Origin of the sequence: Fulvimarina thalattae, assembly GCF_040239565.1 — a bacterium.
Lineage (GTDB): Bacteria > Pseudomonadota > Alphaproteobacteria > Rhizobiales > Rhizobiaceae > Fulvimarina.
The window spans coordinates 1-112,687 of the sequence record NZ_JBEHWS010000001.1; the positions used below are offsets into that span (position 1 = coordinate 1).

The following is a 112,687-nucleotide window of genomic DNA, read 5'->3' on the forward strand; positions in this document are numbered from 1 at the left end:
CTCTTTTGCGGCAGCAGCGGCGCGATAATCTTCCATTCGGCATCGGTCAGTTCGTGACGGCGCATATTCAGTCTCCTTTCCAGGAGAGTGAATCAAATCAGGCGACCGGCGTGAACCCGCTTATGAGAATACGGCCTAGCGGCATTGAAAGCCATTCGTTAAGCTGCCGGGCAGCGGATCGAGAGGCGTGTTTATAACAGCGAGGTGCTCGACGGCTCGTGGATACCCGCCGTTCTTGGGCGAAAGCGAACCGGGTCTGCTGACCCTCCACCTATGATCGGTAAGATCCCCGGAATACCGAGCATATCCGCGACGGGCGATTTCACGCCAAAGCACTCGCGGCTTCATCAGGAGTGGAGAGCAAGAGGGGATCAACACCTACTGAAATCGGTTGATTCTTCAAGGCCTGATTCTCAGAAGGCGCAGCTTCCGGTCACGGCTGATCATGTTGCAAAATTGCGCCACTTCGGTCTCTAGAAAAGGGAAATCGATTGCTATTAGAGATAAAAAAGAATTATCCTTTAATAGCATTTTGCCACTATATAGCGCTGGTGCGCTTCAAGGAGACCATACATGCCACAGTCCCCGGACTTTACCCCCTCGATACCCTCCGGAAATTCCTATTTCCAGCAGACAAGCAGTTTTTCCAGCCTCTGATAACTCAAACTACTACTTAGCCGGATCGACCTCGACCGCTGCAAACAACAGTTTCTTCACCCGCAACGGCTCCGATATTTTGAAGGGTTTCGATGGAAACGATACGCTCTTTTCCGGAGGAGGAAGAGACATCGTCGAGGGTGGCGGTGATAACGATTTCATCTCCGGTGAGGGAGGAGATGATTTTCTTTATGGAGACTATAGAACAGAAAGCCCGTTTGCATCTGGTGACGATAGCATCCACGGCGGAGCCGGTAACGATTACCTCTTCGGTGCCGGAGGCGACGATCAACTATATGGCGGCACCGGCAATGATACTCTAGAAGGCGGAACTGGCTCCGATTTGCTCCGTGGCGATAGTGGATCGGATACTTTCGTATTTGATTTTTCAACCGAATCTCTGAACAGCGATGATATAGATACTATAATTGATTTTTCTTCTACTTTTGATACAATAATTTTTACCAATACACCGGCGGACATCGAATATATCCCAATTGATGCTTCGGTTTACGGTGGCGAAGGAACGATAGTGGTCGCATATAGTAGCAGCGAAGACTTATCTACTTTGGTATATTTACAAAATTTTTATGGCTAGATCGCGATGGATGCCGGTATTTATCGGCACTGGCAGCTAATCTAAAACCTATCAGATCTATCGCAGGAGGAAATAACTCGGCTCCTCCTGTGATAGCTGATCCTCCGGCGTTAGAAGCGCTTCCTAATATTGACTTCAGAAGTTTTACGACTCAAAAAGAGATAAAATTGCCACTTTAGATATAAAATTACCTGTTTATAAAGCTTGGCTCCCCAACATATTCTGAGTAGCAACGGAGCCCGCAATGTACATCAACATTATTAGCAATGGTTACGCGTTCAAGCTGTACGGTCCAAACGCGAGTCAACGGGCCCTTACCAGCGCATCCGGTCTCGATGGCGCAAACTCGGTTTCCTCCACAGACCAATCCGCCTATGATCCCGTCGGTCCGGTAGCGAGTTCGAAGACCGCCCAGCTCACGGCAAGTGAGCGAGCGGAAATGGTCGAATGGGCAGGCACAGTCATCGATGCGATTTCTGAAGTTCGGGACACGAAGATCGCGCCGAAAATTGCCGAAGCAAGAGCTGCGCTTGAGCGTGAATTGAAACGTCCGCTCGGTGAAAATGAGAGATACACGACGCTGAACGACTCGGAATTGATGAGCCTTAGCCCTGAGACCTCGGAGGCTGCGCTCGACTCGTTTTACGCCAAATTCCTGTTTGGAATGGCGACATCGAAGCCCTCGGTTGTTCAGACCGGTACCGTCGTCTCATTCGAGGACGGGAAACCGGTAACACGTAACGGCTTTGAGTCCCTTGAAGAAGGCATAGAGTTCCTCACGAGAATGCAGATGAGTGGCATCAGGGGAAGTATGACGACTGGTGGCTATGTCAGCCAGTACATGAATGAAGCGCTCTCATCCTCTAGCGCTACAGACCTAAATGCTCTGCAAGACGCGCTGTATCAATACAATATGGAGCGCTTTATCAGCGGCGAAATGACAGTCTTCGTGGATGCTCAGAGAGCTGCCACGTCATTCTGAGGACCCAGCCGGAAGATAAATCACGCTGGGCTTGTTTAGAACCTCAGCCCGGCATCGTGCTACCGATCGAACGGCGGTTGCCGACGCTTGCAATGAACGCGTCGATGTTCGGCGTCTCCGGCAACCAATTCGCGTCGGGAAAACGCAGCGCCAGATAGTCGTGGGCGGTCACCACGCTGATTTCGGCAAGGCCTATCGCGCTCGTCGAAAGATCCTCGGTCATGCCTTCCAAACGCTTGAGCCCGTTCGACATCGAACGCCTGCGGCGCAGGCCCATTTCGGAACCGTCGAAGGCCGGATCGCCGAATTCCCCGGACACGATCTTGCGCCCGTTCAACATATAGACGGCTGCATCGAATACGCCGAAGGCAAGTCCGGTGATCTCGTAATCCGTCGTCGTCATCGTCTTGAGGTGCGAGCCCTCCGGTGCGATGTCGGCGGCATGGGTCGCGATGATCAGCGCTTCGGTGAGGATCGTGCCGTCGTCGAGTTCGAGTGTCGGAATCCGCTGGGCCGGATTGCGATCGACGAGCCGATCCGGGCTTTCCCACTGGTTGACCATGTCGATCTCGACAGAGGCCCCGGCCTCGATAAGCATCGCATGAGCGACGCGCGCGAAGGGTGACGTGTTGTTCTTGAAGAGCTTCATAACATCCCGTCCCAGCTAGACTTGCGGCAGGGGCAGATAGCGCGAAGCCTGTGAAAGCAACCTTTCACGGTCTCAGAGTGGCTCTTGTAGACTTCTGACATCAAGATGCATGAGACATCCGCTCAGCATTTTACTGATATCTCGCAAGTGGTTGAGAGACGAGAGAAACCGCCGGGGGTCGAGCCAGACATCTCGAACGATGGCTGTCACGAGTGGATCGGCTCGGCCGTGAACTTGCCGCCCTGATAGACCGCATCTGGCGCGTCGGGGGACGGTCGCTCCATCGCGGCGTCGATCTTCTTGCGATAGACTTCCGAATTGTCCTTCGGTCGCCAGCCGAGATAGGCGATGGCGGAATTGTCCCACCAGCGGGCGTCGTTATCTGAGACGCCCCAGATCACCGGGCAGCCGAGGCGGGGAACGCGGAAGACGCATTCGATGAGCGAGACGAAGTCGTTCGGGCTCATCCATGTCGAGAGCATACGGTGATCGCGCGGCTCCGGGAAACAGGAGCCGATGCGCACCAGCGCCGTCTCCTGGCCGAACTTGTCGTGGTAGAGGTTCGCCACCGCTTCGCCGAAGCATTTCGAGACGCCGTAGAGCCCGTCCGGCCGCATCGGCACGTCGTTGGTGAGCGGCGTATCCTGGGTATAGTAGCCGATCGTGTGGTTGGAGCTGGCAAAGACGATGCGCGGCATGCCGGCGACGCGGGCGGCTTCGTAGAGATTGTAGACGCCGGTTATATTAGCCGGGAGGATCGTGTCGAAACTCTTCTCGACCGAAACGCCGCCAAGATGGAGAATGCCGTCACAGCCCTCGACCAACGCCTGAACGGCGTCACGGTCGGCGAGATCGCAAGGCACGATCTCCTCGTTTTCAGCGGCCGCACCGAGATCGACGACATCGGAGAGCCGGACCGTCTGTGCCACATGAAAGAGGCGGTTACGGAGGAGCGTGCCGAGCCCGCCGCCCGCACCGGTGATGAGAAGTCTTTCAAGCATGCCTTGCCTATTGGAAGAGATTTGGAAGCGCCAGCGAGATGGCGGGGACGTAGGTGGTGAGCATCAGGGCGACGAGGATCGCGAGGTAGAACGGCCAGATCGTCTTCACGGCCTGTTCGATCTTCACCCCGCCGATGACGCAGCCGACGAAGAGGCAGGCCCCCACCGGCGGCGTGCAGAGGCCAAGGCCGAGATTCATCATCATCACGATGCCGAACTGGATCGGGTCCATGCCAAGATCGCGCACGACGGGCAGGAAGATCGGCGTGCAGATGAGAATGAGGGCCGCCATGTCCATGATCATGCCGAGGGCGAGCAGAATCACGTTGAGCATGAGGAGGATGACGATCGGATTGTCCGAGATCGCCGTCAGCGATCCGGCGAGCGTCTCCGGCACGCGGTAGAGCGCGAGAAGATAGGCGAAGGCGGAAGCCGTCGCGACGAGGATCATGACGAGGCTCGTCGTCTTCACCGAGTTGAGGACGGCCGCCTTGAACCCCTCCCATGAGAGTTCGCGGTAGACGAGCACTGTGACGAGAAGCGCGTAAATCGCCCCGAAGGCACCGGATTCGGTGACGGTCATGATGCCGGAGAGGACGCCGCCGACGATGATGACGGCGGTGAAGAGCCCCGGAATGGCGACCACGAAGCTTGTCGCGAGAGCCGCAAAGCCGGGAAACTTCTCGCCACCATAGCCGCGCTTCACCGCGACGATATAGGCCGCGATCGCGAGACAGACGCACATCAGGACACCGGGAACGACGCCCGCTATGAAGAGCTGCGAGACCGAGACACCGCCGGCGGCCACGGAAAACAGGATCATGTTGTGGGACGGCGGAATGACGACGCCGGCGACCGAGGAGGTGACGGTGACGTTCACCGCATAGTCCGCGTCGTAACCCTTCTCCTTCATCACCGGCATCAGGATCGAGCCGAGCGCGGAGGTATCGGCGACGGCCGATCCGGAAATTCCGCCGAAGAGCATGGATGCCGAGACGTTAACGAGGCCGAGACCGCCCCTCAGCGCCCCGACGGCGGCCGCCGCGAGACGCACGAGTCGGGCCGCGATGCCGCCCTGCATCATCAGATCGCCGGCAAAGATGAAGAACGGGATCGCGAGCAGCGAGAAGACCGAGATCCCCGACATGATCCGCTGGAAGGCGACGAAGAGCGGGATGCCCTCGTAGATGAAGCCCGCAATGGTCGCGAGGCCCAGGGCGAAGGCGACCGGCACGCCAGCGATCATCGCGGCGAAGAAGGTGCCGAAGAGAAGAATGAGGCCCATTCAGCCGGACTTTCGGGTGAGGTTGAAAACGTGGATCGCGAGCTTTGCGAGGGCGAAGACCACCACCAGCGCTCCGCAGAGGCTGAGCGGCATGCCGCGCCAGCCTTCCGAAACGCCCAGCATGGGAACGGTGCGGCGGACATTGTTGAGGGCCAGCGTCGCGCCGTACCACGCCATGTAGCCGCCGAAGATCAGGAGACCGACATCGGTGAGGACGCGAAGCACATCGCGCAGCAGGCTTGGCATCGCCTCGCGAACGAAGTCGATCGACAGATGGGTGGAGCGCCAGACACCCGCCGCCGCACCCAGAAAGGTGATCCAGACGATGAGGAGGAGAGCGGCCTGCTCGACCCAGGTGGGCGTGTTGTTGAGGACGTAGCGCCCAAAGACCAGCCAGCCGAAGATCGCGATCAGGATCACCATCATCACGCCGGCGATCGCCATACAGGCTGACGCGATCCAGTCGAGGCCGTGCTTCACACGCGCGAGCGGGGTCGGCAGGCGCATCTCCGCCTCAGGTTCTGCGGAAGACAGCGGGGCGTGGCTCATGGTCGGCTGCCGAATGGTGAAAGACAAAGGGCCGTTGCGACGGTTAGCACGCCGCAACGGGGCACAGAGGATGACCTGCGGAATGAAGTGCGACCGCCCGCCTCGTTTCGGGCAGCCGCAAGCCGTGGAGAAAGGCTCAGCCTTCCGCCGGCGTCGACTGGATATCGTCGACGAGCGACTTCAGATCCGGATTGCTTTCAAGGAAGCCGTCATAAACGGGCTTCATCATGTCCTGGAAGGCGGCCTTGTCGGCAATCTCGTTGATCTCGACGCCAGCTTCCTCGACCTTCGCCCGGCTTTCCTTCTCGCGCTCGGCCCAGAGACGGCGCTGCTCCTCGGCGGCCTCGATCGCAGCCGTTCGGACGATTTCCTGATCTTCTTCCGAAAGCGAATCCCAGCTCGCTTTCGAGATGCAGACGCATTCCGGCAGGATCAGATGTTCGGTCAGGGAATAATACTTCGCGACCTCGTAGTGATTGGAGCTTTCGAAGGACGGAAAATTGTTCTCCGCTCCGTCGAGCACGCCAGTCTTGATCGACTGGTAGACCTCGCCATAGGCCATGGGCGTCGCATTGCCACCGAGCTCGTCGACCATGTCGACATAGAGCTGGTTGTTCATGACGCGTATCTTCAGCCCGTCGAGGTCGGCGGGCTGCTGGATCGGGCGCTGGGTGTCGTAGAAGGAGCGCGCGCCGGAATCGAACCAGGAGAGCGCGATGATGCCTTCCTCGGACATGTTGTCAGAGAAACGCTTGCCGATCTCGCCGTCCATCACCGCATGCATCTGGTCGACGCCGGTGAAGAGGAAGGGCAGCGAGAGGACGTTGATCGAGGGCACGAACTCGCCCATCGGGCCGAGATTGAAGTTCGCGAAATCGAGCGCGCCGTTGCGCACCTGATCGATCGCGTCCGGCTGATCGCCAAGAACGGCGTTGGAGAAGACTTCGGCCGTCACGCGGCCTTCGGTCCGGTCGGTGACGTCTTTTGCGAATTTTTCCAGCGCGACGGTATTCGGATAGCCTTCCGGATGGATGTTCCAGCCGCGCCAGTCGGCGGCGTTCGCGGCAGAGGCGAAGGTCAGTGCCGCGGCGCCAGCGAGCATCGTCGTGCGCATGAGGGCGTGTAGGGTCATGTCGATGTTCCTCCCGATGAAAAAGTCCGACTATTGTCAGATGGCTTTCGAAGCGACATGATGCATTCATCATACAAGTTGTCAAGCGGATGGCGGGTACCGTTCCTGCCGGGAGTAGGATAAGCCGGGGACGCGGGACGGGTGCCGGAAGGAGGCGGGCGGTGAGCGTAATTCAGACGAGAGAAAACGGCGCCAGAACGGAGCGGCGAACCGGCACGCGCCGGGGCAATCTCGTGACGAAGGTCAGCGACGACCTGCGCCAGATCATCCTCTCGGGCCGCTTTCCCATCGGCCAGAAACTGCCGAGCGAGGCGGCACTCACCGCGCAATACGACGTCAGCCGCACGGTGATCCGCGAGGCGATCGCGTTCCTGCGCTCCGACGGTCTGGTGGAGTCGCGACAGGGCGCGGGCGTCTTCGTCATCGCGACGAACGCCCCGAACTCGCCAGGCTTCAACGGCGTGGACCCATCGCGCATCAGCTCCGTCATCGAGATCCTCGAGCTTCGCGCAGCCCTTGAGATCGAGGCGGCCGGGCTTGCCAGCCAGCGCCGTTCGCCCGCCCAGGATGAGGCGATCCACGAGGGCTGCGAGGCGATCGAGACGCTAATCACTGCCGGCGAGGCGACGACGGATGCCGATTTCGAGCTCCATCTTGCCATCGCAGATGCGACGAACAACGGCCGCTTCCGCGAATTTCTCGAAATGCTGGGGCACGGGGTCATCCCGCGCCGTGCCCTCCAGGACGATCGTCATGAGCGAACGCCGGCGGACTATCTTCACCAGATCCAGGCCGAGCACCGGCTGATCGCCAACGCGATCTCCGCGCAGGACGAGACGGCGGCACGGGAGGCCATGCGCCAACACCTGAAGGGCAGTCAGTCGCGCTACCGCCGCCTTCTTCGCCGCGTATGAGCCTCCGGACCAGCGCCGGTTCGCACCAACTTATCATACAGGTTGTTGACAGAGGCATGCGACGATTTATGATCGCCGCTGACCCGATTCTCCGACTTGGACCGCTCTTCCATGGACCCGCAAGCTCTCAAAGCCGCCCTCGGTGCCGGCCTCCTCTCCTTCCCGGTCACCGCTTTCGATGGAGAGGGCCGCTTCACGGAAGGGCCCTACCGCAAGCACATCGAATGGCTTTCGGGATTTCCGGCCGCCGCGCTCTTCGCCGCCGGCGGGACGGGCGAATTCTTCTCGCTCTCTCCAGAGGAAGTCCCTGCCATCGTGAGGGCCGCCAAATCGGCATCCGGGGATACCCCGATCATATCCGGCTGCGGCTACGGGACGACGATCGCCGTCGATCTCGCCAAGGCTGCCGAGGAGGCGGGAGCCGACGGCATCCTGCTCCTGCCCCATTATCTCATCGATGCGCCACAGGAAGGCCTTTACGCCCATGTGAAGGCGGTCTGCGATGCCGTCTCCATCGGCGTCATGGTCTATAATCGCGACAATGCGATCCTTCAGGCGGACACCCTGATGCGGCTTTGCGAAGCCTGCCCCAATCTCGTGGGCTTCAAGGACGGTTCGGGCGATATCGGCCTCGTGCGCCAGATCACCGCAACAGCGGGCGACCGGCTCACCTATCTCGGCGGCATGCCGACCGCCGAACTCTTCGCCGACGCCTATCTCGGCGCGGGTTTCACCACTTATTCCTCGGCCGTCTTCAACTTCGTGCCGGCGCTCGCGATCGACTTCTACGACAATCTGCGCGCCGGAAACCGCGCCCGCACCGAGACGATCCTGAAGGAGTTCTTCTATCCCTTCATGGCGATCCGCAACCGGCAGAAGGGCTATGCGGTTTCGGCCATCAAGGCCGGCGTCCGGCTCGCCGGCTTCGAGGCCGGCGGGGTGCGCCCGCCCCTCACCGATCTCACCGGCGAGGAAGAAGCCATGCTGAAAGACCTGATCGAGCGCGCCAAGACCCTATGAAGATCACCTCCGTCGCAACGCATATCCTCGACCACAAGCTCGACACGCCCTTCGAAAGCGCCTCCATGCGCTTCGACCGGCGGCAGCACTGCCTCGTCGAGATCACTTGCGACGACGGCACCACCGGCTGGGGTGAATGCCTCGGACCGGCGCTCCCCAATGCGGCAATCGTGAAAGCCTACAGCGCGCGCCTGATCGGCCGCGATCCGCTGGAGACCGAAAAGCTCTGGCAGGAACTCTACAACCTCTTCCGAGACCAGGGCCAGCGAGGCCTCGCGGTGACGGCGCTCTCCGGCATCGACGTCGCGCTCTGGGATATCAAGGGCAAGCGCTTCGGCGTTTCCGTCGCGACGCTGCTCGGCGGGCGGATACGCGAGAGCGTGAAGGCCTATGCCACCGGCTCCTTCCGCCGCGACGGCGTCGACCGGGTGAGTGACAATGCGGAGGAATGCGCCGCCCATATCGCGGCGGGCTTCCACGCCGTGAAGATCAAGATCGGCTTCGGCGTCCCGCAGGATCTCGAAGTCATCAAGGCCGTGCGCGAATCGATCGGACCGGACGCGCGGCTGATGGTCGATGCCAATCACGGCTATGACGTGATGGAGGCGATCCGCCTCGGCAAGGCGGCGGCGGACTACGACATCGACTGGCTGGAAGAGCCGGTGATCCCTGAACAGCTCGGAGCCTATCGCGCGGTCCGCGCCGGCCAGCCGATCCCGGTCGCCGGCGGCGAGACATGGCACGGCCGCTTCGGCTTCAAAGAGCCTTTCGAGACGCGGGCGATCGACATCGCCCAGCCCGATCTCTGCGGCGTCGGCGGCTTCACCGAAATGCGCCGGGTCGCCGATATGGCCGCGCTCCACGGCGTGCGGCTGGTCCCCCATGTCTGGGGGACGGCCGTCCAGATCGCGGCGTCCCTGCAATTCTGCGCGTCGCTCCTGCCCGATCCGCCGCGCCGTGACGCAATCGCGCCGATCTTCGAATTCGACCGCACGCCGAACCCGTTCCGTCAGGCGATCGCGGCAACGCCCTTCGAGCATGAGAACGGCATGCTCTCGATCCCCGACCGTCCCGGCATCGGCTTCGAGCCGAACCGCGACGCGATCGAGGAGTTCCGCATGAAGGACGCGACATGACGATCGAGCGGATCTATACCGGCAAAAAGCCCGCAATACGCCTGCCCAAGGGCACCGTGGACACCCAGACCCACATGTTCCTGCCCGGCTTTCCGGCGATCGATCCCGGCCCGCCTTTGCCAGAAGGTCTGCCGAGCCCGGACGATTATCGGAGAGTGATGGACTGGCTCGGCATCGACCGTGTCGTCGTCACCCAAGGCAACGCCCATCAGGGCGACAACGAGAACCTCCTCGCCTGCCTCGCCGACATGGGCGATGTGGCGCGCGGCGTCGCGGTTATCGACGGCACGACCTCGGACATGGAGCTTCAACGGCTGCATGATGGCGGGGTGCGCGGGGCGCGGATCATGGACCTGCCCGGCGGCGCGGTCGGTCTCGAAGGTCTCGAAGCGGTAGACGCGAAAGCCAAAGCGATGGACTGGGTCGTCGCGGTTCAGTTCGACGGCAGCCACATCCTCGATCACATGCCGCGTCTCATCGCCATTGAAAGCCGCTTCATCATCGACCATCACGGCAAGTTCTTCTCCGGCACCACGCCGGATTCGGCGGAAATCGCCGCCGTCAAAAGCCTGATCGACCGCGGCAATTGCTGGTTCAAATTCGCTGGCTGCTATGAATCCTCGAAAACCGGCGGCCCCGACTATCCCGACATCGCCGCCATCTCCCGCGATCTCGCTGCCCACGCCCCGGAACGCATCCTCTGGGGCACGAATTGGCCCCACAATCTCGCCAAGACCACCGCCGAATACCCAAACGACGCAGCCCTTCTCGATACCGTTCTCGGCTGGATTGAGAGCGAAGCGGACCGCAAGACGATTCTGGTTGATAATCCGGAGAGCCTGTTCGGTTTCTCTTAAGTCCCGTGTTTTCGAGCTCGTGTGACCGAAGCGTCTGCCAATAGACGCGACCAACACATTCCCGCTTGCACAGAAGCGTCAGCGCTTGCCGGCAATCGCCGCGATGTCGGCCGTCGGATAAACGTCGTCTCATCTGAGGCACGTATTGGACTTTTGCCGATCGACCCGTTCCCATCCGATTGCACCAATCACCAAGCATTCGACGCTCGAGGCTACGGAAACCGCGGTCGAAGACGGTCCGGGATGATGGGGTCTGAAGTGGCGAGCGAGCGGTTCTTACCAGAGGTTTAGCGCCTCTCGCCGCTCACACGCGGGTTTCGTCTCTATGCACAGACACATGCTCAATGGCTTTGCAGGCCATAGTATCGGAGGGTGTCGCGGTCTTCTGGCAGAGGACCGAATTCCGGGTCGGCCGTTTTTTCCACCTCCAGGCGAGTCTGCAAGGCAGCGTAATCAGTGTCGATCCCGTGCTCGGCAAGAATGCGGTTGTGAGCAGCTCAATAATAGGGTTCTTGGCGCTCAATGATAACATGAGATACAATGTAATGACTTGAGATAGCAAAGGTTTCCATCAACCGAATATTAGTTCCTGAACAGCAAACATGGCGTCTGCTTGGGGTATTTTGCGTTTTGGAGGTTGCGCAATGAGCGAGAGACGGCAGGAGCCGCGCCATCGGGTCAGATTTCGGCAAGCGATAGTCGCGAACACGAACCGGCGTTATATCGAAGGCGCGTCGTTCAAGGATCTTTCCAAGTCGGGCGCGCGGCTGCGCCGGCTTGTGAATACCGATCGTCTTCCACAAGAGATAACGTTGTTCGACGTTTCGGAGCGGACCTGTTGCTTCGCAAAGGTCGCATGGATTACGGCGGTCGAAATGGGCCTGCGCTTCAAGGGAAAGCTCTGCAGCGTGGGGGAGCCTGAAATGGCTGCGCTCATCGCAGCGGATATGGCACCCAAAGAAGATCGCGCGCCACTCGCGAACCCCGCCGAGAAACGACGTTCGACGCGACGCAAGACGAGGCTCAGACCCGTGGTGCTTTCGACATTCGATACCCAAAACGTCGAAGACGGGATGATGCTTGATGTTTCGGATGGCGGCGCGCGCTTGAAGCTCTTCCGGGAGCGCGATTTGCCCACCTTTCTCGTCCTGTTCGACGAGATCGAAAAGCAGACCCGCCGCGTCAAAGTGGTCTGGAAAAACAAGACCGAATTGGGCGTCAGCTACATCCAGGCCCAATAAGATTCCGAAAACCGCCAAGGCGACAGTATTTGAAGGTCAGAAGCCTCCGGCACTGATTACAGCCGTTCCGGCAAGGCCGAATGCGAGCGTGCGAAACCGTCTCACGGAGAAATGCACTTCTAGACCCATTCGGAGGGTCTGCAGAGCGTTTCACGTTTTAGATCATGAGGTTGAAGCTCTGAGGGAACAGGCTCGCTCAAGCTGATATCGCAAGCATTTCCATGCTTTCTCGCAGGGCATCGGGAAAACGAAGAGGACCCGTCGGCTTCTTGGGAAACGACGGGTCTTTTGCGTTCCTGAGATTCTGCGAAGTCGCCATAGTTCGCCCCCAGAGGGTTATGAGGGCGGATTCTTTCACGGAACCTTCCGGGGCTCCGTCTTCTCGCCCATCCTTTACGAACTGCCGCGTGATCGCCGCCCCAGCCTTACGCCGCCGTTGGCAGCTTGTCCGCAATCGCGGCAATGGCATCGATGATCGCCCTGTCGGTGGAGCGAGACTTGACGATCTCGAAGTCGGCACGAGCCTCGCGCAGCAGGATATCCTCGGAGGATAGCAGCAAGGTGGGAAGCGACTGCCCGGTACCGCTGAGATCGGACAGGAAATCATCCGCGGTCCCATCGGGGAAGTGGCCATCCAGGATCAGGAAGTCGAAGTCGCCAAGCTGAATTTTCTCTCGCGCCTCGTTCAAGCATGTCACGCGCGTCAGTTCGGCTTTGCCGCGGACCATGGCACGCAGGATCTCGGCAAAATCGTCATCCGCTTCCACATGCAGGCCATGGGCCAGCCGTGGGGCATGCGCGTGAACCGCGTCAGCGTTCTCCGTTTGCACTGAAAGCGGTTCGAGCGAAGAGACGGCGAGCGGCAGTTCAAACCAGAAGACGGCGCCGGCGTCCTCAGTGTTATAATAGCCAATCTCGCCGTCCATACGGTCGATGATCGCCTTGCAGATGCTGAGACCGAGCCCGGTCCCACCTTTCGCCCGTGTCGACGATGAGTCCGCTTGGCTGAAGCGCTCGAAGATCTTCGTCCTGAACTCCGGCGGCACACCTGACCCTTCGTCGGTCACCGTAAAGCGTGCCATTCCGTGTCTGCGTTCGAGCCCCAGATGGATCGTGCCGCCGGCGGGAGAGAACTTCGCGGCGTTGGATAACAGATTGACGAGAACCTGCTGGACCCTGTGTGCGTCGACATCGACCAGAAGCTCGTCTTCACGCGCCGCGAGAATGACGCTGGCTTCGGCCTTTTCGAAGATCGGTTGAAGCGTATCGATTGCTTCGCGAACAAGCGCGTTGAGGCTGTGCGTCTCCCTTTCAAGGGGAATGGCCCCCGACGTGATCTTCTCGATATCGAGAATGTCGTTGATGAGGTTGACCAGACGCTCGCAGTTGTTGTGAGCGATGCGAAGAAGCTTCTCGGTATTGGGCGCCAGAGTGGCGGCTTGTGCGCCGAGAACGAGACCGAGCGAACCGCGGATCGATGTCAGCGGCGTTCGAAGCTCGTGGCTGACGGTGGCGACGAACTCGCTCTTCAGCCGCTCGACCTCCTTGCGGTCGTTGATGTCCTGGAACTGCAGAATGGCATAGCCGAGATCCGAACAGTCCGGGCTCGGAGCGACGAAGGACAGGCTCAAAAGGCACCAGATCAAACGGCCGTCGCGATGCTTGACGCGGATTTCGGTCAGATGACGGCTGCTTTCGCCGGAAAAGAGACTGCCGAGGAGAGTTCGGATCTGCTCGCAATCGTCGGGATGGACGATTGAGCAGATCCGCTGACCGTTGAGATCGTCGATTTCGTAGCCGGTGAGATCTCGGAACGAGGCATTGATTTGCAGCCAGTCGGCCGTTGTGTCCATCAGCGCCATACCCACAGGCGCATTCTCGATCGTCGTTCTCAAACGTTCCCTGGTCGAGCGCAACCCGGCTTCGGCTTCCTTGAGCTCTGATACATCCATCTGGATGCCGACCATCCGCAGGGCTTTCCCATCGGCAGATCGCTCGTTGATCGTCGCGTCCGAGCGCAGCCATATCCAATGTCCATCGGCATGCCGGAATCGATATTCGCATTCCGATCGAGCTGTCAGCCCATCCATGCAAGCCTTGTCGGCCGCCATCAGGCTGGGCTTGTCCTCGGGATGGATGCGCGACAGCCATTCCGCCTGCGCATCGATCTCGGCGTCGACATCAAAGCCGAGCATCGTCTTCCAGGTGTGCGATACAAAGGATCGTCCGGTTGTGAGATCGATATCGAAGACACCGAGTTCGGCGCCCTCCATCGCATGGCTGAGGCGCTCTTCACTGAGCTCCAGAGCTGCGGCGACACGGCTCGCCACCGTGATGTCGCGGATAATCAGCGTCGTGCGGAGCTGGCCCTGTTCCGTCTTCCACGCGTTCTGTTGCAGGTCCAAAACGATTTCTGCACCCGATCTCGTCCTGGCCCGTAGCGCCGGAGTGATCCCGAAGAGGAGATGAGTGGGCGAGGTCGTACAGCTTTTTCCCTGCTTCGGCTGCCGCTCTTTGGAGGCTTCGAGATCGACCAGATCGCCGATCTCCCGCCCGAGAAGTTCACCGGCGGAATATTCGAACATGGATTGCGCGGTATCGTTGGCCGACAGAATGCGCTGGTCTTCGTCGAGAACCAGAACACCGACGACCGCGGTATCGATGACGGCGCGGTTTTCTCGCTCGCGGGCCGCGATCTCCTCGGTCTGCTGTTCCACCTGCTGGCGAATTTCCTCGCTGCGCCGCTCATTCGTGTAGAGCAGCCGCCCGAGAAGGAGGGTGATCAAGAGACCACCGATGAGAATGAACAACGGCGCGTAGGTACGCGCGGAGGCTTCGAAGATCGGCGTACTCTGCCAGACGATCGTCCAGTCGCGCTCCATGATGTTGAGCGTCTTCTTCTGGATGAATTGCGCCTCGCCCGAGAGATCCCCAACGGAGGCGGTGCTGCTGTAGATAAGCTGTTCGGCATCCGCCGTGGGACCGTCGTAGACCGAAATGTCGAGGGTGCGCCCCTGGCTCGATGTCAGGCCGGCCAGGAATTTCTTGCCGATGAACGGCGCGTAGACCCAGCCTTGAAACGCCTTACGCCGGTCTTCCACCGTGTCGAGTTTCGCGCCATCGGCATACCAGGGCCTGAGCAGGAGAAAGCCGGGGCTCTTGCTTTCGTCCTGGACCAGAAGAATGCGGCCGGTGATCGTCGGCCGACCTGTGTCACGGGCGTTCGTCGCAGCACGATACCGCTCTTTCTCGAAGGCGATGTCGAGTCCCACAGCCTGCAGGTTCGGCCCAACCGGCTCGATATACTTGATGATGAAAAGATCATCGTTCTGTGTCTGCGGACGAATATTCAGGTCCGGAACGCCATCGGCCTCGACGCGGTTCAGGAATTCCTCGATCCCGTCTCGCTTGATCGGATCGATAATTCCGATCCCGTTGATGCCTTTGAGATTGTCCTCGATCGCCAGCGTTTCGACGAAGCGCGCCCAGTCGGGCAGTGATACATGGTCGGACGCGTGAAGAAGCGCAGCACCGGCGTCCAGGCTGTTTACGTAAGTATCGATCCGGTGATTCAACGCATGCGCGCTGTCATCGACCAGCCGTGCAAAGGCCGTCACCTCGTTCTTATAGGCAATTTCGCTGGTCAGCTTCCACGCGAAGAACGTGGCCAGCAGCGGAAGCAGAAGAACGATCAGGGCGACCGTCTGAAGCCTCGCGATCGGCCTGCCCTTCCATTGCAGGTTCAGCGATCCCTTCGGAGCCAGCATCGCGATCGGCAGAACGGTCAGCACGCCAGCGACGTCGCCACACCACCATGTGAACCAGTTGGATGCCATCTGGTCGGAAGCCATGATCCCCGCGCCTATCAGGACTCCGACGCCGACAGTGGCGCTGATCAGACAGGATACCGGCCCGGCCAATCCGCCCAGCAGGACAGCGTCGGTCAGTTTGTTCAGGCGAAGGGGAATTCCGAAGCGACGCGTGACGAGAGCATAGGCCACCACTGCCTGAAGGCACGATCCCGCAGCAATGCCGCCTGCAATGACAAGGCCAGGACCCACGATCCCATCCGGGGCGAGCGCTCCGCTGTTGATGGCATTGACGAAAAACGAACCCAGAAAAACGCCCGGCCAGAGCTTCGGTCCGGCATATAAAAGGCCAGCGAGCGCAATACCCGATGCCGGCCAGATGAGCGTCGCGTAGCCGGGCGGCACGGCCAGCTGCAACCCGACATATCCGAATATGCCGTACAGAAGGGCGAGAACAGCAATCCCGATGAATCGAGCCGACAAGGTCTTTGAATACGGATGAAAGGGACGCATGCTGAACTCTGACGCTGGCAAGACGTATTTCCGCGAGCGTTACCGACCAGGTCCAATCGAACAGTAAACGCCCGCACAAAACTGCATGCCAATTCGGATTTTTAGTTAACATCAGTTTTCCAAAACAGTGATTAAATCCTTAATATTCAATGTAGAAAATTGTTCTCTTATCTGCTAACCTTTTCTTCTGACTTATCATCCTTAAATTGCATTACGACAATCATTGTATGGCTTAGAGCAATGTCGATCTGGCACTTACTGCTGACAAATCTTGCCCTTGCAGCGCTCGTCGTCATTATTATCGATCATGGCGTCGTTGTGCTGGCGAGGCTGCCATTGCGCCTCCAGTCGTGTTTGAAGGGCGTGCTCATGGGATGCGCGGCCGTCGCAGCCATGGTGATGGTCCCTGCCGTAACAGGCGGCGCAATGGTCGATCTTCGCACGGTCTTTGTCGCGGCCGCGGGCTTTTTCTGCGGGCCGCTGGCAGGAGCGATCAGCACCGTGATCGCCGTCGCATTTCGTTTCAGTGTCGGTGGTGAAACGGCCTATGTCGGCGCGATCAACATCGTGCTGGCGTTCGGGGCCGGCATTTCGGCGCGTTACCTCCTCGCGAGCCAGAAGCGACCGCGCTGGGAGCTTCTTGCTTTCGCGCTACCCGTCACGGTCACGAATCTGCTGACCTATTTCGTTCTTCCGTTTTCCGTTGCGCTCGATCTCCTCGCCAGGACGGGCTTGCCTTACCTCTCCCTGAGCTTCGTCGGCGCCCTGTTCATCGGCTATTCCATTCGGTCGATCGAGCGTCGGCACGCACTCGAAAAATCCAACGTGATCTATCGGACAATGGTCGAGCAGTTGCCCGATGCTCTGAATTTCAAGGACACCGACGGACGGTTCATCGTCGCAAACCCGGCAACGGCCCGAAATGTCGGAGCTGAAGATGCGGAAAGCCTGATCGGCAAGACAGATTTCGATCTGCATCCGCGCGAGATCGCGGAACGTTATCACGCGGACGAGATGCGCCTCCTGCAAAACCGGGATATCACCCGGCTGGAACAGCCCTCAGTCTTCGCGAATGGAAGGTCGGGCTGGGTCTCGACGTTGAAGGCACCACTGTTCGACGAGAGAGGAAAAGTCCTCGGGCTGATCACGCATAATCGCGACATCACGCAGGAACGTGCGAACGCCGAGGCGAAGAACGAGTTTATCTCGGTCGTCAGCCACGAACTGCGGACCCCTCTGACTTCGATCCGGGGCGCGCTCGGCCTCCTGCGCTCGGGCAAGCTCGGCTCGTTCGATGCGAAGGCTTCGAGCCTTCTCAAGATTGCGCACACGAATACCGACCGCCTGCTTCTGCTCGTGAACGATATCCTCGATATGGAGAAGATTCAGTCCGGAAAGCTGGAATTCTTGATCCGGCCCGAGTCTTTGGAGCCGCTGGTCGAGCAGGCGATCGCCGCCAGCAACGAATATTGCCCGGACAAGAAGATCGCGATCGAATTCGTCAACGACTTCGAGCAAGCCGTCGCGGACGTGGACCCGGATCGCCTGCATCAGGTGCTGGGAAATCTGCTCTCCAATGCGCTGAAGTTCTCGCCTCAGGCATCGACGGTTACGGTCCGACTCGCCGAGTACGATGGTGTGGCGCGGATTTCCGTTCAGGATCGTGGTCCTGGAATTCCGAAGGACTTCCAGCCCCGGCTCTTCAACAAGTTCGAACAGGCCACATCCGGAGCGACCCGCAATCCGGGCGGAACGGGTCTCGGTCTCTGCATCGCCAAGTCGATCGTGGAAACCATGGGCGGGCGTATCGACTTCGAGACCGCCGACAATATCGGCACCACCTTCCATGTGGAATTGCCACTGAGCAATGCCTCGGTCGGGGCGACCAGCGCTGAGGAGACTTCTGCTTCGGTCGCCGCCTGACCGTCTGCCAAGGCCCGCGGTGCTCGAATGGGCCCAGGATGGCGCAATAAATTGCTTACCATAGGCCGATTTTCCGATCGCCAGAGACGAGATCGTTTACCTGCTGCCAAGGCTTCCATCGATAAGCTTCCATGACGACCGGCGCCGACCCGGTCATAGACGCCATCCGTGAACTGATCCGAAGACGTCACGACCGCACCGCGAACCTTCCTGAGCGGTGATGTCCCAGCTCTTTGTGTGCCAAGAGAATACGCCATGAAGATTTTGTGCATCGACGATGAAGACGACATCCGGGAAATCGCCAAGATGTCCCTTGAGCTTGATCCCGATCTGGAGGTTGCCACCGCATCCTCCGGCGCCATGGCGCTCGAGAAAACCGCCGAGTGGCAGCCCGATCTCATCGTGCTCGACTACATGATGCCCGATATGGATGGCCCTGCGACCTTCGCGCAGCTTCGCTCCCGCCCGAAAACGGCGACAACGCCGATCATCTTCATGACGGCGCGCGCCCAGGCATCGGAGATTGCGACGCTCATGGAACTCGGTGCGGCGGCGGTCATCCCAAAGCCATTCGATCCCCTGACCCTCGCCTCCAGCATCCGCGAGCATCTCTAGACCCGATTTCGGGTCATACTTCCCCGCATTGGCCGATCATCGGCTTTTTCCAAAGCCGTCCGAGCAAACGCGACTGACAGCCCGATCGTGTTTCCAGCATCGGGTGCCGTCATGCCTTGCTGCGACATGGTTGTCAGAGCTTATGCAGCCGAAGCCAGGACGACGCGGTCCCGGCCGTTTCTCTTCGCTTCGTAGAGCGCGTTGTCGGCAATCCGGAAGAGCGTCGCCGCATCGCGATCCTTCGTCCAACGCGCGACCCCAGCGCTGAAACTGACACTCAGCTCGCCCGCTTCATGCTTGATGTGGTTTGCGGAAAACCCTTCGCGGATCCGCTCGATCACGATATGCGCGTATTCCACTTCCGTATCGAGCAGAAGGACGGCGAACTCCTCACCGCCATAGCGCGCGATCACATCCGTCCGCCGGAGGCTGTTGCGCAGCGTGCTGGCGAGAACCTGGATGACGTGGTCGCCAAGCTGGTGGCCGTAGGTGTCGTTCACGGACTTGAAGTGATCGATATCGATCAGGCAGAGCGCGAGCGGCGCGGTCGTGCGGCGCGACCGCTCGATTTCCTTCTCCACCCGGTCCTTGAAACGGGCATGGTTGAGGAGGCCGGTGAGGCCGTCCGATTCCATGAGCTGCCGCAAGGCGAGCGCCCGCATCGCCCGCATCCTGATACGCTCGGCCAGAAGGGCCGGCTGGATCGGCTTGGAGATGAAGTCGTCGCCGCCGATCGAACGGGCGTTCAATTGAACGTCCATATCGCGCTCGCCCGAAAGGAAAACGATCGGTGTCGCCAGCATCGAGCGCGACTGGCGGATCATCGAGGAAACCTCGATACCGTTCGCGGTCGGCATCTGCATGTCCATGACGATGATATCGGGTGGCGCGCTGTCGATCGCCTCGATCACGGTCTCGACTTCGGAGACGATCCGGCAGACCATGCCGCGATCGCGGATCGCCTGGGCATAGACCTCCGAGGCAATCTCGTCGTCATCGACGATCATTACCGAGAAATGCGCGTCCGTGCTGGTCTTGCGCTCGCAGTCGACGAGCCAGGCGCTGAGCTCGACCGGGTTGATTGCCGAGGCCACAGCCATCTGAACCCCGGCCCGTGCCGCAGCAAGACGCGGCTCGAAGTGATGGGGCAGATTGTACATCATCACGTTCGACGTCGCGGATTGCTCGCGGGCCCGGACCAAATCCCGATCATGCTCCGCGTTGATCAGAGTCGCGAGAACCGGATCGCTTGCTGCCGCGAGCTTTCCGTCCTGGGCGGCATAGCCGACCGCCTCGACCAGGCCCGCAGTGCGCTTGAAATCGACCGGATCGTCGGTCACCACGCGCACGATCGGGCGGGACGCGGCGATCGCCTCGTCCGCCGAGGACTTGGAGACGGCATCGCTCCGATCGTTTTCTGGCTGCGTGATCTGGTTCGACATGGCCTATCCGAAGCGTGAACAGGAGACGGTCAAGGAGCTATAACGACATCCGACTGGATAAGCGAACACAGGGCGCAGACCTGCTGAACGACGGTGTTCGAATCCGCCTTCGCCAGAATCTCGTCCTCGACGGTCGCAGCCTGCCGGGCCACCTTGTCATATCCGAAGAGACCTGCCGATCCTGCGAGCGAATGAGCGATCTTGCGGATGGCTTCGAGTTCGTCGACGGCTGGGCTCTTCGTCTCTGTCAGGCTGACCAGGTGGTGATACTGTTCCATCGAACGCTCGCGAAATTTGTCGTTGAGCGCGGCCATCCGCGTCTGAAACTGTTCGGTCGGCTGAGAAGTCGTCATTCCTGCGTCCCCTTGAATTCGATGCCGATGTCCAATCCCTTTTGCCACCGCAACTCTGCAGGCTTCTGGAAATCCGAACCGATGATCCGCAATTCGAGGGTTTTCGGAGCCGCCACCCAGCTGTCGAGACGCAATCTCGCACCACCCTCCGACTGATCGCGGACCTTGCACATGATCGTCAGCCCATGGCTGCCATAGACGATCTGACCGCGCTTCATGACGCGCCTGCGGCGTTCCTTGCGGCGTTCCTTGAAACTCGTGACGAGGGATGATTGCAAGCCCTCTGCGTCGGTCTCGAGCCAGGAAGTGTCGTCTTCGGCTGCCTTCCCAGCCTCGCCACCGGCTTCGTTGCGATCGAGACCGTCGCGCCCTCTCTCCGGAAACGCCTTTTCGAGCAGCGCCTGCCGGGTTTCGGCCTGAGAAGGATATGACACCACGTTGATTTCGGGATGAGCGTCGACATGAAGGCCGTCGAACTCAGAACGCAGGCGCAAGGCGCTTTCCAGCCGTTGAACGGCACTGGCGATACTGTCGGTTGTGGGCATCGCGTCGAGCAGAACCATCCACTCCTGATCTTTCCAATGACCGGCGATATCCGTCGACCGACAAACCCGCTTGAGTGCACAGGCAAATTGATGCGCGACCCGTTCGGCGCGCATGTGGCCGATCTCAGCCCTGATCTCATCCAACTGAGAGATGCGGATACCCATCACGGCAAAGTGGCGACGCCGCCGATCGGCAAGAAGTTCGGTCAGCCGTTTGTCCATGAAGGCGGGAAGGAAGAGACCGGTCAGATCGTCATTGTTCTGGCTAACGGTCGTAGACGAGCTTTGGCTGATCGCACTTTCGCTCGCGCGGGCCTTACCGACCACGCGGCGGATACTGCCGCAAAGTTCATCGATACTGAATTGTCTCTTGGAGACGTAGTCCGCGAACCCGCTGCGAAACGCGCGAACCACCGTCTTCTCGCATCCAGCTCCCGAAATCAGGATGACCGGAGGCATGTTCTCATGTCGGTTCGCGAGGGAAAGATGCAGGTTGAGCCCGTTGTCGCCACCTAGGTTGTAGTCGATCACGACACAGTCCAGAGACCCTGCCTTGATGGCGCGCTCGAGCTCTGCCGAGCTTGCAAGACGCGTTCCCACCATATCAGGACGCAGGTCGAGCAGGTTACTGGCCTGTTCCAGAAAGAGAGGATCGTCATCGACGATACCGACACGGATCGGTTGTTCTGATAACGCATCCATCTGTCGCCACCTCCCCATCAACTTTGCGTGACACTAGACAAGAGAGAAGTAAAACCGCAGTTAAAAAGTCGAAAAATCAAAGTGATATTGCGCGACCACGCGCTTCGATGAGCGACGAAAAAAGCTTAACTTCGAGCCCGTCATGCTTGGGAAGAGACGTTTGCGGCGTTTCGCCGCGCGTGGACCGTTTTTCCTGTATCTCGCTATCTGTTCTTACTCGCCAGAACAGCGCCGCAGGCTGAAACTTCGGTGAACGCAGATTCCTTTGATTACAACTAACCCGAAAAGTCTGACACAGGCCAATCTCACCGCGGGAAAGACCGACATTCGGTTGAGTCTACGATCGCCCGAAGAGCATTCGCCGCCCGATCCGACAGGTGCCCTTCCAGGACAGGAAACGCGAAGCCTCCGAAGCGGAGACGCAGTGGGGTACCAGTATCCTGCCAACGAGGGCCGGCCGGATAGGCTTCGGAACGCCCGATGCGGATGGATCAAGCCGTCGTCTTGAGCTCGGAGACGGGCGAAGGTTCAACGCTTGTCGGATCAGAGGTCTGCGCCGCCTGTTCTCGTTTATGCTCGGAAAAAGAGCGAAGCATGTAGGCCGGGATTTCGTCGACCGGAATCGGCCGACTGAAGAAGAAGCCCTGCACTTCATGAAAACCGGAGCGGTGGGCGTAGGACATCTGATCGGCCGTCTCGATTCCTTCAGCCGTCACCCGCAGCTTCATGGCTCTGCCCATCGACCCTATCGTTTCGACGACCGCCGCAATCCGGTTGCGCTCGCTTTCGTCGGTGGAGCGATCGAGACGCTGGAAGCAGGAGCGGTCGACCTTGAGTTTGTCGAACGGAAATTGCCAGAGATAGCTCAGCGAGGAATAACCCGTTCCGAAATCGTCCATGGCGATACGCACACCCTGCGCTTTCAGCTGTGAGAGCTGAGCTTCGACCCGCTCCGTATCGCCGATGAACATGCTTTCGGTGATTTCGAGTTCGAGGCGTTGGGCCGGCAGATGCGTCCGTTCCAGGATCGTTTTGACGGTTTGAACGAGATCCGTTTCGAATTGCTGCGCTGACAGGTTGACCGCCACATGCAGATGGGCCGGCCAGCGTGCCGCTTCCTCTGCCGCAAGTTCCAGGACGCGGGCGCCAAGCTTATCCATCAAGTGGAGTTCCTCGGCGATCGGTATGAAATCAGCCGGCGAGAGGAACCCGCTCTGCTGGTCCGGAATACGAACCAGGGCTTCGAAACCGGTGAGCGCGCCCGATGCTGCATCGTGTTGCGGCTGGTAATGCACGACAAGATCACCGGCTTCCACCGCTTGCTTGACGCGGCTGCGCAACAGATTCCGTTTTCTGAGGAGTGTCTCCATGCCGGGCTCGAAAGCCATGATGCGATCGCGCCCGGATTCCTTGGCCTTATAGAGGGCAATATCCGCTCGCTTGAGAAGCTCATCGGGTTCGCTATGCCCTTCGGGCAAGTCGGACGCGAAGGATAAACCGATGCTTGCGCTGATACGAACAGGATGAGCCCCGGCGCTTGTTATGGCACGGATGCAGTCGATCGCCTCGCTGGCGAGCTGCCGCGTTTTGGTTTTGCTGTCAGCTCTTTCGACGATCACCGCGAACTCGTCGCCGCCGAAACGGGCGAGCAGCGCCTTGCCGCGAAAATGGTCATCAAGACATCTGGCCACCTGCTTGAGCAGGGAGTCACCCGTCTGATGGCCGAGGCTGTCATTCACCGCTTTGAAGCCGTCGAGGTCGATGACCATCACGGCGACATCCTCTTTATCCCGTTCCCAGATCGCGTGTTCGAGCCGGGTATTGAAGACATGCCGGTTTGCAACGCCGGTCAATGCATCGAACCGGGAAAGATGGCGCGCCTTGGCATCGAGCCGCCGTTCGCGCAACAGCAGCCGGGATGTATAGAACGTGTAGCCGAAGGCGAGGACGGTGAGACCGAGCGTCGCCCATATGGTCCGCCATAAGACGGCGCCATAATGTCCCCTGCGTTCCGTCTGATCGACATAAACCTCGATCACGCCTTTTGTGACACCGCCGACGACAAGTGGAACATAAGCTTCGGCATATGCATCGGGCCGATTGGCTTTGTCTGTTCCGTCATGGACTTCCGTAAAGCGCTCACCGGCAAGGATCGCTTTCGCGATTTGCGGTCGATGACCAGACAAGCTCTGCGCCTTCCCGGTCTTGTCCAGCTCATCCGAGACCAGACGCAGCGTGCCATCCGGACCAAAGAGCTTGAACCGGAAGACATCGCCGACCGATGCGAGATCTTGAAACAGCTGTCTTTCTTCTGCGTTGATTGGCTGTCCGGCGAGAATGTCGTCGATCCGTCCCGTGCGCAGAGCGAAGATCTCGGCCCATGCCTCCGCGACAGCTTCCGAATCCTGATTGAGCAGACGATCGATACTCCAGATCGAATGAATCGAACTGACGGCGAACACCGACGCGATCAGCACCAGCAGAACGGTCCGCAGGCGTGTCGAGCGGTTACGAAAAATCGCTCTGAATATTCTGAATTTGTTCATCGGGTCGGCTCGAAAATCGTCGGTGTCTGTTGAACGACGTCAGCCTATCCGATTTGTACTAACTACGAACTAATAAAAACTTCAGGAAAACCCGCTTTGAGACCGACTCTGAGTTCCAAGGTGAAGTGCCACACCCCAGAGCCGACATGGTATTGGCTCGGTCGTCCAGACCAAATGAGTGTTACGATGCTATCCTACGTCCATCTGTCCTCTCTCGAAAGAGAACGGATCGCCGGCCGGCTGAGGGGCGGTGTCGAGAACGACAACGGCCGATTGCGAGGATGGCTGCCGCGATCGCTCGATCTCGACACCATCTCCGAGACCGACCTGCAGGACATGATCGTCAGCTTCAGCAACGAAACCGCGACCATGCGTCGGCTTCATCACGCCTCTCCGGCCCCTCCTCAAAGAGCGTGGCAAGTACGTCCAAATCCGCTTCTCACGACCGCGTTGCCGTTCGCGATGGAATTCGCCCATTGAGCCTGGCGTGCCGCCCACTACCCGACGAGCTCAGGAACGGATTTGGTTTCGCTTCCAAGATTGCTCTTCGCGTGCCAGTTCCAGGCGTTGTCGACGATCGTCCGCAGATCACGGGTCGGCGTCCAGCCCAGCACTTCGCGTGCCTTGGCATTGTCCGCGACAAGCGAAGGCGAGTCACCTTCGCGGCGTGGACCGAACGACACGGGAAAGGGGCGCCCAGAAGCGTTCTCGACGGCATTCAGGAGTTCACGCACGGTCGTCCCTGTGCCGGTTCCAAGATTGAGCTGCGTGCTCTCCCCGCCTTCGAGCAGGTAGCGCACCGCTCGGCTGTGGGCGTCCGCAAGGTCTAGGACGTGGATGTAGTCGCGCACGCAGGTGCCATCGCGCGTATCGTAATCGGTGCCGTTGACCGTGAAGCCGCCTCGACGGCCCAGCGCGACGTCGATGGCGATCGGAATCGCGTGCGTTTCGGGATCGTGCCATTCCCCGATCCGGCCCTCCGGATCGGCACCGGCCGCATTGAAATAACGAAGAACGACCGAATTCAGCCCCCTGTAGGTGCCGCAGTCGGCAAGGATCTGTTCGACCAGGAGCTTCGAACGCCCGTAAGGATTGATCGGCGCCTGCGCATGGGTTTCGGCGAGCGGCAGAGTGTTCGGTAGGCCATAGGTCGCGCAAGTCGAAGAAAAGACGATCTTGTCGACACCGCCGCGCTCGGCAGCGGCCAGCAGCGACAGGGTGCCAGCGACATTGTTGTCATAGAAGGAGATCGGATCCTTGACCGACTCACCCACTTCGATCAGCGCAGCGAAATGGATGATCGCGGCCGGTTCGTAGGCGGCGATCACGGCATCGAGGCGCCCGGCATCGCGGATATCGCCGACTTCCAGCGGGCCCCACTTGACGAATTCCGAGTGTCCGTTCGTCAGATTGTCGTAGGTGACCGGCGTATAGCCTTTTTCGGCCAGGTCTAGGCAGGTGTGCGAGCCGATATAGCCGGCGCCGCCGACGACGAGAATGTTCGTCATGCATTCATCTCCAGGTCTGCGGCGCAGCGAACAGTGAGCCCATGGCCGCGACGAGCAGCATAGCATGCCGTTCCACCGCGCGGATCTCGAGATCATGCTGTGCTGAAGAACAGCTTTCGGCGATGCGCTGGATCGGTCGACGGTGAACCCGATGGGGCTCAGCTCGTGAAGACGACACCCTTGCGGAGTATGAAGTTGCCGTAGGAGCGGCCTTCCAGGGTGTGGACCACCGCGAAGGCTCTGGCGGCGCGCTCGTAAAAGGCGAAACGTTCGAGGGGCTTTGGTTGGTGGCCGGCCGCGTCGAGGATCGGGGCGGCCTCGGCGACGACGGGTGGTACGGCCTCAGGGTCGTTGACCACCTGCATCGTCATCACGGCATCCGGTTCGAACTCGTCGAGGGGGAACAGCGACAGGATAGCCCGAAGCGCCGTCACCGCATCGCAGCCGATCGTCAGGGCGCTGCCGTAGACGGTCTTTCGCGCGAGAGCGTAGGACGGGAAATTGGCGTCGGCGATGACGATCTCGTCGCCATGGCCCATCTGCGCGAGCGCGTGGATGAGGTCCGGGCCGATGAGCGGATCAATTCCTTTGAGCACGGGAAACCCTCCTTTTCCTAAAGACTAGTCGTCGAGACCGATCGCGCGGTCGAGATGGGTATATCCGCCATCGGGAAACAGCCACTGCCCCGTCATATGGCTTGCCCGCGCCGACAGGAGGAAGGCGCAGCAATCGGCGATTTCGCGGGTCGTCGTCATGCGCCGTCCGAGCGGAATCCGTGACGCTATCTTCTCGATCGTCGCATCAGGATCCTCCGTCGTCTCCACCCATCGGCGATAGAGCGGGGTCATCACCTCCGCCACCACGATCGCATTGACGCGGACGCCGTCCTTAAGGAAGGCGACGGCCCATTCCCGCGTCAGCCCCAGCTGTGCGGCCTTCGCAGCGATATAGGCCGACGTGTTCCCCTGCCCCGTCAGGGCGGTCTTGGAGCTGATATTGACGATCGCGCCGCCGCTTGTCCTCAGATCGTCGGCCAGGAGATGGACGAGAGTGAAATAGTGGACCAGATTCTGGTCAAGGCTCTTGCGGAAGTCGTCCGGGCTCCTGTCGATCCCGACGCTGTCATTGGCCCCGGCATTGTTGACGAGACCGTCCACCCGGCCGAACCGCTCGCGCACGGCCTCGACCGCCGCACGGCAACCGGCGTCGTCGGAGAGCTCAACCTGGAAGAACGACGCATCGTGGCGGCGAAGCCAGTCAGGGTCGGGCTCGCTGCGCGCGAGGATGACGGGGATCGCGCCTTCTGCAGCGAGGCATTCCGTGATGCCAGCTCCGATGCCGGACGCACCGCCGGTGACGACGACGACCTTGTCCTTCAGTTCAAGATCCATCAGCGCGCTCCGAAGCGGTAGCGCTCAAGGCTCTCCGCTTTCATTTCAATCGAGAACCCGGGGCGCTCGGGCGGCATGTAGGCGGCGTTCCGGATGGTGCACGGATCGACGAAATGTTCGTGCAGGTGGTCGACGAACTCGATGACCCGGCCCTCGCGCGTTCCGGCAATGCACAGATAGTCGATCATCGACATGTGCTGGACGTATTCGCAAAGGCCGACGCCGCCCGCATGGGGGCAGACCTTCAGGTCGTATTTCGCCGCCATCAGCATCACGGCGAGCACTTCGTTGAGGCCGCCGAGACGGCAGGCATCGATCTGGACGACGTCGATCGCGCCTTCCTGGATGAACTGCTTGAAGAGGATGCGGTTCTGGCACATCTCGCCGGTCGCGACCTGAACAGGCGCGACGCCCTCTCGGATCTTGCGGTGGCCGACCACATCGTCCGGGCTCGTCGGTTCCTCGATGAACCAGGGATCGACGAAGGCGAGCTTCTTTACCCAGTCGATCGCCTGATCGACCTCCCAGACCTGATTGGCGTCGATCATCAACCGGACATCCGGCCCCACGGTCTCGCGGGCGATGGTAAGGCGGCGGATATCGTCCTGAAGATCGCGGCCGACCTTCATCTTGATGTGTTTGAAGCCCGCGTCGACAGCACCACGGCAAAGCGTTCGCAGCTTTTCATCACCATAGCCGAGCCACCCGGCGGAGGTGGTGTAGCAGGGATAGCCTTCCGATTTGAGCGTCTCGATCCGCCCGGCCTTGCCTTCGGCTTGGGTGGTCAGGAAGTCGAGCGCCCATTCCGGCGTGATGCAATCGGTGAGATAACGAAAATCGATGCAGCGGACGAGTTCGGCCGGGCTCATCTCGGCGACGAGCTGCCAGACCGGCTTTCCTTCCGCTTTCGCCCAGAGGTCCCAGGCGGCATTGACCACCGCGCCGGTCGCCAGATGGATCGCGCCCTTGTCCGGACCGATCCAGCGAAGCTGGCTGTCGCCGGTCACATGGCGCCAGAAACGGCCCATATCGGCGGCGATCCAGTCGAGCTCCAGGCCGACGAGGAGCGGGCGAAGCGCCTCGATGGCGGTGATGCAGATCTCGTTGCCGCGACCGATCGTGAAGGTGAGGCCGTGGCCCTCGTGGTCGCCGTCGGTTTCGAGAACCACATAGGCGGCCGAATAATCCGGATCGGGGTTCATCGCGTCCGAGCCGTCGAGGGCATCGGAGGTCGGAAATCTTACATCGATCGTGCGCAGGCCGGTGATCTTCATGGGCGAGCGATTTTCCATATCTGTTGGCCGAGGCCCGGCTTCTCCCGGCCCATGGAGCCGAAGCGAAGCAACTCATTTCATGTCTCGTTCGGCTTTGGACGGAGGCCGCCGTACGGCGACCTCCGTCTCATTGTTCGCGGCGCAGCGCCTCAGTCGTAGAGAACGGCGGCGATCTTCGGATCGTCGATGTTCGACTGATCGTACCAGTAGAAGCCGGTATCGATGTTCGCCGGCACATCTTCGCCGTTTGCCGCAGCGACCGCCGCCTTCACGGTCTCGTAGCCGATGCCGACCGGGTTCTGGGTGATCGCGCCGGCCATCGTTCCGTCGCGGATCGCATCCGTCTGGGCCTTGCCGGAGTCGTAGCCGACAATCGTGATGTTCTCGGCACCGCTTTCCCGGACACCGTTGACGACGCCGATTGCCGAACCTTCGTTCGTGCCGAAGATACCGTTGAGGTCCGGATTGGCCGTCAGCAGCGACTTGGTGATCTCGGTGGATTGGAGATGGTCGCCCCCACCATATTCGATCGCGACGATCTCGATGTCAGGGTGGGCTTCTTCCATACGATTGACGAAACCGTCGCGGCGATCGATGCCGGTCCGCGAGGTCTGATCGTGCGCGACGACCGCGACCTTGCCGGAATCGCCGATCAGCTCGGCCATCTTGTCGGCCGCAAGCGCCGCAGCCGCCACATTGTCGGTGGCGGCCGTCGTGACCGGAATGTCGCTCTCGACGCCGGAGTCGAAGGCGACGATCGGGATGCCGGCCTCCTGCGCACGCCGCAGCAGCGGAATCGCGGCCTGACTGTCCAGCGCAGCGAAACCGATCGCGCTCGGGTTCGTCGCGAGCGCTGCGGAGAGCATATCGAGCTGCTTGTCCACCTGGCTCTCGTTGTCCGGGCCCTCGAAGTTGACGGTAACGCCGAATTCTTCGCCCGCCTGCTTTGCGCCCTTATTCACCGCCTGCCAGAACTGGTGCTGATAGCCTTTCGAGATCACAGGAATGGACATCGCGTCCTGCGCCAGGGCGTTTCCGCCCAGCATTGCGAGCGCGGCTGTCGCGCAGATGAGGGTTCTTCTCGTGAACATCGTGGTTTCCTCCCTTGGGTTCACTCTTGTTCGGTGAGCCGGCACCCGGCTCAGCCGATCTTTCCCCGCCGCAGCTGGTCGGCGTAGACGGCGAAAATGATGATGGCACCCGTTGCGACCGTCTGCCATTCCGGCGCGACCGACATGACACGCAGGCCGTTCGTCAGGACGGACATGATGAGCGCGCCGATCAGGGTGCCGAGGATCGTGCCGCGTCCGCCGGCAAGGCTGGTGCCGCCGATGACGACAGCGGCGATTGCCTCCAGTTCGTAGCCGAGGCCGAGAGCGGGCTGTGCGGAGTTGAGGCGCGATGCGATGAGAAGGCCGGCAATGCCGACGATCGCTCCGGAAAGGGCATAGATGCCGATCTTCCAGGCGTCCGTGTTGACGCCCGACAGCCTCACCGCCTCCTCGTTCGATCCGAGGGCGAAGCAATAACGGCCGAGCACGGTTCGGCTCAGGATGTAGGCGGTCGCCCCGGCAACGAGGAAGAGGATGAGGACGCCGTTCGGCACCGGAAAGCTTGGAATGAAGCGGCCGATGACAGAGCCCAGCGAAATCACGTCGAAGCCGGGCGTGTCGTTGAAATAGATGGGGCGCGCGCCGGTGACGATCAGCGACAGGCCCTTGGCGACCAGCATCAGCCCGAGCGTCGCGATGAAGGGCGGGATCTTCGCCTTCGCCACCAAAGTGCCCGAGAGGACGCCCGAAAGCGCGCCGACGCCGATGCCGGTGGCGACGCCGAGAAGGAGGGGCGCGCCGAGCCAGGTCAGCACGACGCCGGTCATGACGGAACAGAAGGTCATCACCGTGCCGATCGAAAGATCGATGCCGCCAGTGATGATGATCAGCGTCACCGCGACGGCGAGGACGCCGTTGACTGAGGTCGCCTGCAGGATCGCCATGATGTTGGAGACCTGGAAGAAGTTCGGGCTCGCGAGCGAAAAGCCGACGAAGAGAATGATGAGGCTCGCAAACGCCAACAACTTCTGCGGTGCGATCAGGGTGGAGCGCTTCTTCGGCTCGTCGGCCGCGACTGTCTGGGTGCTCGTCATGCTGCAACGACCTCTTCACGTCTGGTGGCGAGCGCCATGATGTCTTCCTGTGTGGAATCGCCGGGCAGGATGCCGGTCAGCCGCCCCTCGCACATCACCGCGATGCGATGGCTGAGCCTCAGGACTTCGGGGAGTTCGCTGGAGATCACGATGATCGCCTTGCCCTCTGCGGCGAGCGCATTCATCAGCCGATAGATCTCCGCCTTCGCGCCGACATCGATACCGCGTGTCGGCTCGTCGAAAATCAAGATATCACAGTCACGCAGAAGCCATTTGGCGATGACGACCTTCTGCTGGTTGCCGCCGGAGAGGAGCCTGGTCTCCTGCCGATCGTGCGGCGTGCGGATGGTGAGGGTCTCGATGTATCGCTTCGCGGTCTCGGCGAGACTGGCCTCGTCGATGCGGCCAAACCGGTCTGAATGCCGTTCCATGCTCGCCAGGCCGATATTTGCGCGCACATCGAGGCCAAGCGCCAGACCATAGTGCTTTCGATCTTCCGACAGATAGCCGATCCCGGCCCGCACCGCGTCCGACGGGCTTGTAATCCTCACCGTCTTGCCGTGAACGCGGATTTCGCCCGCATCCGGCGGCTCGGCCCCGAAGATGGCGCGCGCGAGCTCCGTGCGGCCAGCACCCATCAGCCCGGCGAAGCCGAGAATCTCGCCCTGTTTGAGCGTGAAACCGATATCGTGAAGGTCGCGGCCGCGCGACAGGCCGCGGACTTCGAGGGCCGTCGGCGCTTCGCCGAGATCGGGGCGTTCCATCGCCTCGCTCTGGAGCTCGCGGCCCACCATCATCGAGATGATATCCGAGATCGGTGTCTCGGCCGCCTCGACGGTGCCGACACCTTCGCCGTCCCGCATGACGGTCACGCGGTCCGAGATGCGTTTGATCTCGTCCATCTTGTGGCTGATGTAGATGATGCCGACACCGTCCGCCTTGAGCTGCCGGATGATCCGGAAGAGTTCTGCAATTTCGCTGTCGTTCAGCGCCGCTGTCGGTTCGTCCATGATGAGGATACGCGATCGGAACGAGAGCGCCTTGGCGATCTCGACCATCTGCTGGCGCGCAATCGTCAGCCGGTCGACGGAGGTTCGCGGGTCCATGCGGATGTTCAGCGTGTCGAACAGCGCCGCAGCCTCGGCATTGAGTTTGGCTTCGTCGATCCGGCCGAAGGAGAGGCGTGGCTCGCGCCCGATCCATATATTCTGCGCGACATTGAGATCGCGCATCAGGGCCAGTTCCTGATGGATGATGCCGATGCCCCGATCCTGCGCCGCCTTCGGATTGGGTAAGGTCACCTCTTTGCCGTCGATCAGGATTCGCCCGCCATCCGGCTGGTAGATGCCGGAAAGGCATTTCATCAGCGTCGACTTGCCGGCTCCGTTTTCGCCCATCAGGGCATGGACCTCGCCGGCGCGAAGGTCGAAATCCACCGATTTCAGGGCGTGAACGCCGGGAAAGCGCTTGTCGATCGCCTCCAGCCTGATGAGCGCGCTCATGATGTCAGACCATAGAAACGGCGGGCATTGCCGCTCAGAATGGCCCCGCGCTCGTCAGAGCTGAGATCGGACAGGAGTTCCTCCGTAAGATCGCGCCAGCGCTGCCAGGGTGCCGCCATCGTCAGGACCGGCCAATCGCTTCCCCAGATGAGGCGCTCCGGTCCGAACCAGTCGAGGAGCGGATGGAAGATGGCCTGGAGGGCGGCAAGCGGGTTTTCGCGCTCGCCCGGATCGAGTTCGGTGAGAAGGCCCGACAGCTTGCAATGGATGTGTTCGTGCCCTGCGAGCGCCTTCATGCCGGACGCCCAGCCTTCGCCCCATCCCGGCTGCGGCTTGGCGGCGTGATCGATGACGACTTTGAGATCGGGATGGCGATCAACGAAGGTCTCGAACATCGGAAGATGGCGCTCGGTCACGAGCGCATCGAAGCGGAGGCCCTGTGCGATGAGGCGGTCAACCAGGGCGGGACGGGCCTGTTGGAGAAGCCAGTCGGTGTCCTCGATGTCCTGAAGCATCGGACGCAGACCGAGGAGATGCTTGTCTCCAGACCATCGATCGAGGGTCTGTTCAGCTTCGGGATCGGTGAGATCGACCCAGCCTACAACGCCACGAATCTGCGGCGTCTCCTTCGCAAGCGTCAGCAGAAAGTCGGTTTCCGCTTCGCTCGGCGCCGCCTGAACGACGATGCGATCCATGTCCGAGGGATACTGGGCGGGCAGGAAATCCCGGCGGATCGCATCGAGCGGCCCACCCTCGCCATCGAGCCAGCCGTAGTCGCCCCGATCGAGTTTCCAGAAATGACAATGGGCATCGATGTGTTGCAACTCGCCTCCTCCCTTAGGCTCCCTGCGGTCAAGCTCCGATCAGATGGTCACACCGCCGTCCACCAGCATGGCCTGTCCCGTCACGAACCTGCTCTCGTCCGACAGCAGATAGACGATCATCGGCGTCATATCGTCGACCGATGCGAGCCGGCCCATGGGCTGGCGGGCGACGAAATCCTTTTCCGCCTGAACCGGGTCCGCCGCGCTGGCGATACGGCCACGCAGCGAAGGCGTATCGACCGTGCCGGGGCAGAGCGCGTTGCAACGCAGGCCCTTCGCCACGAAATCCGCCGCCACCGCCTTAGTCAGGCCGATCACCGCCGCCTTGGTCGCGCCATAGGCAGTGCGGTTCGGGAAGCCTTTGATGGACGACGCCATCGAGGCCATGTTGAGGATCGACGCCGTTCCGGTTTCCTCGGCGCGCTCCAGCATTTTCGGCAGGAAGGCCCTGATGAGCCGGACCATGCTCGTCACGTTGACGTCGAGGCTGAGCGCCCAGTCGTCGTCGGACACGTCGAGGATCGTTCCGTTATGGACGATGCCGGCGCAGTTGAAGAGCCCGTCCAGCGCGCCAAGCTCCTGCGCGATCGCCTGGATCGCCGAAGGGTCCGTGACGTCGAGCGGGCGCGTTTCGATCCCGCTCTGCGTGAAGCTTTCAAGAAGTTTCGGATCGCGATCCGTGGCGATGACTCGCGCGCCCTCTTCGGCGCATTTCACGGCAGCCGCATGGCCCATGCCCTGACCGGCAGCCGTGATCAGGATCGTCTTGTTCGAGAGCCGCATCAGACCTCCCCGTCCTGCATGCTTTGTTCTTATATGAATGTTGTATCCGTATATGAATAGATTTACAAGCTTACAGGGCTCGATTACAGCCCGGATTGGCGCCACCTGCCTGTTTGATGGTGAGGACGATGCCTCGAAACAAACTGTCGGATCCCGAGAACCCCGAGGAACGCTATCGCGCACCTGCGCTCGATCGCGGGTTGGATATTCTGGAAGTTCTCGCGCGTCAGGCCCATGGACTGACGCGAAGTGAGATCGTCTCGGAGCTCGGCGTCAGCGCGTCGCACATCTATCGGATGCTCGAACGTCTCGTAGCTCGCGGTTACGTCACGCGGCTCGCCGGCGGCGACCGCTATATGCTGACAATGAAGCTCTACCTGCTCGGCTCGGACCATCCGCCGGTCCGGCGCCTCGTCGCCGCGGCCCAACCGCTGATGGACGCGTTCGCGCAGGACCATGGCCAGTCGCTGCATCTGGTCGTGCCGGAACGCGGCACGGGCATCATCGTCGCCCAGGCAAGCCCGGTCGCTCACTGGGAATTTCGGGCGCGTATCGGAGCCCAGCTTGATCTCTTCACCACCGGCTCCGGCCTCACCCTACTCGCGATGCAGGCCCCGAACCGGCGCGCCGAGACCCTTGGAAAATGGGGACTGGCCGATGGCGAGGCGAGATTGTCCGCCATCGCGGCGGAACTTCGCGACGTTCGTGAAAAGGGCTACCGCGTCGCGCCCTCGGCGCAGGTGGTCGGGATCACCGATCTCTCCGTTCCGCTGAGCGGCCCCCACGGCGATGCCGCCGCGGTCATCACCTGCGCCTTCATCGAAAAGCCGGGCTCGGGTCATGCCGAACACTGGGAACCAGCCCTTGCAGCGCTGCAGGATCTGGCCGGCACCTTATCCTACCGGACAATCGAGAGCTCCGTCCCCTTCGCAGCGGAGTAGTCGGCGACGCCGGGAGTTTCCTTTCGCGCGATGCAGCACTCGATCGGAAGACCGGTTGCTGACGCCCGATCCAATGCGTCATGTCACGAAATCCGCAGCAGAGCGTCCAGACGATGCTATCGTCGAAGGAAGACTTCGGCTTCACCACCGACTGGACCAGCCACCGGAGGAATGGTCCACGTGCCAGCTCTTCAAAGTCTAGAAGTCAACAGGGTCGGCGTATCGCGGTTCGAGATGGGTCACCGCTATCAGAGCTGCAAGTTTGCAGCACGCTTCGCAGTGAGAGCGAAACTCTCGCGCGCCCCTTCTGATCCGGCGCGTCGGAAAACGGGCCGTGAAACCGGGTGGAGGCATCGGCGAAACTGGGCTTTCCTCGGTCCATGGCCGATTTCATCATTCCGCTTCTGATCTTCCTCCTGCCCCTTGCCTATAGTCCGGGGCCGGGCAATCTGTTCTTCGCCGCCAACGGGGCACGGTTCGGCTTCATGGCCACCCTCCCCGCCAATCTCGGCTATCATGGCGCGACCTTCGCCGTAACGCTCGCCATCGGTCTCGGCTTTGGGCAACTATCGTCGGAAGCACCAAATGTCTTCATCGCAATCCGCTACGCAGGCACGGTTTACGTACTCTGGCTCGCCTTCCGTCTATGGCGGCCGGTTGGAGCCTCCCATGAGCGCGAGGCGAGACCTGCGAGTGCGATCGACGGTGCCATGCTGCTGATCCTCAATCCGAAGGCCTATGTCATCATCGGCCTGATGTTCTCTCAGTTCCTCGCATCGGGATCGGATGCTACCGGCCGGCTCTTCGCCATCAGCACCATCTTCACACTCAACAATGCCGTGGCTTTCTCGCTTTACGCAATCCTCGCCGATCGTCTGGCCGCGCAATGGCGCGATCCCGGGGACGTCCGTCACATCAACCGGTTCTTCGCGGCTCTGCTTACCGGCGTCGCTGTCTGGATGCTCTCCAGTTGAAGCGGTCTTCGACCGTGGATCATCCATCGAGGGTCGGCAAGCGTACACCCTTAGCGATTGCTTTGTGCTCAATTCGCTTTTAGGTTGAGCTCACGACATCATGTTCCACGAGAGACCGTCAGCTTGCGAAACCCCAGCTCTTCGATGACCGCGCGCCTTCTCCAGCTTGGCCTTGTCGTGCTGACGCTGATTTCGAGTGCCGCGCCAGCAGTGGCGGCGCGATGCACCGATTATTCGACCTGTCGGCAGGCGGTCGAGAACTGGTGCGCGGGCCGGCATTCGCGGGCCGATGGCGATGGTGACGGCATTCCATGTGAAAATGTCTGCTCGTCCCGCGAGCAGGTGGTCGAGATCATGCGCTCGATCGGTTGCGATCGCTGAGACGCGTCAGCTACTCTCTTTCAGCCCGCCCTACCCGGCCAGTCCCAGCCGCTCGAGGATCGCATCCAGCTCTTCCTGGGATCGGTAGTCGATTTTCAGGCTACCCTTGGACCGCTTGCCTTTCAGCGTGACACTCATCGCGAGATGCTCCGCGAGACGCTGCTCGATATCCGCCATCTCGGCCGAGTGTGCCCGCTTCCTGGCAGATGAAGCACCCGATCCTTCGCCAAGATCGTTCACCGGCTCGCCGGAATTGGCCTGCGAGGCCTCGCGGGCGATCGCCTCGGCCTCACGCACGCTCAGCCCGTCCTTGACGATCAGCCGCGCCACCGTCTCCGGATCGTCCGAGCCGATCAGTGTTCGCGCCGCACCGGCCGACAGAGCCCCATCCACGACCATCTTCCGCACGGCGTCGGGCAGGTTCAGGAGCCGCAGCATGTTCGCCACATGGCTGCGGCTCTTCGCCAGCGCTTCGGCGAGATCGGCCTGGGTGTAACCGTGCTCATCGATCAGCCGCTCATAGGCAAGCGCTTCCTCGATGGCGTTGAGATCCGTCCGCTGGACATTCTCGATCAGCGCGATCTCGATCGATTGCCGGTCGTCGATATCGCGCACGACAACAGGAATGTTTTCCAGCCCTGCGGCTTTCGCCGCCCGGAAGCGCCGCTCGCCCGCGACGATCTCGAAGGTCTCGGGCTTGTCGGGATTGGGCCGCACGAGAAGCGGTTGCACGATGCCGTGCTTCTTCACCGACTGGGCGAGATCGGCGATATCCTCCTCGCTGAAGGTGCGACGCGGATTGTTCGGATTGGCGAGAACTGCTTCGAGCGGCACCTGCCGATCGGGCCGGACCACCTCCTCGCGCTCGCGCCGGCTCGGCTGGAAACCACCATGGGTCTCGCCGCCGCCGATAAGGGCCGCGAGTCCCCGGCCCAGCCTCTGGCGTGATCGATCTTCGCTCATCCCTGTCGTTCCGTCGTCTTTGCGGGCCGCCTGCTGAGGTGTCTTCGTCATGCCGCCGCAAGCCTCTTTTCACGCTGAATGACCTCGGAGGCTAGCGCGATATAGGCCTGGCTGCCCGGGCATTTCATATCGTAGAGAATCGCAGGCTTACCGAAGGACGGCGCCTCCGAAACGCGCACATTGCGCGGGATCACCGTCTGGTAAACACTCTCGCCCATATAGGCGCGCACATCTCGCACCACCTGCGCCGCGAGATTGTTGCGGCCATCGAACATGGTCAGCACGATACCGTGCAGATCGAGATTCGGGTTCAGGCTGTCGCGTACTTCTTCCACCGTTTGGAGAAGCTGGCTGAGGCCTTCCAGTGCGAAGAACTCGCATTGCAGCGGCACGAGCACCGAGTCGGCTGCCGCCATCGCATTGATCGTCAAAAGGTTCAGCGAGGGTGGGCAGTCCATCAAGACGAAGTCGAACCGTGCGCCCCGTTTTTCATGCTCGCGCAGCGCATCGCGCAGCCGATAGGCCCGGCGATCAGCGCTGGAGATCTCCATTTCGAGGCCAAGCAGATCGAGTGTCGAAGGGATGAGCGAGAGCTCCGGCACAGCCGTCGGAATGGCCGCCTCTTCAACCGAGGCCCGCTCGGTGAGGACATCGTAGGAGGAGACCTCTCGGTCGTCCTTCTCGACGCCGAGCCCGGTCGAGGCATTGCCCTGGGGATCGAGGTCGACGAGCAACACCCGCTTGCCGATCGCAGCGAGAGCCGTCGCCAGATTGATGGCGGTCGTGGTCTTGCCCACCCCGCCCTTCTGATTGGCTATCGTGATGACGCGCATGGCGTTTTCATCATCCTCATCGGTCCAACCCGAGGATTCATATCCTGGCCGCAAGCTGTTCTGAAAAGCGCGGCACCCTCGGTCTCATTCGCAACGCGGCTTTACAGCATCGGATTCACCGATGCCATGCCGCACTTCGTTTTACCGGTCTTCGATCAAAGACCATAGCCGCCATCTTGCGGTCGCGGAATCCCGAGGAACGCGTCATCCACCGCTTAGCGCCGGGATCGGTTTATCGTTCAAGACCGCAAACGCCTCTCAGAGCGCCTGAATCGCTGCCAGTTCAAGAATGACGGAGCCTTCCGCAAGCTGCGAATCATGAATTTTCAAATCGAACGACCAGAGCTCCCGCGCGGCCGCGATCTCCGCTTCATGGCTCGCGCCCTTGGCGAAAAAGCAGCGGGTCTCAGTCGAAATATGCGGCGAGACCAGTCCGCAGAGCTTGTCCAGCGAGGCGAGCGCCCGGGCCGTGACGACTTCGGATTGCCTCAGCGCGTGCCCCGATGACTCGATCCGCCGGGCATGCACATGAGTGTTCAGACCGAGGTCGTCCGCGACCGCGCGCAGGAAGGTCGCCTTCTTGCCGACGCTCTCGACCAGATGCACCTTCGAATCAGTCCGCATGATCGCAATCACGATGCCGGGCAGACCGCCGCCGGAGCCAAGATCGGAGCACGTCTCAAACGGCGGCAGCAGCGCTTCGAGCTGAAGGGAGTCGGCGATATGCCGCTCCCAGACCGTAGCAAGCGTCGAGGGCGCGACGAGGTTCATCCTCGTCTGCCAGTCGGTCAGCAGCGCCACATAACGGTCAAGCCCGTCCAGTGTTTCACGTGAAACATCGAAACGCGCGGTGAAACGCTCGCGATCTTCGGCCTGCAAACGCGCAAGTTCTTCAGGATCGATACCAAGGGATTTCGGTGGACGTGCCTCGGAGGACGCCAAAGGCCGAATGCGGCTGGATGGTGACCGGCTCTCGCTGTTCCGGCGCGAGCGCTCAGGCCGCATGTCTGACTTCATTCCGGCGGATCGCGACAAGGATGAGAGCCAGAGCCGCCGGCGTCATGCCGTCGATCCGTTCGGCCTCTGCAAGCGTCGCAGGACGCCGGCTCGCAAGTTTCTGGCGGAGCTCGTTGGAAAGGCCCGGAAGGCTTTCGAGATCGAGGTCCGCTGGAATCATGCGGTTCTCGTCGCGGCGCAGGCGATCCTGATCCTTCTTCTGGCGATCCAGATAAACGTCGTATGCGGCCTCGATCTCCGTGCGCTCGCGGGTTTTTCCCCTGATCTCGCCAAGCTCCGGCCAGATCGCAGCCAGCCGATCGAGATCGATCCCCGCCTGAGAGAGAAGTTGCCAAGCCGAGCGCCGCCGCCCATCCTTGTTCAACGACAGCCCGTGCTTTGCCGCCTCGTTCGGCGTCAGGGTTCGCTCTTCCAGCGATGCGCGGGCCTTCGCCAGCGCCTCCTCGCTCTTCAGGAAACGCTCGGTCCGCTCCGAGCATGCGATCCCCAGTTCGATCGCGAGCGGTGTCAGGCGACGATCCGCATTGTCAGCCCGCAAGGACAGCCGGAATTCGGCGCGCGAAGTGAACATGCGATAGGGTTCGGTGACGCCTGTTCGCGTCAGATCATCGACCATCACACCCAGATAGGCATCGGCGCGACCGACCGAAAACGCCTTAACTTTGCCGGCAAAGCAAGCCGCGTTTAAGCCGGCTAACAAGCCTTGTGCAGCGGCTTCCTCGTAGCCAGTCGTGCCGTTGATCTGGCCCGCGAGATAAAGCCCCCTCGCCTTTCGAACGGCGAGATGCCTGTCGAGTTCGCGCGGGTCGACGTGATCATATTCGATCGCATAGCCCGCTTTGAGGATCTCCACCTTCTCCAATCCTGGGATCGATCGCAGGAATTCGAGCTGCACCTCTTCAGGCAGCGAGGTCGAAAGCCCGTTCGGATAAACCGTGTGATCGTCGAGACCCTCCGGCTCCAGGAACACCTGATGACCGTCACGATCGCCGAACTTGACGATCTTGTCCTCGATCGATGGGCAATAGCGCGGGCCCACACCCTCGATCTGGCCCGAATAAAGCGCCGACTTACCGATGTTGTCGCGGATGATGCGGTGCGTTTCCGGCGTCGTGCGCGTCACGCCGCACTCGATCTGGCGGTTCGTGATCCGGTCCGTGAGATAGGAGAACGGCACCGGCTCGTCGTCCGCCGCCTGGCTTTCGATCGCAGCCCAATCGATCGTCCGCCCGTCGAGCCGGGCCGGCGTGCCGGTCTTCAGCCGCCCGAGCAACAGCCCAAGCCGCTTCAGCGTTCCAGAGAGCCCGACGGAGGGGTCTTCGCCCATCCGGCCTGCCGGGATGCGCTGCGTGCCGATATGGATGAGACCGGAGAGAAACGTGCCCGTCGTCAGCACCACCGCACCGCAGGCGATCCGCCGTCCATCGGCGAAGATCACGCCCTGAACGTTTCCATCCAGCGTTAGATCGAGATCGAAGACGTCGCCTTCGACGACCGTCAGGTTCTCATGCGCGGCGATCTTCGCCTGCATGGCATCTGCGTAAAGCTTGCGATCGGCCTGCGTGCGCGGCCCGTGTACGGCGGGTCCTTTCGAGCGATTGAGCATGCGGAACTGGATGCCAGCGGCATCCGCCACCTCGCCCATCAATCCACCGAGAGCATCGATCTCGCGCACGAGATGGCCCTTGCCGATTCCGCCGATCGCCGGATTGCAGCTCATCGCGCCGATCGTGTCGAAGCGATGGGTGACGAGAATCGTCCTAGCGCCGAACCGTGCGGAAGCGCTGGCGGCCTCGCAGCCGGCATGCCCGCCGCCGATGACGACGACGTCGGCCTTCTCAGGAAAACCACGATCTGCGTGAGGATTGGTCATTCGTTGTCCTCTCGGGAAATTCCCGAGCGTTCCGTCAACTTCAATTTCGGCTTTTCACTCTCTATAATGACTGTACCGGGTCGCCACAATGGAACACCGCAGGTCGAGAGCCGGATGAGCAGCCTTCGAGATTTCGAACCCTGGACGAAAGAACAGTTCTTCGCCTGGCAACAGGGAGAGGACGAGCGCTACGAACTCGTCGGCGGCTTTCCACTCAAAATGATGACGGGGGCATCAAACCGACACGACGCCATTGTCATCAACATCCTCGCCGAACTTCGCAATCGTCTGCGCGGCAAGCCATGCAGCCCGTTCTCGGCAGATGGAGCAGTCGAAACCTATCCTGGCCAGATCCGCCGCCCGGATGCCGGTATCGACTGCGAACGCCGAGACCCAGACGGCTTCGAAGCTGAAAAACCAACCGTCGTGTTCGAGGTTCTATCCCCGTCCACGCGCAATTTCGATCGCATTCGAAAGCTCGAAGAATACAAGCGCGTCCAGTCGATGCGGCATATCGTGATCATCGAGCCGACATTCGTCGGAGTGATCCATTTCTTCCGCTCATCGGCAGAGGATGCGTGGCAGACGGACATTTTCAATGATATCAGCGGGCTACTCGATCTTGCTGGCGCCGGGATCGAACTGCCGCTTTCCGAGATCTACGCGGGCGTCGAACTCTCGGAGCCCCCGAAAACCTGAACGTCTGGCGCTTCACCGGCGCCACTGTTTCACGTGAAACAGGCGGAGAGACCGGCCGCTCTCGCCACCGGTCACCTCATTTCAATCTGATCAGGCCGCCTTCTTGGCCTTCTCGAAGCGCTTGCGCTCATGCGGATCGAGATAGAGCTTGCGCAGGCGGATGTTCTTCGGCGTCACTTCGACCAACTCGTCGTCCTGAATCCAGGACAGCGCGCGGTCGAGCGTCATGCGGATCGGCGGCGTCAGCTTCACCGCCTCGTCCTTGCCGGATGCGCGCATATTGGTGAGCTTCTTGCCCTTCAATACGTTCACTTCCAGATCGTTCTCACGCGAATGGATGCCGATGATCATGCCGGCATAGACCTTTACGCCCGCATCGATCACCATCGGACCGCGGTCTTCCAGGTTGAACATCGCGTAAGCGACGCTCTCGCCGTCTTCCGAAGAAATCAGAACGCCGTTGTTGCGGCCCGGAAGCTCGCCCTTGAACGGCGCATAGGAGTGGAACAGGCGGTTCATGATCGCCGTACCGCGCGTGTCGGTGAGAAGCTCCGACTGGTAGCCGATGAGACCGCGCGTCGGGGCGTGGAAGACGAGACGCTGGCGGTCGCCGCCCGAGGGGCGCAGCTCGATCATCTCGGCCTTGCGCTCGCTCATCTTCTGCACGACGATGCCCGAATGCTCCTCGTCGACGTCGATCACGACCTCTTCCAGGGGCTCCAGAAGCTCGCCGTTCTCGCCTTCCTTCATGACGACGCGGGGACGCGAAATGCCGAGCTCGAAGCCCTCGCGGCGCATGGTCTCGATGAGGACGGCGAGCTGCAATTCACCGCGACCGGACACGAAGAAGGAGTCCTTGTCCGGCGATTCCGTGATCTCCAGCGCAACATTGCCCTCGGCCTCCTTCAACAGGCGGTCGCGGATCATGCGGCTCGTCACCTTGTCGCCTTCCGTTCCGGCGAGCGGAGAATCGTTGACGATGAAGCTCATGGTCACGGTCGGCGGATCGATCGGCTGGGCGTCGAGCGGCTGGGTCACGGACGGATCGCAGAAGGTGTCTGCGACGGTGCCCTTCGAAAGACCCGCGATCGCGACGATGTCGCCCGACTGCGCCGAGTCCAGCGGCACGCGTTCGAGGCCCCGGAAGGCGAGGATTTTTGAGATGCGTCCGTTCTCTATGAGGTTGCCGTCACGGCCGAGAACCTTCACCGCCTGATTCGGCTTGATCGAGCCGGACTGGATGCGTCCGGTAATCAGGCGACCGAGGAAGGGATTGGCCTCGAGGATCGTGCCGATCATCTTGAACGGCTCGTTGACATTGGCCGTATCGGGCTCCGGCACGTGTTCGACGATCTTCTCGAAGAGCGGCGTCAGGCCCTGGTCCTGCGGGCCGTCGGGTTCGCTGGCGAGCCACCCGGCCCGGCCTGAACCATAGAGCACCGGGAAATCGAGCTGCTCTTCCGTGGCATCGAGCGCGACGAAAAGGTCGAAGATCTCGTCGAGCACTTCCTTGTGGCGCTCGTCGGAGCGGTCGATCTTGTTGATCGCGACGATCGGCTTCAAACCGACCTTCAGGGCCTTGCCGAGCACGAACTTGGTCTGCGGCATCGGGCCTTCGGCCGCATCGACGAGGATGACCGCGCCATCGACCATGTTGAGGATACGTTCCACCTCGCCGCCGAAATCGGCGTGGCCGGGCGTGTCGACGATGTTGATCCGCGTGTCGTTCCACTCGACCGAGGTCGCCTTGGCGAGGATCGTGATGCCACGTTCCTTTTCCAGGTCGTTGGAGTCCATGGCGCGCTCTTCGGTGCGCTGGTTCTCGCGAAAGGTGCCCGACTGGGCGAGGAGCTTGTCGACGAGAGTCGTCTTGCCATGGTCGACGTGCGCGATAATCGCGATATTGCGGAGCTTCATGATGTCACCGGATCGAGTACAAATGCGATATCAGCGAGCAAAAAGACCGGGCTGCGAGAGTTTCGCCCCGGCCGGATGCCGCTCGATTTTCGTTTGAAAGCGCCTATACAGCATATTTCGCAGTTGCGAAAGACTGAAGGGCGCCTGTCACGAAAGGGTCACGATCGCTTCGGTTTCCCAAAGGCCCCGCTTCAGTCCCCGTTTCCCTTCGGCGTCGCGCTCGCCGCGTTGCGCAGGCCGGACCGGATCGAGCCGAGATCGATGCCGACCGGCGGCGAGGGGATCTGGAAATCCGCCGCCCTGCCGGCGCCCGGTGTGTAGGATTCCCCGCTATCGTAGGAAGAGGTCATTCCACTCCCCTCCCCGCCAATACTCGTCGCACCGGATGTTCCAGCCTCGCCGGAACGGGCGAATGCGCCGGAATTGACTTCGCCGATCGACGATGAGCCTTCTGTCGCGCGGAGCGTAGTTTCATCGCTGGAAGAGGTTTCCGATCCCATGTTCGAGCTCGAAGAGCCAAACGTGGAACTCGGGTCGGTCGCTGTCGTCGAGTCGAGACCGCCGGCCGCACCGCTGTTTTCAAGCGAACTGCTGTTGCTATCGGATGTAAACGAGCCCGAGGACGTGCCGGTGTCGAAGGAGCCGCTGGTGGAACCCGAGCCCGAGCCCGAATTTTGGAGCGTCGTCTGGGCGCTCACGGGCAGCGCGGCGAGCGATCCGGCAAGTGCAAGCGCAAAGATGGACGAGTTGGAAACGAGACGCATGGCATTAACCCACCGGTCGATTGCAGTGATGGTTCATTTGCGGTCTTCCATGCGGAATTCAAGCAAAGTCAACCACTTCCAGCTGTTACACCCACTTTTCGGCGGGCGTGAGACGGACTGTGAGAGAGGCACAAAAAGTTTCATCGACGGATGATCGCCCGACCGCCTCTCGCCGGGTGGCCCTTCGGCTCCGGTACAACCAGGCGACGCCCCATGCTCCGGCCTCGCGTGACGCTGCTGCGACCGATCGCTGTCGCGCCCTCCCTGGCGAACGTTCCGGCGGAAATGCCATTGAGATCGGAGCGGCCCTCGACCGCACGGCGTGCAGCGGAATTGCCGCTTTCCGGCTGCACGACTTTGGGCCTTAGATAGCTGTCGTCGTACGCCCTGCCGAAACGCCGCTCGGCATTGGTGTCGCCGAAGATGCGCGCGCCTTGTATGCCGGGAGCCGGCGTCGGCGCGCCGATGATCCGCGCTCCGGCCATCGAAGTGCCCGGCAGGGTGCCGGCCGGGCCGGGCCCATAGGGCTGGGCGAGCGCCTCGATTGAAAAGAGGCCGAGCGCGAAGGTGGCAACGGAACAGATGCCGAAAATATGGGAGAGCGAAGAGAACATTGGTCTATACAGTGAATTTTTCGAATATCGTCAGATGGTTACCATAACCGCGCTCTTCTCCGGCGCAATACGATTCGCAATGAGGGCGGCGGATCTGTCGCAATTTGCCTCCAAGCGCTTGTTCCGACTGCCTCGTCTTTAGGCAGTGTGTCAGAGCCCGCGCTCTTTCCTCACCACGCCGATTGGCGCTAACCTTCCGAACAAGGGCCTTTGCGGCCCATTCCGATTTATCCGAGCCGCCGTTTCGTGCGGCACTCGCCGGCTTCGAATGTGCGCTTGAGGGAAGCGCCGGGAATCGGCGACCATCCCATACTCCAGACGAGGTGCACGCCATGCCCGCCACGATCTCCCGCTCGTCCTACGCCGCCATGTTCGGCCCCACCACGTGCGACAAGGTGCGGCTCGCCGATACAGAACTCTTCATCGAGGTAGAGAAAGACCTCACCACCTATGGCGAGGAGGTGAAGTTCGGCGGCGGCAAGGTGATCCGCGACGGCATGGGGCAGTCCCAGCACAGCCGAAAGGACGGCGCGGTCGACACGGTCATCACCAATGCGCTGATCCTCGATCACACCGGCATCTACAAGGCCGATATCGGCCTCAAGGACGGACGCATCGCCAAGATCGGCAAGGCCGGCAATCCCGATACCCAGCCTAATGTGGACATTATCATCGGACCCGGCACCGAGGCGATCGCGGCGGAAGGCAAGATCGTCACCGCCGGAGGCTTCGACAGTCATATCCACTTCATCTGCCCGCAGCAGATCGAGGAGGCGCTGTTTTCCGGCGTCACCATGATGCTTGGCGGCGGCACTGGACCTGCCCACGGCACGCTCGCGACGACCTGTACGCCGGGGCCATGGCATCTCGGTAAGATGCTGCAGGCGACCGACGGTTTTCCGATGAATCTCGGCTTCTCCGGAAAGGGCAACGCCTCGCTGCCCGCACCGCTTGAAGAGATGGTGAAGGGTGGCGCCTGCGCTCTGAAGCTGCACGAAGACTGGGGCACGACGCCGGCCGCGATCGACAACTGTCTCTCCGTCGCCGACGATTACGACGTCCAGGTACTGATCCATACGGATACGCTCAACGAATCCGGCTTCGTCGAGAACACGGTGGACGCGTTCAAGGGCCGCACGATCCATGCCTTCCACACCGAAGGTGCGGGCGGCGGACATGCGCCGGACATCATCAAGGTGTGCGGCCTCGCGAACGTCCTCCCCTCCTCCACCAATCCGACGCGGCCCTATACGGTGAATACGCTCGAAGAGCATCTCGACATGCTCATGGTGTGCCACCACCTCGACGCTTCGATCCCCGAGGATATCGCGTTCGCCGAAAGCCGCATCCGCAAGGAGACGATCGCGGCCGAGGATATCCTGCACGATATGGGCGCCTTCTCGATCATCGCGTCGGACTCACAGGCCATGGGCCGCGTCGGCGAGGTGATCATCCGCACCTGGCAGACGGCGGACAAGATGAAGCGCCAGCGCGGCCGTCTGCCGAATGAGACCGGCGACAACGACAATCTGCGCGCCCGTCGCTATATCGCGAAGTACACGATCAATCCGGCGATCGCCCAAGGCATGTCGAAGGAAATCGGCTCGCTCGAGGTCGGAAAGCGCGCCGATCTCGTGCTCTGGGATCCAGCCTTTTTTGGCGTAAAGCCGATGATGGTGCTGATCGGCGGCATGATCGCGGCAGCACCCATGGGTGATCCGAACGCCTCGATCCCGACGCCCCAGCCAGTGCACTACCGCCCGATGTTCGGCGCCTTCGGCAAGGCAGTCGGCGCAACCGGCGCGACCTTCGTTTCGCAGGCCGCGCTCGATGCAGGCCTTAGAGACCAGCTCGGCTGTGAAAAGACGTTCCTCGCCGTCGAGAATACGCGCGGCGGCATCTCCAAGGCCTCGATGATCCTCAATGACATGACGCCCGACGTCGAGGTAAACCCGGAAACCTACGAGGTGCGCGCCAATGGCGAACTCCTCACCTGCGAGCCGGCGAAGGAGCTTGCGATGGCCCAGCGCTACTTCATGTTCTGATCGGTTCGACAGAGCCAGATCGGCTTAGAGCGAGATGCGTTTTATCGAGATCGGCATTTCGCTCTAGGCGTTCGTTTCTGCGCATGATGTTGTCCGAAAAGTCATGCAACTTTTCGGCATCATTCACTAAGCCGGCTTACCGAGTACCCGTAAGCCTTTGGTCGGCGGTGAGACCACCCCTTTCGTCCTTCCTGTCGAGCGGGAGATTGAGGACCGATCCTCGCTCGCCGGCCTCGGCCTCGTCGCTGCCCGCCTGCCTTCCGTTGCCACCACCTTGCTTCGCCTCGTACATGGCCGCATCGGCCTCGTGCATAAGCGGTGGCAGGTCGTCGCCCGTCCCTGCACAGCCCGTCGCGATACCGATGCTGAGATCGGTTTTCGTGAAGCCGAGCAAGCGGGCTTCCCGACGGAATGTTTCTGCGATTGCAGCGCAGCGCTCATGCGCTTCACACTCGGCATCGGTACCGAGAAAGATCACGATGAACTCGTCGCCGCCGAGCCTTGCCGGCAGGTTCCCCTCGCCCGCATGGCGCTTCAGGATATCGGCGATCAGCCGCAGAAGGTCGTCGCCGGCCGCATGGCCGAACTCGTCGTTGATAGACTTGAAGTGATCGACGTCGACGATCGCGAGGGCAAGGTTCGTCTCCCGCCCGGTCGGGGAGGTCCATCCTTGAATGGCGGCGCGGTTGGCAAGGCCCGTCAGCGGATCTGTGACGGCGATTCGGGCGAGATTGCGCCGCTGGCGGAATACGATGACGAGAAGGACGAGGCCCGTTCCGACGAGAAGGAGCAGATAAAGGTTCAGCCACACCATCGTGCTTGTCAGGATCTGCCGCTCGTAATGGACAAGTTGGGACTGCCTGGAATTGGCGAGAGCGCCGAGGCGCGTGAAGTCCCGCACCCGCTCGTCGAGATGATCGAGAACCGCGCGGGCGCGGTCTTTCTCAGACAGGAGCGGCAAGAGCGGCTCGATGCGCGTCAGTGATGTCCTTAGATCCTCGCGCGCCTTCACCGACTCGGGAAATTCCAGAGGCCCCACTCGCGTCGGAATGGTCTCGAGGCGCCCGGCGAGGATCGAAAGCTGCAGTTCGGCCTTCGAAACGCTGGGACCGTCGTCGATGATGTCGCGAACGGCACCCTGGAGCCGCATGATCTCGATCTGGGTGCGCGCATAGGAATATTCGAGATTGTAGTTGGCAATCTCGACAATCTTCCGCTGGCTCATCTGGATACGGACGCTGGTCGCGATGGCGAGCCCCGCGCAGGCGATCGTCGCGACCAGCAGCGTCCCGGTCAGGCGGTCGAACTTCTTGAAAGTCTTCGAGAGACTTCGGATCATGACAGCGCGATGCGCGAAATCTGCCAGATGCACTGGCCGAAGCGGGCCTGATTTTTCAACTCCGGCCCGTCGTCGAATGGAAACATCAAAAAGGCCGGACCCTTGCGGGAAACGGGCAGGAACGCGCCGTCCTGCCGAACGACGAGGATCGCACCGTCGGCAACGAGCTGTCCGATATCGGCGGTGATCGCAAAACCGTCGAGGGCTTCGATCTCGATCCGCGTCGAGGCGCCCTCCGGATCGACGCTTCGCAGAAGCTCGGTAATGGACGGGCCTTCGACATGCGCCGTCTCATCGTTCCAGGGAAGGGCGGTGGTAAAGCGCGTCACTTCAAGCTCGGCGAGGTCGGCCCGGCTGAGGGTTTTCGGCGATGTCGTCGCACCGGCGATCTCGACGACCTTCGCAGCCGGATCGTCGAAGGGCCACTGGGCGGCTGCATGGGCAGAACGCCCGGCAAGCCCCATTGCGAGCGATCCCAACAGAAAGGCGCGTCTGTGAAGCAAAACCATCGTGAAAAGCCCGGCAGATATTATGCCGAAGATTTTGCATAACCGGTTCTAAATTTTGGTAAATTTTGGCGTGCAGGGCGCTGATCGATTTCCCGCGCGTTTTCATCCGGAGAGACGCCCGCTCTTGTAATCCTCGCCTTTCCGTGGCTCCTCCTTTTCCGTTGGCCATCAGGCTTGAGCGATCGGGGGGACACGGATCCATGCGAAAGATGAACAGGTTCAGTGTCTTGGCGGTTCTTGCCGGACTTTTCGTCCTCTGCGTAACAGCGGCTTCGATCGCTCAAGAGAGGCAAGAAATCACAATCGACGTCACAGGCCCGGTCGACCGGCAGGAGATCACTTACGAGTGCCAGGACGACCAGATGGAGACGCCGGCGCGGATCACCGTCGACTATATCAATCTCCCGAACGGCAATCTCGCCATCGTGCCGGTTGGCGGCCATCCGACGGTGTTTGCCCTGACGCTCGCCAATTCCGGCTCGAAATATGTCTCGAAATCGCTGGTCTGGTGGACGCGCGGCAATCGCGGCGATCTCTACGACGAGCTGCGCGGCGGTGTCGAAGAAGCCTATCTCTGCCGCGTCGTGAAGGACTGAGCGAGCACCTGATGGGCGCTGGGATGGATGACGGGCTCGAAGCCCTGTCGTAAGACGTCCACGCTGGGTTTCGGCGTAAGCACGGTAACTGCGCCCATCGGCCGTTCGATGACTGCGTCATAGCCATCCGGCGTATAGCGCAGAAGCCTGCCGGACCAGAGAAGCCAGGGTTCGCTGTTCACGTGAATCATCGCGCCTTCGGGCAGATGACCGATCTCGGCCTCGAACGTAATCTGCTCGCGGCTCCATGAATTTACGCGGGCCGCATGGAGCGCCTTGTCGATGTCGGGCGCCTTTGTGTTCGAGCCGCTACAGCCAGCGAATGCGTCCCGGTAGGCCAAGAAGGCTGCTCTTCGACATTCGGCGCAGGGGCGGTGGCCGGCCGCCAGCGCAACCGCCTCGTCGAGGAAGAAGAGTTCTGTATAGCCGCCCCGGCTCATCAGTTCGCGCTTTCCCCCGCGAAATTCGAGAGCGCAGATGATCCAGTTCGTGTGCTTCCAGCGGCTCTTGCCGAGGGTACGGTCCTCATCGTGAAGGATGCCGCGGTTGCCCATGAAAATGCCGGCTTTGGACAGATGAGCGACGATCTCGCCCGTCGGCAGAACCCGGTTCTGAAGCGGCATTTGCATCCTCCCATCGGACAGCCGAAGACAGGAAATCTATCCTCGTCAATTGACCGCTGGCAAAACCGCCCACTCGCCAATATCTTGGCCCAGACCAGAGGCGCGCAGGAAACGGAACCATCCCATGATCGTCGGAACTTCGATCGTCGCCCAAGGCGAATGGCAGGAGGCTGCCGATACGATCACCCTCGACGAACAGGCGCGCCACCGCCGGCGCATGGCGATGGTGAGCGATGGTGGCATCGCCTTCCTGCTCGATCTGCCCGAGGCGCGTCTCCTCAAATCCGGCGACGCGATTTCGCTGGACGACGGGCGCCTGATCGAGGTTCAGGCCAAACCCGAAAACCTTCTGGAGGTGAGGGGACGCAATGCCCGCCATCTCCTTGCACTTGCCTGGCAGATCGGAAACCGGCATCTCGCCGCCGAAATCCATGCCGACCGCATTCTCATCCGCAACGACGCCGTGATCGCGTCCATGTTGGAAGGGCTGGGTGCGGAGCTCACCAAGATCGAAAGCGGCTTCCATCCCGAAGGCGGCGCCTATGGCGATGCGCATAAGGCGCATCATCACCATCACCACGACCCGCTGGAAACGGACGCGCCTTGAGCGGCTCCAGCTTGCCGATGTCCGAGGGAACCAGCATCGAAACCCCGGCATCCGCCGGCCTCGTCTCTCTTCTCACTCTCTTTTCGCCAAGCTTTCCGATCGGCGGTTTCGCCTGGTCGCATGGGCTGGAGAGCGCAGTTCGCAGCGGCCTCGTGACGACTGCGGACGAAACCCGCGACTGGATCGCTTTCCTCCTGACATCCGGCAGCGGTTGGAACGATGCGGTTCTCCTTACCGAAAGCTACGACGCGGCGCTCACTCACGACCAAGTCCGGCTCGAAGCCGCCAACGAACTGGCACTCGCTCTGGGCTTTTCGGCCGAGCGCCGGGCCGAGACAGAGCATTTCGGCGAGGCGTTTCGCGAGGCCGCCCGGCCATGGCGGCGAGAAGATGCGGTCACCATCGCGGAGGGACCGGTCGCGTACCCCGTCGCGGCAGGCGCACTTTCCGCTTCGCTCGGATTGCCCCGCGTCGAAGTGCTCACCGCCTTCCTGCACGGCTTTTCGAACATGCTCGTGCAGTCCGCGATCCGGCTCGTGCCCCTCGGCCAGAGCGATGCGGTCAGGATCACCCACTCCCTAGGGCCGGCAATCTCGGACACCGCGAACCGGGCTTCGAGCTCCTCGCTGGACGATCTTGGTTCGTCGGCGCTAGTCTCCGATATCCATTCCATGCGGCACGAAACCCTGTCACCGAGGCTGTTTTCCTCATGAAACATCAGAACGGACCCCTGCGCGTCGGCATCGGCGGCCCCGTCGGATCGGGCAAGACGACCCTCGTCGAAAAGCTCTGCAAGGCGGCGCGGGCGAACTGGTCGATAGGCGTCGTCACCAACGACATCTACACCAGCGAGGACGCCGAGGCGCTGGTCCGCGCTCAGGCTCTTACCTCCGACCGGATCATCGGTGTCGAGACCGGGGGCTGCCCCCATACCGCGATCCGCGAGGATGCCTCGATCAACATACGCGCGATCCGCGATCTGACGAAGCGCCATCCAGACCTCGATCTCGTCATCGTGGAGTCGGGCGGCGATAATCTCGCCGCGACCTTCTCGCCCGATCTGGTCGATCTTTCGATCTACGTGATCTCGGTCTGCCAGGGCGACGACATCCCGCGCAAGGGCGGGCCGGCAATCACACGCTCGGACCTTCTCGTCGTCAACAAGACCGACCTCGCGCCTCATGTCGGCGCCGATCTCAGGCGGATGGAAGCGGACGCGGCGAAGGGGAGGGGGGATCTTCCGACCGTTTTCACGGACCTGTCCCGCGCGAAGGGGATTGGCGACATCCTCGCCTTCCTGAGCGCGGCCGGCGGCTTGCCTGCCATCGAAGACGCGGCGTGACACGGATATTCGTCAAGGCGCCGCTGGCGATTCTCGCGGAGAATGCGGGCGGCGGGATTGTCGTCGAGGACGACCGGATCGCCGAACTGGTGCCCTCCGGTGGGACGCCTTCGACACCAGTGGACGACATCTTCGATGCCTCGAGCCACGTCGTTTTGCCGGGGCTGATCAACACCCACCACCACTTCTACCAGACGCTCACCCGCGCCCATCCGCAGGCGATCGACAAAGAGCTCTTCCCCTGGCTGAAGAGCCTCTATCCGATCTGGGCCCGGCTCGATCCGGAGAGCTTTCGCCTATCGGTGCGTCTTGCTCTGACCGAGCTTCTGATGTCAGGCTGCACCACGGCGGCCGACCACCATTACCTCTTCCCGGACGGCCTCGACGACGCCATCGATATCGAAGCCGAGGAGGCAAACACCCTCGGCATGCGGGTGACGCTGACGCGCGGCTCGATGGACCTTTCGGAAAAGGATGGTGGCCTGCCGCCCGATCTCGTGGTGCAGGACAAGGACACGATCCTCGCCGATGCCGAGCGGCTGATCACCCGCTATCACGACGCTTCCGACGGGGCGATGACGCAGATCGCGCTGGCGCCCTGTTCGCCCTTTTCGGTCACCAGGGCGCTGATGATGGAGAGTGCCGCGCTCGCCGAAAAGCACGATTGCCGCCTCCACACCCATCTCGGCGAGACCGAGGATGAGAATACCTATTGCCGCGAGCTCTTTGGCTGCAGGCCGGTCGAGTATCTCGAAGAGGTCGGTTGGCTCTCTCCGCGCACCTGGCTCGCCCACGGCATCCATTTCACGACGGAGGAATGTGCCAAGCTCGGGCGCCACAAAGTGGGCGTCTGCCACTGCCCGGCCTCGAACGCGGTGCTCGCCTCCGGTTTTTGTCCGATCAACGAGTTGAAGGCGGCGGGGGTGCCGGTGGGCCTTGGCGTCGACGGTTCGGCCTCGAACGATGCCTCGAACCTGATGGAACAGGTGCGCCACGCAATGATGATCGGCCGGCTGAACTATCGATCGGCGACCGCCGTCACCGCGCGCGATGCGCTTCAGTTGGCGACAGAAGGCTCTGCGGCCTGTCTCGGTCGGAGCGATATCGGACGGATCGAAGCCGGGTGTCAGGCCGATCTTGCGCTCTTCACCCTCGACGAGCTGCGTTTCTCAGGCGCACACGATCCCATCGCCGCTCTCGTTCTCTGCGGCGCACACCGGGCTGATCGGGTGATGGTGAAAGGCGAATGGCGTGTCGTGGACGGTCGGCCGATCGGCGTCGATCTCGCCCGGCTGCGCTTCGAGCACGGGGAGGCCGCAAAGCGTTTCACGTGAAACATTTGCGGAGAATCGCCTGTTATCAGCGGACTCGATTCGTCATCGAAATGCAATATCCGAGGCTCATGACTCCCGGGATTCTTTAAGCGCTTGTTCATGAACCGGGAGAGCGTGGGACAGTTCTGCAAGAGCGGGATCGGCCTGTCGAAAGACACCGGTTTTTCCCCACCGCCAGAGCGATGCCAGGGAGTCGACGAAGACTGCGGTAATCTGTTGAAAGTCTCTCACCGTTCAAACGGCTTCACCAGATTCTCCACAAGGCAGACATTCGCAAGCGAAGCTCGGACTCATTGATTTTCAAGGGTGAATGGACGCTCTCTCCCCGATCTCCTCGACAGCCCGGCCCATCATGTCTACGACAGGAACGACGTTGCGGATGATCCACCGCAGACGCTGCCGCCGGTGTGAATTCCCACAATCCACCGAGTCAAAGAAGAATCAAAAATCCTTTTAAGAAGGATTCTTTAAGGGGAGAGGGCCGCAGATGGCGGAGCGCAAACTCGTGAAGGTGCTGGACGGCGAAAGTGTCGGCCCACCCCCGGTCTGGCTGATGCGCCAGGCAGGACGCTATCTTCCGGAATATCGCGAGACCCGCGCCCAGGCGGGCGGCTTTCTCGACCTCTGCTACAATCCGGACTTTGCGACCGAGGTGACGCTCCAGCCGATCCGGCGTTTCGGCTTCGATGCCTCGATCCTCTTCTCCGACATTCTCGTCATCCCCGATGCCTTGCAGCGGGGTGTGAAGTTCGTGAAGGGCGAAGGCCCGATGATGAACCCGATCCGGCCGGACGAGATCGACCGCCTCGATCCAAGCCTTGCCGAGACGCATCTGGCACCGGTCATAGCGACGGTCGCTCGGCTTCGGGAGGAGCTGCCCCAGGAGACGACGCTGATCGGCTTCTGCGGGGCTCCCTGGACCGTGGCGACCTATATGATCGCCGGACACGGGACGCCGGATCAGGCACCGGCCCGGATGTTCGGTTATCAGAACCCGGAAGCCATGACGCAGCTCCTGACGCTTCTCGCCGAGATGAGCGCCGATTATCTCATACGCCAGCTTCGCGCGGGCGCCGACTGTGTCCAGATCTTCGACAGCTGGGCCGGCGTTCTCGACGAGAAGAGCTTTGCCGATTACGCCGTCGCGCCGGTCAAGCTGATCGTCGACCGGGTGCGTGCCGCGATCCCCGACGCCAGGATCATCGGTTTTGCCAAGGGTGCCGGCTACCGCCTCAAGACCTATCGGCAGGAAACGGGCGTGAACGCGCTCGGCATGGACTGGCAGGTGCCGCTCGCCTTCGCGAAAGAGCTTCAGGCGGACGGCGCCGTCCAGGGCAATCTCGACCCGTTGCGGCTCATCGCCGGGGGGAGGGCGCTCGACGAGGGCGTCGATCTCATCCTCGAAGCTTTGTCGGACGGGCCGTTCATCTTCAATCTCGGCCACGGCATCACGCCGGACGCGCCGATCGAGCATGTCGAGCAGCTCTTGAAGCGCATTCGCGGCTAAGCGGCCCTTTCGAAGTTTGCGACACCGTACCGGTTGACTCCGAACCGGTCCGGCCCTTCAAGACGCGGGACGACCGGCTTTCGACGATCCCTTCGGACAGGCCGGCAAACGAATTTGAACGATGAAGGCCGCGACGTGAGCGACACCCCGAAATCCAAACCCTCGCCCCAGAAGATGATCATTCCCATCGTGGGGCTCGTCGTTCTCGTGGCCGTCCTCTGGTTCATTCCGGTCGAGGCGCAGCTGTGGATGAAGTCGATCCACGTCTTCTTCGTGATCTCGTGGATGGCGGTGTTGCTCTATCTGCCGCGGCTCTACGTCTATCACACCGAGGCCGGGCCGAAGACGCCTCAGTCCGAGACCTTCAAGGTGATGGAGCGCCGGCTTCTGCGCGGCATCGGTACGCCGTCGATGATCATCACCTGGGCCGCCGGTTTGTGGCTCGCGGCGAAGGTCTTCGAATTCCAGGGCGCCTGGCTTCACGCCAAGATCGTCTTCGTCGTGTTGCTCAGCGCCATGCACATGTTCCTCGCAGCCTCGCTGCGGCGGTTCGCGAACGATCAGCACACGCGCTCCTCGAAATTCTGGCGCATCGCCAACGAAGTCCCGGCGCTATTGCTGGCGGTGATCATCGTGCTGGTGATCGTGAAACCGTTCTGAGGGGGCTGGGAATAACGCGAAATGTAGCGTTGTAGACGCGGACGAAACGGACGAAGCCCTCTATATTGAACCTGTGATACAGTTTGGGTGATCCGGCCTCGGATTGCGGGAGATTGGATATGGCGGCGCGGAAGCAATTTTTCGGTCAGACAGACCGGGACGACGAATTGGAGAAGCTGCTGGAAGCGGCACGTTCTCGTGAATTGACCGAAGAGGAATTGCGGGAGCAGCGTATCTCGTTCGCTTTTGGAAATGCTTTGAATTCCGACACGATCACGAAAGACAGCGTACGGACGGCGACCCGCCATATTCGGCTCCGATCTTAGCGCCTTCGGGCGTTGAGCGGGGTGTGATCAGAAGGTAGCTGCGATGTCGGTCCGGCGAAAAGACAATTCGGCGCTTTTTGACCGGGTTCAGGAGCAAAACCTCCTTCGGCAGTACGATCTTCTCACCAATTGTGTCGAAATCGGCCTGGAAAAGGGGATCGAGGCTTTCGACAAATATACGCTCTGGGCACTCAATCACACGGCGGTTGCCAATATCGCCCAGCATGGCGGGCGCTATCGCGAACAGCCGATCCTCGTCGGTGATCATATGTGCCTCCCCATTTCAGCCGCGTCGGCGCGGAAATGGATATCCTCTTTTCCGTCGTGCACGAGAACTGGTCATTGCATGATAATCCGGTTCTCATGGCGGCTTTCGTCCTGTGGTATTTGAATTGGATTCATCCGTTCGTCGAAGGCAATGGCAGAACGGCTCGCGCCGCCTGTTACTATCTGATCTGCATGAAAGAGGGTCGGCTCCTACCGGGCAGGAAGATTATTCCCGAAAGAATTCGTGAGGATCGTCGACCGTATTACGATGCATTGAAAGTTGCCGATCTCGCATATGAAAAAGGTCAGTACGACGTCACTGCGCTCGCCAACTACCTACAGCGACTTCTACGGGAACAATTGAGCGGATAATTCAAAGCAATTGTTTCGAGACATTCCGTCTTCATGTGCAAAGCGCTGATAGTCATTCCAGAACGCAAGAAGGTTGGCCCATGTCCTCACTGAAATTCGGCACCAGCGGCCTGCGCGGCCTTGTCAGCGATCTCGATGGGCCGCCGGCCTATGCCTGGACGCGAGGCTTTGTGAGCCATCTGGAGCGGTCCGATCAGACCGGATCGAAGACGGTGCTGATCGGTCAGGATTTGCGTTCATCGAGCCCGTCGATCGCGGCGCGGGCGGCGGCGGCAGTTGAGGATGCTGGCTGGACGGCGGTCAACTGCGGCGCACTGCCGACGCCGGCTCTGGCGCTTGCCGCTCTGAAGCGTGGCGCCGCCGCCGTGATGATCACTGGCAGTCACATCCCGGAGGATCGCAACGGGCTTAAATTCTATTCGTCCTCTGGGGAGATCGCCAAGGCAGACGAGGGCGGCATTCGGCTTGCCCATGACGATCTGGTGCCGGAGGTTCGCGAAGCCTCTCACAGCCTCTCTCTGGCCGATATAGAGGATGGCGCCGAGGCGGCGATCGAAGCCTACATGCATCGCTATTCGGCCTTCTTCGGCTCGGATGCCCTGAAAGGACGGCGGATCGGCGTCTATGAGCAAAGTTCGGTCGCCCGCGATATCCTGACGACGATCCTCAATGCGCTCGGGGCGGAGACGGCGGGGCTCGGACGCGCCGACAGTTTCATTCCGGTCGACACGGAAGCGCACAGGCCGGAGGATGTCGACCTCATCGCGAACTGGGCCGGGGAATATGGCTTCGACGCCATCGTCTCGACCGATGGCGATGCCGACCGGCCGCTGGTCGCCGACGAGACCGGGACGATCCTGCGTGGCGACGTCCTCGGCATGATAACGGCGAAGAATCTCGGCCTCTCGACGATCGTGACGCCCGTTACCTCGTCCTCGGCGATCGAAATCTCGGATTTTGCGAGCGATGTCGTGAGGACGAAAGTCGGTTCGCCCTTCGTCATCTCGGGCATGGCGGACGCGGCGCGGAAGGGTGGCTCGGCTATTATCGGCTTCGAGGCGAATGGCGGCGTCCTGCTGGGCTCGGATATCGATCGGGGAGGCAGGGTTCTCAAAGCGCTCCCTACGCGTGATGCGATGCTGCCGATCCTTTGCGCGCTCGCCGAAGCGGCCGGTGCTGGAAAGCCTCTTTCCGCCGTCGTGACTGAGATGAAAGCCGGCTTCACTGCGGCCGATCGACTGAAGGAGGTTCCCGCTGACAAGAGCGGGCCCTTCTTAGCTCGCCTCGCCGGCGACAGCGATTATGCGGCACGTCTTTTCGCGCCTGTCGGTTCGGTCGCGTCAGTTGACGACATGGATGGAGTGAGAACGATCCTCGAAAACGGTGAGGTCGTGCATTTCCGTGCCTCGGGTAATGCGCCGGAGCTGCGTTGCTATATCGAGGCGGGAAGCGAGGCGGCTGCGAAGGAACGGCTTGCCTGGGGGTTGGAGGCGGCTCGCGGCGAACTCGGCTGATCCGTCAAACGCCAGTTGACCAACCGCTGCAAACAAAAACCCCGGCCGTTAGGACCGGGGTTTGTCATTTCATGCGATTGGATAAGGCTCAGCGATAAAGGCTGATCGCCTCCCCGCCCTGCGTCTGTCCGTCGTAGCGCGAGTCGCCCGTGGAAGAGAGGCTCGCGACCTGCGATCCGCCGGAATTCCTCAGAACCACATTGCTTCCCGACACGTCCCAGGCCGAGACATCGGCCACTGTACCCGGGCAACCGCGCGAGGCAGCGCGGTAGCCGCCGCTCCACTTGGTGAGCGACAGGATGATCTGGCAGTTGCCGCCGGCTGTCGTCACCTTGTAGGCGCCGAGAACCTTGTTGCGCGACAGTGCTCCGCCACCGCCCGAAGATGAGGACGAAGAAGACGTGTTCGAACCGGCGTTCGGATCCAGCGCCGCGACCTGCGTGTTGTCGCCGTTCCCGTTCTGATCGTTCATGTCGGCAGCCATATCCTGGCTCTGCGGCGGCGGTGGCGGCGGCGGTGGCGGCAGCTGGTTCTGCGCAACCTGCGGCGTCGGCGAGGCCATCAAGGGCGCCGGTCCGCGATCGTTGTTGCTGAAGCTCGGGACCGACTGCGAACACCCGGCCGCTGTCAGCATGGCGACCAATGCCGCTCCCGCTTTCAAGAAAGATTGTTTCATCGTCGAATGCTTCCCCTGTCATTCGCTGACGCGGCTGGTTCGGTTCGTCAGGGTTTATCCCTGACGACGCGCTCGAACATCAGTAGACGGATGGTTTTTCCGTCATGCAAGCGCGTTTCGACTCGAATTGTGCCAAACTGCAACGCTGACACGTATTTGCAACAGTTTGACCCGCTTATCATCCCGCAAAAAGGCTGACATACACAGCCTGCCGCCAAGTTTGCCCCGTCACTTGTGCAGGTTCGCGTCTAAGAATGAAAACACGGCTGAAATGGGGAAAAACTGCAGCTTTTAGGGGGTTTATTCGGTCGAAAGGCTCATCCGGTCGAAATCGCCGGTCTCGGGATCCATCGTCCAGAGGTCGCCATTGGCAATGTCCACCCAGGCGCCGTGCAGCGTGAGCTTGTTTTCGGCCTCCAGCTCCTGGATCATCGGGAAGGTCCTGAGATTGCCGATCGAATAGCGGATCGCGATGCGCTCGAGGGCGGCATGACGCTCCCGCGAGGTCATGTGGCCGTTGTCGGTCATGCTTCTTGCGACCGGGTTGAGGAGGCTCATCCACTTGCCGATGAAGTCGCCCGGCGACAGCGGATCGGCATTGGGCGAGAGCGCTGCGTGGATACCGCCGCAGCCGCTATGGCCCAGAATGACGATATGCTCGACCTTCAGCGCCTGCACCGCGAATTCGAGGGCCGCCGAGGTGGAGTGATATTCGCCGTCCGGCTCGTAGGGTGGTACGAGATTGGCGACGTTCCGGACCACAAAGATCTCGCCATGGGAGGACTGGAAGATCGTCTCCGGCGCCGTGCGGGAATCACAGCAGGCGATCACCATGGTCGGCGGCTTCTGTCCCGCTTCCGCAAGCTGGCGAAAACGTTCCCGCTCGCCGGGAAGGCGCTTTTCCAGAAAGGTCTGGTAACCGGTGATGAGATGATCGGGCAGATGTTTGCTCATAATCTGCTTTATAGAGCTTCGATTGCGCAGTCTCCATGCAAAAAATCACGAAACCCGGACGGTTTTTGCGACCCGATCGGCGACTTTGCACTGTAAGGTAAGCTAACCCGCGATCTCTCAACGCTTTTTCGCGCTGGCGAGCTTGCGCATCTGCACCATTGCGAAGGGAGTTGCGAGGGATGTCGCATCGGTCTGGAGCGACAATTCGTTGAGGCCGCGCTTGGCCGTGCGCGCAAGGATCTCGAAAACTGAAGCCGTTGCCAGCCGAAGCGCGCTTTCCGGTTTCTGCCCTTCGACGAGCCGGGCAAGGAACAGGGCGGCGGTAAGGTCGCCGCCGCCATTCGGCCCGTTCTCGATCAGCCGGTGCTCGGCGAGATCGACGGCCTTTTCCGTAACGAGGAGATTGGCGATGCTGCCCGCCAAAAGGCCGAAGGCTGAGGTGACGAGCACCATAGCTGGCCCCAGCGTGCGGGCCGCTTCCACGAGATGGGCGTTTTCGCTGAGCGTTAGATCGGTGAGGAATTCCAGTTCGAACCGGTTGGGCGTTGCGATGTCGGCGATCGGCAGTAGCCGTTCCGAGATCGCCGTGAGCACCTCCGGCGGCCGATAGAGCCGGCCTTCGTCTCCCAGCACGGGATCGAGGCAGTAAAGAAGCTTCGGGTTCTTCGCACGAAGCGCCTCGATCAGATCGGCCGCGGCATGAACCTGTCCACTCGTCGCGAAATAGCCGGTCGTCACCGCGCCGATCTCGCCCGCAAAGGGCGAAGCCGCGATATCCGCGCAGAGTGCTCGAAACTCGGCGTCGTCGGGTATGATCTTGGTCGCCGGACCATGGCCGGGATGCCAGGGTAAGACGATCGTCGGCACGGACCAGATACGGTGGCCGAGGGTTTCCAGCGCGAAGACGACGCCGCGATTGCCCACGGCACCGCGCACGACATGGCTGGATATGGCGAGCATCGTCGCCTTCTCGTCTTCCGGCGAAGCCTGTCCGCGAGGGTTTGTGCGGCTCATGACGTCAACTGGAAATAGAGGATGATGGCGAACACGACGAAGCCGATGATGCTCGCGATCCGTCCGATGCGCAGGCCGATCCGCTCGATCCGGTCGTCAGGATCGGCGTCGGAAGCACCAAAGAATTCCTTCGGCCGCAGGAGCCAGTTCTGGACGTGGGTTCCCGTCTGGGGATCCGTTTCCTCGCGAATGGTCTTGAGGATCCGGTTTGCTTCCCGCCCGCGGGCCTCGTCTTCATCTTCGCGTCTTCCCATGGGCTTCAGTCCTTATCGGTTGTGCGGCGCCATGAAAAGCGGACCGAGCCTTTCGAAAGAAGCCTCGAAAAATTTGAGGAAGAATGCCGGTCCCGTCGCGCCGATCTCCGCCTATCTATGCCCGGGCCGCTCCGTTCCGGTCTTCATTGTGCCTTCGCATGAACAGAAGATAAGCTGACGTGCGGCGGAAGCGGCATCGAAGCACAAGAAGGAAACGGGAGAGCGTCATGGATAAACCGGTGGGACCGACGAAAGCGGAGCTCCTTCAGTCGGTCATCGAGCAGTTTCCCGAGGGCGATGCTGCCGTCAGCCTCGCGCCGCTTCTCTTTGCCAGACCTCCGGTGGAGGATCTGAGAGCGTTCGAGATCAATGCCCTCGTCATAGCCGTCGGTGCCGCGACGGAGTGCCTTCAGACCCATGACGGCCAAGGCCCCATCGTTTACGTGAAGGAGCCGGACGGGTTCGAGCGCGAAGGCGATGCTCTGCAACTCGTGACGATCGTCACACGTGACATGCCCTTCCTGTTCGATTCGATCGCGGGTGAAATCGCGGCGCGATCTTCGACGATCCATTATATCTCGCATCCGATCCTCGACGTACGCCGGAGTCCCAGCGGCGGCATTTCCAGCTTCGAGACCGCGGCGCATCTCGATGTCGACGGTGTCGAGAGCGAACGCATCAGCGTCATCCAGTTTGCGCTCGACCGCTTTGCCGATCCCAACGGTGGACAGCAGCTGCGCGAGAGCCTCGAGCGCATTCTTGGCCATGTCCGGCTCGCCAACCGGGACTTCGGCGCGATGCGGGAGCGGGCCGACAAAGTGATCGCCGATCTGCGCAAGCAGGCCGAGCGGGTTGGCGACGACGAGAAAACGCTCGTGCTTGAATCGGCCGAACTCCTGCAATGGCTGCGCGACGATAATTTCATCTTCCTCGGAAGCCGCGTCTATGGAGTCAGCCACGAGGACGACGGCGATCTTCTTTCGCGCCGCGAAGACGACAGCCTCGGCATCCTCTCCGATCCGACGGTCTCTATCCTTGGCCGTCAAGGCCAGCCAACGGCGACGACGCCCGAAATCCGCGCCTTCCTCGAAACATCCCAGCCGATGATCGTGACGAAGGCGAATGCCCAGACCAAGATCCATCGCCGCGCCTACATGGATTACGTCGGCATCAAGCAATATGACGACAATGGAGGCCTGCGCGGCGAGGTGCGTTTCGTCGGCCTCTTCACGTCCTCGGCCTATACCCGCTCGATCCTCTCGATCCCCTATCTGCGGCTGAAGGCCGAGACCGTGATCGCGCGCTCCGGTTTCCGCGCCGATTCCCATTCCGGCAAGGCGCTTCTCAACGTGTTGGAGGCTTATCCGCGCGACGAGGTTTTCCAGATCGACCCCAAGACGCTGGAAGAGTTCGCAACGACGACGGTCGGCCTCAACGAGCGCCCGCGCATCAAGATCATGCCGCGCCACGATCGCTTCGACCGTTTCGTGTCGATCATGGTCTATGTCCCCCGCGAGCGCTACGATTCACGCCTGCGCGAACAGATCGGCGCGCGTCTCGCCGATGCCTACGAGGGTCGCGTTTCCGCCTATTATCCGGCGTTCCCAGAAGGCCCGCTCGCGCGTGTCCACATCATCATCGGCCGGCGTTCGGAGGAACTCCCGGAGGTGGACGTCGAGGCGATCGAAGAGCAAATCCGCCGGCTTGCGCGCAACTGGGCCGATACATTCCAGTCGGAACTCGCCCATGCGGGCCGTTACGCCGAACTTGCCGATTTTTCGGCCGGGCTTCCCGAAAGCTATCGCGATGTCATCGCACCCGAAGAGGCGGTCTCCGATGTCGGGGTCATTGCGGGACTAACGTCCGAAGCACCGCTGTCCCTCGATTTCTACCGACGGTCCGGCGACGCCGAGACGATGCTGCGCCTCAAGATCTTCCATCTCGGGGATGCGGTCTCGCTTTCGACCCGTGTGCCGATCCTTGAGAATATGGGCTTTTCGGTCGTTTCGGAGCGGACTTTCGACATCCGGCGGCCCGATGGCGAGCATGTCCATCTCCACGACATGGACCTTCAGCGCAGATCAGGCGGCGATATCCATCTGAACGACGACGGCAAGGCGCTGGAAGAAACCTTTTCGGCCGTCTGGGCGCGACGGATCGAGAACGACGGTTTCAACGCGCTGGTCCTCGAATCCGGCCTCGACCACCGTCAGGCGAATGTGTTGCGCGCCTATGGGCGCTATCTGCGCCAGGGCGGCCTCACCTATTCGGCTGATTTTCTCGCCGAAACACTGACCCGACGCGCCGATTTCGCCAAATCGCTGTTCGATCTCTTCGACAGGGCGCTCGATCCGGATTCGCCGGATGGTGAGAGCGCCGATTTCGATTGCGCGGAAAAGGCAAAGGGTCTTCCGGGCGTCGACGCGGCGCTGATCGAGCGGGCGGTGAACCGGGGTGTCGCCGATCTCTTCACCGATCTCGTCGAGCGCCTCGATGCGGTCGATTCGATCGACGACGACCGGATCCTGCGCCACTATGCGAGCGCGATTCTCGCGACGCTCCGTACCAACTATTTCGCGATCGACGGCACCTGCGCGGACCTCGACAACAAGCCCGGCGAAGTGGAGCCGGCGCTTGCCTTCAAGTTCGACTCAGCGGCGGTGGAAGGCCTGCCGCAGCCGGTGCCCTTCCGCGAGATCTTCGTCTTCGACGCCCGTGTCGAGGGTGTTCACCTGCGCTTCGGCAAGGTTGCGCGCGGCGGGCTTCGCTGGTCCGACCGAGCCCAGGACTATCGCACCGAAGTGCTGGGGCTGGTGAAGGCCCAGCAGGTGAAGAACGCCGTCATCGTGCCGGTCGGTGCGAAGGGCGGCTTCTATCCCAAGCGCCTGCCCGACCCGGCTGCCGATCGCGAGGCCTGGTTCAATGCCGGCAAGTCGGCCTATGTCGTCTTCATCGCCTCGCTCCTCTCGATCACCGACAACATCTCCGGCACGGACATCATCGCGCCGGAGCGGGTGAGACGGATCGACGGGGACGATCCCTATTTCGTCGTCGCGGCCGACAAGGGTACGGCGACCTTCTCCGACACCGCCAACGCCATCGCCCAGTCGGTGGATTTCTGGCTCGACGATGCGTTCGCCTCCGGCGGTTCCGTCGGCTACGACCACAAGGCCATGGGCATCACCGCACGCGGCGCCTGGGAGGCCGTGAAGCGGCATTTCCGCGAGATGAACCACGACATCCAGTCCGAGCCGTTCACCGCTGTCGGCTGTGGTGACATGTCGGGCGACGTCTTCGGCAACGGCATGCTGCTTTCGCATCAGACCAAGCTGATCGCGGCATTCGACCACCGCGATATCTTCATCGATCCAGACCCCGATCCCGAGACGAGCTATGCCGAACGCAAGCGGCTGTTCGGCCAGGCGCGGTCCTCGTGGGCCGATTACGATGAGGGCAAAATCTCGAAGGGCGGCGGCGTCTTCTCCCGCAAGAACAAGCGGATCACGCTTTCACCGGAAGCGCGCGAGGCGATCGGTTTCGACAAGGAAAGCGGCACGCCGCCGGAGATCATCTCCGCGATCCTCAAGAGCCCGGCCGATCTCCTCTGGTTCGGGGGCATCGGAACCTATATCCGAGCGGCCTCGGAATCGAATTCCGATGTCGGCGACAGGGCGAACGACGCGGTTCGTGTCACCGCCCACGATGTTCGGGCGAAGGTCGTGGGCGAGGGCGCCAATCTCGGCGTCACCCAGCGGGGTCGCATCGAGTTTGCGCGGGGCGGCGGCCGGATCAATTCCGACGCCATCGACAACTCCGCCGGCGTCAACACGTCCGACGTCGAGGTGAACATCAAGATCGCCCTGAAATCGGCGATGGAGGACGGACGCCTGGAGCGCGAAGCGCGTAACAAGCTTCTCGCCTCGATGACCGAGAACGTCTCCAAGCTCGTGCTCGTCAACAATTACGAGCAGACGTTGGCGATCTCTCTCGACGCGCGCAAGGGCGATACGATCCTGCCGCTGCAATCGCGCTTCATGGCCGCGCTGGAAGAGACCGGCGATCTCGATCGCGCGGTCGAGGTGCTTCCCCCCGATGGCGCGATCGCCGATCTGAAGGCCACGGGCGGCGGGCTGACGCGGCCCGAAATCGCGGTGCTGCTGGCCTATTCGAAGCTGACGCTGTTCGACCAGCTGGTGGACAGCGACCTTCCGGACGATCCTTACCTGGAGGACCGGCTTCACGACTACTTCCCGAGCCCAATGCGGCGGGACTATGCGCGCGATATCGAGGGGCACCGGCTGAAGCGCGAGATCGTCGCGACGATCCTGTCCAACGAACTCGCCAATCGCTGCGGGCCGACCTTCCTGACGGTGGTGAGAGAGGCGACGGGCGCCTCGCCTTCGCGAATCGTCCGCGGTTTCGTGGCGGCCCGCGACGGGCTGGATGCGGCCTCGCTCTATGATCGGATCGACGAGCTCGACACCAAGATCGACGGCCAGCTTCAGAACGATCTCTATGAGGCCGTGGCGGCCTTCCTGCGCCGCTCGACCCGCTGGTTCGTGCGCAATGAGAGCTTCTCGGATGGTCTCACCGGCGTCGTGGTCGAGTGCCGCAATGCACTGGAGCAGCTGAAGCCGAAGCTGCTCGACCTTGCCTCGGATGCCTCGCGCGCCGAAACCAAGGCGCGGGCCGAGAAATGGGTCTCGGACGGAGTACCGCAGGATCTGGCCGAAGACCTCGCGCTCCTGCCTCTGGTCGCGCTGGTGCCCGATATCGCTGCTGTTTCACGTGAAACAGCAAAGCAGCCGGAAGCAGTGATGGCGACCTATTTCGGCATGACGGAGCGCTTCGAGATCGGGCGTCTGGAATCGGCGATCTTTGGCATCGAGGCGGCGGACTACTACGAAATCCTCGCTCTCGATCGCTCCGGCAGTCAGATCGCCGAGGCGCGTCGCAAACTCACCGAGACGGCGCTGAAGAGCTATGGCGATGCGGATGATCCGGTCGCTGCATGGAGCGAGGATCAGGGCGACCATACAAAGCGTATCAGCAATCAGATACGCACGCTTACGGGCAGCGGGGAGGCCTCGGTACCGCGTCTGACGGTGGCGGCCGGACTGCTTGCCGATCTCGCCGGTTGATCTGCGCGACAAACGGGATGGGACGCCGCATTCGACTGCGGCGCCCCTTGCGAGGATAGTGTGAGATGGACGCTTCGAGTTGACCTTCAGGTTTTGACGGGCACCGAAAGACCTTCACCAGCAAGCGGGGGCTGTCGCGTCCGCGCTCCACGATTTATCCAGAAATGAACGACGCCTGCCTGTGAGGGGAGGGAACGAAGCGGTCCTACTTCTTCTTCTCTTCCTGGCCTCGGGAGAATTTGGCGGGTGTCGCCGGCATCGCCGTTTCGCTCTTCGCAGCCTTCTTGTCCGCCTTCGGTTTGCGGATTTCCTTGTTGCCGCGCATCTGTCCTTTGGCCATGATCGACCTTCTTTCACGTGCAATTCCGAGATGATGTCAGGCGGTTCGTCCGAAATTGCGTGAAGGGACGAAGGGTCTCGAGGGCCGAATGGTCCGAAGGGGACCCTATCACCCTCCGCTTGACCGTATTCGCAATTCCACGTGAAGGATCAAGTCGCCTCGAAAGCGCGGGCGGATGCCGATGATACCCTTGGGCACAGGATGATTTTTTTTATGAAACTTGGCGCAATCCATATTCATCCGGTGAAGGGTGGGCGGGCGATCAGCCTTCAGGCGGTGGAACTGAGCCGCGAGGGACTCTCGGGTGACCGCCGCTGGATGCTGGTCGATGCCGATGGCCGCTTTCAGACCCAGCGGGAAATGCCGGCGCTCGCGCGGCTCGATGCGGAGCCCACAGAGGACGGGGTGATCCTGACCTACGGTGATGAAGGAGAGCGTTTCGTGCCGTTTCCCGATGGTTCGGAGAGGATCGAAGCGCGCCTGTGGCGAGATCAGCTCGATGTGGCGCTTGCCGGCGAGGAGACGAATGTCGCCATCTCGCGCTGGTTCGGAAAGGATGTGCGGCTGGTCTATCAGGACCGGCTCGAGCGGGTGGCGGACCCGGATTTCGCCCCCGCCGAAAGCCCGGTCTCGCTCGCCGACGGCTATCCGCTGCTGATCGCCACCACGGACTCGCTGCGCGACCTCAACGCCCGCCTGGTCTACGATGGCCACGAACCGGTGTCGATGAGCCGGTTTCGGCCCAATCTCGTCATCGACGACAGTGGGCCTTGGCGCGAAGACGAATGGAAGGCGATCCGCATCGGCAGTGTCACCCTTGACCTCGTCAAGCCGTGCGCGCGTTGCAAGGTGACGACGGTGGAACAGCTCGACGGCGTCGTGACCGGCGAGCAGCCGCTCGAAATTCTGCGCGAGACGCGATTTTCCGCCAACCGAAAGGTGCCCGGGGTGCTCTTTGGCTGGAACGCGGTGCCGCGCGGGGCAGGGCGGTTCGACGTGGGCGATCACGTGGAGGTGCTGGAGCGGCGAGACGAGGATGTCGTGCGCGGCTGAGCGTGGTGCGAGCGGCTAGTGCCCTCGACGGCTGGTTTCCTAACATCGAGAGCGCGAGCATGAAGAACCCGTATTATTCCGGCCCGGTCAGCGATCATTTCGACGGGACCTGTTTCTTCAACCCCGGCCAGCCTTCCGCCGAGCGATCTTTCGCCGATATCCTGCGTTGGCGTTTCAAGGAAACGCGGGCCAAATGGCCGAAGAGCGTTCTCGTCGAGCCGGCACAGCCGGAGGCGCATGTCGCGGGCTGCCGTGCGACCCTCATCGGCCATGCCAGCGTGCTTGTGCAGGTCGATGGTCTCAATGTCCTCACCGATCCGGTGTTCTCGAAACGCGTGAGCCCATTCAGTTTCGCCGGGCCGAAGCGGGTAACGCCGCCCGGTATCCGGTTCGAGAACCTGCCGAAAATCGACGTCGTTCTCCTCTCCCATAACCACTACGACCATTGCGATGTGGCGACGTTGAAACGCCTCGACGACCGGTTTCGGCCGCGTGTGATCACCGCCCTCGGCAATGACCGGCTTTTGCGCGAGGCCGTGCCCGGGATCGATGTCACGGCCGGGGACTGGGGTGATGTGATCGATATCGGCAAAGGGCAAACGGTGGCGCTGACGCGGGCCAACCACTGGTCTTCACGGGGCCTGCGCGACCGCCGCATGGCGCTGTGGTGCGGTTTCGTCCTGAAGACGGAGGCGGCACAGGTCTATTTCGCCGGAGACTCCGGTTATGGCGATGGCGCGATCTTTCAGGAAATTCGGAAGCTGCACGGCGCGCCGGACCTCGCCCTCATCCCCATCGGCGCCTATGCGCCGCGCTGGTTCATGAAACCGCAGCACATGAACCCGGAGGAGGCGGTCTCGGTCTTCGAGGCTCTCGACGCGAAGCGGGCGCTCGCGATCCATTGGGGCACGTTCCAACTGACCGACGAGGCGCGCTCTGAACCGCGCGACCGGCTGATGAAGACGCTCGATGAACGCGGCATTTCCTGCGAGCGCTTCATCGCGCTGGAGCCCGGCGGTACGCTCGATCTGGGCTCCCATCGAAGCGCGTGAGAATTTCCTACAGCGCGCTCTTGTCCCATGGGCCCGAAAACTCCTAAAGACCCGCTCGAAACGCGGCTCGGATTGCAGGAGGCGAGCGAGCCAGACCCCCTCCCATCGAAGGAATTTCAGCGTGTCCGACATCATCATGCGCACCGGCGAGGCGACCGTTCTCGCAGCCGAGGGTCAGGCGACCGACGCCATGCCCGAAATCGTCATCGGCTCCCTCTCGGGACCCGTCGGCCACGCCTTTGCCGGCATGCTCGGCCAGACCGTCGGCCATACCCGCATGTTCGTGGTGCGTGACCTCAATCAGATGGTCCGCCCTGCGACGATGATGACCACCAAGGCGACAATCCATTCGGAAGCCTATGTCGAGCTTCTCGGCGGCGTCGTGCAGGCAGCGACCGGCGATGCCATCGTCGACTGCGTCATCGAAGGCGTAATCCCGAAGGACATCGTGGACGACATCTGCATGATCGTCACGATCTGGCTCGACCCGCGCTGTGCCGAAGACGAGAACCTCGATAAGGCCGATCTCTACCGGACCAATTACGAGGCGACCAAGCTCGCCATCGCCCGCGCCCTGAAGGCCGAGCCGTCGATCGATACGCTCATCGAGAACCGTAAGACGGTGAAGCACTACGCCCTCGACGGCGTCGTGGACTACTGACCGATGATTTGAGAAATCCCTTAAAAGCAGGGATTTTCAGTACAGTTTGCCGGCTTATTACGCCGGCAAACACTGAATTTCCGCGCCTCTACTAAGCCGGCAAACGGATCAATGCACGCAAGCCGCCCATGCGGCTGTCGGACAGGAGAATATCGCCGCCATGCCCGCGTGCGATGTCGCGGGCAATGGCGAGGCCGAGACCTGTTCCGCCCGCATCGATATTGCGCGCATCGTCGAGCCGCACGAAGGGCTTGAACACCTCTTCGCGCTTGTCCGGCGGAATACCCGGTCCGTTGTCCTCAACCTCCAGCGTCAGCCAACGGCCCTGGTGGTTGGCCTCGACGGCGACCTTGTCGGCATAGCGAAGGGCATTGCCGACGACATTGGTGACCATGCGCTGGAAGGAGTCCGGCCGGACGGTGAGGCGGGGATCGCCGATGATGCGGATCGAGAGCCGCTTGTTCTTCATCTGCGCTTCGCTGCGGAAGCGCTCCAGAATCTCCTCGATATCGACCTCGCCGACATCCTCGTTTGCCTCGTCCTTGGCGAAGGCGAGATAACCTTCCAGCATGCGCTGCATCTCGTCGATATCGGCGTTCAGCTCTGTGGCGTCCTCACCGTCGCCGAGGAAGGAGATCTGCAGGCGAAAGCGCGTGAGGATGGTGCGCAGGTCGTGGCTGACGCCGTTCAGCATCTGGGTGCGCTGTTCGAGCTGCCGCTCGATCCGGTCGCGCATCTGGATGAAGGCGATCGAGGCACGCCGGACTTCCGAGGCGCCGCGTGGCCGGAAATCCGGTGGCAGAGGCTGACCACGCCCGAAGCCTTCGGCGGCCGTCGCGAGGTTCTGGATCGGCCGTATCTGATTGCGCAGGAAGAGGATCGCGATCAGGAGGAGGACCAGCGAGGTGATGACCATCCAGACGATGAAGATATGGGTGTTCGAGGCATAGGCCGAGTTGCGCGGCGCGAAAACGCGCAGGATCTTGTCTTCCAGCTGGATGCGGACCTCGACGATCTTGGAATTGCCGACCGTGTCGATCCAGAACGGGCGTCCGATCTGATCACTGATCTCGCTCGACAGAATGCTGTCGAGAATGTTGAAGAACGGCTTCGGAGCCGGCGGCGGTAGGGCCTCGAGGGGCATGATCGAAGCGTTGAGATCGAGATCCTGCCGGGCGATCCGGGTGGCGATCGCGCCGCCGTCCTCGCCGGGAATGGTCTCGACCATCTCGACGATCGCGGCGATGTCCCGCACCACGGCCTCGGACAGCCGCTCCGTCACCAGCGCCCAGTGCCGCTCCATGAAGACGATGGTGACGACGCATTGCAGGATGACCATCGGCGTGATGATGATGATCAGCGAGCGCGCGTAGAGGCTCTTGGGTGTATAGCGCGCGAAGAAGCGCGGAACCGGCCGAAGCGGGCCGCGCCAGATATCGATGCGCGAGGGAAACGGCACCCGGCGCAACCAGCGCCAGCCCCAGACATCCGGCCAGCGCCGCATCCAGTCGCGCGAGAAGCGTGCGGCCCTGACGAAGGCGTTCGCCGTGCCGTTTCCGCCTTTTCGGATGCGCTCGATGAATGTCATGGGGGTAAACCCCTCAATCGATGTTCAGGCGATAGCCGACGCCGCGCACGGTCTGCAGCCAGAGCGGATTGCCGGGATCGGGTTCGATCTTGCGCCGCAGCCGATTGATCTGCACGTCGATCGTACGCTCGCCGATCTCGTTCTCTTCGCCGAGAAGATCAAGGCGCGGCACGGTTTCGCCGGGCTTGGCTGCAAATTGCGCCATGATATCCTGTTCGCGGTCCGTGAGGCGCACGATCTCGCCGCCGCGCTTCAGTTCGCGGCGCGACAGGTTGAAGGCGAAGGGGCCGAAGCAGACGGTTTCGATGGTCACCGGCGCCTGGCCGGCGCCGCGCTTCAGGATGTTGTTGAGCCTCAAGAGCAGTTCGCGCGGATCGAAGGGCTTGGCGAGATAATCGTCGACGCCGGCTTCAAGGCCCTCAATACGGGAGTCGATCTCCGAGCGAGCGGTGAGCATGAGGATCGGACAATCCCGCGTCTGCCGCAGGGACCGGACGAGATCGAGCCCGTTCTCGCCGGGCATCATCACGTCGACGATCATCAGGTCGAAATCTAGCCCGCTGAGGATACGGCGTGCTTCGGCCGCATCGGACGCCGTGGAGACCCGAAAGCGCTTTTCGGCGAGAAAGCGCGAGAGCAGCGAGCGGATGCGCCTGTCGTCGTCGACGATGAGGATATGCGGTGCGCCATCTTCGAGGGTTTCTCGCTCTGCCAGCGGTGCTTCGCTCATTTGATGGGTCCTTCGTTCCAGACGCGGCTCTCCAGCCAGTTGCGGGCCGGTGGCTCGCTGCCGCCGAGTTGGGCGAGGAAATGGGCCACGGCCCCGACGCCGTCCGGTCCAATCTTCGCGATGGCCGCGTCGAGGCGTTTTGCCTGCTGGCGCGAGAGTTCGAGGGTAAGTTCGCGGCCCTTGGGGGTCGGATAAAGTCGGCGTTGACGGCGGTCTTCCTCGCCGGGAAGCTGGGCGACGAAGCCCTCGTCGATCAGCTGGCGCAGCACCCGCGAGAGGGACTGCTTGGTGATCTTCAGGAGTTCCAGAAGCTCTGCGATGGTGATGCCGGGCGATCGGTTGACGAAATGCAGGATGCGGTGATGCGCCCGGCCGAAGCCGTAAGAGGCGAGGATCGCGTCCGCGTCTGCCGTGAACTGGCGATAGGCAAAGAACATCAGCTCGATAAAGCGGAAATCGACTTCGCCGAGCGTTTCCAGCGGCTCGGCGACGATCGCGTCCGCTTGCTCAAGGTTTGATCCGTTTGCAACAGGATTGTTCATGAAATAGGTCAGCACTATTGACGCATTTTTCGGACCACGTTACACACTTGCGCAGGTGTTGAAAACTGCGCGGTCAGCATGGGCCGCGAGGGTGTCGAGACAATGATGACGGGCCATGTCCGGTCCGCCCAGTCGGGTTCAATCCGAGATAGGGTGCGGCTTAGCATCCGCCATTGGAATGACCGGCGCCCCCATGACAGGGGTCGGTTTCAAGGCCGAATTCGGCGTGAATTTTGACGATTTCATATGCGCCCTTCCATTTCCGGGCGCCGGAGGATCTTAGACCATGAGCAGTGTTCCGTTCGATCAGCGCGACGGCGAAATCTGGATGAACGGCGCCTTCGTGCCGTGGAAGGACGCCAAGGTCCACGTCCTGACTCATGGCCTTCACTATGCAAGCTCGGTGTTCGAAGGCGAGCGGGCCTATGGCGGCGAGGTGTTCAAGCTGCGCGAGCACACCGATCGCCTGATCGAATCGGCCCGTATCCTCGGCTTCAAGCTGCCCTTCAGCGCCGACGAAATCGATGCAGCGACCAACGAGCTTTTGAAACGCCAGGGCTACACGGATGCCTATATTCGCCCGGTCGCCTGGCGCGGCTCGGAGATGATGGGCGTTTCGGCCCAGAAGAACACGATCAACGTCGCCATCGCCTCCTGGATCTGGCCGAGCTATTTCGATCCCGAGCAGCGGATGAAGGGCATTCGGCTCGATCTCGCCGAATATCGCCGGCCTGACCCGATGACGGCGCCCTCGCGCGCGAAGGCCGCCGGCCTCTACATGATCTGCACGATCTCCAAACATGCGGCGGAAGACAAAGGCTATTCCGATGCGATGATGCTCGACTGGCGCGGCCGGGTGGCCGAGGCGACCGGCGCCAATATCTTCTTCGTGAAGGACGGCGTCATCCACACGCCGGACCCGGACTGCTTCCTCAATGGTATCACGCGGCAGACGGTGATCCAGCTGGCCAAGCGCCGTGGTTACGAGGTGATCGAGCGGGCGATCATGCCGGACGAGCTGGATGGCTTTTCCGAATGTTTCATTTGCGGCACGGCCGCCGAGGTGACGCCGGTCTCGGAGATCGCCGACTGGCGCTTCACGCCGGGCGAGATCACACGGCAGCTGATCGAGGATTATACGGCCGAAGTGCAGCCGAAACGCGCGGCGGCCGAATAACATCGCTCGACAGTCGAAAGCAGCCGCTTTCAAATGTTCGCCGGTCGCCGGTCGCCGGTCGCCGGTAGAGGCCTGACTCGTGCCGCCTGGTCATTTGTCCGGGGACGCGATATCGGCGGACGTTGACACGTGAACGGCACTCAGGCGGTACCGGACATGAAAAGGGGCGCTCATGGCGCCCCATCACCGTATGTCTGCCAGAAGCTCGAGCGACGTATGAGCCGATTACTGGGCGTCGATTAGCCCGAAGAATCAACTCATTCGCCCAGCGGTATCAGTCGGCGAGCGCCATCGCCGTTGCTCCACCGGCAGCGTCCGCAGCACGATAGAGAGCGTTGACATCGGTTGGCTGAGAAAACGGGCGCGTACGCCGCGTCTCGGTTTCGGCTGGCACGCCCGGAATGGACGGAGCCGTCGCCGTCCTGCCAGCGATGTGCGTTTCGGGGGCGCGTTCAAGAACGCGGCTGCGAAGAAAAGATAAGGTCATCGCGGTCGTCAACGTCCTGATTTGCAGAAGACGGAAGAGAAACCCCGTTGGTTAACCGATCGTTCCTCTGTCATCAAAAGTTTATCTTCGATTTTCATGCCGAGTCAATTCGCCTTCGCCTTATTTTCGGCGGATTCGATGCAGTTGGCAAAGAAAGTGGTCGTGGCCGGCCAGTCCGAGAAAACACCCCGCACGCCGATATCGCTTGCGAGGACATCGAGAAGCTTCAACATGTCTCCGTCGGTTGTCGTGATGTCGTTGATCGACTGGTAGTACCAGCCGCCGCCTTCCGCGAGGGGACCGGAGCGTTCCAGCGACCACGCAATGATGTCCAGACCGGCCTCTTTGGCGGCTTCGGCATAGGGCGAAGGGACGATCTCGCCGTTCTCGGCGGTGACCAGCATCCAGAGCGGCGGGGCGATGATCCGTACGCCGTCATCGGCGAGTGACTGCATCGACGGCTCGAACGTGTCCGGCTGCATGGGGTCGAAGCCTTCGAGCGTTTCGTCGCGATCGTCGAGGAAGACGGCCTGCTGGCCGAATTCGGGGAATTCCTCGATCCAGAATTTGACGTCCTCGAGATTAAAGGACTGGGGATAGACGTCGCTGGGCGAGACGCCCGCGTCGATGTAGTCCTGGATCATCTGCCGGGCGTAGTCTGCCTGACTATACTCGCCCTCGAACGGCATCTCGACTTCGGGACCCTTCAGCTCAGGCGTGAACTTGCGACCGAGCGACTTGATGAGTTCGATCGAATCGGCATGGGTCATCAGCGTGCCCGGCGAATAGAGCGTGGTGCGCCATTCTGCGAGGCCGCCCTGATAGTCCTCGGCGGTTTCCGCGGCTGGATCGAAGGAATCCATCTTGGCGTTGAGCTTCTGGAATTCGGCGAGGGTCAGATCGGACGTACAGCACTTCGCCTGAGCTTCCTCGCCTTCTCCCGTGCCGGTCGCTGCCGCAAAGGGTGTCGTGCATTTCGCGGCGAGTTCGGGCCGGGTGAGGATATCCGTCGTCGTATGGAGATCGCACTGAGCGTGGCGGCAGACGAGCTCGCGATCCTTCGTGAAGGCGACGTCGCATTCGATGATGCCGGCACCCTGGCGGGCCGCCGCCGTATAGGATTCTCGGCTGTGCTCGGGAAATTGGAGCGGTGCGCCGCGATGGCCGATCGACCAGTCGTTCGCTTCCATCGGCTGACCGAGACAGGCCGAGAGCTTCGTCTTCAGTTCGCTATCTTCGAGCTGATCGACGAGGTAGCCGGGTCGCGCTCCGATCTCGGCGGAAGTGGGCGCCGCGACACCCGTCGGCGTTGCCTGATCCTGGGCAATTGCGGGCTGGAGTAGGGCAAAGCTGGAGAGCGTAGCCGCCAGGGTGAAGGTCGCGCGCATGATGATCCTCCGATGATGCTGTGGAGCCTGCGTTCTGGAGAGCAGATAGAGGAGTTTTGCGACAGCGGAACGACAGGGCGCTCACGCTTGAGCGCGACATGGAGAAAGCGCGCCTGACAGGCTTCTGGCTCCGGACCTCTTGTCGCAACCTTTCCTGCCGCCAGTTTCATGTGCGGTAGCAGACACTTGGCGAAGGGCGGCAAGGGATGGCAACGAGCGATCGCGCGGCAGATAACAACGACCATGTTTCACGTGAAACGCCGGAGGAGGAGGGCGCGACCGGGTCGCTGAAGCTCCTGCCGATGCTGATCGGCCTCGCCGTTTTCGTAGTCCTTCTGATTCTGCCGCCGCCGGATGGGCTCGCAATCGAGGCTTGGCGCGTGGTGGCGGTGGCGAGCCTGATGATCGTCTGGTGGATCACCGAGGCGATCCCCGTGCCGGCGACGGCCCTCGTGCCGCTCGTCCTCTTCCCGCTTACCGGCGCGACCTCAATGGACGATGCCGCCGCGCCCTATGCCGATCCGACGATCTTTCTCTTTATGGGCGGCTTCATGCTGGCCGGCGCCATGGAGCGCTGGAACCTGCATCGGCGGATCGCGCTCAACATCGTTTTCCGGACCGGCTCCCGCCAGCACCACATTGTCGGCGGCTTCATGTTGGCGACGGCCTTTCTATCCATGTGGGTCTCGAACACGGCGACGACGGTGATGATGCTGCCGATTGCTCTCTCGGTCGTGGGGCTGGTGACCGACGAGACGGGGTCGGACACAGAAGCGAAGAAGTTCGCCCTCGCGCTCTTGCTGGGCGTCGCCTATTCCGCCTCGATCGGCGGTGTCGCGACGCTCATCGGCACGCCGCCCAATGCCCTTCTCGCCGGAACGCTCAGCCAGAACTACGGCTACGATCTCGGCTTCGGCCGCTGGATGCTGATCGGTGTCCCCGTCGCAATCCTGATGCTCGGGATTTCTTGGTTTCTGCTCACGCGCTTCGCGATCGGCCTGAAGAAGGACGAGATCGAAGGCGCGCAGGAGGTGATCAAGAAGGAACTGACAGGGCTCGGGTCCATGTCGCGGGCGGAAATGATCGTCGGCGCGGTCTTCGCCGGTGCTGCGGTTCTCTGGATTTTGCGCTCCTGGCTCCAAAATTTCGTGCCGGAGCTCGATGATGCCGCGATTGCCATCGGCGCCTCGCTTCTGCTTTTCATCATACCGACATCCAGCAAGGACGAAGAGGGCACGCGCATCGGCCTCCTCGACTGGAGGACGGCAGCGAAACTGCCTTGGGGCGTCCTGATCCTGTTCGGCGGTGGCCTCAGCCTCGCGGCGGCAGTCACCGGCACCGGTCTCGACGAGTGGATCGGTTCGGCGATCGGCGGTTTCGCCGGGGCTCTGCCGATGATCGTGCTGGTCCTCGTGGTGGCGACGATCATGCTGCTGCTGACCGAGTTCACCTCAAACACGGCGACGGCGGCGACCTTCCTGCCGCTACTCGCCGCGCTTTCGATGGATATCGGCGAGAACCCGCTGATGCTGGCGGTGCCGGCGGCGCTTTCTGCCTCCATGGCCTTCATGATGCCAGTGGCGACGCCGCCGAACGCGCTCGTCTTCTCGTCCGGCCATGTCTCGATCCCGCAGATGGTCCGCTACGGCATCTGGCACAATCTCGCCGCGCTGCTCATCGTCTCGACCGTTGGCTATCTCGTACTGACGACGCTCTTCGGCGTTACGGTCGGCGAGATGCCGGACTGGGCGAGCGGGGGAAGCGCGAATTGAACCGGTGGGTCGATCAAAGGATGGAGCTCGTCAGCCGACGATCCTCGCATTGCGGCACAGGACGTCGCTGACCTTTACGTCGATCTCCCCAAGGCCGATCCCTGCGACCTTGAGGATATCCCCCAGGAGCGCGTCGAGGGGCGTTGCGGCAAACGCAAGCGCATCATGAATGGAAGCGGTCAGCGATCCGGTGGAAAGCCCCAGCAAGCCGACCCGTGCCGTAAGTTCGGTTTCGCGAAAAAGGCTCGACATGGGGCTTGAGATAAACGCCGTGGTTTCGACCGTCTTTGTCTTTCCACTGGCGATATCGGCGCCTGTAAAGGTGACGAGGATGGGCTCGACATTTTCGACGGCGAGATTGCCGCGGGCTTCGACCGTGGCGATGATCGCCTCCACTATCGGAGTATATGCGAGGCGATCGTTCATCGCGATCTCTTGGAGGGGTTTCGTCCATCGCCCGAGGGAGAACCGGGCCAGTCCCGGCGTTACGGCGATGGTCACCGATTGATTGTTCGGGTCAGACGAACAGTTGATGGCGGCGATTTCAGCACGGCCACCGGCGAGGATCGCTTCGATCGGAATGTCGAGACCGATGCCCAGACCGTCGAGAGGATTTGTCGTTTCAGTGTGAAAGCGAAGCTTTGCCTGACCGGTTTCGACCCCCTGGCCCAGCGACGCGACGGCAAGCGCCGGGGTCGATTTCATCGCTTCCCCGATGAGAACGTCGATGTCGACGGCGCCGAGCATCGGCAGAACGAGATCGAACGACGCACTGTGGCCGGACGCGGCCTGCCGGACGACCGCGTCGATGACATCGAGTGCGGATAGCCGGGTGTTCAGGATTTCAGCGGCTTTGTTTCGTGAGATCGAGAGGTCGCCGCTGCGAAGATCGATCAGATCGGAGACCCGGAGTCGCGCGTTGAGCGCCAGCGGACTTTGCGCGGCCTTGCGCATCGAGGCCGCCGCCATTGCCCTCCCATCGTCGGCGAGTGCATCTGAAAGGCCCGACAGCAGATCCGACGCAGGCATTTCCGTCTGGATACCGGCCCCGAAATTCTGTGGTCCCGACGCGTCGGCAAGAGTGTTCGGCATGAGATCGCCGAGTGCGACGGTCGCTTGGGCGAGGTTGCTGTAATCGAGGACATCCAGGGAAAGTTTGGCGCCAATCGCCTCGTCGAGTATCGTATTCAGCAAGGTGGGATCGATGCTGGCGAGGCGACTTCCGGCTTGAAACGCGACGAGTGCATCGATCGCGGCGTCAGAGCGCACGGCGAGGTCGGTGCCGTGGATGCCGAGAGCGCGGGCGAGGAAATAGGTGTGCGGCTTGCGCGCTTCGATCCGGACGACGGGCAGGGCGCTGGAAACACCTGGCTGGAAGCGCTCGTCACGCGGCCTTGACGCATCATAAGAACCGAAGACGAGATCGAAGGTGACGTTCTCCTGGGAGGAGGCCGCAAAGACCTTCGCAGCGACGGCCTCTGCATCGTCAGGATGGCGGATCGCCGCGAGCGCGGCCGCGTCGCTGGCTGCCTGGAGCGCGCGCCTCTCCACATAGGCAAGACCGAGATCGGTGGCATAGCTCCCGAAACCGAGGACGACGGGCAGCATGAGGGCGAAAGTGATGGCAATATTCCCGTCTTGGGAACCAGCGCCAAAGAAGCGGGTCGGGGAGATCATGGCAGGAGTACCGTTGCCGAACGCTGAAGGCTGTCGATCCGGCCCAGCGGCTCGGTCACGATGGCGGGAAGCCCGAAGCCGGACACGTCGTAGGCGACATTGACCGTGAGCCAGTGACCGTCTTCCTCTACCTCGTAGGTGAGAAGATCCCGGTTGATCAGCGCGTATTGTTGCGAGGAATTGGCGATGGCCGCATCGACAAGGGCTCGCCGTTCATCGGCATCGAGACCGACCATGGCATAGCGGCTTGCATCGGCGGACATCGCCTGAAGGGAATGGGAGAGGCCGATATAAATGCCGAAAAAGGCAACTGCAAAGAGGATCAAGAGGAAGAGTGGCAGTATGATCGCGAACTCGACGCCTGCAGCACCCTTCGTTGCGCGGGAGAATGAAGCGAGCTGGGACTGTCGCGAGCGCGATAGCGCGAGCAGTAGATACGCGCGCGTCGGCGACCTGTGGAGCGATGCATCTGGAAATTGCAGGGCTGAAGAGGAAAGAGCTTTCACGCCGGACCCTTTTCGTCGTCTAAATGTAAGCCAAGGAAACTATTAGCGCCCTAAAAAATAGTAACTGAGGCTGATCACACCGGCGTGATTTGGTGGGTGAAGATGAATGCTCACGGGTGAGCAAAATTGATGCGTCCAAACGCTGCTCGATCAGGAAAAATAAAGGTTCGTGCCCATCGTAGCGGCCGCTACGGCTGCATAACGTGCGAATTTCCCCGCACCGACGAGAACTGTGAAGGTGAGCAGGCTCACGCGCAAAAAACCAGCGGCGAGTGTGAGCGCGTCGCCGCCGAAGGGCCACCAGGCAAACAGCAGGCTCCAGACACCATAGCGTTTGAAGACCGTTTCCGCCTTTGCGAGGGCAGGCCTGGGAACGGGAAACCATTTCCGGTCGGCATAGCGCGCGAAATAGCGGCCCATCGCCCAATTGACGATCGAGCCCATGGTATTGCCCGTGCCCGCGACGAGGACGGCGACCACCGGATTGATCTCTGTCTCCACGAGTGCGGCGATGAGAACGACCTCCGATGCGCCGGGCAGAATGGTAGCCGCGAGAAAGGCGCTCCAGAAGAGTCCGGAAACAATGGCGAACGCTGTCATGGACGAGGAATAGCCGGGCTGTCGCTGAGGTGGAAGACGGTGCCCGAGATCTTGGGCTCCGTCGCCGCGCAGGCGTTGCGAAGAACAGGTTCCCTCTTTCGGTCGAATTTATTGGCCGCGGTGATTGAACGCACTGTCCGCAATCACCACATCAGGGAGGAAATACAGACGAACATGCTCTTCGGGCGGACGATGCTTGCCATCGTCGCCGATTTTCGAAAGGAACGGGATCTCCATGACTTCACGCGCCCTGATTCGGCCGGCCTGGACGCCAGCAACGATCGCCCTGATGGTTGGCGGTTTCTTTGTCTTTTGGCCACTTGGCCTGGCCGTTCTTGCCTATATTCTCTGGGGCGATCGCCTCGACGCCTTCAAGCGCGACGTCAATACATCGACCGATCGCTTCTTCGGCGGTCTGAAGCGCGCAGGCTTCGATGCTTCGTCCTTCGGTGCACCGCGCACCGGTAATGTAGCCTTCGACGACTGGCGCGACGCCGAGCTGAAGCGTCTCGACGAGGAGCGCCGCAAGCTGCACGAGGCTTCGGCCGAATTTGAGGCCTATGCTCGCGAACTGCGCCGGGCGAAGGATCAGGAAGAGTTCGATCGCTTCATGAAGGACCGCCGCTCGCGCGAGACCCGCAGCGATGATGGCCCTGTGGTCGACGGCCATCCGGCTTGATCCTCACGATGTCGCCCCGCCCGGTCTCATCCGGATGTGGAGCAACTCGATAATGAAGGCGGTGCCCTCGCGGTGCCGCCTTTTCTTTTGGCCTCTGCAGCATCAGGCGATCTCAATTGGGGACGGAGCGCCGGCCCGGATACTGCCGCCATGGGAGCGACTCGATTGCCGTGTTATCTTCGGATGACCGGACGAATCATTCGCGACTTCAGACCCATGCCGCTCAAACTCCGCAGTCTCTATCGGCGTGCCGAAGCCTCGCCCGTGCCTGATTTCGTCGAGGCCGGCGGGCGGCAAGTGCCGCTCACGGTGCGCGAAAACGCCCGCGCCAAGCGGCTGATCCTGCGGATTGCACCCGATGGCGGTGCGGTGGTCACCGTCCCGCCGCGCACGCGCAAGAAGACCTTGTCGGATTTCATAACGCGCCACCGTGACTGGATCGCCGAGCGGGCAGGCGGCTCGGTCGCTCCGGTGTTCGTTGCCGATGGAGGGTCGATTCCGCTGCGCGGCGACACGGTGAGGCTGGTCCATAGCGGCGGCCGGCGGGTGTCGCGGCTTGATGCCGAACTGGGTGAACTCAGTATCGGCGGTATGCCGGAACATTTCGGCCGGCGGGTGAAGGATTTCCTGCGCAAGGAAGCGAAGGCCGATCTGATGGCAGCGGTCGACACTCATTCCGCCCGCGTCGGTCTCTCACCGAAGGCGGTGGCGCTCAAGGATACGGTGAGCCGCTGGGGATCCTGCACCTCGGATCGCCGGCTTTCGTTTTCCTGGCGCATCGTCATGGCGCCGCCCTACGTCCTCGACTATCTCGCCGCGCACGAGGTGGCGCATTTCAAGGAAATGAACCACTCGGCGGCCTTCTGGGCGGTTTGCCGCGATCTCTGTCCGAGGATGGACGAGGGCCGGGCCTGGCTGAAGGCGAACGGCGCCTCGCTGCATCGTATCCGCTTCGAGTGATCGCGCGCGTCACCGTTTCACGTGAAACGCGGGCGGATCAGCTTCCCGAATAATCCCGCTCGCCGAAGATCGCCGAACCGACACGCACACTCGTCGCGCCGAACTGGATGGCGGTCTCGTAATCGCCGCTCATGCCCATTGAGAGCTTCTCGACGCCGGCATCGCCCGCGAGTTTGGCGAGAAGCGCGAAGTGCGGACCGGGGTTTTCATCGACCGGGGGGATGCACATGAGGCCCTCGATCGTCAGGCCATGCTCGGAGCGACACCGCTCAACGAATGCAACGGCTTCTTTCGGCAGGATACCCGCCTTCTGTTCCTCTTCGCCCGTGTTGACCTGGACGTAGAGACGCGGGGTCCGTCCCTGCTTCTTGATTTCCTTGGCGATCTCGCGGGCGATCTTTTCCCGGTCGACGCTTTCGATCACATCGAAAAGGGCGACGGCATCGCCGGTCTTGTTCGACTGGAGCGGGCCGACGAGGCGCAGTTCGATGTCCGTGAAGCGCTCGCGCAGAGGCGGCCATTTCGCCTGGCTTTCCTGCACCTTGTTCTCGCCGAAGATGCGCTGCCCGGCTTCGAGAACCGGGACGATCTCGTCCTCGCCTTTGGTCTTCGAAATCGCGACCAGGGCGACGCTGTCCGGCTCTCGCCCGGCATCGGTCACGGCCTTCGCGATTGCGGCAGTCACGGTTTGATATTGGTCGGCGGTGGACACGAAACTCCTCGCAGAAGCTTTTAAGATGGGCCTCTCTTATCGCACGGGTGGTGGCAATCTCCAGCCCCGATGCGTCTGAAGAAGGCTCTTTAGCAAACGCAGCGAAAGCTGCGTTTGCTAAAGAGTTATCCCCATGCGTGCTTCTGCCTTTAAAATTTGGCGGTGCAACACAAACCCGTGAGAGGTAGCGGCTCTGTTAAACTCATCGTTCGTTCATACATTGTCAGTACAGGTTTCTCGTGATAATCGGTTCGGCGCTGATAGCGCTTGAAGCCGAACGCCTTGGCACTGAGCATGACCGGATGGTCATGAAGGATATGGTTATGTCTGCCGCAAAAAAAGATGAAACATTCACGGCTCGTATCGCGCCGGCTGATCTCGAACTGATCCGCCGGGCCGCCGCCGTTTGCGGAAAGAGCCTTTCCAATTTCGTGATGGAGTCAGCCATGTATAGCGCCCAGAAGTCTTTGATGGATCAGCGTTTCATGCATCTCGATGCGAAGCTGTTCGATTCCGTATCCGAAACCCTGTCCCAGCCTGCGAAGACCCATCCGGCACTGGTCGATCTGTTTGCGGAAGAGAATGCGTGGGCGACTTCAAACGACTAGGGCTCTACGCGCCTGAACCTTTGAACGAAGCGCACGATCCGGCCGGCTTTTCAAGCGGGAAGCCGGTCATGGATTCATGGCTCACCGAGCTCGCCTTCCATAATCAGGCCAACAACTTTTCTCGCACCTTCGTCATCTGCGATGAGGACAGGAAAGTTCGGGCTTTCTATGCCTTGTGTGCGGGGATGATCCTGCGAAAGGAGGCGCCGAAGAAGGTCGCGCCTCACGGGTCTCCGTCTGAAATTCCGGTTGCCTTGCTCGCCCGTCTCGCCGTTGCGCAGGATTTGCAGGGCAAAGGCATTGGCAAAGCACTTCTTTCGAACGCGCTTCGCAATGCTGCTTCGGCCTCACAGGCCGTGGCATTTCGGGCTGTCGTGGTCGATGCCATCGATGAGGAAGCATCGGCATTCTACAGGCGCTTCGGCTTTGCCTCGACGAAGATCAGCCCGATGAAACTGATCCTGCCGACCCAAGATATCGTCGCATCTCTCAACGCGGCCATGGCACGTTGATCGAGAGTGGCGGCGGCACATTGCGGTATCAGGTTGAATTCGCCATCGCGAAAAGGATAAGTCAGCGCTGACTTATTCCAAAAGGCCGGTCGACACGGCCCAAAGATCGCGACGCTTCATGACCACCGAACGATATAATCCGCGCGCCGTCGAACCTCGCTGGCGGGCAGCCTGGGACGAGGCCGGTCTCTACGAGACGAAGACCGATGCGCCGGGTGAAAAATACTATGTGCTCGAGATGTTTCCCTATCCTTCGGGGCGCATCCATATGGGCCATGTGCGCAATTACACGATGGGCGACGTCGTGGCGCGCTACAAGCGGGCGCAAGGGTTCAACGTGATCCATCCGATGGGCTGGGACGCCTTCGGAATGCCGGCGGAAAACGCGGCGATGCAGAACAAGGTGCATCCGGCGAAGTGGACCTACGAAAACATCGCGTCCATGCGCACCCAGCTGAAGTCGATGGGGCTTTCGCTCGACTGGTCCCGGGAATTCGCGACCTGCGACGTCGAATATTACCACCGCCAGCAGATGCTGTTCCTCGATTTCCTCGATGCAGGGCTCGCCTATCGCAAGAAGTCGAAGGTGAACTGGGACCCGGTCGACATGACCGTGCTCGCCAATGAGCAGGTGGAGGACGGCCGCGGCTGGCGCTCCGGCGCACTCGTCGAGCAGCGCGAACTCACCCAGTGGTTCTTCAAGATCACCGATTTCGCCGAGGACCTGCTTCAGGCGCTCGACCATCTGCCGAACTGGCCGGAAAAGGTCCGGCTGATGCAGAAGAACTGGATCGGCAAGTCGGAGGGCCTGATGGTCCGCTGGCCGCTGGCCGAAGACGGCAAGCCCGAAGGCTTCGACGAGCTGACGGTGTTCACGACCCGTCCCGATACCCTGTTCGGTGCCTCCTTCCTGGCGGTCGCAGCGGATCATCCGCTGGCGCTGAAGCTTGCCGAAAGCGATCCGAAGCTTGCCGAATTCGCGGCCGAATGCCGGCGTTCGGGCACGAGCGCCGAGGCATTGGAGACGGCGGAGAAGAAGGGTTACCGGACTGGCGTCGAAGCGGTGCATCCCTTCGATCCAAACTGGAAACTGCCGGTCTATGTGGCGAATTTCGTGCTGATGGACTACGGCACTGGCGCGATCTTCGGCTGCCCGGCCCACGACCAGCGCGACCTCGATTTCGCGCGGAAATACGAGCTACCGGTGAAGCCCGTCGTGCTGCCGCCGAAGGAAGATCCGACGGTCTTCACGATCTATTCCGAAGCCTATGACGGCGATGGCGTTCTCTTCAATTCCGAGTTTCTCGACGGCAAGACGCCGGAGGAGGGCTTCGAGGATATCGCGAACCGGCTGGAAGGGACTGACTTAGCCGGCAAACCACAGGCCGAGCGGAAGATCAATTTCCGTCTGCGCGACTGGGGCATTTCCCGCCAACGCTATTGGGGTTGCCCGATCCCGGTCATTCATTGCGAAGCCTGCGGCGTCGTGCCGGAGAAACGCGAGAACCTGCCCGTCGAACTGCCCGAGGACATCGATTTCGAAAAGCCGGGCAATCCGCTCGACCGGCATCCGACCTGGCGCAAGACCTCCTGCCCGCAATGCGGCGGCGAGGCACTGCGCGAGACGGACACGATGGACACATTCGTCGATTCGTCCTGGTACTTCGCCCGCTTCACCGCCCCGCGCGCCGAGACGCCGACCGTGCCGGACGTTGCGAACGCCTGGTTGCCGGTCGACCAATATATCGGCGGCATCGAGCATGCGATCCTGCATCTCCTCTATTCGCGCTTCTTCGTGCGCGCCATGAAGACGACCGGGCATGTCGATCTCGACGAGCCGTTCAAGGGCCTCTTCACGCAGGGTATGGTCGTTCACGAGACCTATAAGGACGGCCGCGAATGGGTCTCGCCCGCCGATGTGAATATCGTCGAAGAGGACGGCAAGCGCGTCGCGACGCGTATTTCGACTGGGGCCGAGATCGCCATCGGCGGCATCGAGAAGATGTCGAAGTCGAAGAAGAACGTGGTGGACCCCGAGGATATCATCGGCCGGTTCGGTGCCGACACCGCGCGCTGGTTCGTGCTGTCGGACTCGCCGCCCGATCGCGACGTGATCTGGACCGAGGCCGGCGCTGAAGGGTCCTTCCGCTTCGTTCAGCGCTTGTGGCGTCTTGTCAGCGAAGCCGCACCTAATGTCGCCGATGCCGGTGCGGTGAGCGATCCCGAAGCGCAGCCAGGGCTCGACATCCGCAAAGCCGCGCATCGCGCCGCGCATGGCGTCGAGTCCGATATCGAGCGGCTCGGTTTCAACAAGGCGGTCGCGCGTATCCACGAAGTCGTCAACGTTCTGGCCGGCCCGCTCTCCAAGCTGGGCGAAGCTGATGCCGATACGAAGGCGGCTGCAGCATCGGCGCTCGATATGCTCGTGCGGCTGATCGCGCCGATGATGCCGCATCTGGCGCAGGAGTGCTGGACACTGCTCGGGCACGACGATTTCGTCTCGGCGCAGAGCTGGCCTGTGATCGAGCCGGAGCTGTTGCGCGACGACAGCGTCACACTTCCCTTGCAAATCAACGGAAAGAAGCGTGGCGACTTGACCGTCCCCGCCGAGGCCAGCAAAGCTGACATCGAACAGGCAGCGCTTGCCGCCGAGGTCGTGCAGCAGGCGCTGAACGGCGGGGAGCCCAAGCGGCTGGTCGTGGTGCCGGGGAGAATCGTGAATGTGGTCGTCTGATCGTTTCAAGCGCTGCGGCGTGGCGCTTGCCGTCGTCGCGGGCCTCGGTGCGCTCTCCGCCTGCACGGCACGCCCGCTCTATGCTGACGCGTCCGCTGCTGACGGTGTTTCTGCCGCGCGCCTTGCAAGCCTGAGAGGCCGGATTGCGATCCAGGAGTCGAACACCCGTACTGCGCAGATCGTGCGAAACGAACTTCTCTCGCGCCTCAATGCGGGTGCGCGCGTCGCCGAGCCGGTTTACGTGGTTCAGCTGGACGCGACCGGCGTGGAGCGGGGTATCTCGATCGAGACCGGCGGCGTTCCGCGTTCGGCGATCTACGATCTGACAGTGACCTACAGCGTGGTTCGTCTCTCCGACAACCAGACGATCGGCGGCGGCCAGCGCAAGGTCATTACGCCCTACGATCGCACGGCTCAGCTCTATCAGGCCCAGCGCGCGCTGCTCGACGCCCGCCAGCAGGCCGGCAAGGAAGCCGCCGCGCAGCTCGAGGTCGCGATCGCGACGCTCCTTCAGCAGGAAGGCTACTGATTTCGGTCCGCCTAGTCGCGGCGTGAGAGGTTCGTCATGGCCCAGAAGAAAGCCGGCGAGGTCGATGCCTTTCTGTCGCGGCCGGACTTTTCCTATCCGGTCATCCTCCTCTACGGGCCCGATCCGGGTCTCGTTTCGGAGCGGGCGAGCACGATAGCCGGCCATTCGGGCGTCGATCCGAGCGATCCCTTCGCGAGTGTCAGCCTCTCGGCCGACGAGCTTGAAAAGGATATAGGCCGGCTCTACGATGAGGCGCTGACCGTCTCGCTCTTCGGCGGCACACGGCTGATCCGTGTGCGCGGTGCGGGCACCGGCAAGGCGCTGTCGGAAGCCGTCACGACGCTTTCTGAAAAGAAGCTGGAAGGTGCGATCCTCATCGTCGAAGCGGGCGAGCTGAAGAAGAACGCCGCGCTGCGCCTCGGTGTGGAGCGGGCGAAATTCGCCATCGCCCTACCGTGCTATCAGGACGAAGGGCGGGCGCTCGACCGGATGATCGACGAAGAGTTCGCCCGGGCGGGTCTCCAGATCGATCGCGAGGGACGCGAGGAGCTGAAGAGCCGGCTTGGCGCGAACCGCATGGCTTCGCGCGGCGAGGTGGAGAAGCTGTGCGTCTATGCCTATGGCACGGAGCGGGTGACGGCCGAGGATGTCGCGGCGATCGTCGGCGATGTTTCGGCCGATGCCGTGGACGAGGCAATCGATGCGACGATCAGCGGGGCGGTGAAGAAGCTGCCGGCGCTGATCGAGCGGCTGACCGATGCAGGTACGCCGATCTTCCAGCTCCAGCAGAGCCTGCTCCGCACCATTCAGCAGCTGACGGCGATGCGCGAGATCGTGGAGCGCCAGGGCGAGCCGGTGGGCCGCGTGGTCGAGCGTCGGCGCCCGCATTTCAAGCGGAAACCAGCGCTCGAGACGGCGCTTGCCGCCTGGCCGCTGGAGGCGCTTGCCCGGACGGCGCGCCGCATCGAGGCGGATATTCTGAGAAGCCGCAAGGAAAACCAGATGGCGCTGACGATCACGCGCCAGATGATGCTCTCGATTGCCGTAGAAGCGGCGATGAACCGCCGGCGATAAGCCGGCTTATCAAGATGCTCGAAGCCAATCTTCCTCGTAGCGCGTCTCCCCGCACCTGGCGAAGCGGGCGAGACGTTCGATCTCCGTGGTGAGCGCCTCGATCCTCGTTGAAGAGTTTCTGACACCCTTCTCCGCCCAGTAGGCACGGACATTCAGCGCACCGCGCGCTCTGTCGGCCTTTGCATCGAGACGGCCGATGATGCGGTCGCCCTGGAGGACGGGGAAGACATAATAGCCGTATTGGCGCTTGGGCTCGGGCACGAAGACCTCGATCCGGTAGAAGAAGCTAAACAGGCGCTCCGTCCGGTTCCGGTCGCGCAGCATCGGATCGAAGGGGGAGAGAATTTTCACCCGCGTCGCATTGGCCGGCATCTCGGGGATGGTCTCGGCAAGGTTCGGACGCGCTATGTGGCGGCGGAGGCGCCCGTCGGCGCCCTCGATGTCGACATGTTCGAGACGGCCTGCTTCCAGTTCGCGTGCAACCCATGCCTTCGCCTCAGCCGGGGTGATCAGCTTCCAGAAGGCCGCGAGTTCGCCGGAGGTCGCGAAGCCGAGCCTGTCGAGCGCGGCGGCGCAGGACCAGTCGATGGTCTCTTCGAGGCTCGCCGTCCGGCAGTCCGGATAGACGCGGGCGGCGAGATCATAGATTTTGTTGAAATTTTCGCGCCGGCTCACCGCCAGGCGGCCCGTCCGCCAGAGAAATTCGAGCGCGGTCTTGGAAGGGTGCCACTCCCACCATCCGCTCCCTGAGCGTTCCTCCTCGTGGCCGATATCACCGACACCCACGGCTCCTTCCGCTTCGATATGGTTGAGCGTTTCGTCGAGCTTTGCCTGAAACTCCGGACCACGCCATTGCTTGAAGCGTTCCAGCAGCGCCGGATAGGTGCGCTCGAACTTCATCTTCCAATAGGGCAGGAAATCCATCGGAATGACGGAAGCATCATGCGTCCAGTGCTCGAAGATCGCCCGGTCGCGCTCCATCAGCAGTTTCAGCGCCTTCGGTTTGTAGCCGGGATGCCGGGCGCGGAGGATCATGTGATGGGCGCGCTCCACGGTGCGGATGGAGTCGAGCTGAACGAAGCCGAGATCAGTGACGAGGTTTTTGAGATCCGCGCCGCTCGCACCATGTCCCGCCAGCAGGTGCCGATCCATGAAGATGTGCCGTGCGTCGCGATTGTTCAGAACCCGAATCGTCATTGCGCTGCCTTCGAGGCTGTTCCGCCGCAGCCCTATCGATTGAACCCGAGCGGTGCCCGGTTCGTTGGCCCCGCAAACCGTTCGCCATTCACTTTATGGCCAGACCGCAGCTGATGCGCGCCGGCCGCAAGACAAGGATATCCCCATATGGGCTTCACCAATTTCAGCCCGCTCGGCGTCGTCATCGCAGCGATCGCCGCCTTCCTCTTTGGTTTCTTCTGGCACCGTCTCCTCGAAAAGCCCTGGATGACCGCCGCCGGCTACGCCAGCAAGCCGGCGCTGAAGCCCGGACCCTTGGTGATCGTCTTCATCGCCTATATCGTGATCGCCGGTATGCTGGCCGGTCTGACGGCCCATATCGGGAATGTCGGCATCTACGAGACCTTCGTCACCGGCATCCTCGTCTGGGCCGGGTTCGTGCTCGCGACGATCGTCGTCGACCATTCCTTCGAGGCCCGTTCGCGCAAACTCACCTACATCAATGCCGGCCATTGGTTCGGTGTCTTTCTGATCATGAGCGTCATCATCGGCCTCTTCGGCGGTTGACGATAGTCGAAGCGAGCCCCTGCCGGAACCGTGATTAGCGGTCCGGCCGGCACGGCGTCCGACTTACGACGGATTGCCAGATGCCGCAGGGAAGTTATGTCTTTGTGGAGGGCATCGCGGGCGCAATTGCGGAAAGCCGGCGGGATCTGATCGTCCCGTCGCGGTTTTTGCGTTGGCAACAGGCCGCGGAGCGAGACGAAATCACACGACTCTGGGAGGAGTAGCCGAATGACGATGATCGAAGTCAAGGACGAGTGGAAATCGCGCGCCAAGATCGACAAGGCCACGTATGACGAGTGGTACAAGAAGTCGATTGAGGATCCGGAAGGCTTCTGGAAGGAACACGCCAAGCGCATCGACTGGATCAAGGAACCGACCAAGATCAAGTCGATCAACTACATGTACCCGGACGTTTCGATCAAATGGTTCGAGGATGGTGAGCTCAACGTCTGTTACAACTGCGTCGACCGGCACCTGAAGGACAAGGGCGACCAGACTGCGATCCTCTGGGAGGCCGACGAGCCCGGCAACGCCCAGCACATTACGTTCAAGCAGCTTCACGAGCATGTCTCGAAGTTCGCCAACGTCCTGAAGGAGCTCGGCGTCAAGAAGGGCGACCGTGTCGTCATTTACCTGCCGATGATCCCGCAGGCGGCCTATGCCATGCTCGCCTGCGCCCGTATCGGTGCGATCCATTCGGTGGTGTTCGCCGGCTTCTCGCCCCAGGCGCTGCGTGATCGGGTCAACGATTCCGAAGCCAAGGTCGTCATCACGGCGAACCATGCGCCGCGCGGTGGCAAGGCGACACCGCTGAAGAAGAACACCGACAAGGCTTTCGAAGGGATCGAGGGCGACGTCAAATGCCTCGTGGTCAAGCGCACCGGCGACGACACGCCGATGACGGACGGCCGCGACTTCTGGCTGCACGAAATGGAATCCAAGGTCGGCAACGACTGCGAATGTGAGCCGATGAACGCGGAAGACCCGCTCTTCATTCTCTACACTTCCGGCTCGACCGGTAAGCCGAAGGGCGTCGTCCATACCTCGGGCGGCTACATCGTCTACACATCGATGACCCATGAATACGTCTTCGATTATCATCCGGGCGACATCTACTGGTGCACCGCGGACGTGGGCTGGATCACCGGCCACAGCTACATCGTCTATGGTCCGCTCGCGAACGGCGCGACGACGCTCGTCTTCGAATCGACGCCGACCTATCCGGATGCCTCGCGTTGCTGGAAGGTGTGCGAGGAGCACAAGGTCAACCAGTTCTATACCGCGCCGACCGCGATCCGCGCCCTCATGGGCAAGGGCCGCAAGCATGTCGAAGGGCATGATCTTTCAGCGCTGAAAATTCTAGGCACCGTGGGCGAACCCATCAATCCGGAAGCCTGGAACTGGTATTACGAGGAAGTCGGCCAGTCCAACGTGCCGATCGTCGACACCTATTGGCAGACCGAGACGGGCGGCATCCTGATCACGCCGCTGCCGGGTGCGACCCCGCTCAGGCCGGGCGCGGCCTCCAAGCCGTTCTTCGGCGTCAAGCCGGTGATCCTCGATCCGCAGTCCGGCGATGTTCTGGAAGGCAACGGCGTCGAAGGCGTCATCGCCATGGCCGATTCCTGGCCGAGCCAGATGCGCACGGTTTACAAGAACCATGAGCGGTTCGTGAACACCTACTTCCAGCAATACAAGGGCTACTACTTCACCGAGGACGGCGCCAAGCGCGACGAGGACGGCTATATCTGGATCACCGGCCGCGTCGACGACGTGATCAATGTCTCGGGCCACCGCATGGGGACCGCCGAGGTCGAGAGCGCGCTCGTTGCCCATAAAGCGGTGTCCGAGGCGGCGGTCGTCGGCTTCCCGCACGAGGTGAAGGGCCAGGGTATCTACTGCTATGTGACCCTGATGGAGGGTACCGAACCGAGCGACGATCTGCGGGATGAACTCGTCAAGCATGTGCGTTCGGAGATCGGTCCGATTGCCAAGCCGGATGCCTTACAGTTCGCGCCGGACATGCCGAAGACCCGCTCGGGCAAGATCATGCGCCGCATCCTGCGCAAGATTGCCGAGGACAAGCTCGACGAACTGGGCGACACCTCAACGCTCGCCGATCCGTCGGTGGTCGATCACCTGATCGAGAACCGCCAGAACAAGGGCGGCGAAGCTTCGAGCTGAGTCAAAAAACATGTGGATAGCGGGGAAAAGTGCGCATCGCGCATCACGTTATCCACGGGTATTGTCAAGACTCTCTCTTGACATGAGTCTTCGTCGAATCGCTGGGGTTTTGACGAAGACTTTGGATAGCGCTAAGCAGACTGAGCGATCAAAAAAAGCCCCGCTCTCGCGGGGCAATTTGAGTAAGTCGTGATAGCTAGGTTGGGTGATAAACCGTATTAGTGGTACGGTCTTCTCCTGCAGTGAGAGCATACGTGCTCCCACTGCCCTAGTCTAAATCTCCAGTAGTCCATGACGGACACTGGACGGTTTATCGGACAAGATACTCGCATTGCGAGCCTCCTTGCTAAGCGGCAAGAAGGGCTTGCCTGCCCCCTCGCTGGTATCCAGCGAAGAAGTCACTGGATGCTGGATCAGCGCGGGCAGGTATTTGTCCGATAACATTTCCCCGTAACTGCACACGAAATATTCGTCTAGCGCAGATCTTGATCGCTAGGCGTTCTTCCACAGCTTTTACGAAAAGTGAGAATTATAGTGCACCACATCTGGGTGCAGCAGTCTCTTCAACGAGGCTATAGGCAAATGACGGCCTCTAACCATCCCGTAACCCTGGACGGGCGTTATTTCGTCGCAAAGGGGCGGCTCTGGCGAAAGAGCGATCCGCGGCTTTCCGAAGAGGAACGGCAGGACGCGGTGCGCGATCTCATGAAGGCGCGCCGTGCCGTGAAGAAGGCTTCAAGCGCTGAAGACGAGCGCGCGGCGCGAGAGGCTGTCGATGCCGCCAAACGGCGGCTTGGCGAGCGCGGCCCCGTCTGGTGGGATGACGGTGCGCCAGACGAAACGCATAAGGCGCCTTGGAATTCCTCCTACGCCGAGTGGTGGGCCGCTCAAGAGGAGGTATGCGAAGACGACAGTTGAACGCCGGTCCAGAACGGTTGGCGCGCGTCGGAATTGATGCGTTTTCGCAACGGCGATGCAAGCTTTCTTGCATAGGGCCTGAAACTGTCACCGTTTTGCCGTTCTCTTCGGTTGAAAAGCGCGTGCCGTGGGGTTTGAGGAAGCCTTGCGAAACTTATTGCCGGTCTCGACAGCGTGCCGCCCGTTCAGTGAACGTTCAAGCGTTCAGCCGAAGATGGCGGATTATCGTCTTGGGCCGTGCCGTGATATTGCGACCGCGCCCATGACGGGCCATCCGACAAGGATCTGTAAATGACTTCATTCAAGACCATGCTGAAGGGACTAGGCATTGCCGCCGCCCTTTCGCTCGGCGCCACCTCCGCTTATGCGCAGCAGTGCGGCAACGGCCCGGGCGGCTTCGAGCAGTGGAAGCAGCAATTCGCGCGTGTCGCCCAGCAGAACGGCGTCGGCAACCGCGGCCTCCAGGCGCTTGCCAACGCCAGCTACAACCAGAAGACCATCCGCATTGATCGCGCCGCCCAGAAGGGCGGCTCGGCCTTCACGATGAGCCTCGACACCTTTCTGAAGAAGCGCGGTGGGGCTTCGATCGTCGCGACCGGCAAGCGCAAGCTCGCCCAGAACCGCGGTATGTTCAGCGATATCGAGCGCCGCTACGGTGTGCCGCCCGGGCCGCTGCTCGCCATCTGGGGCATGGAAACGGGCTTCGGCGGGTTCATGGGCGGCGAGAACGTCGTCTCTTCGGCAGCGACCATCGCTTATGACTGCCGCCGGTCGGACTTCTTCAAGCCGCATCTCATCGCGGCCCTTCAGCTGATCGATCGCGGCGGCCTTTCGCCGAACTCGCGCGGCGCGGGCCATGGCGAATACGGCCACACGCAGTTCCTGGCCGCCAACATCCTGCGCTACGGCGTCGATGCCGACGGCAATGGCCGCGTCGACCTCGCCAGCAGCCGCGACGCGCTCTATTCGACCGCCAACTTCCTGCGCTCGCATGGCATGACGCAGAACTACCAGCAGGGCCAGGCCGGCTATCGCGGCATCCAGGGCTGGAACGCTGCGCCTGTCTACCAGCAGGCGATCGCCTATCTCGGCGCACAGATCGACGGCCGCTGATCGCGATCACTTTCGACGACATGACGAAGCCCCGGTCGTTCAGCGGCCGGGGCTTTTTCGTGGGCGGTCGGGCTATCCGCCATTGGCCGGATCGAGTTCCGGGTAGCGCCGGAAGAGGCCGTCCTTGTTGAAGCGCAGGGCGCGATCGCTGTCGATATAGGCGAGAACCTTGGGCAGATCGGCGATGGCGCGGCAGAGTTCCTGTACCTTGGGCGCGGCCCGCGATGCGCCGCCCATGGCGTTCGGGAAGGCATAGGCGAGGCCGCGGCAGGTGTGGAAGAGGCCGAGATCGGCATAGGTCATCGTCTCGCCGATAAGCCAGCCGGAGTCAGCCGGATTGTTCTCGATGAGGTTCTCGTACCAGGCGAGGAATTTCGGGATGCGTTTGAGGCGGAAGGTCTCCGCCCGGCGCGCCGCCTCCGGCTTCTGATCCTCGTAATAGAGCGAGACGCCGATCGGATGGTGGGTGTCGTGGGCCTCATTCGCGAAATCGACGGTCGTCATCGCGATGGAGAGAGCGAAGGCCCGGTCCGCCTCCGCTTCTGGTGCGAGATCGCATTTGGCGGCCACATGGGCGCAGCAGAGTGAGGTCTGGGAGACGAGGATGCCGTCTTCGACGATGAAGGGCGGCGCGAAGGGAATGGGATAACCCTTGCGGCCCTCCAGAAAGGCCGCCATCGCATCCATGCCGCCGCCCTCGTCCTCGGGCAGGCGAACGACATCGCGATAGGGCACGCCGCCGGTTTCGAGCACCAGCCGAACATATTCGCCGCGGCCCGGAATCTGCGGCCAATAGTAGAGATCGATCATGCTCGCCTGCCTCGAAACGTCTGTGGTCTGACGGTTCCGGAGCTACGGGCGCGCCGGCCGATGACAAGCGGCCAGCTGCCTGAATTCTAGGCGAGATAGCTTTCCAGCGTCGCCTTCGTGCCCTTCTCGTTGAGCATATTGAGCCAGTCGGTGAAGGGTTCTGCGAAGCGCGGCTCGTCCTTGAGGGAGCCGTAGATATCGGTCATCTCGAGCCAGGCGGACGGGTTTTCCTTCGCGGCCTTCGCCTGTCTGGTCAGCCGCTCCCAGCTTGGATCGTTGTCGTCGATCGTCTTGCCGCTGTCGGTCTCGCCGAGGCAGTAGCGGCACCAGAGGGCGCTTTCGAGGGCGAGGCCCGAAACGTCGCGGCCCTTGGCGAGATTGTCCTTGATCGAGGGGATGATGAATTTCGGCTGGCGGTTCGAGCCGTCGAGGCAGAGCCGGCGGATCGTGTCTGCGATCTTCGGATTGGCGAAGCGCCGCTGAATGAGCGCGAAATAATCGTCGAGACTGGTGTCCGGCACCGGCGGCACGATGGGGATCACCTCCTCGGTCTCGACCTTTTCGAGAAAGCGCGAGACGAAATCGTTCTCCATCGCCTCATGGGCGAATTCGATGTCCATGAGGCCGGCCGGATAGGCGATGATCGCATGGCCGCCGTTGAGAATGCGGATCTTCATGGTCTCATACGGCGAGACGTCCGGCACGAACTGGACGCCCACCTGATCGAGCGCCGGGCGGCCGGCGGTGAACTTGTCCTCCAGAACCCACTGGATGAAGTCCTCGCAGAAGACCGGCCAGTCGTCGGCAATGCCGAAGTCTTCGGAAACGATGCGTCGTTCCCGGTCGCCGGTCGCGGGCGTGATGCGGTCGACCATACCGTTCGGAAAGGCGACGTTCTCGCCCACCCAGGCGGCGAATTCCGGGTCGGCTTCCTTGGCAAGGCCCATCACGGCATCCCGCGCGACGCGGCCGTTATGGGGAAGGTTGTCGCAGCTCATTACCGTGAAAGGCGTCTGGCCTGCGTCCCGCCGGTTCCTGAGGGCTTTCAGAATGACGCCAAAAACGGTCTGCGGCGCGTCGAGGTTGTTGGCATCGGCAACGATCTTCGGGTTTGCCGGGTCGAACTCGCCCGTCGAGGGATCGACGAAGTAGCCGCCCTCGGTGACGGTCAGCGAGACGATGCGGATGGCGGTATCGGCGAGCCGTTCGACAATCTTTTCCGGATCGCCCGGCTCCACGAAATCGATCAGAGCCCCGGTGACGCGGGCGGTGGAGCTTTCCGCCTCCTGCGCGACGACGGTCGCGAGATAGTCCTGTTCTTTCAGCGTGTCGCGTACCTTGGCGTCGAAGGGCATCAGGCCCGCGCCGACAAAGGCCCAGTCGAGATCGCGGCCGGTCTCGAAGAGGCGGTCGAGATAGACCTGCTGATGGGCGCGGTGGAAGTTACCGACGCCGATATGGAGAATGCCGGGTTTGAGATCCGCGCGCTTGTAGGACGGCTTGGCGACATTGGCCGGCAGGTCGTCCAGGGTTCGAAGCGACAGTTTCGTGGTCATTCCGTGTGCTACTCCCGCCGGGAACGCCCGGCCATGCGTCTTCATGCGCGTCATTGAAGCGTCAGGCGACAATTCTTCATCGTCCGACGCTTTCGGTTTGCTTGATCCGCGCCGGGTTGGTCAAACACCGGTGCCCACTTATTCGCCCGTCGCTCTGGACGCCATCAGAATATGGGCGGGCCTGGAAGTCAGCAAGGCTTCGCGGGGCGCTCGGATGGACGGTTGTGATCAGCCGGTGACGAAATAGTAACCCGCCAGGAAGACGCCGAAGGCGATGACGAAAAGCCGGACGGCGATCTGCGGCACGCGCTTGGCGATCCAGACACCGGAGAAGCCACCGAGCGCGATGCCCGGGGCCATGGCGAGGGCACCCGCCCAGTCGATCACGCCACCTGTCGCGAACACGGCGATCGCCACGACGGCGATGACGTTTGAAAGGACGTTTTTGATGGCGTTGAGGCGGTGATAGTCGCCGCTTTCGGTGAGCCCGAGCGTCGCCAGCATCATGATGCCCATGCCGGCGCCGAAGAAGCCGCCATAGATCGATCCCAAGAACTGGACGATGGGACCGGAATAGTTCCGACCCTTTTCCGCCGTCTTTTCATGGGCCCGGCGCGGCTTCAGCCAGGGACCGGCGGCAAACAGCGCCGTCGCGGCGAGAAGCAGCCAGGGCACCATGACGCGAAAGCGGTCATTGTCGAGCCAGAGCAGGATCGACGAGCCGATCACCGCGCCCGCCATCGAGGCGATGGCAAGCAGGATCAAACCACGCCAGAGGGTGCGGATGTCCTTCAGATAAGGAAGGGTCGAAGTGACGTAGCCCGGCAGCTGGGCGATCGACGACGAGGCGTTCGCGACCACTGGCGGCATGCCGATCAGCGAAAACGCCCCGAAGGAGATGAACGTCCCACCGCCGGCAACCGCGTTGATCGCCCCGGCGAACAGTCCCGCAAGAAAGAGAAGGGCGATGGTGAGGAGGGACATGGCGGGCTCTGTACGATTTCTGCAGAAGCCGCCATGTCACGCGTAAGGTGATGAAGGCAAGCGGGTCGTCGCCGAGAGATGCGGCTCACGAATAAGCCGAAAAGCCCCTCTGCTTCGGCCTTAAACGCCTGCCAGCGCCCCCTCGATATCCTCCAAAATATCGTCCGTATCCTCGATGCCGACCGACAGGCGCATCAGGCCGTCGGAGATGCCGAGCTGGTCGCGGGCCTCCTGGCTGAGGTTTTTGTGGGTCGTGGTCGCGGGATGCGTGGTCAGTGTCTTTGCGTCGCCGAGATTGTTGGTGAGGAGGATGAGTTCGAGGCCGTTGGCGAAAGCGAAGGCTTCCTTCTTGCCGCCCTTCATCTCGAAGGCGATCAGGGTGGAGCCGCCGCTCATCTGCTTCTTCGCGACAGCCGCATCCGGATGGTCGTCGCGTCCGGGATAGAAGACGCGGGCGACCTTCGGATGATCGGCGAGATAATCGGCGATCTTCGCGGCCGAGGCCGTAGCCTGCTTCACGCGGAGCGACAGGGTTTCGAGGCCCTTGAGCAGCGTCCAGGCGTTGAAGGGCGACATCGCCGGTCCGGTGTGGCGGTAATAGTCGTGCAGGTTCTCGTCGATCCAGTCCTTCGAGGAGAGGACGACGCCGCCGAGACACCGGCCTTGTCCGTCGATATGCTTGGTCGCGGAATAGACGACGACGTCCGCCCCGAGCTCCAGCGGATGCTGGAAGAGCGGGGTCGCGAAGACATTGTCGACGACGAGCCGCGCGCCGGCCTGATGGGCGATTTCGGCAACGGCCGCGATATCGACGAGCTCTAGCGTCGGATTTGTCGGGGTCTCCATGAAGAAGACCTTGGTGTTCGGCTGCACGGCGGCCTGCCATTCGTCGAGATTGCGCCCGTCGACGAAGGTGGAGGTGACACCCATGCGTCCGAGAACCGTCTCAACCACATAGCGGCAGGAGCCGAACAGCGCGCGCGCCGAAACGACGTGATCGCCGGCCTGAAGCTGGCACTGGAGCGCGGTCGAGACGGCGGCCATGCCCGAGGCCGTGGAGCGGGCATCCTCCGCCCCTTCGAGCAGCATCATGCGCTCCTCGAACATGCGGGTCGTCGGGTTGGAGTAGCGCGAATAGATGAAGCCCGGCTCTTCGCCCTTGAAGCGGGCTTCGGCCTGTTCGGCGCTCTTGTAGACATAGCCCTGGGTGAGGAACATCGCCTCGGAGACTTCGCCGAAATTGGACCGCATCGTTCCGCCGTGCACGAGTTCGGTCGCGGGCCGCCAGCCCTTCTTGTTGTCGTCGCGCTTCAGCATGGTCGTTCGAACTCCTGGTCCCAAAAACTGGGCACAAAAAAACCGGCCTGGCGAAGATCGCTAGAGAGCCGGTTCGAAAAAGGACCCTTTGCGGTCCACGATCGGAACGGCCCTTTAGCAAGTTGTTTAACGTGGCTGCAAGCCGGCCGGCCAAATCACCACGCCAAGGCCAATACCCCACCGATTTTCGAAACGCAATCCAGGCTTCATACTCAAGGCGATCGAACGATCGTTTGCGCGCCATTGTCGCCCGATGGCTCGCTCGAAACCGTGCCCCATGCTGCATGCCGTGAGGCCAGAGGTCGTTCGCATCGGGTGTGGAGGCGGAGTGCCACAAATGACTTGCCTCAGCGTCGCTTGAGGAATACCTTTCACTTAAACTGATATTGTGAAGCGCGTTCGTGAGCCTCTGTACATGTCGGAACGAGGAATAAAAACAAACACATATCTCGAGAAGCTCTATAAGATCATCCCAATCGAGATCACGGCTGCGTACATCTCAATTACCTCAATAATTGCATCGCAAGACAATGCCAAACAATATTTTTGGCTCCTTGTCTTCTCAGCCGCAGTCCTCTTCGTATTGAATCCCATTTATCTGATGCGGGTTCAAAAGGTTAAAGACAAGGGGCTCGTCGTGCTATCGACGCTGTCTTTTCCCTTGTGGGCGGCCAACACCTCCATCGAGTGGCTTCCCCCTGGCTGGATAACGCTCTCTCTTTCGATAGCGCTCATCCTGTGGACTCTCCTCATTCCCATCTGCAAGGGTTAGCGTGACGAAATGCCTTGGCTTTTCAGTCGATTTGCTTTCTGCCGCTCGGGGTATCTGGCGATTGCCGCCGGAGCACTCGCAGCCCTTTTGTCGGCTCAAAACCCTGCGTCCGCCCAGCCTCATTCTTGCGAGAAGATCATCCAGATCGACGAACTTTTCGAAACCGAACCAGGCACCATCGGATTTCGAATTACCGGAGACCCGATCGATCAGCTTCGCGTTCTGGAGGGATGCCAGAACTCACACATTCAGACGATCAATACGTACAAAACGCTAGAAATATTTATCAATACTTCGAACTATTGCCCGCGGAACGATGCATTTTGCCGAGACGAGTCTAGCGAAAATGCCCTTCTAGTCGCAGCCCGAATATCCTCTTTCGATGAAGACGTGGTCAGGAACCTGGGTCCGGGCTCGATTTATCGTGGATCGGGCTGGTTGGGACCGCCCGGCACGTCGATCATATCGGCACGATCCTACGAAAACTCTTATCGACGTCTTTTCACGACCGTTGAAGAGCTTTCCGAGTTTTATCTCATGCACCGGAATTCGGGGAGCGCGAGTGATTTCGCCGCCTATGACGAATATGTGCATGCCCGCACACCGCTGGAAGGACACCCCAGCTGGGCTTTGAAATCGGTCATTACTCAGTTGGGGAACGGAGCGGCGTGCGCGGGAGACGACAGCGATTGTTCAGCGCGATTCTATCTGTTCAAATTCATTACGAGGTCAGCGGGGCGGCCCAATGAGCCGATGCGCGCGGAAATTGTGATGAATTTGGCCACAAGAATCGAGCTTTTCATCAAGGGATATCCCGAAGATCGCTACAATCGACGGCTCACTCTCGAAATCACGACGCCGACACCGACCCCGCGCCCTGAAAATCTTGATTCCGATGGGTCATAGCAACTAAGAAAAATCACCAAGTCGGAGGGTTCATATCTCGGGCGGGCAGCATTTAGGATCAAGAAAGCGAGCCGTGCGTAGCGTGACGTCAAAGGCATTTGCAGGCATTCTGCCCGACCGCGACATCGTGGGGCTGTTCGAGAGCGGGGCGATCTCGATCCCGCGCGCCCGGGACGAGGACCAGATCCAGCCGGCCTCGCTTGATCTCAGGCTGGGCGACCGAGCCTACCGTGTTCGCGCGAGCTTCCTGCCGGGCATAGAACGCACCGTCGAGGACAAGCTGAAGCGGTTTTCGCTGCACGAAATCTCGCTGGACGGCGGGGCGGTGCTTGAGACCGGCTGCGTCTACATCGTGCCGCTTCAGGAGAAGCTGCGCCTGCCGGAGGATGTCCGCGCGACGGCGAACCCGAAATCCTCGACCGGTCGGCTCGACATCTTCACCCGCGTCCTCACCGATCGCGGCCGGGAGTTCGACAAGGTGGCAACGGGCTATGACGGGCCGCTCTATCTGGAAATCTCGCCGCGCACCTTTCCGATTTTGGTCAGGCAGGGCTCGCGGCTGTCGCAGATCCGTTTCCGGCGCGGCGAGCCGACGCTTTCGGGCGCGGAGCTCGAAGCGCTGCATGGCGAACACCGCCTGACCTCGGATACGGCCGCCAATATCACCGGTGGCGGCATCGCGCTTTCGATCGATCTGAAGGGCAATGACGATGGGCTCGTCGGCTATCGGGGCAAGCGCCATACGGGCGTCGTCGACGTGGACAAACGCGGGGCGAACGCAGTCGCGGACTTTTGGGAACCGCTCTATCGCTCCGGCCGCGGCGAACTCGTGCTCGACCCGGACGAGTTCTACATTCTCGTCTCTAAGGAGAGCGTCCACGTGCCGCCGGCCTATGCCGCCGAGATGACACCCTTCGATCCGCTGGTGGGCGAGTTCCGCGTCCACTATGCCGGCTTCTTCGATCCGGGCTTCGGGCATGATGCGGCGGGCGGTTCAGGCTCGCGGGCGGTTCTGGAAGTGCGCAGCCACGAGGTGCCGTTCATTCTGGAAGACGGCCAGATCGTCGGTCGCCTCGTCTACGAGCACATGGCCTCGCTCCCGGACCGGCTCTACGGTGCCGATCTGAAAAGCAACTATCAGGCGCAGGGCCTCAAGCTGTCGAAGCACTTCGCCTGAGGATCGAACCTTCGGACCTCAGAGATAATAGTCCGATCCGCTGCGGCGCCCGCGTTCGAGGGCCGGACCCTGGCTGGACGCGCCAGCCTGCTCCTGCGGCATCTGAGCACCTGACGGCCGGCCGCCGCGCTGACCATCCTGACCCCGCGACTGTCCGGCTTCGCCACCATTCGGGGCGTTGCCGTCGGCCCGAGCCTGCGCGTTCTGATCGGCGTTCGAACCGCTCGCCTTGCCCGGTTGAGCGCCGTTTTCCTTGAGTGTGATCGTCACCTGGGCCTCGTCGAGATCGAAGCCGGCCGATGCCATCGCCGCTTTCAGGCCTTCGCGATCGTCCTGAAGGCGCATCAGGGTTTCGGGCTCGCTGACGGAGAGTTCGAGCGCCATCTGGCCATTCACCACCTTCATCAGGACGTCGAGCTTGCCGAAATGGGCCGGCTGAAGCTGGATTTGCAGCGTCTTCATCGCAGCGCCGCCTGCCTGATAGCGCACCCGCTCGGAGGCGCCTTCATAGGTGGCCTGGGCGGTGGCGGCGGACTGGGGTGCCGGCCCTTGCCTGTTGCCGGTCTGCGGCATGTTGTCGGCGATGATCGAACCGATCTGCTTGCCGAAATCGCCGTCGCCGTCAATGGACTTTTCGATCGCGAAGCCGGCATCGCCCTTCATCGGCCGGTCAGTCGAGAGCCTTGCGGATTCGACCGGGTGCTGATGCGCCTTCGCCTGTTTTGTGTCGGGTAAGGCGTCCTTGCCGGTGGTGATGGGCAGCGTGTCGTTTGCGTCATCGCTCGCTTCGGCGTCGCCCGTCCGGGCGTTTGCGGGGGCTGTACCAGCCCGGAGTGCGGATTCAAGCTTTTGCGCCGCCATGGCTTTGGAACCGGCTGCCGACTTCGCACCGTTGGCCTCCATGCCGACCGGCTGGAAGTCGGTGCGCATGGAAACGAGATCGGCGCGGGCCGTGATGCCCTTGGCGCTCTCGCCACCGCGTACGACACGCCCGGCGGCGAGTGAGACGGCTGCTGCAGTCTCGGAAGACGGGAAGAGCTGAGCCGTGTTGGCGCCGGTGGCCTTGCCATCGAGAGTGGTGCCAGCCTGGAGATCGGCTGCCTGCCCGACAGTGCCGGCCTTCGAGCCGTAACCGCTCAAGAGCTGCTCGATTGTCGCCTTTGCGCCCAGTCCCGCATTGGCCGGCCCGCCCTGGGCGGTTGCAACTGCGGCCTCGGCCTTCGCGGCGGCCTGCTGCGGGAGGGTGACGCCTTCACCCATCGGGCCGACCGCCTTCTCTGTGCCGGCTTCGCCGTTTTCTGCCGATGGCTGCAGGATTTCGTGCCGAGCTTGCAGGAGCGAGCGCTCGAAGCCGAGCCGGCCAGCTCCGCCCTTCGATCGCCCGGTGCGGAATTCGACGACTTCGGCACCCTTCGTCTCCTCAATCGCGCCGCTTTCGTTGTCCGAGGTGGCGAAGGCTTCACCGCCGCGCTCGCCTTTCTCGTCGGCACCGTTCGTCTTGCGCTCGGCGCCGCCCTTGAGCAGGACGTCGAAACCCGACGCATCGCCGTCTTCGCGCGAGGTCGTTTCGGACCGTTTCGAAAGATTGGTGCTTTCGGGGATCGAAGAAGAGATGAGCGCGCTCATTGGGTGAAGTTCTCCAAATCCTTGTCGACCGCATCGATGAGAGAGGTGGCACGTGCGAGAGTCTGATTGTCGAGCGCCGGATCGGCCTCCTCCCCGGAGGACGCGATCTCGGCCGGTTCGCGGATCGCATTCACCACGTCGAGCGCGGCTTCCTTGAGGGCGAGATCGGCGGGGTGAAGCAGGTCGTCGTCGATGGCGCCGAGCGTTGCGAGAATTTCGCCTTCCTCGCGCGTCGAAAGGGTCGAGGCGAGGTCATAGAGGAGGGCGCGTTGCCGGTCGGCCGGCTCGGCGTCCTCGATGGCAAGCGCTTCCTGGGAAGCCTCCGCAGCAAGCTCCAGATTGCCGCCGACGAGAGCGCGGCGGCCGACCGAGAGATACATTGCGAGCTTCTGGTCGTCCGGCAGGAGGCGCAGCGTGTCGGAAAGAGTATCGAGCGTCTTTTCCTCGCTGCCCTCCGGCCTGTCGGAATAGACCGCCGAGAAGCGCGCCCGGAAATTGCTGGAATAGACCGAAGCGGCATAACGATCGAAATATTGCCGCGCGTAGCGGTCGGCCTTCCTGGTCTCGCCCGCATTCTCGGCGAGCAGTACCCCGAGCCGAAGGGCAGCCTCGTCGAGCAGCGTGCCGGGTGCAGCAAGCATTACCTTTTCCAGCGCTTCGAGAGAGCCGGCCGGATCGCTTCCCTGACGCAGTTGGGCGAGCGCGAGTTGGACTTGCGCGGCGAAGATCGTCTCTTCACGTTCGAGATCGATGCGCGAAAGCTTGGCCTCGGCCTCTGCCATCCGGTTGTTCGCATAGGCAAGCACGCCTTCGATCATCGGCGTGTCATCGGCCGAGAAAACCGCCTCCCGGTAGAGCTCGTAGAGCGGTTCGGACGGGCCGCCGGACAGAACGAAGAGGGCGATTGCGCGAACATTGCGCTGGTCGCTCCAGATTTCGTAGGGCCGCGCTGTAAGCGAGGGACCGAAACGCGTCAGGATGCGTCGCTGGACATCAAGAGCGGCCTTGTTGCCGCGTGCCGCCTGATCCTGAAGATATTGCAGCGAGCGAATGACCTCAAAAGGCATAGGCTCGCGCTCTGTCTGCCATTCGGGGCCGGCATGCTCCTCGCTGTCTTGATCCGTCCCGTGATCACCGTCTTCTTCGACGTCATGCTCCGCCGCGTCCGAGCCTTCATCGGCATGTTGTTCGGCATCGCCGCTGGAATGGGCGTTTTCGTTTCGGGCCGCTTCCGCCGCCGCGCGGACCTCCTGCGACATGGAACCATGCGAGGTCTCGCCGGCGGCAAGGGCCGTGCTCGCCCCGGTCAGGGCGAGGCAGGTGCCGGCAAGAAGCGAGCGGAGGAGAAGACTGCGCGCCATGTCAGGCGTCCTCGACGAGAAGGATCTCGATGCGCCGGTTGATGTCGGCCTCCGGGTTCTCGACATCCTTCGGCTGGCGGTCGGCGAAGCCTTCGATGGATTCGATGCGTTCGGCACCGAGTCCGCCCCGCGTCAGCATGTAATAGGCCATGTGGGCGCGGGCCGTCGAAAGGCGCCAGTTGTCATAGTTCTCGTCGTTGAACGGACGCGAATCGGTGTGGCCGCGAATGATGATCTTGCCTTTCCGGGTCTTCAGGACGTTGGCGATCTTCTCCATCATCTGGATGGCCTCGGCGTTCGGCTTGGCCGAACCGACCGAGAACATGCCGGAGTCGAAATCGTCGGCGAGCGAGATCATGACGCCGCCATCACCCTGGCTGACTTCGACCTTCGAGGGCACACCGTCGCCCATCTCGGCAAGTTCGGCCTCGATATCGTTCTTCAGGTCGGCCGCCTCGCTGTCGACCGGCTCTTCGTTCTGATCCTTGGCTTCTTCTGCCTTGGTATCGCCTTCACGTTCCGCAACGGCGGCCATCTCCGTCTCGGCCGCGTCCTCGCCTTCGGTCTCGCTCGCCTCGGCGCCTTCCGGCGGCAGGACGGCGGTCTTGAATTCTGACGGAGGCAGATCGTCGAGGTCGCCGCCGGTCTCGCGCATGTTGGGCGAGAGCTGCCAGGACTGCGGGTCGAACGGATCGCGATAGGCATCGCCGCCGTTCAGGCCGGGCAGCCCGGTGCCGTCGGGTTCGCCCTCTCTTTCGCCCGAACCGGTGGAGGTGGAATTCGCGGCGATCTCGGCAAGAACAGCGTAAGGGTCGCGGAAGAGGGCCTGTTCTTCGCCGCCGACCTCTTCGCCGGCAATCGGCTTGCCGCCGGTCTTTCCGATGATTTCCTGATCCTGCTCGCCGTCGTTTTCGGCCTGGGTCTTGGACTGGGCGTCCGTCTTCTCCAGGCCCTTGGAGGCGGGTTTGGAATCCGTCAGCTTGATCGGATTGAAATATTGCGCGACCTGCGTTCGGGTCGAGTCATCCGTGGAATTGGTGAGCCACATGACGAGGAAGAAGGCCATCATCGCCGTCATGAAGTCGGCGAACGCGATCTTCCACACGCCGCCGTGGTGCTCGTCGTGACCGGCGCTCTTGCGGCGGACGATGATGATTTCCTGATGGTCGCGGTGGCCTGCTTCGCTCATGACAGAGCCGTCTCCAGGGCGGAACGCCATTCGCCGAGACGGGACTGGAGCACCGTCTGGCCCATTTCGATCTTCACGTCGGTCGCGCCTTCTGAGGGCGCAAAGGTGACGTGCGCGGCGCGCTCGCCGAGTGCGGTTTCGAGATGGCCGAGAAGGTCCGCCGAACCGCTCGCCTTCACCGAGATCGCCTGTCCGTCATAGGCCGCGAGCGTCATCGAGCGGACGAGTTCGTCGATGCTCTGGCGCTGACGGGTGTTGATCGCGAGCGGTTTCAGGATGCTCGCCAGCGTCGCGCGCATGGCATCGCTCAGGCGCTCGGTCTGCGTGGCCAGAGCCTCGGCGAGACGTTCACCTTCGCTTTCAGCCCACTCGGCCCGTGCCGCTTCGATCGCTTCGGCCTGTCGCTCTTCAGCGGCAGCGCGTTCCTGCTCGATCGCGGCTTCGATCGCGGCATCGCGTTCGGCGGCAGCTTCTTCGAGCGCCTCGGTCCGACCCTGATCGTAAGCGGCCTGGCGCGCTGCTTCCAGCGCATGGGATGCGTGCGAATTGATCCGGCCGGCACGGTTTTTCAGATCGTCCTGAAGGGCGCGGGCATCCTGGGTCGGCTGCTGGGGGGAGGCGCGGCTTCTGAGCTCGCCTTCCATCTCCTCCATCAGTGAGGCGGTATCGACGTCGCCGCCCTCTTCCGGCTGGAAGGCGGGCCGTGCGGTGGGCTCGCCGAGGCCTTCGAACGCCTGGGGCTTCGGCCGTGCCTTGGCCTGACGTTCGCCGCCGAGTGCGCTGAAGTCGCTGGGCTGCTTCGCGCTGCGTGCCTGACGTTTCGGAGCGAGGCTCTTGAAGCCGGAGTCGTTGTCGCGATCGTTGAGATACTGGGCGAGGGGGATCATGATTTACGCGGCCTCTTTCTGTTTGAGCCACTGCTTGAGCACGTTGGCGGCCTGACCTTCGTCGATGTCTACGAGAGCTTCCAGGCGGGCCTGGGGAGAGGGGGTCGCTCCCGACATGTCCTCGACATACCCCGCTGGGGCGGTCGATAGGCCGAACGTACCCGCCAAAGCTGGATCGACGCCTTCCCCGAAACGCTGGAGGTCTTCGATGGAATTGTCATTGTCGGCTGCGCCGCTCATCGGATCCGGCGCGGCGAGTGCCCGGATGGCCGGCTTCAGGCCGAACCAGATCACCAGAACCGCAACGGTGAGGATCGTGAGTGCGTTGATGAGGGTGCCGGACTGGCGCATGAACATCTCGCCGAAGCCGGGTCCGGGGATCGGCTCCAGGCTGCCCGCGGCATCGACGAAGTCGACGGCGGTCACCTTCAGCTGGTCGCCGCGCTCTTCCGAAAAGCCGGAGGCGGAAGCAACGAGGGCCTGGATCTCGGCGATCCGCGCGTCGATATCGGTGTCGGTCGCGTTCTCGCCGATCGCGGCGGCAAGGCGCTGGCGGTTGATCACCACCGCGATCGAGAGATGCTCGACCTCGTAACCTTCCGATGTCGTCTGGATCGTCTTTTCGTTGATCTCGTAGTTGGTGAGCTCCTCACGGCGCTCCTTTTCGTCCGACGACTGCTCACCGCCCGGCGCACCCTGCACCTCGTCGGCCGCCTGGATGTCCTGATCGATCCCGACCGCTTCGTTCTGGGTCGTGTTCTGGCTCTGGTCCATTTCCTTTACGGAACGCACGGAACGCTCGACGCGGCTTTCGGGATCGAAGATACGCTCGGAGATCTGCTGGCGATCGGTATTGAGGCTCGCCGTGACCGAGGTCTGGAAGTTGCCGACGCCGAGATAGGGAGCGAGCGTGCGGCGGATCGATTCCTCGACGCTGCCCGACATGATCTTCTCGATGCCGAAGAGCTTGGTGGGCGCGGTCGAAAGACCGTCCTCGCCGGAAGCGAGCAGCGTTCCGTCGGAATTGAGGACCGTGACCTCCTGCGCCGTCATGCCGGGGATCGCTGCGGCGACGAGCGAGCGGATCGCCGGGGCCGAACCGAAGTCGCCGGAGGCGTCCGTGCGGATGACGACGCTCGCCGAGGGCTTCCTGCGTTCACGGCGGAACGAGCCCTCGTCGGCAAGCACGATGTGGACGCGTGCGGCGCGGATGTTCGAGAGCGTCTGGATGGTGCGGGCGATCTCACCTTCGAGTGCGCGGACGCGGGTGACTTCCTGCATGAAGGAGGTGAGGCCGATCGAGCCGATATTGTCGAACAGCTCGTAGCCGGCGTTTTCCGAACGCGGCAGACCCTTTTCGGCGAGCAGCATTCGCGCTTCGCCGGTCTGCGAGAACGGCGTCTGAACCGCGTCGCCCTCTGCCGTCACGTCGAACGGGATCCCGGCTTCGGTCAGGGCTGCGCCAATGCGGGTGACGTCCTGGCGGTCGAGACCGGAATAGAGTGTTTCCATATCCGCACGGGACAGGAAGTAGCTTCCAAGTCCCACCAGAACCACGACGAGCAGTCCCACGATGCCGAGAGCGCCCAATTTCTTGGGTCCCAGCTGTGAGAGGTTCGAAACGATCTGTTGTGCCTGTCCGCCCAGAAGACCGGCCATGACGCACCCCCGATTTGACGCTTAATAAAAGGTTACCGTGGGCGGACCATGCGTCGGGAAGCTTGCGCGAAACCCCGGTTAACAAAGGGTTAACGCGAGGCTTGCCGGCGGGAATTTGGCGTGTCGAAGGGCTTTGGCAAAACGCGCAAAGCCCTTCATTTGCGGGCTCAGCCGATGATCTGCGCGACCTGGACAAGGCCAAGAATGGTGATGAGACCACCGACGAGACGCAGGAGTATCTTTTCCGCAAGCTTACGGACCACGAAGCCGGCGAAGGGTGCGGCGACGAGGCCGCCGACAATAAGGCCGAGGATCGCAAGGCCGTGCGAGGCGAAATCGCCGGCTTCCTCCCAGTGGCCGGTCAGGAGCGCGAAGAGGAAGCTCAGGGAAACGGCGAGGGTGACCACGAATTCGGCCGTATTCACCGTGCCGATCACGTAACGCGGCGCGCCTCCGGCTCCGAGAAGCCCGGTGGTGACGACCGGTCCCCAGCCGCCGCCTCCGACGCTGTCGAGAAAGCCGCCTGCGAGCGCCAGCGGCGGTGCCACTGCACCCGGAACCGGGCGCGAAGGGATTTTTCTGAAGGAGCGCACGATCAGGTAGAGACCGATGATCGAGAGGTAGGCCGCAACATAGGGCTTTGCGACGGAGCCCGAGAAGCTCGTCAGCACATAGGTTCCCACCACGCCGCCGAGGACGCCGAAGGGGACGAGCCGCCAGAACAGCTTCCAGTCGATATTGCGGTTGATGGCGTGGGCCGTTCCGGAGGCCGCGGTCGTGAAGAGTTCGGCCGTATGGACCGATGCCGAGGCCGCCGCAGGCGCGACCCCGAACGAGATCAGGACCGTCGAGGAGACGACTCCATAGGCCATGCCGAGGGCGCCATCGACGAGCTGGGCGAGCCCGCCGACGAGTAGAAAGAGAAGGAAATCGGTCATCGCAAACTCCATTGGCGTGATGGAGCAAGCCTATTCCTATATCATACTATTACAGTAGGCGTTAATGATCTAAAAATGCCTATTAAGAAAGTAGGATATTCCAAATTTGTTCCCTGATCAGCTGAAATCCGGAAAATTCGGTCTTCGGGCACAGGGATGGCAAGGCCGATCACGTGCCGTCCTCCTCATCCCTCATCTGATCGAACCGCCGGTTCTCCAAGATCTCGGCGGTCGCGTCCCGGACCCTGAGCAGAGCCTTTCGGGTCTCGCAGGTCTCGACATCCTTGCAGTCCTCGCAGCGGCGATAGGCCGTGCGGCTGGCACAGGGCGCCAGCGCCAGCGGGCCGTCCACAACCCTCAGGACGTCGGCGAAGCTGATTTCGGAAGCCGGTTGCGCCAGGATATAGCCGCCGTTCTTGCCGCGCGAACTGGAGACGAACCCCGCCCGTTTGAGCTCAACGAGGATGGCTTCCAGAAACTTCTTCGGAATGGCTTCTTCGTCGGAAATAACGGAGGAGGAAACGGGTATCGTTCTCGGAGCGATGTTGAACATCGCGCGAATGGCATAACGGGCACGCTGGGAAATCATGCGGCCATTTGATCCGCCAAATTCAGGCCGTCAAGCCAGTTCGTGATGACGTGGCGTCCGGCATGGTGCACCGGTTGTTGGAGCTTAAGAAGCGGACGCTGATCGGTGGCACCGCCCGGATGATGCTAAGGGATTAACTCTCTTCGTCCCGCATTTCATTGCCGTTGGACGGAGCTTCCGCCACGCGGATACGATGCAGCGCATTCGGGAAGGACACGCGGATCGTCAGATCGCGGCCGGTTTGCTCTTTCGTCAGCGTGCCGCCAAGCTGCGTTGCCATGGCTTCGAGAAGGTGCGAGCCGAAGCCGCTCGAGCTTACCTCGTCTTCTTGCTTTTCCTGCACGGCTGCGCCTGTCTCGTCCTCGGCGACGCTTTCCTTCCAGAGGATGCCGATCTCGCCCGCCTCGCTCTCGGCCCATTCGATCGCGAGGACGCCGCCCTTGCCGAGGGGACCGTATTTCGCGGCGTTCGTCGAAAGTTCGTAGAGCACGAGCCCGACTGATCCCGCCTGCGACCGGTTGAGGGCAAGCGGCGGACCATCGGCATGGATTTCGATCCCGGACAGGTTTTTGTAAGGGCCGAGAATGGCATCGACGATATCGGCGAACAGGGTTCTCGTCGCTTCGCCGGACACCGTATGCGCCTTGGAGAGCGCCGCGATCCGGGCACGGGAGACGTCGCGCAGCTCCTCGACAGAACCGGCCTCGCGCGCCGACAGCGAGATGAGGGCGCCGGTCATGGAGAAAAGGTTCTTCACCCGGTGATCGAGTTCGCCGGTGAGGAGGCTGGCATGGGCATTCGCCTGTTCGAGGTCCCGGTTGGCGATGGCGAGTTCCCGGGTCCGCTCCTCGACGCGGCGCTCCAGCATATCCCCGGCCTGGCGCAGTTCGGCGGTCAGCGCCTCGTTCTCGGCGCGGTGGGTTCTGAGCCATTCGGTGGCCCGGCGCATCGCGGTCTTGGTGCGTTCGAGTTCGGAGAACCAGAGGGTCTGGATCGGAACGTCGTCGAACCGGCCTTCCGCAATATGATCGGCCTGATCGGCAAGGCCGCGTATGGGCCGGGTGACGGAGCGCGCAAAGAGCGCTGCGACGAGGCCGGTGAGCACGATGACGACCAGCACCGCGCCGAGCCCGAGGTCGCGGACCCGGCGAAGCGGGGCGAGGATATCGTCCTCGGGAAGATAGGTGACGACAGCCCACGGCGTGCGCGAACCCTGCAGCCGCCGGATCGCCCCGCGCCAGGCCTCGCCCCCGACCTCGAAGCGCACCGTCTGGGCCGCCCCAGGCGCGATCGAACCTATCCCGCCCGGAAGGCCTTCGATTGCGGCGACGAGCGGCGGATCGTCGATCTCGTCGTAGCGGGCGAAGCGTGGTTCGCCATCGTTCTCTTCATCCGTGCGGACGACGGATTCGGTCCTGTGTGCGATGATGGCATCGTTTCGCGAGACGACCGCAACTGAGCCGCGCGCGCCGACATCGAGACCGTTGAGGAAATTGGAAACCGCGTCGATCTCGATATCGATGCCGACGACGCCTACGGATGTGCCGTCACCGGTCTTCACGGGCGTTGCGACCGTGATGCCGGGCTTGTTCGAGGAAAAGAAGATGTAGGGCCGGGTCCAGATGACGGTTCCTGCCCTGAGGGCTTCCCGGTACCAGATCCGGCTGCGCGGGTCGTAGGTGTCGTTCGGATCACGCTCGGTGTCCAGCCGGCTGAAGCGTTCGTCGTAATAGAGGAGGGACACCTGGCGCTCCGGCCACGTCATGATGAGCTTGGAGCGGAACGCACCGGCCGTCCGGCTTTGGTCCCGATTGACGTAGATGAAGGACCCGTCCGCTGACCCGTAGAATATTCCCGAGAAATCGCGCTTGTTGCGCAGGATTTCGTAGAAATAGCGCATCAGCCTGTCGGGGTCCGTCGCGGTCACGACGGCACCTTCGGCAAGCCGCTGGGAGAGGGCGGCCGCATCATCGGCGGGATCGAGGAAGTTCTCGGTAAAGGCGGTCGCGTCAGCGGCGGTCTTCTCGGTCAGCCGGTCAGCGTATCTCAGAAGAACATCCTGGGATGTGACGTAGGTGAGCGCAACGATTGCGAGCAGGGCCACGAGCTGAAGACTGACCAGCGTGGCTGGAAGAACGACGCGCAATGACCGCATTCATCCTCCCATCTGTTGCCTGGTTCGCTTTTTCTCCGTCCATCTATCTCTTTCGCAAAATGCGACCGAATACTAGACCTTACGTAACGGTTTCGTGAGTTCTAGGGCGCAGGCGTTGCCGTCAGGTCGCGTCTCCGCCCGCGAGCCGTTGCAGCAGCCAGCCCCGAAAAGCCCGGCTACCGATGGTTTCGGCATCGGCCTGCAAGGAGGACAGCCAGTAGGCGCCCATGTCGATCTCGAGTGGAAAGGGGCGGCAGAGGCGCCTGTCCTTCACCCAGCCGGCGAACATGACGGCCGGAAGCAGGCCGACGCCCATGCCGCGGGCGGCCATCTCGGCAATCGCGAGGGAGCTGTCGAAGACCGGGCCCCGCAACACCGGCTCCGGAAGGGCGTAGGACGAGAACCAGGCCGTCCATTCAGAACCACGATAGGACCTCAGAAGCGTCTCGTTCTGAAGGTCCGCCGGCGCCTTCAGCCGTTCTGCGACGGCGGGGTGGCAGAAGAGCGAGAAGGGCGCGTCGAGGAGGCGGACCGAATGGGTGGCCCGCCAGTTGCCGTCGCCGAACCGGATCGCGAGGTTGAGACCCTCCTCGGCGATGTTGACGCGGTTGTTGTTGGTATAGATACGCACGTCGATTGCGGGATGACATGTTTGGAAGTCGTCCAGCCGGGGCAGGAGCCATTCGGCCGCAAAGCTCGAGACGACGCCAACATTGAGGACCTCCCGGAAACGCTCGTCGCCGAACCGGTGTAGCCGCTCGGCGATGAGATCGAGCGCTTCGGTGAGAACGGGGAGCAGAGCCTCGCCTTCCTCCGTCAGCACCAGACCACGCGGAACCCGGCGAAAGAGGGTGACGTCGAGCTTTTCCTCCAGCTTGCGGATTTGGTGGCTGAGCGCGGCCTGGGTGACGCAGAGCTCGACCGCAGCGCGGGTGAGATTGAGGTGCCGGGCGGCGACCTCGAAGGCACGCAGCGCATTCAGCGGGAGTTGCGAGCGATCCATGGCCGCCATTATTTTTTCTAATCGAAGACGTGAGACATTGTCGCTTTTGATTGAGACAAGAATATCTAATATTGAATCAACCAAAAGACAAATTTTGTTCATTTTGGCCTACAAGAAGGGAAGACTACGCTGGTTCAGCGGTGTCGAATTCTGATCGAAACCTGAGAAAGTTCTTAACGAAATCTTAACGCGAGCGCCGATGACGGGCTTGCCGAAGGAGGCCGAACTCACCATGCCTCGAACCCGGTTTGCGGTGTTTCTCCTGCTTGTTCTGAGTGCCGCCCCCGATCGTGCGGGCGCCGAAGCGCCGGTCTTCGATCCCGCGAGTCCGTTCCGCGTCGGTGAAGGCTTCGCCGAGGTTCCCGCGACTTGCGACACGCTTCAGGGCTGGATGGACCGTGCGCCCGCTTATGACGGCCGCTACAGCATGACCATCACCGGGGCGCTTGCTTCCAGCCAATGGGAC

The 112,687-nt window shown here is 61.7% G+C and carries 104 protein-coding genes and 1 riboswitch (1 of these 105 cut by a window edge); of the genes, 47 read left to right on the forward strand and 57 right to left on the reverse strand.

Annotated elements, in window-relative coordinates; translation table 11 throughout:
* The 3 genes from ABRA89_RS00005 to ABRA89_RS00015 form a co-directional block, all read left to right on the forward strand.
* A partial coding sequence (locus ABRA89_RS00005) for a hypothetical protein (protein WP_349939396.1) occupies window positions 1-197 on the forward strand: 197 nt, incomplete at its 5' end.
* Between the two features lie 248 nt (window positions 198-445).
* Window positions 446-1,255: a calcium-binding protein gene (locus ABRA89_RS00010; protein WP_349939397.1), complete on the forward strand. Its 810-nt coding sequence runs from the start codon at window positions 446-448 to the stop codon at window positions 1,253-1,255.
* Window positions 1,256-1,499: 244 nt separating this feature from the next.
* Window positions 1,500-2,237, forward strand: coding sequence for a hypothetical protein (locus tag ABRA89_RS00015; protein ID WP_349939398.1), 738 nt, complete (start codon window positions 1,500-1,502; stop codon window positions 2,235-2,237).
* A 43-nt stretch (window positions 2,238-2,280) separates the two neighbouring features.
* Here the strand turns inward: ABRA89_RS00015 and ABRA89_RS00020 are convergent, their stop codons facing one another.
* The 5 genes from ABRA89_RS00020 to ABRA89_RS00040 form a co-directional block, all read right to left on the reverse strand.
* Complete coding sequence (locus ABRA89_RS00020) at window positions 2,281-2,886, reverse strand: glutathione S-transferase N-terminal domain-containing protein (RefSeq protein ID WP_349939399.1); 606 nt, start codon at window positions 2,884-2,886, stop codon at window positions 2,281-2,283.
* Between the two features lie 206 nt (window positions 2,887-3,092).
* Window positions 3,093-3,887, reverse strand: coding sequence for an NAD-dependent epimerase/dehydratase family protein (locus tag ABRA89_RS00025; RefSeq protein WP_349939400.1), 795 nt, complete (start codon window positions 3,885-3,887; stop codon window positions 3,093-3,095).
* 7 nt (window positions 3,888-3,894) lie between these two features.
* Window positions 3,895-5,172, reverse strand: coding sequence for a TRAP transporter large permease (locus tag ABRA89_RS00030; RefSeq protein WP_349939401.1), 1,278 nt, complete (start codon window positions 5,170-5,172; stop codon window positions 3,895-3,897).
* On the reverse strand, window positions 5,173-5,721 hold the full coding sequence (locus ABRA89_RS00035) for a TRAP transporter small permease (RefSeq protein WP_349939402.1): 549 nt from the start codon (window positions 5,719-5,721) through the stop codon (window positions 5,173-5,175).
* A 136-nt stretch (window positions 5,722-5,857) separates the two neighbouring features.
* The gene (locus tag ABRA89_RS00040; protein ID WP_349939403.1) at window positions 5,858-6,853 is read right to left on the reverse strand and encodes a TRAP transporter substrate-binding protein; all 996 of its coding nucleotides are present in this window, start codon (window positions 6,851-6,853) and stop codon (window positions 5,858-5,860) included.
* A gap of 161 nt (window positions 6,854-7,014) precedes the next feature.
* On the opposite strand from ABRA89_RS00040, the gene ABRA89_RS00045 reads away from it, so the two are divergent.
* The 5 genes from ABRA89_RS00045 (at window position 7,015) to ABRA89_RS00065 (ending at window position 12,021) form a co-directional block, all read left to right on the forward strand.
* The gene (locus ABRA89_RS00045) at window positions 7,015-7,767 is read left to right on the forward strand and encodes a FadR/GntR family transcriptional regulator (protein ID WP_349939404.1); all 753 of its coding nucleotides are present in this window, start codon (window positions 7,015-7,017) and stop codon (window positions 7,765-7,767) included.
* A gap of 111 nt (window positions 7,768-7,878) precedes the next feature.
* Window positions 7,879-8,787: a 5-dehydro-4-deoxyglucarate dehydratase gene (gene kdgD / locus ABRA89_RS00050; protein ID WP_349939405.1), complete on the forward strand. Its 909-nt coding sequence runs from the start codon at window positions 7,879-7,881 to the stop codon at window positions 8,785-8,787.
* Window positions 8,784-9,923 carry a mandelate racemase/muconate lactonizing enzyme family protein gene (locus tag ABRA89_RS00055; protein WP_349939406.1) on the forward strand — a complete coding sequence of 380 codons (1,140 nt, stop codon included), beginning with the start codon at window positions 8,784-8,786 and terminating at the stop codon, window positions 9,921-9,923. The genes kdgD and ABRA89_RS00055 overlap by 4 nt, the downstream gene beginning before the upstream one ends.
* Window positions 9,920-10,780, forward strand: coding sequence for an amidohydrolase family protein (locus ABRA89_RS00060; protein WP_349939407.1), 861 nt, complete (start codon window positions 9,920-9,922; stop codon window positions 10,778-10,780). Before ABRA89_RS00055 ends, ABRA89_RS00060 begins: the two co-directional genes overlap by 4 nt.
* An 875-nt stretch (window positions 10,781-11,655) precedes the next feature.
* Window positions 11,656-12,021 carry a hypothetical protein gene (locus tag ABRA89_RS00065; protein ID WP_349939408.1) on the forward strand — a complete coding sequence of 122 codons (366 nt, stop codon included), beginning with the start codon at window positions 11,656-11,658 and terminating at the stop codon, window positions 12,019-12,021.
* Between the two features lie 425 nt (window positions 12,022-12,446).
* Here ABRA89_RS00065 and ABRA89_RS00070 read toward each other — a convergent pair whose 3' ends face one another.
* Window positions 12,447-16,313, reverse strand: a complete 3,867-nt coding sequence (locus ABRA89_RS00070) for a CHASE domain-containing protein (protein WP_349939409.1) — start codon at window positions 16,311-16,313, stop codon at window positions 12,447-12,449.
* A gap of 270 nt (window positions 16,314-16,583) precedes the next feature.
* On the opposite strand from ABRA89_RS00070, the gene ABRA89_RS00075 reads away from it, so the two are divergent.
* On the forward strand, window positions 16,584-18,266 hold the full coding sequence (locus tag ABRA89_RS00075; RefSeq protein WP_349939410.1) for an ATP-binding protein: 1,683 nt from the start codon (window positions 16,584-16,586) through the stop codon (window positions 18,264-18,266).
* A 255-nt stretch (window positions 18,267-18,521) separates the two neighbouring features.
* Window positions 18,522-18,881 carry a response regulator gene (locus ABRA89_RS00080; RefSeq protein WP_349939411.1) on the forward strand — a complete coding sequence of 120 codons (360 nt, stop codon included), beginning with the start codon at window positions 18,522-18,524 and terminating at the stop codon, window positions 18,879-18,881.
* Window positions 18,882-19,021: 140 nt separating this feature from the next.
* Here the strand turns inward: ABRA89_RS00080 and ABRA89_RS00085 are convergent, their stop codons facing one another.
* The 4 genes from ABRA89_RS00085 to ABRA89_RS00100 all read right to left on the reverse strand — a co-directional run bounded on the left by ABRA89_RS00085 (window position 19,022) and on the right by ABRA89_RS00100 (window position 23,962).
* Complete coding sequence (locus ABRA89_RS00085) at window positions 19,022-20,323, reverse strand: sensor domain-containing diguanylate cyclase (protein ID WP_349939412.1); 1,302 nt, start codon at window positions 20,321-20,323, stop codon at window positions 19,022-19,024.
* 29 nt (window positions 20,324-20,352) lie between these two features.
* Window positions 20,353-20,676, reverse strand: a complete 324-nt coding sequence (locus ABRA89_RS00090; protein ID WP_349939413.1) for an Hpt domain-containing protein — start codon at window positions 20,674-20,676, stop codon at window positions 20,353-20,355.
* Window positions 20,673-21,923 (reverse strand): response regulator, encoded by a 1,251-nt coding sequence (locus tag ABRA89_RS00095; RefSeq protein WP_349939414.1) that lies wholly within the window; start codon window positions 21,921-21,923, stop codon window positions 20,673-20,675. Before ABRA89_RS00095 ends, ABRA89_RS00090 begins: the two co-directional genes overlap by 4 nt.
* Window positions 21,924-22,414: 491 nt before the next feature.
* A complete protein-coding gene (locus tag ABRA89_RS00100; RefSeq protein ID WP_349939953.1) occupies window positions 22,415-23,962 on the reverse strand; it encodes a putative bifunctional diguanylate cyclase/phosphodiesterase in 1,548 nt (515 codons plus the stop codon).
* On the opposite strand from ABRA89_RS00100, the gene ABRA89_RS00105 reads away from it, so the two are divergent.
* Both ABRA89_RS00105 and ABRA89_RS00110 read left to right on the forward strand, forming a co-directional pair.
* Complete coding sequence (locus ABRA89_RS00105; protein ID WP_349939979.1) at window positions 23,921-24,502, forward strand: hypothetical protein; 582 nt, start codon at window positions 23,921-23,923, stop codon at window positions 24,500-24,502. The two genes, ABRA89_RS00100 and ABRA89_RS00105, sit on opposite strands and share 42 nt — an antisense overlap.
* 153 nt (window positions 24,503-24,655) lie before the next feature.
* Entirely contained in the window at window positions 24,656-24,949 is a 294-nt protein-coding gene (locus ABRA89_RS00110) for a hypothetical protein (RefSeq protein WP_349939415.1), read from the forward strand.
* Window positions 24,950-24,966: 17 nt separating this feature from the next.
* On the opposite strand, the gene galE is transcribed toward ABRA89_RS00110, so the two are convergent.
* From galE to ABRA89_RS00155, 9 genes are all read right to left on the reverse strand, one after another.
* Window positions 24,967-25,977, reverse strand: a complete 1,011-nt coding sequence (galE, locus tag ABRA89_RS00115; RefSeq protein ID WP_349939416.1) for a UDP-glucose 4-epimerase GalE — start codon at window positions 25,975-25,977, stop codon at window positions 24,967-24,969.
* Between the two features lie 158 nt (window positions 25,978-26,135).
* Window positions 26,136-26,573 carry an RbsD/FucU family protein gene (locus tag ABRA89_RS00120; protein ID WP_349939417.1) on the reverse strand — a complete coding sequence of 146 codons (438 nt, stop codon included), beginning with the start codon at window positions 26,571-26,573 and terminating at the stop codon, window positions 26,136-26,138.
* Window positions 26,574-26,597: 24 nt separating this feature from the next.
* The gene (locus tag ABRA89_RS00125; protein ID WP_349939418.1) at window positions 26,598-27,368 is read right to left on the reverse strand and encodes an L-fucose dehydrogenase; all 771 of its coding nucleotides are present in this window, start codon (window positions 27,366-27,368) and stop codon (window positions 26,598-26,600) included.
* Window positions 27,368-28,642 carry an L-fuconate dehydratase gene (locus ABRA89_RS00130; RefSeq protein ID WP_349939419.1) on the reverse strand — a complete coding sequence of 425 codons (1,275 nt, stop codon included), beginning with the start codon at window positions 28,640-28,642 and terminating at the stop codon, window positions 27,368-27,370. The genes ABRA89_RS00125 and ABRA89_RS00130 overlap by 1 nt, the downstream gene beginning before the upstream one ends.
* Before the next feature lie 149 nt (window positions 28,643-28,791).
* Window positions 28,792-29,733 (reverse strand): ABC transporter substrate-binding protein, encoded by a 942-nt coding sequence (locus ABRA89_RS00135; protein ID WP_349939420.1) that lies wholly within the window; start codon window positions 29,731-29,733, stop codon window positions 28,792-28,794.
* 50 nt (window positions 29,734-29,783) lie between these two features.
* Entirely contained in the window at window positions 29,784-30,788 is a 1,005-nt protein-coding gene (locus tag ABRA89_RS00140) for an ABC transporter permease (RefSeq protein WP_349939421.1), read from the reverse strand.
* Complete coding sequence (locus tag ABRA89_RS00145; protein ID WP_349939422.1) at window positions 30,785-32,290, reverse strand: sugar ABC transporter ATP-binding protein; 1,506 nt, start codon at window positions 32,288-32,290, stop codon at window positions 30,785-30,787. The genes ABRA89_RS00140 and ABRA89_RS00145 overlap by 4 nt, the downstream gene beginning before the upstream one ends.
* Window positions 32,287-33,114: an amidohydrolase family protein gene (locus ABRA89_RS00150; protein ID WP_349939423.1), complete on the reverse strand. Its 828-nt coding sequence runs from the start codon at window positions 33,112-33,114 to the stop codon at window positions 32,287-32,289. Before ABRA89_RS00150 ends, ABRA89_RS00145 begins: the two co-directional genes overlap by 4 nt.
* Window positions 33,115-33,153: 39 nt before the next feature.
* Window positions 33,154-33,897: an SDR family oxidoreductase gene (locus ABRA89_RS00155; protein ID WP_349939424.1), complete on the reverse strand. Its 744-nt coding sequence runs from the start codon at window positions 33,895-33,897 to the stop codon at window positions 33,154-33,156.
* A gap of 128 nt (window positions 33,898-34,025) precedes the next feature.
* On the opposite strand from ABRA89_RS00155, the gene ABRA89_RS00160 reads away from it, so the two are divergent.
* The 3 genes from ABRA89_RS00160 to ABRA89_RS00170 all read left to right on the forward strand — a co-directional run bounded on the left by ABRA89_RS00160 (window position 34,026) and on the right by ABRA89_RS00170 (window position 36,193).
* Window positions 34,026-34,838, forward strand: a complete 813-nt coding sequence (locus tag ABRA89_RS00160; protein WP_349939425.1) for an IclR family transcriptional regulator — start codon at window positions 34,026-34,028, stop codon at window positions 34,836-34,838.
* A gap of 380 nt (window positions 34,839-35,218) precedes the next feature.
* Window positions 35,219-35,812, forward strand: coding sequence for a LysE family translocator (locus tag ABRA89_RS00165; protein ID WP_349939426.1), 594 nt, complete (start codon window positions 35,219-35,221; stop codon window positions 35,810-35,812).
* Between the two features lie 144 nt (window positions 35,813-35,956).
* Entirely contained in the window at window positions 35,957-36,193 is a 237-nt protein-coding gene (locus ABRA89_RS00170; RefSeq protein WP_349939427.1) for a hypothetical protein, read from the forward strand.
* Between the two features lie 30 nt (window positions 36,194-36,223).
* Here ABRA89_RS00170 and ABRA89_RS00175 read toward each other — a convergent pair whose 3' ends face one another.
* The 4 genes from ABRA89_RS00175 to mnmG form a co-directional block, all read right to left on the reverse strand.
* Complete coding sequence (locus ABRA89_RS00175) at window positions 36,224-37,207, reverse strand: ParB/RepB/Spo0J family partition protein (protein ID WP_349939428.1); 984 nt, start codon at window positions 37,205-37,207, stop codon at window positions 36,224-36,226.
* Window positions 37,204-37,989: a ParA family protein gene (locus tag ABRA89_RS00180; RefSeq protein WP_349939429.1), complete on the reverse strand. Its 786-nt coding sequence runs from the start codon at window positions 37,987-37,989 to the stop codon at window positions 37,204-37,206. Before ABRA89_RS00180 ends, ABRA89_RS00175 begins: the two co-directional genes overlap by 4 nt.
* Before the next feature lie 258 nt (window positions 37,990-38,247).
* Complete coding sequence (gene rsmG, locus ABRA89_RS00185) at window positions 38,248-38,994, reverse strand: 16S rRNA (guanine(527)-N(7))-methyltransferase RsmG (RefSeq protein ID WP_349939430.1); 747 nt, start codon at window positions 38,992-38,994, stop codon at window positions 38,248-38,250.
* On the reverse strand, window positions 38,984-40,879 hold the full coding sequence (gene mnmG, locus ABRA89_RS00190) for a tRNA uridine-5-carboxymethylaminomethyl(34) synthesis enzyme MnmG (protein ID WP_349939431.1): 1,896 nt from the start codon (window positions 40,877-40,879) through the stop codon (window positions 38,984-38,986). Before mnmG ends, rsmG begins: the two co-directional genes overlap by 11 nt.
* Window positions 40,880-40,993: 114 nt before the next feature.
* Between mnmG and ABRA89_RS00195 the strand changes: the two genes are divergently transcribed.
* Entirely contained in the window at window positions 40,994-41,578 is a 585-nt protein-coding gene (locus tag ABRA89_RS00195) for a Uma2 family endonuclease (protein WP_349939432.1), read from the forward strand.
* A gap of 90 nt (window positions 41,579-41,668) precedes the next feature.
* On the opposite strand, the gene typA is transcribed toward ABRA89_RS00195, so the two are convergent.
* Window positions 41,669-43,495: a translational GTPase TypA gene (gene typA, locus ABRA89_RS00200; protein ID WP_349939433.1), complete on the reverse strand. Its 1,827-nt coding sequence runs from the start codon at window positions 43,493-43,495 to the stop codon at window positions 41,669-41,671.
* A 191-nt stretch (window positions 43,496-43,686) separates the two neighbouring features.
* Window positions 43,687-43,845, reverse strand: coding sequence for a hypothetical protein (locus ABRA89_RS00205; RefSeq protein WP_349939434.1), 159 nt, complete (start codon window positions 43,843-43,845; stop codon window positions 43,687-43,689).
* A 148-nt stretch (window positions 43,846-43,993) separates the two neighbouring features.
* On the opposite strand from ABRA89_RS00205, the gene ABRA89_RS00210 reads away from it, so the two are divergent.
* On the forward strand, window positions 43,994-44,413 hold the full coding sequence (locus ABRA89_RS00210; RefSeq protein WP_349939435.1) for a hypothetical protein: 420 nt from the start codon (window positions 43,994-43,996) through the stop codon (window positions 44,411-44,413).
* On the opposite strand, the gene ABRA89_RS00215 is transcribed toward ABRA89_RS00210, so the two are convergent.
* The gene (locus ABRA89_RS00215) at window positions 44,400-44,873 is read right to left on the reverse strand and encodes a hypothetical protein (protein WP_349939436.1); all 474 of its coding nucleotides are present in this window, start codon (window positions 44,871-44,873) and stop codon (window positions 44,400-44,402) included. The two genes, ABRA89_RS00210 and ABRA89_RS00215, sit on opposite strands and share 14 nt — an antisense overlap.
* 332 nt (window positions 44,874-45,205) lie before the next feature.
* Between ABRA89_RS00215 and ureC the strand changes: the two genes are divergently transcribed.
* On the forward strand, window positions 45,206-46,918 hold the full coding sequence (gene ureC, locus ABRA89_RS00220; protein ID WP_349939437.1) for an urease subunit alpha: 1,713 nt from the start codon (window positions 45,206-45,208) through the stop codon (window positions 46,916-46,918).
* A 136-nt stretch (window positions 46,919-47,054) separates the two neighbouring features.
* Here ureC and ABRA89_RS00225 read toward each other — a convergent pair whose 3' ends face one another.
* Entirely contained in the window at window positions 47,055-48,257 is a 1,203-nt protein-coding gene (locus ABRA89_RS00225) for a GGDEF domain-containing protein (protein WP_349939438.1), read from the reverse strand.
* Window positions 48,254-48,766: a putative pterin-binding protein gene (locus ABRA89_RS00230; protein WP_349939439.1), complete on the reverse strand. Its 513-nt coding sequence runs from the start codon at window positions 48,764-48,766 to the stop codon at window positions 48,254-48,256. Before ABRA89_RS00230 ends, ABRA89_RS00225 begins: the two co-directional genes overlap by 4 nt.
* Window positions 48,767-48,966: 200 nt before the next feature.
* Between ABRA89_RS00230 and ABRA89_RS00235 the strand changes: the two genes are divergently transcribed.
* On the forward strand, window positions 48,967-49,362 hold the full coding sequence (locus ABRA89_RS00235; RefSeq protein WP_349939440.1) for an MliC family protein: 396 nt from the start codon (window positions 48,967-48,969) through the stop codon (window positions 49,360-49,362).
* On the opposite strand, the gene ABRA89_RS00240 is transcribed toward ABRA89_RS00235, so the two are convergent.
* The gene (locus tag ABRA89_RS00240; protein WP_349939441.1) at window positions 49,335-49,985 is read right to left on the reverse strand and encodes a hypothetical protein; all 651 of its coding nucleotides are present in this window, start codon (window positions 49,983-49,985) and stop codon (window positions 49,335-49,337) included. The two genes, ABRA89_RS00235 and ABRA89_RS00240, sit on opposite strands and share 28 nt — an antisense overlap.
* 124 nt (window positions 49,986-50,109) lie before the next feature.
* Between ABRA89_RS00240 and ABRA89_RS00245 the strand changes: the two genes are divergently transcribed.
* From ABRA89_RS00245 to hemJ, 6 genes are all read left to right on the forward strand, one after another.
* The gene (locus ABRA89_RS00245; protein WP_349939442.1) at window positions 50,110-50,592 is read left to right on the forward strand and encodes an urease accessory protein UreE; all 483 of its coding nucleotides are present in this window, start codon (window positions 50,110-50,112) and stop codon (window positions 50,590-50,592) included.
* On the forward strand, window positions 50,589-51,305 hold the full coding sequence (locus ABRA89_RS00250) for an urease accessory protein UreF (protein ID WP_349939443.1): 717 nt from the start codon (window positions 50,589-50,591) through the stop codon (window positions 51,303-51,305). The genes ABRA89_RS00245 and ABRA89_RS00250 overlap by 4 nt, the downstream gene beginning before the upstream one ends.
* A complete protein-coding gene (gene ureG, locus ABRA89_RS00255) occupies window positions 51,302-51,934 on the forward strand; it encodes an urease accessory protein UreG (protein ID WP_349939444.1) in 633 nt (210 codons plus the stop codon). Before ABRA89_RS00250 ends, ureG begins: the two co-directional genes overlap by 4 nt.
* Window positions 51,931-53,268, forward strand: coding sequence for an 8-oxoguanine deaminase (locus tag ABRA89_RS00260; RefSeq protein ID WP_349939445.1), 1,338 nt, complete (start codon window positions 51,931-51,933; stop codon window positions 53,266-53,268). Before ureG ends, ABRA89_RS00260 begins: the two co-directional genes overlap by 4 nt.
* 487 nt (window positions 53,269-53,755) lie before the next feature.
* On the forward strand, window positions 53,756-54,775 hold the full coding sequence (hemE, locus tag ABRA89_RS00265) for a uroporphyrinogen decarboxylase (RefSeq protein WP_349939446.1): 1,020 nt from the start codon (window positions 53,756-53,758) through the stop codon (window positions 54,773-54,775).
* 174 nt (window positions 54,776-54,949) lie between these two features.
* On the forward strand, window positions 54,950-55,435 hold the full coding sequence (hemJ, locus tag ABRA89_RS00270) for a protoporphyrinogen oxidase HemJ (RefSeq protein WP_349939954.1): 486 nt from the start codon (window positions 54,950-54,952) through the stop codon (window positions 55,433-55,435).
* 273 nt (window positions 55,436-55,708) lie between these two features.
* Here the strand turns inward: hemJ and ABRA89_RS00275 are convergent, their stop codons facing one another.
* The gene (locus ABRA89_RS00275) at window positions 55,709-56,029 is read right to left on the reverse strand and encodes a hypothetical protein (protein WP_349939447.1); all 321 of its coding nucleotides are present in this window, start codon (window positions 56,027-56,029) and stop codon (window positions 55,709-55,711) included.
* A gap of 2 nt (window positions 56,030-56,031) precedes the next feature.
* On the opposite strand from ABRA89_RS00275, the gene ABRA89_RS00280 reads away from it, so the two are divergent.
* Window positions 56,032-56,400 (forward strand): Fic family protein, encoded by a 369-nt coding sequence (locus ABRA89_RS00280; RefSeq protein ID WP_349939448.1) that lies wholly within the window; start codon window positions 56,032-56,034, stop codon window positions 56,398-56,400.
* An 80-nt stretch (window positions 56,401-56,480) separates the two neighbouring features.
* On the forward strand, window positions 56,481-57,914 hold the full coding sequence (locus ABRA89_RS00285; protein ID WP_349939449.1) for a phosphomannomutase: 1,434 nt from the start codon (window positions 56,481-56,483) through the stop codon (window positions 57,912-57,914).
* Window positions 57,915-58,002: 88 nt separating this feature from the next.
* Here the strand turns inward: ABRA89_RS00285 and ABRA89_RS00290 are convergent, their stop codons facing one another.
* The 4 genes from ABRA89_RS00290 to ABRA89_RS00305 all read right to left on the reverse strand — a co-directional run bounded on the left by ABRA89_RS00290 (window position 58,003) and on the right by ABRA89_RS00305 (window position 60,812).
* On the reverse strand, window positions 58,003-58,590 hold the full coding sequence (locus tag ABRA89_RS00290) for a protease inhibitor Inh/omp19 family protein (RefSeq protein ID WP_349939450.1): 588 nt from the start codon (window positions 58,588-58,590) through the stop codon (window positions 58,003-58,005).
* Between the two features lie 300 nt (window positions 58,591-58,890).
* Window positions 58,891-59,544, reverse strand: a complete 654-nt coding sequence (locus tag ABRA89_RS00295; RefSeq protein ID WP_349939451.1) for a carbonic anhydrase — start codon at window positions 59,542-59,544, stop codon at window positions 58,891-58,893.
* Window positions 59,545-59,661: 117 nt separating this feature from the next.
* Window positions 59,662-60,558 (reverse strand): pyridoxal kinase, encoded by an 897-nt coding sequence (pdxY, locus tag ABRA89_RS00300; protein WP_349939452.1) that lies wholly within the window; start codon window positions 60,556-60,558, stop codon window positions 59,662-59,664.
* Window positions 60,555-60,812, reverse strand: coding sequence for a hypothetical protein (locus ABRA89_RS00305; RefSeq protein ID WP_349939453.1), 258 nt, complete (start codon window positions 60,810-60,812; stop codon window positions 60,555-60,557). The genes pdxY and ABRA89_RS00305 overlap by 4 nt, the downstream gene beginning before the upstream one ends.
* 227 nt (window positions 60,813-61,039) lie before the next feature.
* On the opposite strand from ABRA89_RS00305, the gene ABRA89_RS00310 reads away from it, so the two are divergent.
* Window positions 61,040-65,953: an NAD-glutamate dehydrogenase gene (locus ABRA89_RS00310; RefSeq protein WP_349939454.1), complete on the forward strand. Its 4,914-nt coding sequence runs from the start codon at window positions 61,040-61,042 to the stop codon at window positions 65,951-65,953.
* Window positions 65,954-66,158: 205 nt separating this feature from the next.
* Here the strand turns inward: ABRA89_RS00310 and ABRA89_RS00315 are convergent, their stop codons facing one another.
* Window positions 66,159-66,293: a hypothetical protein gene (locus ABRA89_RS00315; protein WP_349939455.1), complete on the reverse strand. Its 135-nt coding sequence runs from the start codon at window positions 66,291-66,293 to the stop codon at window positions 66,159-66,161.
* 213 nt (window positions 66,294-66,506) lie between these two features.
* Here ABRA89_RS00315 and ABRA89_RS00320 point away from each other — a divergent pair, with 213 nt between their 5' ends.
* From ABRA89_RS00320 to fae, 3 genes are all read left to right on the forward strand, one after another.
* Window positions 66,507-67,346 (forward strand): MOSC domain-containing protein, encoded by an 840-nt coding sequence (locus ABRA89_RS00320; protein WP_349939456.1) that lies wholly within the window; start codon window positions 66,507-66,509, stop codon window positions 67,344-67,346.
* A 59-nt stretch (window positions 67,347-67,405) separates the two neighbouring features.
* Complete coding sequence (locus tag ABRA89_RS00325; RefSeq protein WP_349939457.1) at window positions 67,406-68,398, forward strand: MBL fold metallo-hydrolase; 993 nt, start codon at window positions 67,406-67,408, stop codon at window positions 68,396-68,398.
* A gap of 121 nt (window positions 68,399-68,519) precedes the next feature.
* Window positions 68,520-69,059 carry a formaldehyde-activating enzyme gene (fae, locus tag ABRA89_RS00330; protein WP_349939458.1) on the forward strand — a complete coding sequence of 180 codons (540 nt, stop codon included), beginning with the start codon at window positions 68,520-68,522 and terminating at the stop codon, window positions 69,057-69,059.
* A gap of 91 nt (window positions 69,060-69,150) precedes the next feature.
* Here the strand turns inward: fae and ABRA89_RS00335 are convergent, their stop codons facing one another.
* The 3 genes from ABRA89_RS00335 to ABRA89_RS00345 are packed head-to-tail and all read right to left on the reverse strand — an operon-like array spanning window position 69,151 to window position 71,934.
* Window positions 69,151-70,647, reverse strand: coding sequence for an ATP-binding protein (locus ABRA89_RS00335; RefSeq protein ID WP_349939459.1), 1,497 nt, complete (start codon window positions 70,645-70,647; stop codon window positions 69,151-69,153).
* Window positions 70,648-70,660: 13 nt separating this feature from the next.
* Window positions 70,661-71,377 (reverse strand): response regulator transcription factor, encoded by a 717-nt coding sequence (locus ABRA89_RS00340; protein WP_349939460.1) that lies wholly within the window; start codon window positions 71,375-71,377, stop codon window positions 70,661-70,663.
* Entirely contained in the window at window positions 71,374-71,934 is a 561-nt protein-coding gene (locus ABRA89_RS00345) for a MarR family winged helix-turn-helix transcriptional regulator (protein WP_349939461.1), read from the reverse strand. The genes ABRA89_RS00340 and ABRA89_RS00345 overlap by 4 nt, the downstream gene beginning before the upstream one ends.
* Before the next feature lie 271 nt (window positions 71,935-72,205).
* On the opposite strand from ABRA89_RS00345, the gene ABRA89_RS00350 reads away from it, so the two are divergent.
* Window positions 72,206-73,096, forward strand: a complete 891-nt coding sequence (locus ABRA89_RS00350; protein WP_349939462.1) for a branched-chain amino acid aminotransferase — start codon at window positions 72,206-72,208, stop codon at window positions 73,094-73,096.
* 591 nt (window positions 73,097-73,687) lie between these two features.
* On the opposite strand, the gene ABRA89_RS00355 is transcribed toward ABRA89_RS00350, so the two are convergent.
* Entirely contained in the window at window positions 73,688-74,971 is a 1,284-nt protein-coding gene (locus tag ABRA89_RS00355) for a glycerophosphodiester phosphodiesterase family protein (RefSeq protein ID WP_349939463.1), read from the reverse strand.
* A gap of 206 nt (window positions 74,972-75,177) precedes the next feature.
* Here ABRA89_RS00355 and ABRA89_RS00360 point away from each other — a divergent pair, with 206 nt between their 5' ends.
* Window positions 75,178-76,743, forward strand: coding sequence for an SLC13 family permease (locus ABRA89_RS00360; RefSeq protein WP_349939464.1), 1,566 nt, complete (start codon window positions 75,178-75,180; stop codon window positions 76,741-76,743).
* A 30-nt stretch (window positions 76,744-76,773) separates the two neighbouring features.
* Here ABRA89_RS00360 and ABRA89_RS00365 read toward each other — a convergent pair whose 3' ends face one another.
* From ABRA89_RS00365 to ABRA89_RS00375, 3 genes are all read right to left on the reverse strand, one after another.
* Window positions 76,774-78,420: a pilus assembly protein TadG-related protein gene (locus tag ABRA89_RS00365; protein ID WP_349939465.1), complete on the reverse strand. Its 1,647-nt coding sequence runs from the start codon at window positions 78,418-78,420 to the stop codon at window positions 76,774-76,776.
* Entirely contained in the window at window positions 78,417-78,926 is a 510-nt protein-coding gene (locus ABRA89_RS00370; RefSeq protein ID WP_349939466.1) for a TadE/TadG family type IV pilus assembly protein, read from the reverse strand. The genes ABRA89_RS00365 and ABRA89_RS00370 overlap by 4 nt, the downstream gene beginning before the upstream one ends.
* Window positions 78,927-79,076: 150 nt before the next feature.
* Window positions 79,077-79,526 carry a YqaA family protein gene (locus ABRA89_RS00375; protein ID WP_349939467.1) on the reverse strand — a complete coding sequence of 150 codons (450 nt, stop codon included), beginning with the start codon at window positions 79,524-79,526 and terminating at the stop codon, window positions 79,077-79,079.
* Between the two features lie 235 nt (window positions 79,527-79,761).
* Here ABRA89_RS00375 and ABRA89_RS00380 point away from each other — a divergent pair, with 235 nt between their 5' ends.
* Together ABRA89_RS00380 and ABRA89_RS00385 are read left to right on the forward strand one after the other, a co-directional pair.
* Window positions 79,762-80,205: a DUF2852 domain-containing protein gene (locus tag ABRA89_RS00380; protein ID WP_349939468.1), complete on the forward strand. Its 444-nt coding sequence runs from the start codon at window positions 79,762-79,764 to the stop codon at window positions 80,203-80,205.
* 216 nt (window positions 80,206-80,421) lie between these two features.
* Window positions 80,422-81,165 carry a M48 family metallopeptidase gene (locus tag ABRA89_RS00385; protein WP_349939469.1) on the forward strand — a complete coding sequence of 248 codons (744 nt, stop codon included), beginning with the start codon at window positions 80,422-80,424 and terminating at the stop codon, window positions 81,163-81,165.
* Between the two features lie 37 nt (window positions 81,166-81,202).
* On the opposite strand, the gene ABRA89_RS00390 is transcribed toward ABRA89_RS00385, so the two are convergent.
* Window positions 81,203-81,877 carry a YggS family pyridoxal phosphate-dependent enzyme gene (locus tag ABRA89_RS00390; RefSeq protein WP_349939470.1) on the reverse strand — a complete coding sequence of 225 codons (675 nt, stop codon included), beginning with the start codon at window positions 81,875-81,877 and terminating at the stop codon, window positions 81,203-81,205.
* A gap of 302 nt (window positions 81,878-82,179) precedes the next feature.
* Here ABRA89_RS00390 and ABRA89_RS00395 point away from each other — a divergent pair, with 302 nt between their 5' ends.
* From ABRA89_RS00395 to holA, 5 genes are all read left to right on the forward strand, one after another.
* Window positions 82,180-82,485 carry a type II toxin-antitoxin system TacA family antitoxin gene (locus ABRA89_RS00395; RefSeq protein WP_349939471.1) on the forward strand — a complete coding sequence of 102 codons (306 nt, stop codon included), beginning with the start codon at window positions 82,180-82,182 and terminating at the stop codon, window positions 82,483-82,485.
* A gap of 68 nt (window positions 82,486-82,553) precedes the next feature.
* The gene (locus ABRA89_RS00400) at window positions 82,554-82,997 is read left to right on the forward strand and encodes a GNAT family N-acetyltransferase (RefSeq protein ID WP_349939472.1); all 444 of its coding nucleotides are present in this window, start codon (window positions 82,554-82,556) and stop codon (window positions 82,995-82,997) included.
* Between the two features lie 118 nt (window positions 82,998-83,115).
* A complete protein-coding gene (gene leuS / locus ABRA89_RS00405; protein WP_349939473.1) occupies window positions 83,116-85,731 on the forward strand; it encodes a leucine--tRNA ligase in 2,616 nt (871 codons plus the stop codon).
* On the forward strand, window positions 85,718-86,260 hold the full coding sequence (locus ABRA89_RS00410) for a hypothetical protein (RefSeq protein WP_349939474.1): 543 nt from the start codon (window positions 85,718-85,720) through the stop codon (window positions 86,258-86,260). Before leuS ends, ABRA89_RS00410 begins: the two co-directional genes overlap by 14 nt.
* A gap of 36 nt (window positions 86,261-86,296) precedes the next feature.
* On the forward strand, window positions 86,297-87,334 hold the full coding sequence (gene holA, locus ABRA89_RS00415; protein WP_349939475.1) for a DNA polymerase III subunit delta: 1,038 nt from the start codon (window positions 86,297-86,299) through the stop codon (window positions 87,332-87,334).
* A 9-nt stretch (window positions 87,335-87,343) separates the two neighbouring features.
* Here the strand turns inward: holA and ABRA89_RS00420 are convergent, their stop codons facing one another.
* A complete protein-coding gene (locus ABRA89_RS00420; protein ID WP_349939476.1) occupies window positions 87,344-88,531 on the reverse strand; it encodes a winged helix-turn-helix domain-containing protein in 1,188 nt (395 codons plus the stop codon).
* 147 nt (window positions 88,532-88,678) lie between these two features.
* On the opposite strand from ABRA89_RS00420, the gene ABRA89_RS00425 reads away from it, so the two are divergent.
* From ABRA89_RS00425 to ABRA89_RS00440, 4 genes are all read left to right on the forward strand, one after another.
* The gene (locus ABRA89_RS00425) at window positions 88,679-89,077 is read left to right on the forward strand and encodes a DUF1761 domain-containing protein (protein WP_349939477.1); all 399 of its coding nucleotides are present in this window, start codon (window positions 88,679-88,681) and stop codon (window positions 89,075-89,077) included.
* 228 nt (window positions 89,078-89,305) lie between these two features.
* Window positions 89,306-91,261 (forward strand): acetate--CoA ligase, encoded by a 1,956-nt coding sequence (gene acs / locus ABRA89_RS00430; RefSeq protein WP_349939478.1) that lies wholly within the window; start codon window positions 89,306-89,308, stop codon window positions 91,259-91,261.
* Between the two features lie 582 nt (window positions 91,262-91,843).
* Window positions 91,844-92,179, forward strand: coding sequence for a hypothetical protein (locus ABRA89_RS00435; RefSeq protein ID WP_349939479.1), 336 nt, complete (start codon window positions 91,844-91,846; stop codon window positions 92,177-92,179).
* A 291-nt stretch (window positions 92,180-92,470) separates the two neighbouring features.
* Window positions 92,471-93,292, forward strand: a complete 822-nt coding sequence (locus tag ABRA89_RS00440) for a lytic murein transglycosylase (protein WP_349939480.1) — start codon at window positions 92,471-92,473, stop codon at window positions 93,290-93,292.
* A gap of 72 nt (window positions 93,293-93,364) precedes the next feature.
* On the opposite strand, the gene ABRA89_RS00445 is transcribed toward ABRA89_RS00440, so the two are convergent.
* The 4 genes from ABRA89_RS00445 to ABRA89_RS00460 all read right to left on the reverse strand — a co-directional run bounded on the left by ABRA89_RS00445 (window position 93,365) and on the right by ABRA89_RS00460 (window position 97,959).
* Window positions 93,365-94,102, reverse strand: coding sequence for a glutathione S-transferase (locus ABRA89_RS00445; RefSeq protein ID WP_349939481.1), 738 nt, complete (start codon window positions 94,100-94,102; stop codon window positions 93,365-93,367).
* Window positions 94,103-94,188: 86 nt separating this feature from the next.
* Window positions 94,189-95,658: a mannitol dehydrogenase family protein gene (locus tag ABRA89_RS00450; RefSeq protein ID WP_349939482.1), complete on the reverse strand. Its 1,470-nt coding sequence runs from the start codon at window positions 95,656-95,658 to the stop codon at window positions 94,189-94,191.
* Between the two features lie 228 nt (window positions 95,659-95,886).
* The gene (locus ABRA89_RS00455) at window positions 95,887-96,642 is read right to left on the reverse strand and encodes a sulfite exporter TauE/SafE family protein (RefSeq protein ID WP_349939483.1); all 756 of its coding nucleotides are present in this window, start codon (window positions 96,640-96,642) and stop codon (window positions 95,887-95,889) included.
* A 120-nt stretch (window positions 96,643-96,762) separates the two neighbouring features.
* Window positions 96,763-97,959, reverse strand: coding sequence for an O-succinylhomoserine sulfhydrylase (locus ABRA89_RS00460; RefSeq protein ID WP_349939484.1), 1,197 nt, complete (start codon window positions 97,957-97,959; stop codon window positions 96,763-96,765).
* A gap of 94 nt (window positions 97,960-98,053) precedes the next feature.
* Window positions 98,054-98,131, reverse strand: a riboswitch (SAM riboswitch).
* 609 nt (window positions 98,132-98,740) lie between these two features.
* Here ABRA89_RS00460 and ABRA89_RS00465 point away from each other — a divergent pair.
* Entirely contained in the window at window positions 98,741-99,637 is an 897-nt protein-coding gene (locus tag ABRA89_RS00465) for a hypothetical protein (protein WP_349939485.1), read from the forward strand.
* A 73-nt stretch (window positions 99,638-99,710) separates the two neighbouring features.
* On the forward strand, window positions 99,711-100,814 hold the full coding sequence (locus tag ABRA89_RS00470) for a 2'-deoxycytidine 5'-triphosphate deaminase (protein WP_349939486.1): 1,104 nt from the start codon (window positions 99,711-99,713) through the stop codon (window positions 100,812-100,814).
* Between the two features lie 18 nt (window positions 100,815-100,832).
* Here the strand turns inward: ABRA89_RS00470 and ABRA89_RS00475 are convergent, their stop codons facing one another.
* The 9 genes from ABRA89_RS00475 to ABRA89_RS00515 form a co-directional block, all read right to left on the reverse strand.
* On the reverse strand, window positions 100,833-102,440 hold the full coding sequence (locus ABRA89_RS00475) for a flagellar hook-length control protein FliK (RefSeq protein WP_349939487.1): 1,608 nt from the start codon (window positions 102,438-102,440) through the stop codon (window positions 100,833-100,835).
* Window positions 102,437-103,801: a hypothetical protein gene (locus ABRA89_RS00480; RefSeq protein ID WP_349939488.1), complete on the reverse strand. Its 1,365-nt coding sequence runs from the start codon at window positions 103,799-103,801 to the stop codon at window positions 102,437-102,439. Before ABRA89_RS00480 ends, ABRA89_RS00475 begins: the two co-directional genes overlap by 4 nt.
* Before the next feature lies 1 nt (window position 103,802).
* Window positions 103,803-104,990 carry a MotB family protein gene (locus tag ABRA89_RS00485; protein ID WP_349939489.1) on the reverse strand — a complete coding sequence of 396 codons (1,188 nt, stop codon included), beginning with the start codon at window positions 104,988-104,990 and terminating at the stop codon, window positions 103,803-103,805.
* On the reverse strand, window positions 104,987-105,877 hold the full coding sequence (locus ABRA89_RS00490) for a hypothetical protein (RefSeq protein ID WP_349939490.1): 891 nt from the start codon (window positions 105,875-105,877) through the stop codon (window positions 104,987-104,989). Before ABRA89_RS00490 ends, ABRA89_RS00485 begins: the two co-directional genes overlap by 4 nt.
* A 3-nt stretch (window positions 105,878-105,880) precedes the next feature.
* Window positions 105,881-107,536, reverse strand: a complete 1,656-nt coding sequence (gene fliF / locus ABRA89_RS00495) for a flagellar basal-body MS-ring/collar protein FliF (protein WP_349939491.1) — start codon at window positions 107,534-107,536, stop codon at window positions 105,881-105,883.
* Window positions 107,537-107,703: 167 nt separating this feature from the next.
* Window positions 107,704-108,474: a sulfite exporter TauE/SafE family protein gene (locus tag ABRA89_RS00500; protein ID WP_349939492.1), complete on the reverse strand. Its 771-nt coding sequence runs from the start codon at window positions 108,472-108,474 to the stop codon at window positions 107,704-107,706.
* 169 nt (window positions 108,475-108,643) lie between these two features.
* A complete protein-coding gene (locus ABRA89_RS00505; protein WP_349939493.1) occupies window positions 108,644-109,063 on the reverse strand; it encodes an RrF2 family transcriptional regulator in 420 nt (139 codons plus the stop codon).
* A gap of 133 nt (window positions 109,064-109,196) precedes the next feature.
* Complete coding sequence (locus ABRA89_RS00510; RefSeq protein WP_349939494.1) at window positions 109,197-111,218, reverse strand: cache domain-containing protein; 2,022 nt, start codon at window positions 111,216-111,218, stop codon at window positions 109,197-109,199.
* 121 nt (window positions 111,219-111,339) lie between these two features.
* The gene (locus tag ABRA89_RS00515; RefSeq protein WP_349939495.1) at window positions 111,340-112,230 is read right to left on the reverse strand and encodes a LysR family transcriptional regulator; all 891 of its coding nucleotides are present in this window, start codon (window positions 112,228-112,230) and stop codon (window positions 111,340-111,342) included.
* A gap of 190 nt (window positions 112,231-112,420) precedes the next feature.
* On the opposite strand from ABRA89_RS00515, the gene ABRA89_RS00520 reads away from it, so the two are divergent.
* Window positions 112,421-112,687 carry the 5' portion of a hypothetical protein gene (locus ABRA89_RS00520; protein WP_349939496.1) on the forward strand. It continues 171 nt past the right edge of the window, so only the first 267 of its 438 coding nucleotides appear in the window; it begins with the start codon at window positions 112,421-112,423; its stop codon lies beyond the right edge, outside the window.

Excerpts from the sequence above, each read along its gene's own strand:
- ABRA89_RS00060 (WP_349939407.1), top strand. The coding sequence starts at position 9,920 with ATGACGATCGAGCGGATCTATACCGGCAAAAAGCCCGCAATACGCCTG.
- ABRA89_RS00365 (WP_349939465.1), bottom strand. The coding sequence starts at position 78,420 with ATGATCTCCCCGACCCGCTTCTTTGGCGCTGGTTCCCAAGACGGGAAT.
- fliF (WP_349939491.1), bottom strand. The coding sequence starts at position 107,536 with ATGGCCGGTCTTCTGGGCGGACAGGCACAACAGATCGTTTCGAACCTC.
- ABRA89_RS00015 (WP_349939398.1), top strand. The coding sequence starts at position 1,500 with ATGTACATCAACATTATTAGCAATGGTTACGCGTTCAAGCTGTACGGT.
- ABRA89_RS00385 (WP_349939469.1), top strand. The coding sequence starts at position 80,422 with ATGCCGCTCAAACTCCGCAGTCTCTATCGGCGTGCCGAAGCCTCGCCC.
- ABRA89_RS00170 (WP_349939427.1), top strand. The coding sequence starts at position 35,957 with ATGACCGCGCGCCTTCTCCAGCTTGGCCTTGTCGTGCTGACGCTGATT.
- ABRA89_RS00230 (WP_349939439.1), bottom strand. The coding sequence starts at position 48,766 with ATGGTTTTGCTTCACAGACGCGCCTTTCTGTTGGGATCGCTCGCAATG.
- typA (WP_349939433.1), bottom strand. The coding sequence starts at position 43,495 with ATGAAGCTCCGCAATATCGCGATTATCGCGCACGTCGACCATGGCAAG.
- ABRA89_RS00245 (WP_349939442.1), top strand. The coding sequence starts at position 50,110 with ATGATCGTCGGAACTTCGATCGTCGCCCAAGGCGAATGGCAGGAGGCT.
- ABRA89_RS00235 (WP_349939440.1), top strand. The coding sequence starts at position 48,967 with ATGCGAAAGATGAACAGGTTCAGTGTCTTGGCGGTTCTTGCCGGACTT.
- ABRA89_RS00135 (WP_349939420.1), bottom strand. The coding sequence starts at position 29,733 with ATGTTCACGAGAAGAACCCTCATCTGCGCGACAGCCGCGCTCGCAATG.
- ABRA89_RS00320 (WP_349939456.1), top strand. The coding sequence starts at position 66,507 with ATGAAACTTGGCGCAATCCATATTCATCCGGTGAAGGGTGGGCGGGCG.
- ABRA89_RS00195 (WP_349939432.1), top strand. The coding sequence starts at position 40,994 with ATGAGCAGCCTTCGAGATTTCGAACCCTGGACGAAAGAACAGTTCTTC.
- ABRA89_RS00360 (WP_349939464.1), top strand. The coding sequence starts at position 75,178 with ATGGCAACGAGCGATCGCGCGGCAGATAACAACGACCATGTTTCACGT.
- mnmG (WP_349939431.1), bottom strand. The coding sequence starts at position 40,879 with ATGACCAATCCTCACGCAGATCGTGGTTTTCCTGAGAAGGCCGACGTC.
- ABRA89_RS00455 (WP_349939483.1), bottom strand. The coding sequence starts at position 96,642 with ATGTCCCTCCTCACCATCGCCCTTCTCTTTCTTGCGGGACTGTTCGCC.
- kdgD (WP_349939405.1), top strand. The coding sequence starts at position 7,879 with ATGGACCCGCAAGCTCTCAAAGCCGCCCTCGGTGCCGGCCTCCTCTCC.
- ABRA89_RS00130 (WP_349939419.1), bottom strand. The coding sequence starts at position 28,642 with ATGAAGATCACCGGCCTGCGCACGATCGATGTAAGATTTCCGACCTCC.
- ABRA89_RS00075 (WP_349939410.1), top strand. The coding sequence starts at position 16,584 with ATGTCGATCTGGCACTTACTGCTGACAAATCTTGCCCTTGCAGCGCTC.
- ABRA89_RS00125 (WP_349939418.1), bottom strand. The coding sequence starts at position 27,368 with ATGGATCTTGAACTGAAGGACAAGGTCGTCGTCGTCACCGGCGGTGCG.
- ABRA89_RS00450 (WP_349939482.1), bottom strand. The coding sequence starts at position 95,658 with ATGACCACGAAACTGTCGCTTCGAACCCTGGACGACCTGCCGGCCAAT.
- hemE (WP_349939446.1), top strand. The coding sequence starts at position 53,756 with ATGGCGGAGCGCAAACTCGTGAAGGTGCTGGACGGCGAAAGTGTCGGC.
- ABRA89_RS00110 (WP_349939415.1), top strand. The coding sequence starts at position 24,656 with ATGCTATCCTACGTCCATCTGTCCTCTCTCGAAAGAGAACGGATCGCC.
- ABRA89_RS00355 (WP_349939463.1), bottom strand. The coding sequence starts at position 74,971 with ATGCGCGCGACCTTCACCCTGGCGGCTACGCTCTCCAGCTTTGCCCTA.
- ABRA89_RS00340 (WP_349939460.1), bottom strand. The coding sequence starts at position 71,377 with ATGAGCGAAGCACCGCTGGCAGAGCGAGAAACCCTCGAAGATGGCGCA.
- ABRA89_RS00510 (WP_349939494.1), bottom strand. The coding sequence starts at position 111,218 with ATGCGGTCATTGCGCGTCGTTCTTCCAGCCACGCTGGTCAGTCTTCAG.
- ABRA89_RS00500 (WP_349939492.1), bottom strand. The coding sequence starts at position 108,474 with ATGACCGATTTCCTTCTCTTTCTACTCGTCGGCGGGCTCGCCCAGCTC.
- ABRA89_RS00380 (WP_349939468.1), top strand. The coding sequence starts at position 79,762 with ATGACTTCACGCGCCCTGATTCGGCCGGCCTGGACGCCAGCAACGATC.
- ABRA89_RS00285 (WP_349939449.1), top strand. The coding sequence starts at position 56,481 with ATGTCCTCACTGAAATTCGGCACCAGCGGCCTGCGCGGCCTTGTCAGC.
- ABRA89_RS00395 (WP_349939471.1), top strand. The coding sequence starts at position 82,180 with ATGGTCATGAAGGATATGGTTATGTCTGCCGCAAAAAAAGATGAAACA.
- ABRA89_RS00440 (WP_349939480.1), top strand. The coding sequence starts at position 92,471 with ATGACTTCATTCAAGACCATGCTGAAGGGACTAGGCATTGCCGCCGCC.
- ABRA89_RS00335 (WP_349939459.1), bottom strand. The coding sequence starts at position 70,647 with ATGACATTCATCGAGCGCATCCGAAAAGGCGGAAACGGCACGGCGAAC.
- ABRA89_RS00375 (WP_349939467.1), bottom strand. The coding sequence starts at position 79,526 with ATGACAGCGTTCGCCATTGTTTCCGGACTCTTCTGGAGCGCCTTTCTC.
- ABRA89_RS00425 (WP_349939477.1), top strand. The coding sequence starts at position 88,679 with ATGGGCTTCACCAATTTCAGCCCGCTCGGCGTCGTCATCGCAGCGATC.
- ABRA89_RS00315 (WP_349939455.1), bottom strand. The coding sequence starts at position 66,293 with ATGGCCAAAGGACAGATGCGCGGCAACAAGGAAATCCGCAAACCGAAG.
- ABRA89_RS00175 (WP_349939428.1), bottom strand. The coding sequence starts at position 37,207 with ATGACGAAGACACCTCAGCAGGCGGCCCGCAAAGACGACGGAACGACA.
- ABRA89_RS00040 (WP_349939403.1), bottom strand. The coding sequence starts at position 6,853 with ATGACCCTACACGCCCTCATGCGCACGACGATGCTCGCTGGCGCCGCG.
- ABRA89_RS00490 (WP_349939490.1), bottom strand. The coding sequence starts at position 105,877 with ATGATCCCCCTCGCCCAGTATCTCAACGATCGCGACAACGACTCCGGC.
- ABRA89_RS00485 (WP_349939489.1), bottom strand. The coding sequence starts at position 104,990 with ATGAGCGAAGCAGGCCACCGCGACCATCAGGAAATCATCATCGTCCGC.
- ABRA89_RS00410 (WP_349939474.1), top strand. The coding sequence starts at position 85,718 with ATGTGGTCGTCTGATCGTTTCAAGCGCTGCGGCGTGGCGCTTGCCGTC.
- rsmG (WP_349939430.1), bottom strand. The coding sequence starts at position 38,994 with ATGCGGCCTGAGCGCTCGCGCCGGAACAGCGAGAGCCGGTCACCATCC.
- acs (WP_349939478.1), top strand. The coding sequence starts at position 89,306 with ATGACGATGATCGAAGTCAAGGACGAGTGGAAATCGCGCGCCAAGATC.
- ABRA89_RS00350 (WP_349939462.1), top strand. The coding sequence starts at position 72,206 with ATGAGCAGTGTTCCGTTCGATCAGCGCGACGGCGAAATCTGGATGAAC.
- ABRA89_RS00305 (WP_349939453.1), bottom strand. The coding sequence starts at position 60,812 with ATGGGAAGACGCGAAGATGAAGACGAGGCCCGCGGGCGGGAAGCAAAC.
- ABRA89_RS00480 (WP_349939488.1), bottom strand. The coding sequence starts at position 103,801 with ATGGCGCGCAGTCTTCTCCTCCGCTCGCTTCTTGCCGGCACCTGCCTC.
- ABRA89_RS00105 (WP_349939979.1), top strand. The coding sequence starts at position 23,921 with ATGTCCCCTGCGTTCCGTCTGATCGACATAAACCTCGATCACGCCTTT.
- hemJ (WP_349939954.1), top strand. The coding sequence starts at position 54,950 with ATGATCATTCCCATCGTGGGGCTCGTCGTTCTCGTGGCCGTCCTCTGG.
- ABRA89_RS00210 (WP_349939435.1), top strand. The coding sequence starts at position 43,994 with ATGTTCGAGCTCGAAGAGCCAAACGTGGAACTCGGGTCGGTCGCTGTC.
- ABRA89_RS00065 (WP_349939408.1), top strand. The coding sequence starts at position 11,656 with ATGGGCCTGCGCTTCAAGGGAAAGCTCTGCAGCGTGGGGGAGCCTGAA.
- ABRA89_RS00460 (WP_349939484.1), bottom strand. The coding sequence starts at position 97,959 with ATGCTGAAGCGCGACGACAACAAGAAGGGCTGGCGGCCCGCGACCGAA.
- ABRA89_RS00290 (WP_349939450.1), bottom strand. The coding sequence starts at position 58,590 with ATGAAACAATCTTTCTTGAAAGCGGGAGCGGCATTGGTCGCCATGCTG.
- ABRA89_RS00505 (WP_349939493.1), bottom strand. The coding sequence starts at position 109,063 with ATGATTTCCCAGCGTGCCCGTTATGCCATTCGCGCGATGTTCAACATC.
- ABRA89_RS00155 (WP_349939424.1), bottom strand. The coding sequence starts at position 33,897 with ATGCGGCTCTCGAACAAGACGATCCTGATCACGGCTGCCGGTCAGGGC.
- galE (WP_349939416.1), bottom strand. The coding sequence starts at position 25,977 with ATGACGAACATTCTCGTCGTCGGCGGCGCCGGCTATATCGGCTCGCAC.
- leuS (WP_349939473.1), top strand. The coding sequence starts at position 83,116 with ATGACCACCGAACGATATAATCCGCGCGCCGTCGAACCTCGCTGGCGG.
- ureG (WP_349939444.1), top strand. The coding sequence starts at position 51,302 with ATGAAACATCAGAACGGACCCCTGCGCGTCGGCATCGGCGGCCCCGTC.
- ABRA89_RS00055 (WP_349939406.1), top strand. The coding sequence starts at position 8,784 with ATGAAGATCACCTCCGTCGCAACGCATATCCTCGACCACAAGCTCGAC.
- ABRA89_RS00205 (WP_349939434.1), bottom strand. The coding sequence starts at position 43,845 with ATGACCTCTTCCTACGATAGCGGGGAATCCTACACACCGGGCGCCGGC.
- ABRA89_RS00085 (WP_349939412.1), bottom strand. The coding sequence starts at position 20,323 with ATGTCGAACCAGATCACGCAGCCAGAAAACGATCGGAGCGATGCCGTC.
- ureC (WP_349939437.1), top strand. The coding sequence starts at position 45,206 with ATGCCCGCCACGATCTCCCGCTCGTCCTACGCCGCCATGTTCGGCCCC.
- ABRA89_RS00515 (WP_349939495.1), bottom strand. The coding sequence starts at position 112,230 with ATGGCGGCCATGGATCGCTCGCAACTCCCGCTGAATGCGCTGCGTGCC.
- ABRA89_RS00225 (WP_349939438.1), bottom strand. The coding sequence starts at position 48,257 with ATGATCCGAAGTCTCTCGAAGACTTTCAAGAAGTTCGACCGCCTGACC.
- ABRA89_RS00435 (WP_349939479.1), top strand. The coding sequence starts at position 91,844 with ATGACGGCCTCTAACCATCCCGTAACCCTGGACGGGCGTTATTTCGTC.
- ABRA89_RS00295 (WP_349939451.1), bottom strand. The coding sequence starts at position 59,544 with ATGAGCAAACATCTGCCCGATCATCTCATCACCGGTTACCAGACCTTT.
- ABRA89_RS00465 (WP_349939485.1), top strand. The coding sequence starts at position 98,741 with ATGCCTTGGCTTTTCAGTCGATTTGCTTTCTGCCGCTCGGGGTATCTG.
- ABRA89_RS00275 (WP_349939447.1), bottom strand. The coding sequence starts at position 56,029 with ATGATCACCGACGAGGATCGGCTGTTCGCGATAGCGCCCGCCATGCTG.
- ABRA89_RS00090 (WP_349939413.1), bottom strand. The coding sequence starts at position 20,676 with ATGACGACTTCTCAGCCGACCGAACAGTTTCAGACGCGGATGGCCGCG.
- ABRA89_RS00010 (WP_349939397.1), top strand. The coding sequence starts at position 446 with ATGTTGCAAAATTGCGCCACTTCGGTCTCTAGAAAAGGGAAATCGATT.
- ABRA89_RS00310 (WP_349939454.1), top strand. The coding sequence starts at position 61,040 with ATGGATAAACCGGTGGGACCGACGAAAGCGGAGCTCCTTCAGTCGGTC.
- ABRA89_RS00080 (WP_349939411.1), top strand. The coding sequence starts at position 18,522 with ATGAAGATTTTGTGCATCGACGATGAAGACGACATCCGGGAAATCGCC.
- ABRA89_RS00420 (WP_349939476.1), bottom strand. The coding sequence starts at position 88,531 with ATGACGATTCGGGTTCTGAACAATCGCGACGCACGGCACATCTTCATG.
- holA (WP_349939475.1), top strand. The coding sequence starts at position 86,297 with ATGGCCCAGAAGAAAGCCGGCGAGGTCGATGCCTTTCTGTCGCGGCCG.
- ABRA89_RS00215 (WP_349939436.1), bottom strand. The coding sequence starts at position 44,873 with ATGTTCTCTTCGCTCTCCCATATTTTCGGCATCTGTTCCGTTGCCACC.
- ABRA89_RS00180 (WP_349939429.1), bottom strand. The coding sequence starts at position 37,989 with ATGCGCGTCATCACGATAGCCAATCAGAAGGGCGGGGTGGGCAAGACC.
- ABRA89_RS00445 (WP_349939481.1), bottom strand. The coding sequence starts at position 94,102 with ATGATCGATCTCTACTATTGGCCGCAGATTCCGGGCCGCGGCGAATAT.
- ABRA89_RS00020 (WP_349939399.1), bottom strand. The coding sequence starts at position 2,886 with ATGAAGCTCTTCAAGAACAACACGTCACCCTTCGCGCGCGTCGCTCAT.
- ABRA89_RS00325 (WP_349939457.1), top strand. The coding sequence starts at position 67,406 with ATGAAGAACCCGTATTATTCCGGCCCGGTCAGCGATCATTTCGACGGG.
- ABRA89_RS00400 (WP_349939472.1), top strand. The coding sequence starts at position 82,554 with ATGGATTCATGGCTCACCGAGCTCGCCTTCCATAATCAGGCCAACAAC.
- ABRA89_RS00165 (WP_349939426.1), top strand. The coding sequence starts at position 35,219 with ATGGCCGATTTCATCATTCCGCTTCTGATCTTCCTCCTGCCCCTTGCC.
- ABRA89_RS00140 (WP_349939421.1), bottom strand. The coding sequence starts at position 30,788 with ATGACGAGCACCCAGACAGTCGCGGCCGACGAGCCGAAGAAGCGCTCC.
- ABRA89_RS00030 (WP_349939401.1), bottom strand. The coding sequence starts at position 5,172 with ATGGGCCTCATTCTTCTCTTCGGCACCTTCTTCGCCGCGATGATCGCT.
- ABRA89_RS00160 (WP_349939425.1), top strand. The coding sequence starts at position 34,026 with ATGCCTCGAAACAAACTGTCGGATCCCGAGAACCCCGAGGAACGCTAT.
- pdxY (WP_349939452.1), bottom strand. The coding sequence starts at position 60,558 with ATGAGCCGCACAAACCCTCGCGGACAGGCTTCGCCGGAAGACGAGAAG.
- ABRA89_RS00145 (WP_349939422.1), bottom strand. The coding sequence starts at position 32,290 with ATGAGCGCGCTCATCAGGCTGGAGGCGATCGACAAGCGCTTTCCCGGC.
- ABRA89_RS00095 (WP_349939414.1), bottom strand. The coding sequence starts at position 21,923 with ATGGATGCGTTATCAGAACAACCGATCCGTGTCGGTATCGTCGATGAC.
- ABRA89_RS00025 (WP_349939400.1), bottom strand. The coding sequence starts at position 3,887 with ATGCTTGAAAGACTTCTCATCACCGGTGCGGGCGGCGGGCTCGGCACG.
- ABRA89_RS00240 (WP_349939441.1), bottom strand. The coding sequence starts at position 49,985 with ATGCCGCTTCAGAACCGGGTTCTGCCGACGGGCGAGATCGTCGCTCAT.
- ABRA89_RS00035 (WP_349939402.1), bottom strand. The coding sequence starts at position 5,721 with ATGAGCCACGCCCCGCTGTCTTCCGCAGAACCTGAGGCGGAGATGCGC.
- ABRA89_RS00475 (WP_349939487.1), bottom strand. The coding sequence starts at position 102,440 with ATGAGCGCGCTCATCTCTTCTTCGATCCCCGAAAGCACCAATCTTTCG.